The organism is Paenibacillus sp. NFR01 (genome assembly GCF_900111565.1).
Taxonomy (GTDB): domain Bacteria; phylum Bacillota; class Bacilli; order Paenibacillales; family Paenibacillaceae; genus Paenibacillus_AQ.
Window position 1 is genome coordinate 57,672 of sequence record NZ_FOIK01000003.1, and the last position, 115,343, is coordinate 173,014.

Genomic DNA, 115,343 nt, shown 5'->3' on the forward strand with positions numbered 1-115,343 from the left:
GATGACAGAACCTAAAGGGTAACGGGCGGAGTCCCCTAAGGGCGCAGTTCGGCAGGAGGCGAAGCCGGAAATATAAAATTTTTAGAAAAAAGTCTTTTATAAATATTACACATGATGTAACATGTACTTTAATTAACTTTAATGCGGTGAACCGCAAAATCAGATGGAGAGAGGGCGAAGCCTATGAGCACGACACCGAACGCAGCACTGTCGCAGGAAACCTTGAACCCCTTTGAAATTGTGCAACAACAAATTGATGAGGCGGCTGCCCATTTGCAGCTTCCCAAGCATGTCACCGATATTCTGAAAAAACCGAAACGCGTACTGACCGTGAACTTTCCGGTTAAAATGGATGACGGCAGCGTCACCGTTTTCGAAGGCTACCGTTCCCAGCATAACGATGCCATCGGGCCGGGCAAAGGCGGCATCCGCTTCCACCCCGACGTAACGCTGGACGAGGTCAAAGCGCTGTCGATGTGGATGTCCTTCAAATGCGGCGTCGTCGGCCTGCCGTACGGCGGAGGCAAAGGCGGCGTCATCTGCGATCCCCACGCGCTCAGCAAAGGCGAGCTTGAACGCGTCAGCCGCGGTTTTATGGAGGCCATTGCCGATTTTATCGGCCCCGACAAAGATATTCCTGCGCCGGATGTCTACACGACCCCGGAAATTATGGGCTGGATGATGGATACATACAGTCGCCTGAAAGGCGTGAACACGCCGGGCGTCATCACCGGTAAACCGCTGATCCTTGGCGGCTCCAAAGGCCGTAATGAAGCGACCGCGCAAGGCTGCGTGTATACGATACTGGCTGCGCTTAAGGAGCTGGGCATGTCTCCGCTCGGTGCGACGGTGGCGGTGCAGGGCTTCGGCAATGCCGGGCGGATTGCGGCCCGATTGCTGGCAGAGCAGGGCTGTAAAGTGGTCGCGGTCAGCGACTCGAGAGGCGGGCTGTACCAGGCGGAAGGACTGGATCTGCCGAGAGTGTTCGCGCTCAAAGACCATGCCAAGCTGGCGGATTATGGCAGCGCCTATGTCATTACGAACGAAGAGCTGCTGGAGCTGGACGTGGATATCCTCATCCCTGCTGCGCTGGAGAACGTCATTACGGGCGCCAATGCGGACAATATCCAGGCGAAGATCATCGCTGAAGCGGCCAATGGCCCGACGACCCCGGAAGCGGACAAGATTTTGCAGGAAAAGGGCGTGCTCGTCATCCCTGACATTCTGGCGAATGCGGGCGGCGTCACCGTATCGTATTTCGAATGGGTGCAAAACCTCGCGAACTTCTACTGGACGGAGGAAGAGGTGCTGGAGCGTTTGTCCCAGCGGATGTACGCCTCGTACGGTGCGGTCCGCGCGTTGTCCCGGGAACATGGCACCGATCTGCGCACGGCGGCTTTCATGATCTCCATTAAACGGATCAGCGAGGCGATGAGCGCCCGCGGCTGGATCTGACCGAATACGAATTGAAGCGGAGGAAAAAATAAAATGAGTAGACCCATCACCATCGGCATCGTCGGCTACGGCAACCTCGGGCGAGGTGTCGAAGCGGCGATTAAGCAGAATCCGGATTTGAAGCTGGAGGCGATTTTTACCCGCCGTAATCCGAGCGCTGTAGAAGCGGGCACACAAATGGTGTCCATTCACGATATCGAATCGTACCAGGGAAAAATCGATGTGCTGATCCTGTGCGGCGGTTCCGCGACCGATTTGCCGGAGCAGGGTCCGGCACTGGCGAAGCTTTTTCATACGGTGGACAGCTTCGATACCCATGCGAAAATTCCGGAGTACTTTGCGGAAGTGGATAATAGCGCCCGTGCGGCAGGAAAAATCAGCGTCATCTCCACCGGCTGGGACCCGGGGCTGTTCTCGCTGAACCGTCTGCTGGCTGAAGCGGTGCTGCCGGAAGGCAGCGAGTTCACCTTCTGGGGCAAAGGCGTCAGCCAAGGCCACTCCGATGCGATCCGACGCGTGCCGGGCGTCAAGAACGGCATCCAGTACACCATTCCGCGTGAAGAAGCTGTAGCGCGCGTGCGCAGCGGGGAGAACCCGGAGCTGGCCACACGCGACAAACATTTGCGTGAGTGTTACGTGGTCGCCGAGGAAGGCGCGGACCGTGAAGCGATTGCGGAGACGATCCGCAGCATGCCGAATTATTTTGCCGACTATGAGACGGTGGTTCATTTCGTGAGCGCGGAGACACTGGCTGCCGAGCACGGCGCGATGCCGCATGGCGGCCATGTCATCCGCAGCGGACGGACCGGAGCGGGGAATACGCAGATCGTCGAGTTCAGCCTGAAGCTGGACAGCAACCCGGAATTTACGGCCAGCGTGCTGGTCGCTTATGCCCGCGCAGCCTATCGTCTGGCGCAAAAAGGCCAATCCGGCGCGCATACGGTATTCGATATTCCGTTCGGTCTGCTCTCGCCAAAATCGCCGGAACAGTTGCGCAAGGAATTGCTGTAGCGTTTCGGGCGGCGGGTGGTTCCTTTTTCACGGGAAGTGTGGTAGAACAATAAGAGGAGCACCGCCCGCCGGGGCGAGACAGAAAGGGATGCTGGGTAGGAATGTATGTAGTGTGCAAAGAACACTTGGAGTTGGCCATTGATAAATTTGTCGACGAGTACGAAGACGCGCCTGATGTTGTGGATCTCAAGGAGACCGAATTCTCCGATTGGGACCCGCCGGCCAAATGCGCCGAATGCGAGCAGGACGCCAAATTTCTCGTCGTCTAGGCAACACAAACGAATAGAAGCGGCTAAAGGGACGGGGTACATGCTCATGTATACGTCCCTTTGTTTATATTTTGGGCGGAAAATGGAAGACCACATGGCGAGGAAATAGATACGTTGGAGGAATAAAGATATGCTTATTCAGATCATTGGCGTCGGCAAATTGAAGGAAAAATATTTGGCGGACGGCATCGCGGAATACGCGAAACGCCTGACGCCGTACCTCAAATTCCAAGTGATTGAGGTCGCGGATGAAAAAGCGCCGGACAACCTCAGCGACGCTGAAGTTGTCCAGGTAAAGGCGCGCGAGGGCGAACGCATCCTCGCGCAGATCAAGAGCGAAGCGCATGTCATTGCGCTCGCGATCGACGGCAAGCTCTGGAGCTCCGAGGAGCTTGCCGCGGAAATCGACCGGCTCGGCACCTATGGGACGAGCCATGTCGTGTTCGTCATCGGAGGGAGCCACGGGCTCTCCGATGAGGTCATGCGCCGCGCGCAGCAGCGCATGAGCTTCGGGCGCATGACGCTGCCCCATCAGCTCATGCGCCTGGTGCTGGTAGAACAGATTTATCGGGCGGTGAAGATAAATCGCGGGGAACCGTATCATAAGTAAAGGTGAGTTTTTTGGGTTGAAAAGCATTTGTTCCCGAAATCTCAGGGAAAAACGTTTTATAATGGTTATAGACGATGATCATAAGCCGTTCTAAAGAGCGAAAAACCATGCAAACTCCAAACGAGTATTTCAGTTATCGAGCTCGCGATGGCGCGGAGCTGCCCTATCGTTTTATTGCAGGCCCTTCGGAAGTTGTGCTCATATTTTTGCACGGCATCACTGAGCCCAGCCTCTATTTGCGTGAATTTGGTCGGTACGTGGCAGAAAAAGGGCATGCGACCGTGTACTTGCCGGATTTGCGAGGTTACGGGACTAACCCGATCCGGCGAGGAGATATTGATTACATCGGTCAGTTTGACGACGATATCGAAGATCTGTTCCGTCATGTACAAGAGCGTCATCCAGGTGCCAGCATCGTATTCGGTGGCCATTCGGCCGGAGGTGCAACCGCTCTAAGACAAACGATTAGACCGATACATAGGGACGTGCATGCATACCTGCTTCTTGCACCGGGGCTCAGCCCGAGTTCACCCTTAGTTCGAAAAGATAGAGGCGTAAATGATTCGAGGGTAAATGTACCAAAATACGCCATGCTTATGGGATTGAACGCATTGGGCATTCATAGCTGGGATCATACCATTGTATACCGCAGGATTACTCCTACAGAGAAACTTCATGGAACGGAATCATGTCATCTTAGTTACCGATTGGCATTATCGCGAATGGTGAGCAACAACTACTCAAAGTATTTGTCAGAACTGCACCAACCAACTCTCGTCTTAGTCGGTGAGGAAGACGAAGTGTTTCTTGCGGATGAATATGAACCACTTTACCACCGCTATTGCGGAGCCGAAGTACAGCTTTTGCCCGGTCACAACCATGACCATATCATACAAACCGAACAAGCTCACGTCATTGTCGGCGAATGGTTGAAGAGGCTGCGGGGGTAATGGTTAGGATCGTTTAACCATTAAGATAAAAGATGAGCGTGACGTTTATTTGCAGTACACTGGAAAGACAACCGAATAAAAGGATGGTATGGCCGAAAATTTCAAGAAAGGGATTCCTTGATAGGGGGACAATCCAATTAACTGTCGAATAATGTTGTAACAAATTCGTCAAAATTGGAGGATCTATGAAACTCTCGTCGAGCAGCACCGATATTTCGGCCTATACCTTGTTTACGATGCCAGCTAACCGATCACAACGCAGGATTACACTCCTGATCGGTGCCATACTGGCCTGTGTGACGCTCGCAGCGGTTCCTTAGGTGTACCACATGGAGGATGGAAGGTTGTCTTTGGTTCCTTAATTCCCAGAGCGGATTGAGTTAACCTAACGACCAATAGCCTGTGTTTCGAACACAGGTTATTTTTTCGCCGTTAGCCCCGCTACGGTGAACCGTATCACAAATAGTGGTAAAGCGTAACCCAGCCGTTTCTTTAAAATGGATTTTTGACATGTCTTTAAGGTTTCGAGCATCTCGGACCGACCTTCCCAATCATAAAACGATAGCTGAATAGAACGTTTCAGAGACAATGGACTAAAGGCGATCAAGACGGTTGACATCCATTTAATGCCTACGTATACTAATAGCAAATTTACAGGTTGTTCGTATAACCCCGATAATCGGTTCGGGGGCTCTACTGGGGTCCGTAAAAATCCTAACTACGAACGCAATATCTACGATATTGCGCTCGCGGTTGGGATTTTTTGCATTTTACATTTCAAAGGGAGGTTTGGCATGAACACATTGCTGATCAAGAATGCCCGCAACCTTATCACCATGGACTCGCAGCGCCGCTGCTACCCCGGAGGAAGCCTGTTCATCGAAGGGCAGGAAATCAAAGCCATCGGGACGGACATTCCCTACGAGGACGCCGACACCGTCATTGACGGCTCGGGGAAGATCGTCTATCCCGGGCTGATCAATACCCATCATCACTTATACCAGACCTTTACCCGGAACATCCCCCGAGCCCAGGACTGCGAGCTGTTCGACTGGCTGCTGACGCTGTACGAAATATGGCGCCACATGAGGCCGGAGGATGTTTATCTGAGTGCCATGGTAGGCCTCGGCGAATTGCTGAAGACTGGCTGCACGACCGCTTCCGATCACTTTTATTGTTTCCCGGACGGCGTGAGCGGAGAGCTGATCGACGAGGAAATCCGCGCCGCCGGAGAGCTCGGCATCCGCTTTTACCCGACACGGGGCTCCATGAACCTGGGCAGGTCCCAAGGAGGGCTTCCGCCGGACGAGGTGACGCAGACGGCGGAAGTCATTCTGAGGGACACCCGCCGGGTCATTGAAACCTATCATGACGCCTCCAAATTCTCCATGGTCCGCGTCGGCGTCGCGCCCTGCTCGCCTTTTTCGGTGTCCGAGGATCTTCTGCGGGAATCCGCCCGCCTGGCGCGCAGCTACGGCGTCCGGATGCATACCCACCTGGCCGAGACGAAGGATGAAGAGGAATTCTGCCAAGCAAAACTCGGACTCCGGCCTCTCGAATACATGGAGAAGACGGGCTGGATCGGACGCGATGTGTGGTACGCGCACGGCATCCATTTCAGCGGCGATGAAATCCGCCGGATGGGCGCCTGCGGGTGCGGCGTCGCCCATTGTCCGAGCAGCAACATGAAGCTGTCATCGGGGGTATTCCCTATACGAAGCATGCTGCAGGCGGGTGTTCACGTCGGACTCGGCGTGGACGGCTCGGCGTCCAACGACGCGTCCAATCTGCTCGGAGAAGCGCGACAGGCCTACCTGTTGCACAAGCTGACCGCCGGAAGCGCGGGTCCGACGGCTGAAGAAAGCTTATGGCTTGGTACGGTCGGATCGTCGAGAGTGCTCGGCTGGGAGGACGCGATTGGCTCTCTGGAGGTCGGCAAGGCGGGAGACCTGTTCATGATTGACTCGCAAAGGCTGGAATATGCCGGCGCTTTGTTCAACGACACGGCTCTGCCTGTCGTCACGGGCATCAGCCAGAACGTCGATATGACCGTGGTCGGGGGCCAAATTGTCGTGAAAGACGGACGGCTCGTTCGTGTCGAGGAAGAACGGCTCGTGGAAGCCGCGGGGGCCGCGGCGCTCCGGATGGTCCAGGCCGCTTCGGGACGAACCGGCGTCAATTACTTCAAGCATCGTGAACGAGCCTGATACGCGCCAACTAAGATGCCCCGCAAGCCATACCAATAATGGCTTTCGGGGCATCCTTTGTGTTCGATTTTAGTGCCCTTCTGCTGAAACGGCAGAAGGGGCTAGTTCAGAAATGCTTTGCATGTTTAGCTATAGCTCAATGTTAAGGTCATTTAAAACAAACGCACAAGCCATTGGCTTGTGCGTTTTGCTGTAGCTTAAGTGTAGTACTTATTTTATGATTAATCATGAAATTTGGTTTTTAACAATTTTATTGATTTACTAAGGAGCAGTCATAACATCATTGATCGGATTTTTAGTCGTTATTATCGTAGTATCCATCTTAATCTTAACTAGGATGAAGAACTTTCGCTTTAACTAGCGTATAATTTATGGGTCATCAGGAGGAAAAAATGACTGAATTATTAGCTCCAGCAGGAAGTATGGAAGCTTTAAAAGCTGCAATTTCGAATGGTTGTGATGCAATATACTTAGGAATGCAAAAATTTGGTGCACGAGCATACTCATCTAATTTTGATTTTGAATCGTTAAAAGAGGCGGTTACGTATGCGCACCTGAGGGACGTTAAAATCTATGTTGCAATGAATACCATCGTTTTCGAGAACGAAATGGAAGAGATGAAAGAGCAGATCCGCCAATTAAATGAAATCGGTGTGGATGGCATTATCGTCCAGGACCTGGCTGCTTTCGATTATATCGTTGAAAACTTTGTTGATATGGAAGCACATTGTTCAACTCAAATGGGAATAGACGATGCAGACGGAACTTTATTATTTAAAGAACTGGGTGCTAAAAGAGTGGTTCTGTCCCGTGAGGTTGAGATTAAAAAAGTAAAAGAGATCAAAAGAATAGCGGAAATCCCTTTAGAAATTTTCGTTCACGGCGCTTTATGTGTATCTTATTCGGGAAATTGTCTCATGTCAGGATTAAGCGGCTATCGATGCGCAAATCGCGGAAGATGTGTGGGTTCATGCCGTAAGGAGTATGAACTAATGGATAAGACAACAAATACATCTTTAGGGAAAAGCTATATTCTATCTACTAAGGACTTAAACACCATCGATTATACCGATGATTTAAAAGAAATCGATTCTTTAAAAATAGAAGGCCGAATGAAAGATCCTACGTATGTGGCTAATGTTGTATCCAAATATCGCCTGGCCTTAGATCATAAAATAACCGAAGACGATAAAGAAAATCTGAAAAAAACCTTCAATCGAACCTTTACGAAAGGATATTTATTTCGCGAGGATAAAAGAAATATTACAAACATCTCAAGACCGAATAACTTTGGTTATGAAATTGGAACCATCAGCAAGATCGTTAAAGATACGTATGAAATAACACTTACACGTCCTCTAAATCAAAACGATAACATCCGTATCAGTCACAACAAGGAGGATGTTAATTTAACGGTTGCAAAGCTGTACGATAAAAATGGCGAATTAATCAACAAAGCAGATCATGTCTGCTACATCAAAATCAAAGAAAAGCTGTCTGTGGGCGATCTGGTATATAAAACGAAGGATTATGTTTATAACAAAGAATTAGAAGCATCCCTGGAAAAAGAATTTAAGCGGTTTAGCCTAGATATTAGAGTATATGCTAGTCCAGATTCAAAGCTTCACATCGATGCGGAGGGCTTGGGCCATCATTATTCATATGAAAGCGAGGAACTGCTAGGCGAAGCCATTACTAATCCAACAACAAAAGAGCAGGTAATCAAGCAATTTTCCAGATTAAATGATACGATATTTGAGCTTAATCATGTGGAGTTTGAGGAATGCAATGCATTTATCCCAGCTAAATTGTTAAATGCAGCAAGAAGAGATATTGTCCTGGGCTTATATGACTTAAAGCTTAACAGCCAAGAGAAAAGAACCAAGGCTTTGGAAGCAAAAGAGAAAATAAACTTTACCCCTGTACAACCGTACCTTACGGCCTCTGTAACCACGAAGGAACAGTATGATGCTTGCGTGAGCTGTGGAATTAAGGACATCTATTTTGACAACGTGGTTAGAAGAAATCAGAATCATTATAAGGACAAAGAAGGGCAGCTGCTGATCGGAGGATATGGTGGGATTTATCACTACAGAGAAACGAATCCGTTTGTTACGGACTATTCTCTAAATGTCGTTAATGCTACTAGTTGCTATGAATTATTTAAATTAGGTGCAAAACGGGTCACTTTATCCTATGAATTGAATAAGAGCCAAATAGATGATTTAATGAATGCCTATTATGAAGAAAATGATGGCTATCCTGCTCTGGAAATGATTGCATATGGCAGGACTCCTTTGATGTTTACCAAATACTGCCCGATGAAAAAAATGAATCAATGCAGTATTTGCAAAACGAGGAGCTATGAGTTAAAAGATGAGCGCGGAACGTTCCCTATCCTTTCCCATGAGGATTGTACAACGACGCTCCTTAATGGGAAGACGCTTAATCTTCTGGATGAGCTACAAACCATCAAAGGAATCGAGGCGTTCCGGCTAAACTTCACCGTTGAATCCAAAGAGCAGGTTGTGAAAATCATTCATATGGCCTCTGGCAAATTAAACGGCTCCATAAATCAGGCTGTCTTTAATCAGGAAACAGACACCAGAGGACATTTTAATAAAGAGATTATATAGCTAGCCAACCACTATCGTTTTTATGAAAGGAACCGTATGATACACGTTGATAACTTATCCTTCTCGTTTCCGCAAAAGGAACTGTATAAGGAAATTTCGTTTAAGCTCGAAGAGGGGCAACACTGCGCATTTATCGGAACAAGCGGCAGCGGGAAAAGCACGCTGATCGATATACTCATGGACCCGGAAAGACATTTATTCGAGGGCAAATTGGAGATCGACCCGGACTGTACCATCGGGTATGTCAGCCAGTTCTCGCAAGTCGAGCCAAATAAAGAAATGACCGTTTTTGAATATATCGGAGAAAAATTTATTAAGATCCAAGATGAAATCACGTCGATTTATGCGGAAATGGCAACCACATCGGATATGGATGCGCTGCTGGAAAAGGTTCAATTGGCTTTAGATGCATTCGAATCGATGGATGGGGATAATTTCGAAAATAACATCAATAAGCAGCTCGGCCTGGCCAACCTCATGAAGCTAAAGGACCTTAGCGTATCTGCCCTGAGCGGCGGAGAATTCAAACTTATTCAAGTCATCAAAGAAATGCTGAGCAGTCCTGATTTGATGATCATGGACGAACCCGATGTGTTTTTAGACTTTGAGAACCTGAATGGGCTTAAAAAACTGATCAATTCCCACAAAGGAATGCTGCTGGTCGTTACGCACAACCGGTATCTTTTGAATCATTGCTTCAACAAAATCATTCATCTTGAAAACACGGAGCTCCAAGAATTTGACGGGCGGTATATCGAATATAATTTCTCGTTGCTTCAGACCAAAATCGAGCTGCAAGAAATCGCAGTCGCTGAAGCGGAAGAGATCGAGCGGTACGACAGCATCATCGATAATCTTAGAGCGATCGCAACTTATAATTCAGAAGCTTCAAGAGGCAGAGCGTTAAAAGCTAGAGTGAAGTTTCAAGAAAGATTGGAAGCACGTAGAATCAAAGCGCCGTTTGTTGATATTAAGCAACCGAATATTCATTTTGGCATGAATCATGAAATTGAAGACACCGTTGTTGTAAAAGTCGATGATTATAGCGTCGCCTTTGACGAGCTGCTTTTAGAAAATGTTAACTTTGAAATAAAATCTACAGATAAAGTAGCGATTATCGGTCCAAACGGTACCGGGAAAACGACTTTACTCCGGGAGATCTTTAACAATAATCATGATTCAATTACGATAAATCCTGATGTGAAAGTGGCTTATTTATCCCAGCTTCAAGGCGAAACGCTCAAGGACTCGAATACTATACTGGATGAATTCATTGATGCCGGGTTTAACACGTATGACGAGATTAGAGCTTATCTTTTGAACTACGGCTTTGAAGGGGAAATCCTTAATCAAAAGATTGAATCCTTATCCGGCGGAGAAAAAAACATGCTTCAGTTGGCCAAAGTGTCTGCCAGCAAAGCAAACGTACTGCTTCTTGATGAACCGACAAGCCATTTAGACATCTATACCCAGATCGCACTTGAAAAAGCCATTGTAGACTACAAAGGCGCGATTCTCATGATTTCTCATGATTTCTATTCGGTTGTAAATGGTATGGATTATGTGTTAATCATTGACGCTAAGACGATTAGAAAAATGAGTATGCGGAAATTTAGACAGATGATTTATGCGAGCCACTTTAATAAAGACTATTTGGAAGCGGAACAAAAGAAAAAGTCGGTTGAAATGAAAATAGAGCTGGCTTTAAAAGAGACGAATTTTGAACTTGCCAAAGGTTTGGTCAATGAGCTGGAAGAGATCATTAAGCTGCTTTAAATGTTGTCAGCTATTCATGATAAGTCGAAAGGGAGGCCTTTAAGGGGCCTCCCTTTTTTTCTGCAACCTATCCTATTAGGATGGCGACGTATACAGGGCATAGCCCCGGCCCCACATTTGGGAACGTGTCGTACTGCCTGCGTACGGGACTTTCGATCATATTCGATGTGAAACACCCTTAAAAATTTAGTAAATCTTTAAATGTTCTTTAAAAGAACTTAGAAACTGCTGCTTATACTAAGTACATTCACCAAGAACACCACAAAATAAATAATTGGAGGAATGTACAATGAACAACAATCAGAATGGTAATAAAACAATGAAGAAGGGAAGAAAAAAGTGGGTAGTAGGTACAACGGTTGTGGCAGCCATCTCATTAATGGCGATGGGGACCTCAGCGCTAGCTTCATCAGATAGGGATGTTTTCAAAGGATTTTTCAATGGGAATACCGAAATTTCGGCGGGATCTGCGACTTATATTAATCAGTCCAGTGTAATGGCAGGCATTAAAACAACGGTAGAAGAAAGCATTATCGGAGGAAACAGTGCGATCATTATCGTTTCTTTTGAGCATGAAGACGGCACGGTTTTCCCACAGGATGCGGCTATTGCTGCACTTGACATCAATTGGGCAAAGGATGCCAGTTACATGGTGGAGCAAAGAGTGACAGAGGACGGTAAAAAGATCATCGCCATGTTCGATGTCGATACACCAAGTAGTCTGAAGGGAAAGAAAGTTACGATTAAGGCGGATGCCGTAGTGAATAGCATTACAGGAGCTGTTATGGCTAAGGGTCCATTCCATACTACATTTACAGCACAAGAGAGCAGTACATCGTACAATATCGGAATAGATCAGACCCTCTCACATCAACAAGAAAAGCTGTCTCTTCAAACGATTAATTTTTCTACCATTGGAATTGGCATTGAAGGGAAACGCTTAGATGGGCACAGTGATCAATTACCGGAATATAACCCTGAAATTCGTATATCGACATCAGACGGCAAGGAAACCAAAGTTTATTTAGGCTCAACAAGTACCTCGGACCAAGGATTTGAATGGCACTATAATTTAGACAAAGAGGGCAAAAGGGTCTTTTTAGATGCCGCGATGATCACAAGTATATCGATCGATGGACATATCATACCGGTTACAAAATAAGCATGATGGATGGGCAGAACGGGACTGTTCAATCAGTCCCCTTTTTCTTATCAAGCTTAGACTAACCTTCATACCATCTTAAAAATCAGGAGGAAGTAGCATGGAACAATCTATTATGTTTACGATTCATTCAACATATATTCTGGCATCCTTATTCTTATTCGTTCTTCTGTTTCTGGTGGCAGATGCGCTGTGGAAAAAAAGGAAACGTAATGTAGGCCAATATTTTATAATAATCACGTTTAGTATTTACTTACTGTGCGTCATCCAACTAGTGTTCTTCCCCATCGAAGTGAATATTGGCAAATATGCCAATCTAACTCCGTGGTACAAAACAATCAATTTCATTCCACTATTAACGATTGACATAATAACTTTTATATTAAACATCATAATGTTAATTCCTTTGGGTGTGTATCTGCCATTACTCCATAAAAAGTTTGAATCATTAAAAAACGTAGCCTATTCCGGTTTCTTTCTAAGTTTATCTATTGAGGTACTTCAGATGATGATCAGAATTATTTGCGGCAACGGCAGAAGCACGGATATCAATGATCTTATTGCCAATACCGTTGGAGCAGTCTTAGGGTATATAGTAATTAACGGACTATTAAAACGAAGCAATGGGAATCATATATGGAGTAAGTTAAGATTAGGGTGATACCAAGCTCGGGTTTGAGGGGAGAACTATGAGTACAGAGATCCTTATTGTAGATGATGATAAAGAGATTGCCGAGTTAATTGGAGTGTATCTGCGCAATGAAAGCTATCAAATCTATACCGTGCAGGATGGACTTGAAGCCCTTCAATTTATAGAGCGTCACTCTGTTGACCTCGTGATATTAGATGTTATGATGCCCAAAATGAATGGACTGGATGTCTGCAGAGAAATTCGAAAAGAGCATGAAATTCCAGTCCTGATGTTAAGTGCAAAAACGGAGGATATGGATAAAATTGTTGGCCTAATGACTGGTGCTGATGATTATATGATCAAACCCTTTAATCCATTGGAATTAACAGCGAGAGTGAAGGCGTTATTACGCAGAGCTAATTATCAACCCACGGTTAAAGATCCGGATAGTATCTATATTCACTCCCTGAAAATTGATAAACAAAGCCACACGGTTCATGCTCAGGGGCAAGAAATAAGGTTGACTGCGATTGAATTTGAAATTTTATATTTGCTGGCCAAAAACCGCGGAAGAGTGTTCGGATCAGAGGAGATTTTTGAAAAGGTATGGAATGAAATCGGCACCGGATCTAATAAGACCGTTATGGTTCATATTAGTAACCTAAGAGATAAAATTTCTGCAGCAACAGGAGAAGCGGTTATTCAAACGGTTTGGGGAGTTGGCTATAAAATTGAAAAATAATACGTTATTTATTATTAAAACCATTCCGGTCTGGAAAGCAATTCTCTATGTTCTGCTATCACTAATAGCATCGGCGGTAACGGCAACTATTCTATTATCTTCATTATATTATTTTCAGAAACAGTTTGGTTCGGTAGCCTTCATAGTGAACATTCTTTCTTCTCTCTGGACAATAAGTATACTTAGTCCTTTGTTTTTTGGTTTAATTTTGTTTTCCTACCTGTTCTTGTTCTATCGTGTTGAAAAAAAGCGTTATGTTTCATTTGAATTTAATCATATGATACGTGAAGTTGAGCTTATTGCTAACGGTAATTTTAATCATAAAGTAGAAGAGAGAGCAGAGGCCGGTTTAAATCAGCTTGCTGTTCATATTAATAATGTAGTAATTCAAGCCCGGAAGGCCATTGAGGAAGAGCGGAGATCAGAGCAGATAAAAAATGATTTGGTGACCAATGTTGCCCATGACCTTAGATCCCCGCTAACCTCTATCATCGGATATTTGAATCTTATCAATGAAGATGGATACAGGGACGAAGTAGAGCTTCGGGCTTATATACAGATTGTGAATGCAAAGGCCGAACGATTACATCATTTAATTAATGATTTGTTTGAATATACCTATGTCCAAAACAAAGAAACCCTGGTAAGCGACCAGTCCATAAATATTGAAGAAATGATAAATCAATTAGTTGTACAGCATAGAATTCAAATTCAAGCGGCAAACATGCAAATGAGGACATTCATAAAGAGTGATAATCCTGTCATTGTAGGAGATGGCAATAAAATAGCCAGGGTGTTTGAAAACCTTATTCAAAATGCTATGAGATACGGAAAAGAAGGGAAATATATTGATCTTATCGTAAGAGACTCGGAACAAACCGTTGAAGTTGAAGTGAAGAATTATGGGAAATCAATACCAAGCGTGGATCTTCCCTATATTTTTGAGAGATTTTATAGAGTAGAAAAGTCACGTTCAGAATATACGGGCGGATCAGGCTTGGGACTTGCTATCGCTAAAAGTATCGTCACATTGCATGGCGGGGATATTGAGGCGAAAAGTGCGATGGGGACAACCTCTTTTGTCGTGAGATTATTGAAGAAGCGATAGGGCGTCTCGATGATATCTATCGGGTTGAGTCTATGCTCGGTTCATCCAAGATGAGATACTCCCTACAGTTTCCTGAGTAAAAATGGGGCGATGATCCGTAGATGGGCCGTTTTATTGGAAAAATCACTGATCCTCCAGGTGCTATACAACGAAACCACTCCAAAATGACGCAAATTTCAGCAGACAACAAAAAATGGACCCCTGATAACTGTGAATCGGGGCCCCGAGGTTAAGTATTTGTAACCCTTCAGTGTGATTTCGGGCGAGAGATGCGTCCCATGAGTAAAGAGATCCTATGGCGGGGAAGAAAACGGATCATCTGGGCCGACATGTAATTGCCACGCCCATCGATGATGTAACTGCTTCCCTTGTCGATCCCGCGAAAGGCGGCCCGGACGACGTTCTCTGGTGTAGACAGCGCGCGGCCCGCCGCCATCTCCTGGCTGCCGACAGCATCGAAGAAGCCTGTGTCCGTCGCACCCGGGCACAGCGCAAGTACGCGGACGCCGCGCTCGCGGGTTTCCGCCCACAGTGCTTCGGAGAAGGATAAGACGAATGCTTTGGTCGCACCGTACACAGCCGAATAGGGGCAAGGCATAAAAGCAGCCATGGAGGCCACGTTAACGATGATTCCATCCTTGCGTCCCAGCATGGCGGGAAGAAAATAATGCGTCAGATCGACAAGCGCAGCGGTATTCAGCATCATCTCTTCCTGTTCGCGTTCCGGATCTATATCCTCGAAGCGACCATGTGTGCCGAACCCAGCATTATTAATGAGAATATCGACGGTTAGGTCAAGTTCGGCGATGCGTTCGGCGAGTTGACGCGAGGCACCCGCTTTCGATAAGTCGATGGGCAGAGCGTAAGCCTGTACGCCGTGCTTACGCTTGATCTCCTGGGCTAACGCTTCCAGCTTCTCTTTGGAACGAGCGGCCAATACGACATGGCAGCCTTGTGCTGCCAGTTCTTTGGCGTATGCTTCGCCGATTCCGGAAGAAGCCCCGGTGACCACAGCCAGCTTGCCCCGGTAATGATATGATTTCATGGTAGGCCCCCTTATCCTTGATATGATCTTGATTTTATCAGCGATTGTTGAGGGCTAACCACAGTGCCTGCATACTATTAACAGGACTAACAGGCTAAGCTTGCGATGAAGGCTCGGCGTCCTGAGTCAGCAGGGTCGCAAGTCTCTCCTCTGTACCCGTACCTGGTACTGGGACCATAAAGCACCAGTGCAGCCCAGGATCGTTGTCGATGGCGGTAGCGCAATGAATCGTGAAAGCCAGTTCCAGTCCGTCCGGAAAGCGATATTGTACCGGGACGGCGGATCTTTTTTGCCGGATTTCATGCAACTCCCACAAACGTATGAAGTCCTTGCTATTCCTCTTCAAATGCTCGAAGCGTTCCATGTACATCGGGTTTTCCTTGTAAAAGTCGAAGCTTGCGCGAATCAACGCTGTCATGTAACGTGCGTAATCTTCCCAATTCACAAGTCTTTTGGGATACTCAGGATCGAGAAAGAGTAGCGTTCCCATGTTCCTTTCGTTTGCAGGCAGATGTCCGAAATCCGCAATCACCAGTTCAGCCCCCCGATTCCAAACGATCACATCCGCAAGCTCATTTGCAATGTAAGAAGGGTAACGCAATTGATCCACAAGGTTTTGCAGCAATACGGTATCGGGTTGTTCAGGTTTAGGAGTGAGGTGATGACGAACCGGATCGAGATTGGCCAGGTTGAACAAGTGCTTCTGCTCGTCGCCATCCAGCTGCAGCGCTTGGCTGATCTGGGCTAAAACCTCGGGAGAAGGATTCGTCTCGCGGCCTTGCTCCAGCCAGGTATAGTACGTCACGCTGACATTGGCAAGATAGGCGACCTCTTCCCTCCGGAGTCCTGGAGTACGTCTTCGACCGAGAAACGGTTTGATCCCTGCTTTTTCCGGTTGAAGCCGATATCGGCGCGATTTAATGAAATCCCCCAATGCGGATGAAAAATGGCGATTCTGCATAGAAGACATGCCTCCTTAATAACGGAACTGAGCCAATCTTGAATTACCATGAACCTGGCTCAATAGTACACCAATGCCAAGCTTTTTCATACCGAGCCTTTCTTAAGATTGAAGCGCGGCGCAAGCAAGAATGTCCTCGGCCCTGCGGATTCTGCCAATACGCGGGAAGATGACCTTCATTACGTGTTCATGTTCCTCCTTGCTGAAACCGGTCATGGCATCTGCCGCAAAAATGACCTGATACCCATGGGCGAAGGCTTCACGCGCAGTGGTATCTACACCGATACCCGAAGCAATGCCGCAAAGCACGATCGTCGTGATGCCCCGCCGGCGCAACTGCAGATCCAAGTCCGTTCCGTAAAAGGCTCCCCATTGGCGCTTGGTAATTAAATGATCGGTATCGGTGACTCCGATCTCGGGTACAATTTCATCCCACCCAGGCACCAGATTCAAGGTTGGAGGGGTCTGATCCAGCAGCGGACGAGGCATATCTTTGAAGTCTTTCGTGGATACGCGGACAAGCCCAACGAATGCGCCTGCCTCACGGAAGGCTTGAACCATAGCGGCGGCGCGGGTGACGACTTGCTCGGCTGAGTGAGGGGCATACTGGGTTCCAAGCCACTTTTGCAAGTCGATTACGATTAATGCCGTCTTCGGAAATTGAAACAAGAGTTCTTCCAAGATCAATCACACTCCCGCTAAGAAATCGAGTCCACTCCAATTTGACCTAATGTTCAGTATTTTGAAAATTGGGTCATTTGACTCTATGTTCACAATTTTGTACCATGAGTTTAAAGTTGTCAAGCGGGGGGACGTAAGGATGAGTGTAACCAAACAGGATATCATTCGTTCGGCTTCTAAGATGTTTAAAGAAAAAGGGTTTCTGGCGACCTCCATTCAGGAAATTGCTCAGGACTGTTCCATTGCAAAGGGCTCGGTATACAAATATTTTCCGTCCAAAGAGGACTTATTGTGCGCGGTTTTCGACGAGTGCCAGACGGCTTATTTTGATCGGGCGGAGCATCTGAAACAAACCGGGACAGGCACTCCCAAGGAGCGGCTCGTTAATCAGATCGTATTTCGCTTTCAGTATTTTATTGAATACAGTCACATTATGGTTGACTTCGTAGATCTCCCTATTACTCAGTACGCGACTTTTCGCTCACTAAGAAATCATGCTCGAGCCCGTATGATGGAGTGGCATAGATACTGGCTGCTTGAAGTTTATGGTGAGCGAATCGAAGCATTTCTCTGGGATCTCATTTTTATATACCGCGCGATCTTGAAGGACTATCTGCAGCGCATCATCTTCGAGGTAAAGCAGCTGTCGATAGAAGATACAGCTTGGTTCATCGTCGATAAAATCGATGCGCTGGTCGAACATATGTCTAGGTCAGGTTCGAAGGGGCTGCTTGGACAGAGTGCATTCACCAAATTTATTCATTCCGATTCAAAGGACTGGAATACCGAAAAAGAAAGAATTATCGCAGAATTGTTCGGCAGAGTGACCGCGCTGCTTGAGATTTGGCCCGGCGGGCTCGCTCGGCGGAAGGAGCTGCAAGAGATTGTCCAATTGCTGGGGACGGAGCTCTCTCAGACTCCGCCTAAGAGATCGCTCATTCAGGCGCTTTGTGCCTATTTGGAACAAGAACAGGAGCTGAGAAGTCCGGTCATCCAGTTGAAGCAGATTGTCCTGGAAGAGTGAAGCCCGGTGAACCGTATCCTAAACAGGGATTTAATAAGCATACGCAATTTTCCGTATAAAGAAGAGGTGGAGGTATGAGCATGAGAGTAAAATTAGAGGGAATCACTGTTTTGGCGCTTGATGTTCCTAGATTGACTGGCTTTTATCGTGATGTTCTGGGATTTAGGGTTCTTGTTGAAGAAGAACATTACACTGAATTTGAGAATGACGGCGTTCGTCTAGCCATTTTCTCGGCACCATTAATGGCAGATAACACAAACGGCCACTATTCTTTTGTAGAAAAGCGTAAAGGGCAGGCCTTTGAGCTTAACTTCGAATGTGATTCTCCTGAAGATGTCTACATCAAATATAATGATTTTGTCTCAAAAGGGGCTACAGGCATCACGGCACCGAAGGTAATGCCCTGGGGACACACCACGGGCTTCTTTGCAGACCCCGAAGGTAATATTCATTCCCTATTTGCAGTTAACCCCATAAAGCAAGGCTAAGAATTTTGTTAACTCAAGTCATTTATCTACGGTAAACCGTGTCGCTAGTACAGAGGGAAGTTCCGGCTACACTGTAATCTGGGAGAATGTATCCCCCTCCATGCCAAACTGGCGGGGGATTGAAGACTGCGTGAATATCTGCTACAATCGGTGATACAACATCAATGACATGTCATCAATAAAAGGGAGGCATACTTTGAATCCTATTGAGGAACTGCGTTATTTGATCCTAGCCGCGCAGCGGGAAGGGAGCCGTACCTTTACGGAACTCCTGAAGCCGCTGGGGCTGACGACCTCGCAAAGTGAAGTGCTGCGGGTTCTCTATGATCACGAGCCTTTATCGCTTATTGAACTGGGGCAACTGCTGGTCTGTGAGACCGGAAGCCCCAGTAGGTTGGTGGGACGGATGGTGGAAGCGGGGCTTATTGAACAGAAGCCGTCTGCGGTAGACTCTAGAAAGGTTCAACTTTCCTTAACGGAGGAGGGAAGAGATAAAGCCTTAAAGGTCAGAGACATCGAGAACCGCTTCTATGACGAACTTACGCCTATGCTTGAGGGTCAGCCTGTTCAGAATCTGATGCAGCTTCTGTGGATGCAGGTGAAAGGGAAGCCCACAGGGAATGCACTGGCACTCCGGAAATCCAAGAGGGGGGAGGAATAGCTATGCTCGACAGCTTAATCCGCACAATCAACAAATGGGCTTCCTTCAAAATAGTCCTTCCATTGTTGGGTGTGACCCTAACCTTAATGATCGTGGTCAATAGGGTTCGTTTACCGATTACAGTGCCGCGGATCCGCGAGGTGTCCCAAGGCGCCGATATCCTCGATATGCATATGTACTATTCTAAGAGTGAAGCGTATTCGATGCTTGAACGTCTGCAGCCTGAGGGGAGGCGCGTTTACAGCGAGATGTTAATGGGGTTCGATTTTGTTTTTCCCGCCGTGTATGCCATTACCTTCGCTCTAATCGTTAGCATGTTATTTCGAAGTAAGTTCTCCGCCCATCCGTTCATCCGGGTTCTGGTGATGCTTCCCCTTGCGGCCGGGTTATTCGATTGGTCGGAGAATATGAGTATCCTGGCCATTCTTTTTAAATATCCGGCCATTAGCGATGCTGCTTATGCGGCAGGGTTATTGACACTGGGCAAGTGGATATTTATTTGGCTTAGCCTCGCTGTCGTGTTGATTGGTTTACTGTATAAGTTAAAAGACCGCAGTTCCCCAAGACCGCGCTTAGAATAATGCCGCAACGACATAGTCGTGTCCTACAGCCACGAAGGATAAAACGCGTTTAGAAAAGTTTGGTCTGTATCGCCATCATTTGCTCATATGAGATGCGGCAAAACGATCTGCTGAATAAACTGCTCTTCCAGCGATAGTCCGGGAAGACGTGTCAGCTCATCGACCTTTACTGAAGAAAGATCGTAAAGTTATGACAGGAGGTTGATCTTTATCGGATTCAGGAAAGATGCTGTGTGATAAAGAGGGAAGCACGGTCTAGGGCTTGATCGGCTTCATCGAGAATACCAGAGAACGCCTGAAAAACATGCGGCACGTCAGCGGTAACGTCAAGAATTACATCCACGCCCGCTGCCCAAGCACGTTCGGCTAAGCGGGTAGAATCGTCAAGGAGTACCTCGTTGGTTCCGACTTGTAGCAACAGTGGTGGAAATCCGGTAAGATCGGCGAATCTTGCGGGGCTCACGAGTTCATGGTGCGCGTCTTGTCCCGCGAGGTACATCGCATCCGTGAATGCAAAGCCCTCACGGGTGAAGAACGGATCGAGCCCAAGTTTGCTATCCATACTTGCACCCGAGTGCGTCTTATCCAGACCCGCCGAGAATGTCACAACCGCTGCAGGCATTGGCAGATCTGCTTCCCGTGCCATTAGGCAAGTCGAAACAGCGATACCGCCACCGGCCGAGTCGCCGGCAAACACAATAGAATTCGCCTCTACTCCGTCGTCCAATAGTCCACGATAGGCTGCGAGAGCATCTTCAAGAGCCGCAGGAAATGGGTGTTCCGGAGCCAGACGATAATCGAGTGACATTGACCGAATGTTGGTTTTGCTGACTAGGTTTGCGGTTAGCGACATGGCCGTGTAGGGTGAACCCAAAATATACGATCCTCCATGGAAATAGAGAATAACCCCAGGATGTGCATGCTTTTCCGGGTCAACGACCACACAGGGGCGATTCCCTAGAGTAGTCTGTGTGATCCGTACGCCCATAGGTACGTTCATAGTCGCCATCATAGCAGCGAAACTTGTGCGCATTTGTTCGACGCTTTGAGGCTGGGCGGGTTGGGGACGCCGGATCAATGCATCCACCATCCTACGCTGTTCTTTACTCATAAAATCGACTCCTTTTCTAAATAGATAGTTCCTGCGGTCCGGCTTATTTATAGTGTATAATCTAATTACGACAAAACTTGTCACTATTATATTGGACGGTGAATTATTTGATGGGAAAATCGAGACGCTTGATTGAATTGATGATGGCTGTAAATCGTAAACGTAAATTTACCGTAAAAGAGCTTGCTGAGGAATTTGGTGTATCTACCCGAACCATGCTGCGTGATTTGCAAGAGCTAAGTGGTATGGGGGTACCTTTATATTCTCAAGTTGGTGCGGGAGGTGGATACCATGTTCTTAAGGAGCGGACCCTTCCGCCTATTTCATTTACGGAGAATGAGGCATTCTCCATATTCTTTGCTTCCCATGCTCTTCGGCACTTCAGTTCGTTGCCCTTCGAGGCATCTGCAGAATCCGCACTTCGCAAATTCTTCCGATATTTATCGGACGATGTGAAAAGCCAGATCGATGAGATGCGGCACCGAGTGGACTTCTTTACGCATACACGTCAAGAACGAGCCGAACACCTTGAGATATTGCTCCAAGCGTCCATTAAAAGGTTGCCCGTGACAATCCATTATGGATCTCGAACGGATGAAACCCAACAAAGAACGATTCAACCCATCGGGATATATGCCCATGAGGGGTATTGGTTTTGCCCGGCTTACTGCTATCTGCGAAAAGCCTTCCGGTTGTTTCGGGTAGATCGGATATGGTCAGCCGCTTGGGCGGAGGCCGGGGCCGTATCGCTTTCAGTGGATATTTCAGAGGTGAATTTAACGAACTGGGGACTACATTTCTACGGTAAACAAGAATGTGTTGATGTTAAAGTGCAACTAACGCCAAAGGGGATTCAATTATTTCGGGATAAAAGTTGGATTTTCCCTTGGGGAGAGGTTCATGTTTCCGATGATGGAACGGGTATATTAGAAGCCGGCATTTCCATCTCAGAGATACCGTTTTTCTCCGAATATTTCTTTTCATTCGGTGCTGAGGCGGTCGTGCTTCAACCGGAAGAACTAAGAGAGGCGGTTAGAATGAAATTGGTCCATACGCTCGAGCAGTATAATATCCCACCCTCCTATTCCGATATTCACCAATGAAATGATTCTTGCGGGTTGGCTTATCACGAAAGGGTATCAGGATGGCCTTTTCACTTGCGGTTACGGCCAACGCGGCAACCGTATCACAAAGAAGCCAGAAATTTTGATACAATGTAGACTACGGCTAGTAATCAGGGACGGTGATTAAGATGGGAAGAAAGCAGGCTTTTACAAAATCGGAATTGCTTGACCAGACCAAGCGGGTGCTTCTCGAATACGGTTACGAGGGGTTCCAACTTAAGTTATTATCAAAAAGTCTGGTTGGAGCCAGAAGTACGATTTACCAATATTATGCCAATAAAGAAGAGATCGTTGCTGCATGTATGAAGCGATCCATGGAAATTGTGTTGCAGAAGGCGTCGGCGATAGATGAAACGGATTGCATGAACGCTCTACAACATCTGCTGGATGTATATCTGGAGGAAGCCAGTTTCCATCAATTGCTTGGCTATGCGCATAAAATAAATAAGACGAACTCTGCGGCAGCGGCCAATGACCTTGAATTTGTGGAGCAAGCGCATGTGACTTTAAAAAATCAGCTGGAGCGATTGTTTGCTCGTGCCCAGGAAGAGGGACACTTGAATCCGGGAATTCCGCTTCCTGCGATTATAGGTGTCTATTTCAACCTGATTGATACACCCAATATGATGAATATTCCCGCGCCGCAGTGGAGTAAGCTGTTGTACCAAATGTGGCTTGGAGGGGCAGGAAAACGATAAGGCGCAGAAATATATTTGACACGCGTGTCATATAAAACCTATAATATTAATAAGCCGGACGATAGAAATGATTAATTTGACACGAGTGTCATTTATTTTGGTTAAGGAGAGGAGTATCCTATGTTTTTGGCATTGAAGGAATTGAGACATAGCAAGACCAGGTTTTTGATGATTGCAATCATCTTTGTGTTGATTTCCTGGTTGGTGTTCATCCTATCAGGGTTGGGCAATGGGTTATCTACGCTTGCGGCTTCGACGTTTAAGACCATGAAGGCGGATTATGTGGTTTTCGAACAAGGGTCAAAGGCTTCCATGGGCAAGTCTTTATTATCTAATGATTTGTCAGCGAAATTAGCGGAGATGCCCAATGTAAATGCCGTTTCACCCATGGGAACCATTATGGCATCGGCCATCAAAGGCAGCAGCAAGCTGAATGAGGATAAGGTGGATATCGCGATTATCGGAATCGAACCGGGAAGTTTTCTTGAGCCGGCGGTTACGGAAGGTACGGGGCTGGCCTCCGACCAAATGACGAAGGTTATCGTCAATGAGACGATGAAAGACGAAGGATTTCAGGTAGGGGACACCTTCCAGTTAGATGGTTCGACGGAATCGTTGACGATTGCCGGTTTTGTCAAAAACCAAACCTATAACCACGTAGCAGCCGTATTTACGCCGATCGAAGAGTGGCGCAAGCTTGCGTTCGCGGCCCCAGGCTCGGACAAGGGAGTCTCGGAACCCGTCAATGCAATCATGCTTCAAGGGAAAGACATTCATCCGGATTCCATCAATGAACAGCTGTCGGGCACCGATACGGTTACCCGTGCGGCAGCGGTACAGGGGATGCCTGGCTACAAAGAAGAGAATGGCACCATCATGATGATGCTTGCGTTCCTGCTTGCAATCTCTGCATTCATTATCGGCGTGTTCTTCTATGTATTCACGATGCAGAAGTCCAACCAGTTCGGGATTATGAAGGCTATCGGGGCGAAGAATGGATTCCTGGGTAGAGCCGTCGTCTCGCAAGTGTTCGTCTTATCGCTCTCCAGCATCATCGTCGGTATTTTATTGACCTATGGGACGGCGGCTATCATGCCGAAGGGCATGCCGTTCATGCTGGATACCACGCTGGTATTCATGTACTCCCTTATCTTGCTTGTAATCGCATTGCTTAGTTCGTTGGTATCCGTCCGTACGATCTCGAGAATTGATCCGCTTAAGGCGCTTGGGAGGGTTGAGTAATGACTGAAGGCTTGCAACTGACAGCAGCTACCAAATATTACAATGAAGGATCGAATCGCATTGCGGCACTGGACCATGTGTCCATAAAGGTCGAGCCCGGAGAGTTTGTTGCGGTGGTCGGGCCGTCCGGTTCGGGAAAAAGCACCTTCTTATCGGTCGCCGGCGCACTGCTAAAAGCCTCCGAGGGAGAGGTGACCCTGAATGGAAAGGACATATCGAAGCTTTCGGATCACCAGCTATCCGATATGCGATTGCATGAAATTGGGTTCATTATGCAGGCCTCGAATCTGGTTCCTTACCTGAATGTTCTGGATCAGCTGCTTGTCGTGAAGCGGATGTCGGGAAAGGTTCGTGCAGCGGACAAAGCTTTTGCCGTGAAGTTGCTCGAAGAACTGGGGTTAGGCCAAAAATTGAAGAGCTACCCGGAGGAGCTGTCCGGGGGTGAGAAACAGCGTACCGCCATTGCCCGCGCGTTGATTAACGATCCCGCTGTCATATTGGCCGATGAACCTACGGCAAGCCTGGACACCAAGCGGGCCCATGAAGTGGTCTCCTTGATTGCCCATGAGGTGAGAACCCGCCGCAAAGCGGCGATTATGGTCACACATGATGAACGGCTGCTTGCCTACTGCGATAAGGTATACCGGATGGAAGACGGCCAGTTGACTCTAGCAGAACTGGAGTCCATTCATTAAGGCATCATCGGAATGGAAAATAGCAGCGGCCGTGGATACGATATTTATCGTCCACGGCCGCTGCTTTTTGTTTTTTCGGCAAGCCGGGTATCGACACCATATCCTGATGGGTTGATCGATCAAGGAAATACTTAATTTACCGTCTTATTGATAAAATCAATCTCATTCCGGATCCCTTTATGGGCGTCATTCCACAGGCCTTTGGTCAGGCGAATGCGCAGCAGGCAGGTATTCGGGTCTTCGTCGTTATTGGCTTCGTAATACCAGTCGGCGAATATGGTGCGCAGCTTGGCCATCATCTCCGCGTTTTTCTCGTCACATACCCAGCCCAGGTTCTCACCGATACCATTCGCCGTAAAGTTTTCGACGATGATGCAAACGGAGACTTCGGGGTTTTCGGCGATCTGTTGCATCTTGTTTGAGGTCGCGTAAGTGACGGTGTAGAAGGCGCCGTCCTCATAGTAGGCGTCCACAATGCGGGCGGCGGGACGGCTTATGCCATTCGCCCCCGGTTCCAGCGCGATGGTGGACAGAGAGATCAGGCCGTCTTTGTTACCCGCCTGTTCTTCCAACAGCTTCATGGCTTCTTCGTACCTGTTCATTAGATTACCTCCTAAAGTGTCATAAGGCATATAGGATCAGCTTATCATTGTAAAATAATGGTGCATGTGAATAATATTACGATAGGTACAAAATCGCTACCTCTCCCTCTTCGTGGTGATTTAGGTTAAGCATTCGTAGTCGTGATAGACTTGCTGTAGGCTAAAGGATAAAGGAGGTCTGAAACCATGGAATTCGAAGAAATCGTAACGGTACATGTTCAAATTGAGAATGCGATCCACTTGAATCAGGATGATGGGGATTCGGTGACCATGATTTCTTTTAAAGGACATGCCACAGGGAAGTATTTTGAAGGAAAGATCCTTGACGGAGGAGTGGATACGCAGATCATTGGAAGGGCAGGTAGCCGGCATACCTTATCGGCAAGGTATATGCTTGAAGGCAAGGATCATACAGGGGAGCCATGCTCAATTTATATTGAGAATAACGGCAATGCAAACAGCAAGCTGGAAAATGCATTATTCAGAACTTATCCAAAAGTCATTACGAACAGCAAAGCGCTGGCTTTTCTAAATGATGATATTTTAGTTGCAGAAGGACGAGCAACGGAATATGGTTTAGATATTAAGCTATATAGAGCAGTGTAATGAATGCATAGGAAGGGGTTTTAAAATGGACCGCTATCGAAAACAAGTGGTAACGATACAACACCATGGGAGAGAAATTTATGGCGACTCTTACATGCCTGATCGTGAGCAAAAGTGTCCTATCGTGATCTTTAGCCATGGTTTTAATGGAACGAATGCAGATTTCGCTATGAATGGCGAATGTTTGGCACAGAGGGGTGTGGGCGCCTATTGTTTTGACTTTTGCGGCGGCTCTGTACATTCAAAGAGTGACCTTGAGACCACGGAGATGTCCATATTTACAGAAAAAGAAGATCTCTGCGCCGTTGTGGATGACATCAAAACCTGGGAGAACGTCGATCCGGATCATATCTATTTATTTGGAGGAAGCCAGGGAGGATTAGTGTCCGCATTAGTGGCCGATGAGTACGTACAAGATATTAAAGGCCTCCTGCTGTTATTTCCGGCGCTGTGCATTGTAGATGATTGGAATAAAAAGTTTCCGGCACTTAATGATATTCCCGATACATACGAGTTGTGGGGAGTTCGATTGGGCAGAGTGTTCTTCGAATCGATTCATAACTTTCCGCTATTTGACCATATTGGACAATTCAATAAACAGGTTTTGATTTTCCATGGGGACCAGGATGCTATCGTGGCCCTTGAATATGGGAACAAGGCCTCGATGTTATATCCGCATGCTAGAATGGAAGTGTTTCCAGGCGAAGGCCACGGTTTCACGGAAGCGGGTAATCAAAGAGTTGCCGATTTAACCTACGAATTTATTAGTCGAGAGACGAACTGAGCGCAGATAAGGAGAGGACGCTGTGAACAAAACCGACCGGATGCTGGCCATCGTCATTGAGCTGCAGCGTAAAGGCGTGCTGCGTGCCGAGGATTTGGCTGCCAAGTTCGAGACGAGTGTCCGCACGATTTACCGTGACGTTCAAGCGCTAAGCGAAGCGGGCGTTCCGGTGGCGGGTGCGCCGGGATTAGGGTACTCCTTAATGGAGGGCTATTTTCTCCCTCCTGTCAGCTTCACGCCAGAGGAAGCGGTGGCGCTGCTCATCGGGGCGGAATTCGTCGAAATGAGGCTGGACGCGGAGTACGGGGAGAAGGCCCGCAGTTCGCAGGAGAAGATCGAGGCGATTTTACCGGAGAGTGTCCGCGAGGAGACCGAACGGATCCGGTCGGTGATTCGGCTGTTGAATGAAAAAGGGGCGAAGACGCGCGGGCAGGAAAAAGAAACGTTCAAACAGCTGCGCCGGGCAATTCTGCAGAAGCGCAGGGTTCGTTTCCGCTACGCCAAAAACTTGCCGGATCCGGACGGATCTCGTCATAGCGAGCGAACGGTTGATCCTTACGGGCTCGTTTTTTTGCAAGGGTTATGGATGCTTGTTGCGTTTTGCGGACTGAGGCAAGACATCCGGCACTTTCGGCTGTCCCGCATGAACGAGCTTGCCGTACTGGACGATTCGTTCAGCATCGTCCCGGGTTTTCGCTTTCAGGATCACCGGTCTATTGACGATCGGAAGGTGACCGTCCGCCTGTGGGTCGACCCATCCGTCGCGGACCGGGTTCAGGAATCGGACAATTTCTATATGGAGTCGTTTGAGCCGGGGGACAAAGGCTGGCTGGCTACGTTCCGTGTCCGGCGGGTGGAGGACCTCCTTCAATGGACGCTCGGATGGGGTGCAGCGGTGCAGGTGCTGGAGCCGGAATCGCTGCGCGAGAGGGTGCGCGAAGAAATTCAAAAAATGCTTGAACGCTACTGACATAATGCTGTCAGTAGCGTTTTTGTATGCTGAATTCAGTTAAGCAAAAAGGAGCTGGGTTCAGTGATGGATACGAAAGAAACGCTGCGTAACTTCGAGGAGACGGTCAACGGTTATATTCGAGATTTGGATAGCACAAGTCTTGAGCAGCTGCTTTGGAAGCCGGCGGAGGACGAATGGTCGCTGGGTCAGATGTACATGCATTTAATCGGTTCCGCACAGTATATGCAGCTGAGAAACGCCGCATTGTGCCTTGAACCGGGCGATAGCCCGAAACGGGCGGAAAAAACGAAGCTGGGCGAAGATGTATTCCAGGCGGGGAGTTTCCCGCCGGATCGGGTCAGGGTCCCCCCGTCCCCGCAATACACGCCCCTGCAACCGGATAGCAAAGAACAGCTTGTAGGCGGGCTGCGGGATACAGTACGCCTTATGACTGAGATCGAACCGGCGATTGCAGCGGCTTTTGTTCCGGTTACCCAAGGGGAATTAGGATCGGATAGGGAGAGCGTTCGAAATACGGTTCTCCACCCGCGACTTGGGGGATTGAACGCACTCGAATGGTTTGGACTGATCGAGATGCACTATCGCCACCATTTGCTCCAGAAGGCGCGTCTGGACAACGCTTGGAGGGAAGCAAATGGGTGAACCCGGGCTGGAAAGTGCTAAGCCTTCCTATTGGATAGGCGTCGTCTCGGCGTCGCACGTGCAGCGGGGAGTCAGCGGCGGCTTCGCCCAGATGTGTCACGGTAAATCCGCCCCGCTCCGCAGGATGCAACCGGGAGATTGGCTGGTGTACTATTCTCCCCGTACGGAGATGGGAGACGGCGAGCCGCTGCAAGCATTCACCGCCATTGGCCGGGTTATGGACAACCTTGTGTACGAATATGCGATGTCCGAGACGTTCGTACCTTACCGCCGGAACATTGAATATGTTTCCTGCCAGGAGGCGAGAATCGCAGGTTTGCTTGATCGGCTGTCCTTCACCCGCGGCAAGCGGAATTGGGGCTACCCGTTCCGTACCGGTCACTTCGAGATCAACCGTGAAGATTTCTTGACGATCGCGGAAGCGATGCATGCGGGCATCCGATAAAAGATTTTGGACTTCCGGCTGCTGTTAAGTTTGGATTTCCTAATTTATAACCGCAATATAAAGGAGTATAGGAAGGATGGGTTTTTGTGAATTTTTCTTCTGTACGCATCATTACCGACGATGTGAACTGTCTCGTCGATTTCTATGAAAAAGTCCTGGGTGTTTCCGCGGAGCGCCCCGCGCCTGTTTTTGCTGAACTCGTTATGCCAGCATGTACGCTGGCAATCGGCCATACCCAGACGGCGCAGCTATTCGGCGCGGGTTCAGTAGTAGCAGCGAGTAATCACACTGTCATCATCGAGTTCCGCGTCGACGATATCGAAGCCGAATACGCGCGCTTAAAGCCAATTGTCTATGATTGGGTACAAGAACCGACCACGATGCCGTGGGGGAACCGCTCTATGCTGTTCCGTGATCCCGACGGGAACCTTGTAAATCTCTTCGAGCCGGTGACCGAGGAAGCAATTAAACGGTTCAGTGGCAGGCTTTAATGAACGGATCTTCATGAGGACCATGTGATTACGATTTCCAACCCGACCAAAACGGCTTGATCCCGCCCGCTCTGGCAATGTCCATGTCCACCATGCTCCGGGCCATAGCTTCCCAGTGGCCGACTATTAATAAATACACAAAGATTTGACGGGCGGACACTCACAGGGTGTTCGCTTTTTGATCTTCAATCTGGGATTCCAGTACATCATATAGAGCAAGCGTGTAGTTGATTTAATGGAATGGCTCAGTAATGAGTCGAAGAGCGAGGTCCTGCGAGAGATCGTGGACGCCGCCCTATCAGAACTGTTTGGCAGCTTCCTTAGCTTGTGCGATTGCCTTTTCTTTTACAGACAGCGCATGATCGGATAATGCCGTGCCTTCCACAAAAATGGCCTCTATCGATTCAATCCCGTAGAAGTGCAACACCTTGGTCATATAGCTGTATCCCATCTCAAGCCAGGCAAGAGGACCTTCCGAATAAACGGAACCGCTGGCCTGAATGTGCAAGGCTTTCTTGCCTGACAGTAGGCCCACAGGGCCCTCATGGGTATATTTGAACGTCTTCCCCGGAATAGAGGTTGCATCGGTGTAGGCTTTTAACACCGGCGGGATCGAGAAATTCCACATCGGGGATACATAAACATACTTATCGGCGGCTACGTATTGATCAACAACCTCCTCCAGCCGTTCTACTTTTGCTTTCTCGGCATCAGATAGTTGATCGAACGGTGAACCGGAGCGAAGCTTTTTCCAACCGCGTAAAACATCGGCATCGAATGGCGGAATATTCTCTTTGTACAGATCGAGATGAATAACTTCATCGGCCGGATTTGCTTCGCAGTACGCTTCAATAAATGCTTTGCCTACGGCAAGGCTGTGAGATTCCTGATAATCAAGGGGATTCGCGGTAATATACAGTACAGTTCCCATTGTTGCATCTTCCTTTCTGTAATCAGATGTAATTTCACTTCCTAGAGTGATCATAAAATATATACTTACTTTTGTTAAGTAGGAACAAAAATGTGCTATAGTATTAAAAAAGGTACTGAAAAGGGGATCAAATGTATGCAGAAGAACCCTGGACAATGTCAGTTCGTGGTGGCGATGGATTCGATTGTCGGCAAATGGAAGCCAACGATCCTGTATCATTTGCTAAAAGGCAAACCTTTGCGGTTCAATGAACTTCGGAGATTGCTGCCCGATATCACTCAAAGGATGCTAACCCTCTATCTGCGGGAATTGGAAGAGGAAGAGATTGTTAAACGAGTCGTTTACCCGCAAATTCCGCCGAAAGTGGAATATTCCATTACGGAATACGGCATGAGCTTGTCTCCGATTTTGGAAACCTTACATCAGTGGGGAGTGGCCCATGTTGAGCGAAAGCGGCTCAAACAGGCGGAAAATGACCAACCAGAAGAGTACTAATTTTCATCGAAGGAAAATTCCCTTAGCCGGTCAACATGAAGCCTCAATGCTCTAGAAACAAACAACAAGCCCCCTCCGCTTTTTCAGCAGAAGGGGCTTTACAGTTCGTGCAGGATGAGGGCTACGCTTCATATGAACGCTCCTGGGGCGTGCGGCTGCTGCGGGTGAAGAAGTGTTCGGCCAGCAAAACGGCAGCCAATACAACTTCGACAAGCATAATGCCGGCAAGGCCGTCCAGAATTGCATGCTGTTTGATGAACAGCGTGGACGATATAATCGTCCCGGACATCCCTCCGATCAGCAGCATGTTCCATTTGTTCCGGAAACTGCTGCTGGCGGTCAGGCGGAACACCATGTAGCTGGAGAACACATGAATGCTGGGGAAACAATTGAACGGCTGATCCCGGTGGTATATAAAACGCACAATCGAAGTAAAGGCGTCATGACCCACTAATTCGGGGCGCGGTACCGTCGTCTGAAAAATCGAGTAGATGCCGTAACAAATGCAGGCGCACACGGTGTAAATTAATAAAGCGCGGTAATAGACGCGAATATCCTTTTTGAAGAAATAGAAGATGCATACATAAATATAAAAAATCCAAATGGAATAAGGCAGGGCAAAATATTTAACGAAAGGAATGGCGTTATCCCAAGAAGTCATTAAATGATAGACCTTGCCTCCAGGCTTGTCGACCCATGCATACAGCTTCCCGAGCACCGGAAAAATCAGCATAAACAGCAGCGGCGTATACTTCCAATTGCGCAATGACACTTCTCAACCTTCTCCCAAGCTAATTTTAAGCCAATCCCCATTATAGTTGATTTAAGATGGATTAAAAAGCGTGCGATCGTTGGAAACCCGGTGCTGAAATCAACGAATTTGAGAACCGGCCACACTCAAGGTTACCCTCCCTCCACCGGAGGGCGCATTCTCCAGTGTCAGCGTTCCTCCGTGCTGCTGTGCGGCGGATTCGGCGATGTAGAGGCCCATGCCATGGTGGCGGCCGGACGTGCGGCTCCGGTCGCCCATGTAGAACTGGGTAGCGGCTTCCCGCAGGTCAGCCGCCGAGAAGCCCGGCCCCGTATCCGTCACCGTGAAACAGACATCGGTCTCATCGCTCCGGACCTCCAAGGTCACGCTGCCATGCGGAGGCGTGTGCTCCACGGCGTTGGCGATGACATTGACGATGCCCCGCTGGAGCAGCTCCTTATCGATCGCGATGGACTCGGGCAGCGGCTCCTGCGTGTGGACCTGCGCGGCAATGCTCTTGCCGGTGGACAAGGCCCGCAGCTGGTTCTCCAGCTCCGCGACAAAGTCCCGCAGGCGTCCCGGCGCTTTCCGCTGCACGGCAGCAGATTGCAGGCTGGACAGGTCAATCACCTCCTGTACGAAGGTTTCGATGTCCCCCGCACTCTGCAGGATGTACCCGTTATACTCCCGCTGGACCTCGTCCTGGACGGTCTCCTGCAGCAGCTCCGCGTTGCCCCGGATAATGGTCAGCGGGGTCTTGATGTCATGCGCCAGCGCGGAAATCTGCTCCCGGCGCGAACGCTCCAGCTCCCACTGCCGCTTTAGCGATGCATGCAAGGCTTCCTTCATCTGCTCCAGCGAAGCCAGCACTTCGTCGATCTCGCGGATCCCGCTCGGCTGGACGGTGAACTCCAGGTTCTCGCGCCGGATGTTCTCGGTCGCTTCCTGCAGGCCCGCCATCTTCTGTGTCAGCCTGCGTCCGAAGCGGGCAGCCAATACGGCGGCCAGCAGCAGGATGCCGAAGATGAAGAGCAGGATGCCGAGCAGCTGCGGATTGGGCAGATGGTTGCGCAGCCAAGCCGAGGCATACTGCGGCGTCAGGGTATACCGGAAGATCCAGAGCTCCTCTCCGCTTTGGAGAGCGGTATAGAAATGGGCGTCGCGGCTCTTGCCCTGCATGGCAATGGCCCATGCGCGGGCGGCGTCACGGGCGCTTAGGTTGCCCGAAAGCCGCTTCCCGTCCGCGGTGAATACGGCATACTCCGCCAGCTCCGGCACGAAGTCCGGCGCAAGACTGACGCCTCCGGCCAACTGGTCCTTGGCAGCCGCGATTTCCTTCTCCGCATAATTGGCGGGCAGCACCATATTGAACGAGAACGCGGCCGTGAACAGCCCCAGCAGCAGGACCAGCAGCAGAATGGTCCCGATGCTGAGAAACAGCAGGTATTGCAGGAAGAAGGTGCGCAGCCGCATCTTCGGCATTTTTGCTACAGCTTCCACTTGTAACCAATCCCCCAGACCGTCTCGATCGCTTCGATGCCCGCCTTGTTCAGCTTGGCTCGGATATTCTTGATGTGTTCCGTAATGGCGCTGCCGTCGCTCTCTCCATCGAACCCGAAGACGGCCTCATAGATATGCTCTTTGGAGAAGACCTGTCCGCGGCTCCGCGCAAGGAACTCGCAGATTTCGTATTCGCTCTTGGTCAGCGGCACCTTATGGCCGTGGGCGAGCAGCTCCTTGCCGGAGAGGTTGAAGTGGACATGCTCCAGATAGAGCACATTCCGCCGCTCCCGCGCCTCCCGTCTGAGATGGGCGTTAATCCGCGCCCGCAGCGCGCCAATCCCGAAGGGCTTCATGATATAATCGTCCGCGCCCAGCCCCAGGCCGTACATCAGATCGTTCTCCAGCGTCTTCGCCGTCAGGAACAGAATCGGGCAATCCACCGCCGCGCGGATCTCCCGGCAGAGCGTAAAGCCGTCGAGGCCCGGCATCATCACATCGAGCAAAATCAGGTCATAGGCGCCCAGATCCATCTGGCGTACCTGAGCGGAATCCGGGAGCGTCGTGACCAGGTGGCGGTCTGCGCTCAGAGCGCTTCGAATTAGCGCCAGAATGGCGGGTTCGTCGTCGACGGCGAGTATTTTGGCCATATGGATTGGATTCCCCCCGTCTCTAAGTTGTATGTTTCATTACCGTATCACTTACTTGCCTTCTCCCCTGGAACCTCAAAAAATTCATACGAACTAGGCATGTCATGCTGCCCTAATGTGGTGACTTCCCCGTTTTGGTTAATGAAGCCGTATTCGGCTGAACCGATTTTCCAGAACGTCCTGAAAAATACGACTCTGCCGGTCGTGATCTTCGGCTGTGCCCCTGCCTCTTCTACAATCCGGCTGGTAACGAGGTAAGGCCCTTTGGCGCCTTGATCCCCAAGCTTGGCGATCCACTTCTGTTCCAACCGGCCGCCCACGGCCTCCAGATACTCAATCCCGCTGCCGGTGGTCATGAAGACCTGATCCGCCCGCCCTTCGGGAAAATAATAAGTATGATCAGGTATGGTGACCTCCTGGATCTGGGTGATCGGCTTCAGGGTGCGGACCGTCGGCAGCTCCAAGGTTGCTTTGCGGGCTTCGGCCAGATTGTCCGATTGGGTCTTGGCAATCATCTCCGGCGTAGCCTTGACTACAAATACATCCCGCGTATAAGGATTCCAGCCTACATAGGCCTTAACCGCTTCCGCGATGAAACGCAAAGGGACCATCACGCGTCCCTGTTTGAGCTGGGAGGCTACGGGTAAATCGACTTTCTTGTTCCCGATGAATGCCGATTTCTGGCCTGCTACGAGGGTGATCGTTTCCTTATCGCGTACAGCAGTTACTGTTTTGGTGGAGTTGCTCCAGGCGACCTGAATACCCGGAATGGACTGAATGACCTTCAGAGGAACCATAGTGGTGCCCCGTTCTATAAAAGCTAAAGCTGCGACATCTGTGGCCACTTCGTCTTTATTGACAGTGATGGTAATATCCTTTGAGCTCTTTGCCATGGACGTCCCTGCCATGAACGCAACCAACATCATGCTTAGTATCGAACAAGCTATGAACTTCTTCATTTTCTACGCCCTCCAATATGCAAAGTGGTTTATTCTTACATTTATTGGACGGTAGTGGATGGAAAAAGTTACGCTCGGACTCTCGCCAGGCTTCCGGGCTTCTTCATAGAGGTTAGGCATCGGCCGACCGGCCCTCCCAGCGCCGGAACCAGAGGCACGACAGGACAGCCGCCGTCAGCGTGGCCAGGATACACACCGTAATTCCGGTATTCGCCTGCGATACAGTAAGGGGAAGCGGGGTGCCGGCCGCATGAACAGTCCAGATCGAAATCAGGCGGGCGCCCCAGGCAAAAGGCACATACACCCAGAGCCGCTCACCCAATCCGGTCAGCAGCAGGGCGGCAATCAGACTCCCCACAATGCCGGTTCCGATGGACGGGCCCCGGCCAAACCGCAGACTGACGAAGCTGTGCAGCAGGTAAAGGAACGTGCTGCTTCCGAACAGAATCCCTGCACCGCTCCAGTAAAAAGCCATCCCCAAGCCGTCCTGCCCCAGCACCTCACGGAACCCGATGCCAAACAGGAGGACGGCCAGCAGGATGGCGCCGAGACCGTAGATCAGCAGCAGCAGCAGCTTGCTGGCGTAGACCTTGATCCGCTGCGCCGGGAGCGCCAGCAGCCCCTGAAAATGTCCGGCCAGCGCCTCCTGCTCCGCTGACATCGAGCATACCAGGGCAATCAGGGTGGGCAAAGCGCAGCCCAGCACCTGAAGATACGCCTGCACCTTGTCGGTGGCGCTCCAGGGCGAATACGCGTAATACGCCAGGAACACCGTCGCGGCGATAAGCGGAGCCAGCAGATGAAGGAGCAGAAAGGGCGTACGCCGGGTTTTGAGCAGATCGGCCCTGAAGAGACCGAGTATGGAAGCCATGTTATCTCGCCTCCTGTTTGCGGAAGCTCCGTCCTGTCAGGAAGAACAGCACAGCGAACCAGATAAGCGAGACCAGGACATCCAGCAGGATCGTGTCCGTGCTTCTCAGCGGACTATTCTCCGGAACCGGAAGCCCGTTCGGCAAAATATGAAGCACCGGGCACAATAGCCGGAACGTAATCGTATAAGGCATGAAATCCCACGCTCCGCCGATGTCAAACGTGGCCACCCCGGCAATGTTGAGGGCCATATTGAGCAGTACCGCGGCGAACAGGCCGAAGCGTGCGGCCAGGAACAGGCACAGCGGAATCTGCCAGAGGAACGTCAGGAAGATGAGCAGACTGCCGGCCGCGCTGTCCAGCAGCGGAATCTTGGAGCCAAACAGCCAGCCGCCGGACGAGATGCCGATGAAGAACAGCAGGATGGTGAACAGGAGCCAGCCGGTAGCGGCAGCAATTTTGGCGGACCAAAGCGTCTGCGGACGGAGCGGCAATGCCAGCAAGGCGCGGTACTTCATTCTCGCATCCTTTTGCATGGCGAGCGAGCAGGCCAGCGTCAGCGCTCCGGGGAGCAGCATCGTATACCACCAGTTGTACGCTCCGGTCTGGAAATACGGCCCGCCCATTAAGAGGAAGCAGAGCATCAGCGTAAACAGCGGCGCGATCCAGACCAGCCACGGGACGAAGGTACGCCGCCATTTCAGGCGTTCCGCGCTAATAAGCCGAAGCATTGGCTTCACCCGCCCTTCGGTTGGCAGCGGCTACCTGCATGAACAAGGCTTCCAGCTCTGCTCCATGCGGCGCAGCGCCTTGGTACCCCAGCCGTCCACCGGCGATGATTCCGATCTGGTCGACCAACTGCTCCACCTCGGAGAGAATATGGCTCGACAGAATGACTGTAATCCCTTGCTGCGGGAACGATCGGATCAGCTCCCGTAGTTCCTGGATCCCAATCGGGTCCAGCCCGTTCGTCGGCTCGTCCAGAATGAGCAGCTTCGGCTGGTTCAAGAGCGCAATCGCGATGCCCAGGCGCTGCTTCATGCCCATGGAGAACTGCCCGGCGCGTTTCTTCCCGGTATGTGCCAGATCCACAACCGCCAGCGTCTCGGCAATCCGCGTTTCCGGCAGCCCCAGCGCCAGCGTCCGCACCTTCAGATTCTCCCGGGCCGTTAAGTTCTCATACAGCGGCGGCGACTCAATGAGGACGCCAATCTCGCCCAGGTCCTTCCGGGCCCAGTCATGGCCCTGATACACAATCCGTCCCGCATCCGGCCGCAGCATCCCTGCGATCATTTTCAGCGTCGTGGACTTCCCGGCCCCATTGGGTCCGAGCAGCCCATAGACCGTGTTCCGGGGCACGGCCAGCGAAATATGGTCTACGGCTGCTTGTTTCTTGAAGCTCTTGCAGAGGTTCTCGGTGTGCAAGATTATATCCGACATCTTCTATCATCCCTTTCCATGTAGTCAGTGTAAAGGGGAGTTATAAGGGAATTGTAAGGGGGCTTCATTTTGCTGAACCCGGATTAAAATTAAGATTCATTAAAGGTTCAACCCCCATACTGAGTAAATTCAGGCGGGGAGGTACGGGAAGAATGAAAAAAATCAATTATGTTAAGTTTGCTCTTGATGTTGTCATGGGCTTATTGTTCGTTTTGTTCTTTAATAAAAATGTGCTAGGGGGCTTAGCGTTTCATGAAATTGCGGGCCTCGTTTTTGCCGGTGCGTACATTACGCATATCCTTTTGAATTTGGGTTGGGTGAAGAGGGTCACTTTAAAAATAGTTGATCGCAAATTGTCTTGGAGAGTGCGCGGCAGTTATGCTTTAAATTTGTTGCTGCTGGTTTCCATGACATTCATTATCGTCAGCGGGATCATCATCTCCCATGTGGTGTTCCCGAATATCAACGTAGGCAATGAAAATTGGTTCAAGATGGCTCATATCTCAGCATCCTTTTTGGTACTGGCGCTGATCGGGATCCATGTCGGACTTCACTGGCAGTGGGTCGTGAACATGTGCAAAAAAATGGCCAGCGTAAGGAAGAGCCGGGCTTGGGTAAGATACATGGCCCAAGGTTTAACTCTGGTCATTCTGCTGTTCGGCCTTTACCAAATGAATCAGACCTCTTACGTCACACGTCTAAAAAGCTCGGTTTCCGTATTCGGGGTGAGCACGCAGCAAACGGGCTTCGAAGGCAAAGGTGCCTTCCGAAACGGAGAACAAGGCGGAAAGAGAGAAGGGCGACCTTCCGGCCAAGAAGGACAATCCGGATTCAATCGCGGGGAAAGGGGCGGGAACGTGAGCGTCGCTTCCGTTATTTTGACGTATACCGGCATCATGGGAGTGTTCGTCATCGTAACCTATTATCTGAGAAAATGGAGTTTAATTCGTAAGAAGAAGACAGTTTCAACCCCAAATTGAGCGCATGAAGAGCCTCAGGAATGTTATTATAGGATAAAATAGGCGAAGAGAGGAAGGTTGATACATCTGAGAGCGAATCGGATGGAAGCGTTCAGCGATGGCGTACTGGCAATCATCATTACGATCATGGTGTTGGAGTTTAAAGTGCCGGAAGGCCATGACTGGCATGCCCTAACCGAACTGGGCCCCAAGATTCTTAGCTACATTTTCAGTTTCGTCTATGTCGGCATCTACTGGAACAATCATCATCATCTGCTGCATATGGTCCGGGAGATGAACGGGCGGTTGATGTGGCTCAACCTGCTGCTTCTCTTCTGGTTATCCCTTATCCCGTTCACGACGGCTTGGATGGGGGAGAGCCATTTCGCGGCTACACCGACGGCGCTGTACGGCATTATTCTTTTGCTCGCGGCGTTCTCCTATTGGCTGCTTCAACGGGGGATCATTCGCCAGCATTCCAGCGATTCCACTATCGCTCAAGGGTTCGGTAAGGACTTGAAGGGCAAACTATCCCCGCTGCTTTACTTGACCGCTGTTTTGACCGCCTATGTGAGTCCTTGGATATCCGGTTTCTTCTTTGTGCTTGTGGCCGTGATCTGGTTTGTACCGGATAAGCGGATCGAGCAAGCGCTGCACAATAAAGAGCACTAACAAACCATCAAGGGGCTGCCGCGGGCAGCTCCTTTTCCATTTCGATGGCTGCTGGTAAAATAGATCTATGTCAACCTTAATAAACGTAACCAAATTGTTTATCCCTGCGCCTCGTTCGAAAATGGTGATCCGCCGGCGGTTAACGGAACGGCTCAATGAGGGATTGCACCGTAAAATAACCCTGATCGCTGCGCCGGCGGGCTATGGCAAAACAACGTTAGTCTGTGAATGGTTAGCCCATTGCGGGCGGCCGGCGGCATGGATTTCCCTGGATCAAGGAGACCATGAAATTACGCGCTTTTTGATGTATTTGATTTCCGCTCTTCAAACCTTATCGGGGAATATAGGAGAAGGCGTGCTTTCCGTAATACACTCACCTCAGCCGGCACCGACCGAATCCCTCTTGACGGCTCTTGTTAATGAACTTTCTACCCTTCCGTTTCCTTTCATTCTTGTCCTTGACGATTACCATGCAGCCAGTTCGAGAGAGGTGGACGAGGCCGTAGGCTTCCTGCTGGACCATCTTCCCGCACAGATGCACCTTGTTGTGACATCCCGGGAGAATCCTGATATCTCTCTGCCGCGGCTGCGGGCTCGGGACCAATTAACCGAGCTTCGCGCAGCCGACTTAAGATTTACAGCAAGCGAAGCCGAACACTTTTTTCATCATGTCCTGGATATTCATCTTTCGGCGGAGCTTATTGCCGGACTCCAAGCGCAGACCGAGGGATGGGCGGCGGGGCTTCGCTTGGCGGGAATTTCCATTCGGGACGAACAGGATGCCGATCGGCTTCTTCAGTCTTTCACGGGCAATCATCCTATGGTGCTGGATTACCTGGCCGAAGAAGTTCTGCAGCGGCAGCCCCAAGCTGTGCAGGATTTTTTGCTGCGAACCTCTCTCCTGGACCGGATGTGCGGGTCATTATGCGACAGCATTATGTCCAGTCCAAAGGTTCCCGGCAATCAGATGCTAACCGAGCTTGACCGTAAAAACTTGTTTCTTATTCCGCTGGATCAAGAACGGCGCTGGTATCGCTATCATCATTTGTTCGCCGATATTCTTCGCAGACGGATGCTCGAAAGCATGGAGGAGGGCGATCTCCTGGAATTGCACCAACGCGCGAGCTCTTGGTATGAAGCACATGGCTTGGAGATTGAAGCGTTTCATCATGCCGTAGCAGCCCGGGACATCGCACGGAGCTCGCGCTTGCTTAAAGGCGGCGGGATGCCGCTGCATTTGCGGGGGGCAGCCGGAATGACGATCCGTTGGCTGGAGTCGTTACCTGTCAAGGAACTGGATAAGAGACCGGAATTATGGGTGTACTATGGTTCAGCTTTATTGATTGCCGGTAAACCGACGGGGGTCGAACGCAAGCTCCGGGCGGCAGAGGTCGCATTGGACGACGTGGAACAAGATGCCGACGTCAAGGAACTCATCGGATGGATCGCGGCTACCCGCGCTACGTTGGCATCCTTACCATTAACCGGTAATCCCGATATCGCGGATTCCCATCTGCATGCGGCCGAAACAGCGATGCAAGGGTCAGAGACAGAGGATAAGACGGAAGAACTTGTCGGTTTCATTGCGCCTGCCTGGAATGCAGCTAAACGGGAAACCGATGGCATACACCAGGTGATTGTCCAATCACGCCGGGCGCTCGCCTATTTACGGCCGGAGAATCTGCCGGCCCGGACGGCGTCTGCCTGGATGCTGGGCGTTGCCTGCCAGCGGCGGGGAGATTATGCCGAGGCTTGCCAAGCCTATAGCGAAGTTATCGCCAATAGCCGAATTCTCGATCATCGGCTGATGGCTGTAACGTCCATCATTGGAATCGCCCAAATTCGAGAAGCCGAAGGGCGGCACGATTTGGCGGCTGAGCATTACCGGGAAGCATTAAGACTTGCCGAGGGCCTGCCGCATCCGGCGGTTCAAGAAGCCCAAAGCGGTCTGGAGCGTGTATGCCGCCTTCTCGAATCCGGAATGAAGGGCTACCGGATCGAGCCATTAAGCCAACGCGAACTTGAAGTGCTGCAGCTCGTCGCCCAAGGGCTCTCTAACCGGGAGATCGCCGACCGGCTCTTTTTGGCAATCGATACGGTGAAAGGCCACAACCGGAGGATTTTTGAAAAGCTCCACGTGCAGCGGCGTACGGAAGCGATCGCCCGCGCCCGGGAGCTTGATCTCATATAGCACTCCATAACCACACTTAGGTGTCTACATGCCCCATCAGCTACAGGCTATACTTCAATTAGTTAGCTTGGAGAGGAGATCGGGCATGAGAACATGGGAGAGAGCAGCAGGGGTATTATTTTTATTGTCAACGGGCGTATTTTTGGCGGGAAGTCAGATTTTGGATCCTATATTGCACAGCACGGATTTGCTGGTTCGTGTAGATGCGGATCGTACCCGCCTGTTCGCAGGATGGTTCTTGGAGCTTATTAACGCTTTGGCAGTCATGGGGATCGCCATGTTGCTGCAACCGGCGTTAAAGAAATATCATGAGGCGTTTGCGTTTGGGTATTTTGCTTCCCGGGTCATGGAGTCGGCCTTGCTGATGATCAGTTTAATCGGTCCGCTTCTCCTTCTCGCGTTCAATAAGCTGCCTACATCCGCAGGGGCTTCCGGTGATGCCTACCTGCTAACGTTAGGGAATTTAGCGGTAGAAGCCCACTATCTCCTTTTTGATATCGCCATGCTGGTGTTGAGTCTAGGAAGCTTGCTGTTTTGCTATATTCTCTATCGTTCGAGAGGGGTTCCGCGATGGTTATCGGTGATCGGCTTCCTGGGGTACACGGGTCTGTTGGCAAGCAGTTCTTTGTCCATCGCAGGCATGGATGCCGGAGAGGTCCTGTACATCCCGGGGGCGATATTCGAAATCGTTTTACCGGTGTGGCTCATACTGAAAGGATTTAAACACTCAACACCTGCATCCAATATCGCGAAGAATGCTTAAGAAATCGATCCTCCAAATTGTAAAAGCAAAAAAAGGCGGTTCGCAGTCCAGTTCTCACGATAAAGGGCACCCCAATGGGGTGCCCTCTGATTTCGCTCCATCATGGCCAGATTTAATGCACCTGCTCGATGTCCCGTTTACGCACCGGATCTCTCCGAAGATCGTGGATACCTATCCCGGACAAATCCTAAGAAAACCTCGGAGACCGGTGTCAGCCGCCGGTCTTTTTTCCATACTACTCCCACTGTAAGCTTGCTCGCGGGATCGTCCACTTTCACCCAAGCCATCGGATAATTGCCTGTGCCGAGCGTCTTGGGCAGTAAGGAGACTCCATACCCCGCAGAAACCAGCCCGGCGACCATATCCAATTCATCCGCACGGTAAACGGTGTCCGGCTCAACACGGGAACGGGCCAGCAACGCCTCAACCGTGTAGCTCAGCGCGCAAGATGGTTTCAACCCGACATAGGGTACCCCCTGAAGCTCCTCCAAGCAGATGCTGTCCTTGCCCGCCCAAGGATGGTGGATCGGCAGGGTCAGATAAAGCTCGGACGTGCCGATCAAATGCCAGTGGAACGCCTCGTCAACCGACTCCCAGGTCGTGATGCCGAAATCGCAGTCGTTATTGAGGATCCGCTTGACCAAATCGTCGATTGAGCATTGATTTAGATCAAAGCGGATATCTGCGTAACGCTCACGGAACGCGCCAAGCATCGCAGGGAAAAGTTCGGCTCCAAGGATATGGGGAAAACCTAGCGATACAATTCCTGATCCTGGATTGATCTGGTTTGCGATTTCCTGCTTGGCCTTCTCGATCTCCGACAAAGCGGTCTGGGCCCGTCCCAAAAGAAGCTGGCCATAGCGGTTCAGCACCAGATTGCGTCCGCGGCGTTCGAATAATTCCACGCCGAATTCTTTCTCCAGCGTAGCGATGGAGCGGCTTAAGGCGGGCTGGGTGACGGACAGTTCTTTGGCCGCATTCGTCATATGCTGCGATTTCGCGATGGCGATGAAATACTCAAGCTGCTGCCATTCCATATCATCGATCCTCTCATAGATAACAAAAAGTCATCGTTTGGATGAAAATTATAAATTAGACGAATAGATAAAACAAGACTAGGATTACAGATATACCAATTTGAGAGGAGACCACTTGAATGGCAACTTATCGAGCACTGACGGTGGATTGGGAGGGATCGAGCTTAAAGCCAGATATCCGTGAATATTCCATGGCTGATCTCCCGAATGGAGAAGTAACGATCAAAGTCTCTTATTCCGGCGTGAATTATAAAGACGGACTCAGCACCATACCCGGAGCCGGTATTGTCAGTCAGTATCCGCATGTCCCCGGTATCGACCTTGCCGGCATCGTGGTGACTTCATCCGACCCCTCGTTTCAAGAAGGCGATGAGGTACTCGTCACCGGATACGGATTGGGGGCCTCCCATCCCGGGGGATTCAGCGAGTATGCCCGTGTTCCGGCAGCATGGGTCGTACCCATGCCGTCCGGTTTGACCGCGAAGGCTGCAATGGCGATCGGCACAGCCGGATTTACGGCAGCGTTATCCGTACACCGCATGGAGGAGAACGGTCTGAATCCGGGGCAAGGTCCCGTCCTGGTAAGCGGCGCCACCGGAGGCGTCGGAAGCTGGGCGGTGTCGATGCTGGCGAAGTCGGGATATGAGGTGACAGCCAGCACTCGCAAAAGCCCAGAGATAGAGTATCTAAAGAAGCTAGGCGCAAGGGAGACGATCTCCCCTTCAGAGCTGGAAGCGCCGGAAGGGAAGTCACTGAATCGGGAGCGCTGGGCCGGTGCCGTCGATCCGGTTGGTGGCCCCTTCCTGACGCATATCTTGAATTCGGTGCGGTATGGCGGCTCCGTTGCGCTTAGCGGCTTTACGGGCGGGGCGGACCTGGCCTCCACGGTGTACCCGTTTATTGTGCGGGGCGTTAATCTGCTCGGCATTGATTCGGTGTTATGTCAGATGGAAGTCCGGCGTACGGTTTGGAACCGGATTGCCGCCGAGTGGAAGCCGGATGAGGAGATGCTGAACGCTATTGTACAAGAGATTTCGATAGCCGATCTTCCCGCTGCGATCGCTACAGTGTTGCAGGGTCGCATGCGCGGGCGCTCGATCGTTAAGCTGTCCTGAGCGGAATCAGTAGAGCTGTATACAGACACTAAAGGAGGATTCATATGCCAACGGTTCAAAAGAAAACCGCAATCCAAGCTTCGCCCGAACAGGTGTGGGATGCCGTTAGAGATGTTGGGGCGTTCCATCTTCGTCTCGTCCCGGGCTATACGGAGAATACTCTATTAGACGGGAATGAAAGAACACTGATCTTGCCTGATGGCGGAACCGTCCGTGAGCTCATTGTTTCCATAGATGACCAGGAGCAGCGGATGGTTTTCGCGGTAAAGGAAGGACGGATGCCGCTTCTTCATCACAATGCTTCATTCCAGGTGCTCGCGGATAACCAGGGCGGAAGCTTTTTGGTTTGGACCACCGATTTTTTGCCTGGGGAATTAACGGAAGGCATTCAGGCTCAGGTAAATCGCGTTTCAGAGGTCATCAAACATACCATCGAAGCCGCTTCGTTGAACTAACGGGACGAGCATTCCTTCGTGCGCAATCAGGCTCCCATTTTCCGGGGGCCTTCTTTGCGTGGCAAAATTCATGCTAAACCAAGACGTAAGGGAGGATTTTCCTGTCTTTTATGGAAAGATAGGAGTACCTGAAAGCGATGTCAACGCCACTGGGAGTGCGGTAAACGGATGGGGCTGTAATCATCAGTGATCCGGTTCTGTCAAAGTACTTCGGTAGGCTGCGCGGGTGTTCGTCGGTTCGGGAAATCCTTTTCGGAAAAGAGGGAATTAAGCTGATGTCACAAATTCGGTTAGGCCAAGCCCGATTCACGGGAGCGGATGGCGTCCGTGCGATCGCTTGCTTGTCCGTCATCCTGCATCATGTGTCGCAACGTCTGGCGATGCCCGCGCAAAAGCATTGGCTTCAGGAAGTGCAGTCGGTTGTCCTGCTAGGGAACAGCGGGGTCAGCCTGTTTTTCGTGTTAAGCGGATTTTTGCTGTCGTTTCCCTTTTGGAGCGCTTATTTGGAGAATGAGGCGTATCCTAGTATCCGAACGTATGCGTTGCGCCGCGCGGCAAGAATTATGCCCGGCTTCTATGTTTCGTTCCTGGTTTGTCTGTTGCTCGTATGGAGGCTGGACATCCCGACGGAGTTCCTGTGGCGGCGAATCATCACGGGATTTACGTTTACGACAGGCTTCCACTATACCACGTTTTTCCCTTCGGACCTGAATGGGCCGTATTGGTCGATCAGCTTCGAGGTGTTCTGTTATCTCCTTATGCCTGTAGGTATGGCTTTATTGTTTATGCTCGGCAAGCGGCGTTCATTCCTCAAGGCGCTTCTGTTCTGGATCGTTGCATTCGGGTTGATGCTTGTCCTTAACGCACTCGTACATAAGTGGTTTACGCCCGGCGAAAATGGCCGCGGCTGGGATTTCGGCCAGATCGGCGGCGCGAAATACTGGATGCCGAACTACAATCCGATCGGATTCTTCGGCCATTTCACGATCGGGATTATGGCGGCGGGGGGAATGGCCGCAATCATGCGGCGCGGCACCGCCATCGGACGGCTGCGTAAGCTCGGGCTGTTCGATGCTGTCGGAGTAATCGCCCTGGCGCTTGCCGGGTTGCTGATCTGGCGCATGCGCCATCAAGGCGAATTTGATTTCAGCCTTCAGCATCAACCCTACTACTTTCCGGCGTATGCCATTTTATTCGGCGTTGTGCTGTTGTCGGCACCGTTCAGCCTGATGCTGGGACGATTACTGGACAACCGCTTTTTCCGATTCACGGCGAAAGTATCGTTCGGTCTGTATATTTGGCATTATTTGTTCATTATTTTAATCGAAAAGTACGGGATAAAGGATTATCACTATTTCGGGATTCAAGACGTATGGCGGTGGCTGGGCATCAGTGTATCGGTGATTGCAATCTCGTATGCGGCGGCGACGATCTCCTATTATGTCATCGAGCAGCCGTTCATCCAGTGGTCGAAGGGCAAACCTTTCTTTCGGCGCAAGCGGGCGGAAGCACACTCGGTTGAAGCAGCATAAGTGGGGGCAGCGGGCTCATGTAAGGAAAAATCAACTAAAACAACTATTTAGCTTTTTAGCGCCTCCCATATACCGGATACTAACAGTAGATGGATAATATGGGAGGCAAAAATAGTGGAAATTGAAATCATCAGCCCGTTTGAAAACGCACTTAAGTACGTCAACGAAATCAAAAACGGGAATGCAAACGATCCCCAGCAGGTATGGGATACTTATTTGATTGAACCGTATTGGGATCAAATTTCGCAGTGGGCCCCGTTTGACCAGAGCTTCATGAAGCCTGCCCGGATCGACGAGCTGGACACTCTGGAACAACAGGCTACGGCGCTGGCCCAATTGGATTTGAACGCTCTGAAGCGCGAGTTCACCCGAATCAGCCTTGCACTGCCGAAGAACGATGAAGACCCCATTACAGTAGCGGTTTATCCGAACACCGATGAACTGGTGAAAAAACGCCAAAATGGCGTCGTGGGAGCATGCGTATTTGGGAATATCATCCTAAATGTCAATCCGCTGGCGGAAGACTGGGAACAGTGGCTCCCTTATGTTTTTGCCCATGAGTACCATCACAGCGTGTGGGGTCATCATTGGTATGTCTTGAACGGCGGATTAGAAAGGAATTTTCTGGAGTATATGATCAGCGAGGGGCAAGCGGATGCATTTGCCAAAAGTCTGTTCCCCCGCTTACAGCCCCAGTGGCTCCGTGCGTTCAACGAAAGCGAAGAAACCGATGTGTGGGATAAAATAAAGCCCATCCTCTTTAGCACAGATCGGGACGGGTTTACGAAATATATGTTTGGAGAGGAAGAAAGCGGGCTTCCCTGGTGCACGGGTTACACGGTAGGCCATCTTATGGTTAGCCGTTATCTGAAGCTGCACCCAAATCTTTCGTTCACCGATTTAGTCGCCGTTCATCCGAAAGAAATCTTGAATGCCATTTCTTCATTGTTCTAAAAATAAAAACAGCCAGTTCCGGATCCCGGGGACTGGCTGTTTTCTTTGATTTCGACGGAGTGCCGTTACTGTATCCCTTTCATATATCCCTGAATTTTCGGGGAGAACGCGTAGAGCAGCATGCTAAGGAGGATGGCCGCTCCACCAATGACGCCAAAGTATACCATCTCGGTGGAAGGCGAATAAAATCTGACGATCTGCGCGTTAATGGCTTGGGCTGCAGCATTGGATAAGAACCATAAGCTCATAGTCTGGGCAGAGAAGGCGGAGGGCGCCAATTTGGTTGTTGCCGATAGCCCTACAGGTGACAGGCACAGTTCCCCCAGCACCACAACGAAGTAGCTAAGAACGAGCCATAACGGATTCACCAAGGCATCCTCGCCGCCAAAGTAAGCCGGCAGAAGGATCACAAGGAAGGATAACCCGGCAAACAACAACCCTAACGCGAATTTCTTCGGTATCGAGGGCTGCCGTTTTCCAAGCTTTACCCACATCCATGCAAATAGAGGCGCTAAGGTGATGACAAATAAAGGATTCAGGGATTGGAACCAGGCGGGCGAAATATGAAGCCCGGCAAAGTAAAGCTGTGTACGTTTATCCGCATAACTGGCCAGGATGGTTGACCCTTGTTCTTGAATGGCCCAGAACATGATTGCCGCAATAAACAAAGGAATATACGCAAGGAGTCTGGAGCGTTCAACGCTTGTTGTCCGCGAGCTGCGAAACATGACAATGAAATATAGGGTTGGAATAAGGATCCCCAGAATCCCTACAAGTACGACAAAGGATTTAAAGGTGAGCAGGCCCAGCGGAATCGTAATAACAACGATAACCGTGAGAAGCACCGCGGCGATCCCTAACCAAAGGGACATTTTTTTGCGTTCCGCCGGAGATAAGGGACTTGCAACAATCGTGCCTGCCAGGCCGAGATTATTTTTCTTGGTTCCGATGAAGAGGATTAACCCCACGAACATACCGATGGCGGCAAGACTGAAGCCTAAGTGAAAGTTATAATCCATGCCCAGCGTCCCGATAATGAGCGGAGCAAGGAATCCCCCCAGGTTAATGCCCATGTAAAATATGCTGAATCCTGCATCCCGGCGCGCATCTTGCTCGCTGTAAAGTTCGCCTACAATACTGGATACATTAGGCTTCAGCAAGCCTGTACCCAGGACGATCAGAACCATGGACACAAAAAATAAGGCAACGCTTCCAGGGACAGCCAAGGTAATATGACCCAGCATAATTAATATACCGCCGTAGAATACCGCTTTAGACGCCCCGAATACCCGATCCGCCAGCCAACCGCCAATAATCCCGGACATATAGACGAGTGAACCATAGATAGACATAATGGCCAGCGCGGTGCTCTCATCCATGCCGAGTCCGCCTTGGCTCAGCTCGTAATACATATAATAGACAAGGATGGCTTTCATCCCGTAGTAAGAGAAGCGCTCCCAAAACTCCGTGAAGAACAATGTAAACAATCCTTGCGGATGTCCAAAAAACCCCCGTTGCGGAACACTTTCCACAATTCTTTGTTTGTTTAAATCTGCCATGCTGCTACTTCCTCTCCTGATAGTGAAAAAATTATGCGGAAACCATGATCCTCTAAGAAAGAGTACCCCATAGGAGACATCTTCAACTTTCCAAGCCCATCATAGACTCCCGGCGGATGAAAAATATTAGTATACAACATTGGCGAACGGTTGGATATGAGTTAACTCCGGGAAGGGGGGCCTCACCAATACTAAAGCTGAATGGGATATTTATTGGCATCCGCCCAGGCGCCTTTTCCGCGGATGCATATGATGATTATGCCTAGTCATTGAAAGGAGCGATCACATATGGGATTTTTTCCACCGCCGGGAGGCGGTCAAGGATTTCCGGGTTTCCCTGGCGGACCGGGAGGACCAGGGGGGCCAGGCGGATTCCCCGGAACCCCGGGAGGTGCACCGGCAGGCGTTCAAGCGCCGACGGCGCCTCCGCCCCAATTCGTGCCGCAAATGTCGGCTACCCCTTTTGCCATCGACCCCGGCACGATCCGCCGCTGCCTGTTCCGCAACACCTACGTTTGGCTGAACAATGGCGAACAATTCTGGTTTTACCCGGTATTCGTCGGCCGTACTTCCGTTGGAGGGTTCCGATGGTTCGGCTTTTTCTGGGGATACTTCGGCATTGATTTGAATCGGATCGGATCGTTCACCTGTTTTTGAGAGAGAAAGCCAAAGAGAACAGCCCGCGGGCTGTTCTCTTTGTTGTGTATCTTCACGAATCCAAGTCGCATAAAGCCGATCTTTACCGTTCGACTGTCCGGCCGATCGACAAACGTCACTTCCCGTTGTTTCTCACTACAATATCGCCTAATGTCGTCGAGTACAGGTGGGCGATTTGAACGGCCATTTCCTCGGGAGAGGTCTGTGCGCCTTCTTTTATCCAATAGATCATCAAACCCAACAAAGCATAAGTTTCATAATAATTGACCGCTTCGGTATCGAACCAGATTCCATCCTTCAATTCGAGATCGTTGCGGCTGATGCTTTGGATGGTCTCGCAAAAAATATTTTGCGACCCCGGGATTAATTCGCCCATCAACATAAGCGAGAACACAAACTGGTGCTCACGAACAAATTTGAACAGGGGGACAATACGGGCAGGATCGGCTAATGAAAACGTCTGGATCCCTTTGAAGCTATTTTTATATTGCTGAGCAAGCTCGTCTAAATAATCCCGGAAAATATCGGTTAATAGCTGAGCGCTTGTATTGTAATGGCCATAGAATGTTACCCGGTTGCAGCCGGCCATCTCGGCGATTTTGGTAATCGAGATATCCCCGAACGGATGCTCCTGCAAAAGCTCCAGCATCGCTTTCTTTAAATTGCTTCGCGTTCTTAGAACACGCTGGTCTTCCGTTGCCACGTTACGTCTGCACCGCCTTTCTGCCATAAAGTATACCATGGTTTGGTTGGGATACGAATGTCCGGCCTTCGCTCATTTGACATTTACTTAAAATATTGATATTTTACATTTGTAGTATAACGCGGGAAATAACCGTTATACATCGCCCGGACAGATGAAGACACGATCTACAACAATATGGAGGTATACACATATGAAGCGATTGGAAGGTAAGATTGCGATTGTAACAGGTGCGGCTCAAGGTATGGGGGCGGCACACGCCAGACGTTTTGTCGCAGAAGGGGCTAAGGTCGTATTAACCGATTTAAACGAGGAAAAAGGGGCTGCACTCGTAAATGAGCTGGGTGCAAATGCCCTATTCGTAAAACAAGATGTGACAAGCGAAGAGGATTGGGCTGCTGTTATAGCCAAAACGGAAGAGAAATTCGGTCCCGTGAATGTGCTGGTCAACAACGCAGGCATTACAATGGCTAAATCGATTCTGCAAACTTCTCTGGGAGAATATCGGAGAATTGTGGATATCAATCAGGTCTCTGTATTTCTTGGCATGAAGTCCGTCATTCCTTCGATGCGCAAAGCGGGCGGTGGTTCAGTAGTCAATATTTCCTCGATCAACGGAATTGTCGGCGGTGCTATAGGCTATACGGATACGAAATTTGCTGTACGGGGCATGACTAAAGCAGCGGCTGTGGAATGTGCGCACTATGGCATTCGCGTGAACTCCGTGCATCCGGGCGTCATCGCGACGCCAATGGTTGTGCAAGAGGATACCAAGGCCGCAGTCGAGGAATTCGCCAAACACATTCCGATTAAACGGGTGGCGGAACCGGAGGAAGTAACAAGCCTGGTGCTGTACTTAGCTTCGGATGAATCCAGCTATTCCACGGGCGCTGAATTTGTCGTGGATGGCGGCATTACTGCTGTCTAAGCTTATTATGAAAGAATCCGTACGCTGAATAACAGCGGGCCTTCCTTAAGCCATGATGTATGGGCTGATGGGGAGGCCTTTTTTGAGCCCTTAGGAGCCCGTCCGGGGCCATGTCCTTCAGTTGAATTCCATGCTACACTTTAGGGTAGTGCCTTACTAGAGGAGGATGACCATGAAGGAGAAGAACAACCTACATACCTATTCCTTACCGGAATTACCCCATTTGAAAATCCACGGCAGAACCACGCCCAATCGGTCCCCGTTGACTTTGTTTTGGACAGGCAGCGCGCTCGAACTGAACGTGCAGGCCACCGAGCTTTGGGTGGAGATTGAAGCCGATTACGAGATGTATGAGCCGTGGATCAGCATTGTCATCAATGATGCGTCGGTGAGCAGACAGATGGTGACGGCGGGACGGCATTGGATTCCGGTGTTCCGGGGCATGAACGCAAAGACGGTGAAGAATGTCCGCATTGTCTCCGAGGTTCAGGCGATGAGCGGGGATCCGGGCCGCCTGCTGCAGGTCCATGCCGTAAAGACGGATGGGAAGTTTAAGCCCGTTCAGGACAAGCCGTACAAAATCGAGTTCATCGGCGACAGCATCACCTCGGGGGAGGGCGTCATCGGCGCTAAAGAGGAAGCCGACTGGATTCCGATGTGGTTCAGCGCCGTTCATAACTACACGGCCATGACGGCCAGAGCGCTGAATGCCGAGCATCGGGTCCTTTCGCAGAGCGGATGGGGCGTGCTGACGAGCTGGGATAACAATCCGCAGGCCAATCTTCCGCGATATTACGAGCAAGTCTGCGGGCTGTTGAGCGGCGAGCGGAACGAAGCTTTGGGCGCGAAGGGGCCTCATGATTTTGCAGCATGGCAGCCGGATGCGGTGGTGGTGAACCTGGGGACGAATGACGATGGCGCTTTTCATAATCCGGAGTGGAGAGATCCGGCGAGCGGACGGGTCTATAAGCAGCGGCTAAATGAAGACGGCAGTTACAACGCAGACGATCTGGCGGCCTTCGAGCAAGCAGCATGCGAATTCCTGATTACCCTCAGAAAAAACAACAAACACGCCCATATCGTCTGGGCCTACGGCATGATTGGCATCCCGCTGATGCCGGCCATCTACCGTGCCGTGGATGCCTACGTGAAACAGACCGGCGACCGTAATGTTTCTGTTTTTCAAATGCCCAACATGACGGGGGAAACGATAGGCGCCAGAAGCCATCCGGGCGTTTTGGCCCATGAACAAGCGGCCGAAGCCTTGGCAGGGTACCTGAAAGGAATCCTGGGTTAAGCCACACGTGCCGAGCAATAGGAGATAAATGATCGACCGAAGAGACAGCCTCAAAAAGATCGTGTATCCCAAAAATAAATGGGTTATACTCTTATGTAGAAAATCAAAGGCAATGTAACCTTAGGGTTCAACCTCGCTGCGAAGTGTGGGTTGGGCCCTTTTTGCATTTCCGGAATTCAAGGAGGAATTGGCATGGACAGAAAAGAATTGCTGTTGGAGCGGTTAAATGAAATCGGCAGAACGCTTGAACGTAAGGGCGGCGCGCTTGTGCTGCTGGGCGTCGGTTCTGTTGGGGTCGAGACCGCGCGGATGGATGAATATTCGGATTTGGACTTTTTTGTGATCGTGGAGCCGGGGATGAAGGACCGGTATATCGACCGGCTGGATTGGCTCGAAGATACGCACCCGCTGGCCTACGCCTTCAAAAACTCCGATGTCGGGTACAAGGTGCTGTTTGAGGATGGGATCTTTGCGGAATATGCGGTATTTGAGGAACGGGAGCTGGCAACCGCCGCATATACCGAAGGCCGGATCGTATGGAAGGAAGCGCGGTATGACAATACGGCTATTGCAAAACCGGCCGCTCCGCTGCCCAGCCAAAAGCAAGATTCCCTGGACCACCCGCTGGGCGAGGCTTTAACCAATCTGTACGTGGGGCTTGGCCGTTATGCCCGGGAGGAGCGCCTGTCGGCAGTGAGGTTTATTCAAGGACACGCGATAGACCGGATACTGTCAGTGCTGCATCTGCTGGAGCCGGAAGTCGATTATTATCCTGACCCGTTTGGCAACGAGCGGAGGCTGGAGAAGCGATTCCCCGGTTTTGCGGCTAAGCTCGGCGATATGATCCAGGGCTATGACCGGGTTCCCGAGTCGGCCCTGTGCATTCTGGCATTTCTGGAGGAAGTATACCCGGTCAATCAAAGATTAAGCGAGGAGATTCGCCGGCTGGCCGGGCGGATTCGCGGATAGGAGGAAGCATAGGATGGGGGAAGTCGCAGGGTTGCAGCATTTGCTCGGTCTGGAACCGGAGCCGGATCAACCCGTAGTCGTGCTTATGTGCGGAATTGCGGGATCGGGCAAAACCACTTTTTCGCAAAATATAGCGGAGACGCTCGGTTACGCCCGGCTATCGATTGACGAAGAGGTCTGGGCGGTGAACGGTCGGTACGGGATCGACTATCCCACTGAACAGTACAGGGAGCATTTGAACAGGGCTCATTTAAGGCTGCACCAGAAGATCGCAGAGTGCATTCAAGAGAAGCGGCATGTGATAGTGGACTCCAGCTTCTGGAGAAAGTCGGAACGGGATCGCTACAAGCAGCTTGTCGAACAAGCGGGCGGCCAATGGAGGCTCATCTATCTGAAGGTTGATCCGGGCGAGCTCCGAAGAAGGCTGAAAATCCGCAGCGAACGGTTCGATGCGAATGCCGCTTTTACAATTACAGAGGAGATGCTAACTGCGTTTATCCAGGGGTTCGAGGAGCCGAGGGGCGAAGGAGAGATTGTGATCGAGAATCAGTAAGACAATCCAGCTCGCCAAATAGAGATCAAACAGGGGATCATCCGTAGGGTGATCTTCTGTTCGTGCGGGCCTGATATTTCAATTTTTTGGATTGACGTATTTTGGGAATGGTAGTAATATTAAACCAAAGTAAAAACCTTTAAACTTTTGTAAAGTTTATTTACAGTCATATTATAGGCAAACCTGACATAAAACGTACGGTTTTCAATGCAATCTAGAACTGACATGAGCAAAGCAGATTTTTTATTTAGCCCAAAAGTTAAAACGTTTAAACTTTTAGGGCGATGGAGGTATACGTGTAAATGAACATTCATGATGTAGCCAAAAGGTCGGGACTCTCGATCGTGACCGTATCGCGGGTGCTTAACAATTCGCCTTCAGTACGCGAATCCAACCGGAAGAAAGTGCTTCAAGCGATGGAGGAATTGAATTATCAGCCCAATTCGGCAGCGCGCAGCCTTGTCCGCGGCAAGACGGGAGTCATCGGGATGTCGATAACCAACTTTAACGACTCCTTCTATGACCGCGTGATTCGCGTGGTGAACCGGAAGCTGGCCGAGCAGGGTTACTTCCTGGCTTTGTCCATCGCCGAGAATGAGGATGAAGGCGCTAATTTCTTGTTTCAGAAGGACCGCGTCGACGGGATCATCCTGCTCTCCCCACTGGAGGAGAAGGCCTATGTAGAGGAATTGAAGCGAAAAAGCATTCCATTCGTGCTGCTGGATAACCAGTTCCAGCATGAGGATGTGCCGAGCGTAATCGTCGACAACTATCAAGGCGGGTATGAGGCGACCAAGCACTTAATCGGTCTTGGACACACGCAAATCGCCTACATCGGCGGTCCTTCGGTGTTCCTGAGCGTAGCCGAGCGGAGACGGGGTTATATCCAGGCGCTGGAGGAAGCGGGGTTAACGCCTTTCGGGACGGATTACTGCGGGTTTACGGTCAGCGGCGGCTATGAGGTAGCCAAGCGATGGATCCGGGAAGATAAGCTGCCGACCGCTTTCTTTTCCGGAGACGACTTTATTGCGCTCGGGGTGGTTCAGGCTCTGCGCGAAGAGGGGATCCGTGTACCGCATGATATCTCGGTTGTCGGCTTCGACGACCAGCAGTTTGTAGGCGAGTTTTACCCGCGGCTGACGACGGTCAGACAGCCTGAAGCGCAAATGGGCAGCATCGGCGTTGATTTGCTGCTGAAATCCATCAATGGGGAGGTGATGTCGTCCGCTGTAACGAAGCTCGCTCCCCAGCTTCTCGTGCGTGAATCCACCGCTTCTGTAAGATTAACCTGAATAGTAGGAGTGAACGGTCCGTGAAGTATTTTTTGGGAGTGGATGCAGGGGGCAGTAAAACGTACGCCATGATTGCAAATGAAGAGGGAAAGGTCATCGGTCTGGGCCGGGGCGGAAACGGGAACCACCAAAAGAACCGCCAGCAGGCGGAAGACAGTTTGCGGCAGGCGGTATCGGGAGCGCTTACAGCAGCAGGACTGACCAAAGACCAGCTGGAATTTGCCTGGTTCGGCCTAGCCGGAGCGGACAGGGAGGCTGATTTTCGGATTTTACGACCCATCATCAGCGGTCTCGCGCTTCCCCGGACGGAGATTTCCTGCGATACCTGGAATGCGCTCCGGTCAGGAACAGAGAAGAGCTATGGGGTCGTGCTGATTTGCGGATCGGGCGTGAACTGCGCCGGAAAGAATCCGGATAGAGCGACGTACCAGTGCGGCGGCTTCGGCTACCGGTTCGGCGATTTCGGCGGCGGTTATGATCTAAGCCTGGAGGTATTCCGCAGTGTTCTCCGCTCGGATGAAGGAAGAGAGAAAAAGACGGTTCTGACCGAGCGTTTAACGGATTTGCTGGGCTACTCCACGGTCGCGGAACTAAGGGAGGATTACCTGGACCATTTCCGGGAATTGCCGCCCCATATCGCCGAGCTGCTGTTTCAAGCGGCAGATGAAGGGGACACGGTTGCCATTGGCCTGCTGATGAAGCAGGGGGATGAGCTGGGCTTGGCCGCGGCCGCGACGATCCAGCAGTTGGGGATGGAGAAGGATACCTTCGACGTTGTGCTTGCGGGCAGCCTGCTAACCAAGGGCGACCGCTCGGGTATCATCCGCCGCGCCATTGAGCTGCGAGTGGAGCAGGCGGCTCCGAACGGGACGTTAAGGCTCCTAACCCGCGAGCCGGTAGTCGGGTCAGTCGTGCTGGCGATGGAACACAGCGGTATTCATGTCGGTCACGAAGTGCTGGATCGTCTGTCGCTGCAGCAAGTCTAAACAAAAACGAAGGAAGGGTCTGTTATGAAGCAATCACTCAAGCTGGTCGTCATCGGAGCGGGATCCTCGTATACGCCGGAGCTTATGGAGGGCATCATCCTGCATCATAAAGAGCTTCCGGTCGGCGAAGTATGGCTGGTCGACATTGAAGCGGGGCGGGAAAAGCTGCATACGATTGCGGAGCTGAGCAAGCGTATGGTTGCGGGGTCCGGCCTGCCGATTACCGTCGTCGAGACGCTTAACCGCAGGGAAGCCATTGCCGGCGCAGACTTTGTCTGCACGCAAATCCGGGTCGGCATGCTGGAAGCGCGCAAATGGGACGAACGGATTCCGCTTCGGTACAATGTCATCGGGCAGGAGACGACCGGTCCCGGAGGAATGATGAAGGGCCTGCGGACGATCCCGGTCATTCTGGATATTTGCAAGGATATGGAGGAGCTGGCTCCGGATGCCTGGTTGCTGAATTTCACGAATCCGGCCGGCATGGTGACCGAAGCGGTTCACAAATATTCCTCCGTCAAAAGCGTAGGCCTGTGCAATTCGCCGATCGGCTTTCAAAAGTGGCTCTCCGAATTCTTCGGGCTGCCCATGGAGAAGATCTACGCGGAGTTTGTCGGGATCAACCACCTGCACTGGGTATCCGACGTCGTGATCGACGGCGAAAGTAAGCTGCAGGAGCTGATTGATTATCCCCAAAGCTATAAAGCCAGCAACGTGCCGTTCGACTCCTGGGACCATCGGTTCCTCAAGGGCCTGCAAGCGATACCTTCCTACTACTTGAGTTACTACTACATGACGGACACGATGCTCGCGGAAGAGAAGGAAGCGGTGGCCACGACCGGCTCGCGCGCCGAAGTGGTGAAGAAGGTGGAGGAAGAGCTGTTCGAGCTGTACCGGGACGAAAGACTGCAGGAGAAGCCGAAGCAGCTGGAGCAGCGCGGCGGGGCTTACTACTCGGAGGCGGCCGTGCTGCTGATGCGCTCCATTTATAATGATGCCCGGGATATCCAGACCCTGAATGTAAGGAACAACGGAATCATCGGCTTCCTGCCGGACGATGCCTCGATTGAAGTGAACTGCATCGTCACCAAACAAGGCCCGCTTCCGGTTCCGCTGCGCCGTATTCCGCCTTCCGTCAAAGGTCTGCTGGCTGCGGTCAAGCAGTACGAGAGCCTCACGATTGAGGCGGCCGTCCATGGGGACCGGGACATCGCCCTGCAGGCGATGGTCCATCATCCGCTGGTGCCTTCGGTCACCGTCGCCGAGCAGCTGCTGGATGAGATGCTGGAGAAAAACAAACCGTTTTTGCCGCTGTTTCACTAATGCCCCAGGAGGAGGAAAACCGGATGAAGGCGGCCGCAAAACCAAGTATATGGAGAAGGTTGGCCAGTCAATGGGATTTGCAGTCCATGGTTTGGCCGGGAATCATTTTTGTTCTGATATTCAGCTACATTCCGATGTACGGCGTGGTGATGGCATTCCAGCAGTACGATATTTTCAACGGCATCCTCAAAAGCCCTTGGGTGGGCTGGATGAATTTCCGGATGTTCTTCGAGGCCCCGGAGTTCTGGAATATCATGCGCAACACCATTGTAATCAGCTTGCTCAAGCTGGTGATCTCCTTCCCAGCCCCGATTATTCTGGCACTCATGCTGAACGAGATCGGGAATATGGCCTTTAAGCGAGTGATCCAGACGGTCAGTTATTTGCCTTATTTCCTGTCCTGGGTTATCGTCTCCGGCTTTGTCTTCTCGCTGTTGTCCGTCGACAACGGCACGGTGAACTTTTTGCTGGAAAAGTTCCATTTAACCGCCGAGCCGGTGAACTTTCTGGCGCTGCCGAAATACTTCTGGTCCATCCTGGTCAGCGTGAACGTGTGGAAGGAAGTCGGATTCGGAAGCATCGTCTATCTGGCGGCGATTGCCGGCGTGGATCCGACTATGTATGAGGCCGCCTCGATCGACGGAGCGAGCCGGTTCAAACAAATTCGCTTAATTACACTCCCCAGTATTACTCCCATCATCATCATTTTTATGATTCTTGCCATCGGCAACCTGCTCAGCGCGGGCTTCGAAGATATTTTGCTGTTGGCCACCAATCCAATCCTGCGGCCTTACTCCGATGTAATCGACACCTATGTGTACCGTGTTGGGATATTGAATGCCAGATTCTCTTATGCGACAGCGGTAGGGTTATTCAAAGCGGTGATCAGCGTCATTCTGCTGGTAACGGCCAATAAAATCGCCCGCCGGGCCGACTTCAGTCTCTGGTAGGATCTGCTACCGATAGGAGGGGTAAACAATGAGACTAAGCCTGGGCGACAAAATCATGCAGCGGAGTATTTATATTCTTTTGACGCTGCTGGCGGTGATTATGCTCTACCCGTTTTGGAACGCGTTGGTTATTTCGTTTAATGAAGGGAGCGATACGGCGCTCGGCGGCGTGACCTTGTGGCCGAGAGCGTATACGCTGGAGAACTATTATATCGTGTTTCAGGATCACCGCCTGCTCAATTCCTTCTGGATCACCATTCTGAGAACCTTGAGCGGCACGTTATTGTCCGTCTTTTTCACGGCGCTGTTAGCTTATGGAATGTCCAAGAAGAATCTGCTGTTCCGCAAGCAGTATATGGTGTTCTTCATGATCACGATGTTTTTCAGCGGGGGATTGATCCCTTCTTATATGCTGATCCGTTCGCTTCACATGCTGGATACCTTTTGGGTTCTGATTATCCCCGGCATCATCAGCGTCTATAACATGATCGTCATCCGCACCTTTTTCTCCGCGCTGCCGGAAGGGCTTGAGGAGTCAGCCAAAATCGACGGCTGCAGCAACTATGGCATTTTCTTCCGCATCGTCATTCCCGTCTCCGGCCCGGTGCTCGCCACGATTGCGTTGTTTACGGCGGTTGGTTACTGGAACGACTGGTTTACGGGGGCGATCTATATCACGAATGATCAGCTTCTCCCGATACAGACCCTGCTGCGGCAGATCATGAATTCCAACATTATGACCGAGATCGGCACGTCGAATGCCATCGCACTGGATCATATGAACCGGAACCGGACGATTACCACGAAGTCGCTGACCATGGCGACGATGATGATCGCGACCATTCCAATTATCCTGACGTACCCTTTTCTCCAAAAGTATTTCGTGAAGGGCGTCTTGATCGGTTCATTGAAAGAATAGCAGTCTCCATAATGTGTAGAAAGAAGGGAAAAGAATGCGCAATCGGTTCAAAGGAGTATCGCTTCTGCTCATCTCCGTACTGCTTCTTCTCACTGCCTGCGGCCGGAAAAATTCAAATTCGAATGCCGGGAATGCCGCCGCGGACGATGGCAGCGGGATCAAGCCCGTGACCTTCAGCTTTTATGGAAATTACGATTGGCTTACGACAGCGCCTTGGGCAGACAATGAGGCGACGAAATGGATTCAGGAGAACCAGAAGGTGACCGTTGAACCGGTGCAGTCCGGCGGCGCAGCCGCGGAGAAGCTCAACACGATGATCGTCAGCGGCGATTTGCCGGATGTCATCTTCACCGACCGGGGACCGACCGTAGAAAAGCTGGTGCAGGCAGGACAGCTCGTTGCCCTCGATGATTACTATGAGAAGTATCCCAACTTCAAAAAGTATGTCAAAGAGTCCACGCTGAACCTGCTTCGCTCGGAAGACGGCAAAATCTATCAAATTCCGAACTGGTACACCTCGGGCCAATTCGGCAACGGCGGCTGGATGGTCAATAAAGATATTTACAACGCGCTCGGCAAACCTGCCCTGGAAACCTTCGATGATCTGTATCAGTACCTGCAGCAGGTCCGGGAAAAGTATCCGGATGTTGTGCCTTTGGAGGTCGGCGAGAAGGGGGCTGGCCTGGAAATCATGTACGGCGGCTTCCGGGAGGATGCCACCAGCAAGTTCATTTCTCTCGGAGGATACCCCGAAGGCGACAAGCTGGTCTCGATCTATGACGATCCGGCTTACAAGGAAATGATGCTGTATGTCAATAAGCTGTACCGCGAACGCCTGATTACACAGGATGCGCTGCAGCAGACCCAGGATGCGGTTAAAGAAAAGGTAAATACCGGCCGGGTAGCGGTGATGGTCGAATCCAACATTACGACATACGGGGCCGAAGGGCACCGGGCGTTAACGGCGAGCAATCCGGACAGCGGGTATGAGATCATTTGGCCGATTCATAAAGCCGGCTTAGACAAGAACAAAGTGTTTGTCAGCGGTTTTGAGACGCTGGGCTGGAACGTCAATGTCATTACGAAGAAGGCGAAGGATCCGGAGGCGATTTTTGCATATTACGACTGGATCACGGGTCCGGAGGGACAAAAGGTGCTGTTCTTCGGCCCGAAAGGCCTCTACTGGGATGAAGAAGACGCAAGCGGAGCGCCGATCCCGAACGAGAAATACAAAACGGCGCCTGCGAACGAACGCACCGAAACGATGCGCAAATTCGAGGACTTCAACTGGGCGGGCAATACGACCTTTATCGATACGGCAAAAATGAGCCTGGAGGCGTCGCTGGCCGCGAACCAAAAATCGTGGGAGACGGTAGCCCAGTCCACGGTAACCTGGAAAACCGCGCTGGACATTACGGAATTCGTAAATACCGATCCGGTGCCGGATACGGAAATCGGCATCATCGCCCAAAATGTGGCGGATATTTATACGCTGGCTTTTGCCCAGATGGTTCAAGCCAAGTCGGATGAAGATGTGCTGTCGGCGCTGGATAAAGCCAAGAAAAACGCTGAAAAAGCCGGACTCGCGAAGCTGCTGGAGTACAAAACCGAGAAATGGCAGGAGAATGTCCAGAAAATCAACGCGACGAAATAACTCATTTATGGAGGCGAGATTATGGCATTTGCTCTGAAAAAGAGATTCATTGCGGCGTTAAGCTTCTTGTTGGTTTTCCCGGTGATTGGAACTACGGCTCCTGTTAAGGCTGCGGGAGAGAGCAAAACTCCGTTTGAAACGGAGGTTATTGTACGGACCGTCAATCAGTTCAAGAACAAGACGGATGTCGCAAATTTCATCGCCTTGTCCAAACAATACGGCGTCGATGTCATCAGCATGAATGTGAAGCAGGATGAGGATGACGAGGTTCCATCCGGATCGGTATTCTATCACAGCACCATTGCTCCGATTGCCCAGGGCTACCAGAACTTCGATGCCCTGCAAGAGGTGGTTACGGCCGCCCATGCCGCAGGCATCAAGGTTCATGCCTGGATTCCGCAGTTCCATGATCAGCAGGCCTTCCTGAAACACCCGGAATGGCAGATGCAGGCGCTCGTTAACGGAGTGCGGACGCCGTTTACCGGTTCGGGCGGCAACGAATACTTCGTCAATCCGATCCGCCAGGAAGTGCAGCAATATGAGCGTTCCATCATTCAGGAAGTGATCGACAATTATGACGTGGACGGCGTCGTGCTGGACTGGATCCGGTTCGACAATTACAACATGGATGTCAGCGATTATACGATCGCAAAATACAAGGCACAATACGGATATTCGCCGCTCACCATCGACTTCAATACCGATTCGGCGAAGCGGCAACAGTGGAACGAGTGGAGAACGGAGCAGATCGGGCAGTATGTCGGCGATATCCGCGAGGATATTTCCCAATCTGCAAATCCGGATGTGCAGCTGGGCGTGTATATTTTGCCGCCGGAATTTACGGAAGTAGGGCAGAACGTAGCCAAATTCAAGGATTATATCGACTTCGTTGCCCCGATGGCGTACTTTGACGACTGGGAGTTCAACAGCGACTGGGTGTACAGCACATCCTACGGCATCCTGAAGGATACAAGCGACCGGATCAGCGGGAGCCAGGCGAAAATCGTCGCGACGCTCGATAACGACTGGACCGACGATCAGTATCAGGAGATTTACCAGGGAATCCGCGAGAACTATCCGGGCGTGAAGCGGTTGTCCTTCTTTGCTTACGGGGTTTGGCCGGAATCTGAGCTGGCCAAAATCCATGAACGTGAAACCTGGCCGACGCCGGATTGGACGGCTCCGGAGGACCAAGATTATCCGGCGCAGCTGCCGGCGGGATGGAAGGCCCGGAATATCGGTTCCATGCCGGGGAACGTCACCTATAATGCCACCAATAAGCAATTTACACTGAGCAGCACCTCTACGGATATTTGGGGCAATGGGGATCAAATGAATTATATTTATCAATCCTTGTGGGGCAATGCAGAGATTATTGTGAAAGTGCAGTCCATAAGCCGCCTGGACGGCTGGGCCAAAGCCGGAGTCATGATCCGTGAGACGCTTACTTCTGATTCGAAGCATGTAGACATGATGCTCACCCCGGAGAATGGCGCAACCTTCCAGTATCGTGCAGCGACCACTGGCGTTACCGTCGACCACACGGTTGCCGCGACAGCCCCGAAATGGCTGAAGCTGACCCGAAACGGAAATACCTTCACCGGGGCGATTTCGTCGAACGGAACAAGCTGGCAGACGGTCGGAACCGTTCAGGTTCCAATGACCCGCAAGGTGTATATCGGCCTCGCGCTTAGCAATCCGGGTGACGACTCGAGAAACAAGGCCGTGTTCGGAAACGTAAAAGTCACGCAATAAGAGAATGTTCCCTGCATGGCAGTAAGGCGCCGGAAAGCCTGCTGCCGTGCAGGGACTTTTTTGTGAACGGCAGGATAGAACGGTTCATGCTATAATGGGGGCATCTACGAGCAGGGCAAGCAGGAAGGAGCAGGAACCCCATGGAAGTAACCGCGCAAGACGTGGCGGAATGGATGGTCAAGGAAATCAGGTTTACGGGGACGTTATACCAGACCGCTGCGGTTGAATACGTGAAGGCCAATTTCGGCGAGCAATTCGTATTCGTGAACGAGAACGGAAACGCATCGCTGTCCAAAGAGGTGAAGAAGGCGTTCCGCAAGCTGCACGGCGGCCGGATTGCTTGGGACCGCGACGGTTTTTTGTGGGCCTGGACCTAAGTTTGAACAACAAGTCAATAAGAACAAACACTGGGCTGTCCAATGTGGACAGCCTTCTTTAAAGAGTGCTCGCTGTCGTAAATGTGTCGATACCAGGGATAGGCACCGAATGAAACAGGCTAAAAATAAGTGGTGTATAAACCGATAATCTAACTATATTACTTCAAGATCAAAAGGGTGAATGGGTTGCGAGACGTTGCTATTATGTATCACTATGTTCAAGTTCCTGGGTTGAAGGGAATCCATCCGCTGCACCCTGACTTGTTCGAGAAACAACTAGATTGGGTTTTACAGAATTATGAAGTCGTTGTACCCGATGATTTAGAGAAACCCCGTCAATCGAAACCCAGATGCGTGATTACCTTTGACGATGCAACCAAAGATCAGTATGAGATTGCATTTCCGATTCTTAAATCGAGGGGAATTCCAGCATACTTTACTTTTATGTCCGGTATCTTTACAAACAGGAAAGTTCCGGTGGTTCATCTTGTACATGCGGCACTGTCGTTTTTCACTGATGAAGAGATATGGGAAGAAATCTGCAGTAAATTTGATACCTCCCAAGTTAAAGAAAATAGCCAAATCTATAGTTATGAGCCGGATATATATAGAAGGTACAATAAATACGCTTTAAACTTTTATCTGTCTGAAGAAGAAAGTAGAAGCGTGCTTGAGCCCAAATTAATTGAAAAGTTTCAAACCTGGGATCGTTTTATAGAGTCTTATTATATTAACCTCGATGAGTGGAAAGTTATAAATCATGCGGGCATGTCTATTGGAGTCCATGCTGTAGATCACAAGCCATATTGTGGAGTGGCTGAACGCTTTTTCGCGAATGAAATAAAACCCTGCAAACAATTCATCCAGGAACATTTAGGTTTTTCGCCTAAGTGGTATACGCCAGCCTTTGGCGGAGGGACGCTCTACCAGGACATGATATTGAAGTTGCGTCCAGTTTTGGAGAAAGAAGGATTTGCAGGAGGTTTTACTACTTTGGCGGGTTTTAATGATGAGAATAACCGATTCTGGCTCAACCGCTTTGATTGCAATCGTATTCCACCTGTAGGTAATTTCGAATAAAAGGAGATTTTTATGGAGATTCGTTTATTTAAACGTTCCGAGACTTCTGAGCTGATGAGCGCTCTAAATGATTTATGGGCTAAAAATCATATTCTAAGCAGGGACGAAAATTTACTGAATCATATGTTTTATGATCATTCTGTAAGCCAGACCGTATTTGGGCGAGACCACTATGGATTTCTTGGTGCATGGCATGAAGGCGAAATTATCGGCATCTTCGGATTAATGGCTTTCGAATTCAATGTGTATGGCAAACAAAAAATGGGCTTTGCTCCTACTAACTGGATCGTTCCTCCCGAGCATAGACATACGGGCGCAGGCATACAGCTTATGCGTAAAATGCTGGAGTTTGATCCGGCTGTCGTCCTAAATCTAGGAATTAACGCTAATGTAGCTAGATTATATAAAGGTATGGGCGGCTATCAAGTCATACCTGATGTTCCTAGATGGATCGGGATACAGGATAAGGATTCTACGATTAAACTTCTTCTGGAAGGGAACGAGAAACCCGTCAGGTATTATGATAAAATTCGTAGTGTAGAAGGCAACCCGACCTATAAAGTTTTCGAACAATTTGATCCTGAAAAGTGGGATGTTTTTTATTCGAAATGGGCGAAAGCTAATGTCGGTTTTTCAAGGAATGCTGCGTTCCTATCTTGGAGATATCTTAATCACCCTTCATTTAATTATCAGGTCTTTACTTGCGAGAACAATGATGGACAATACAAAGGCTTGCTGGTCGTGAGAAAAGAGACGATTTTGGATGGAAAAGGGTCCATTGGCAGAATTGTCGAGTTTATTGCCGAGGATCAAGATAGCGCAATTCAGTTAGCTAACGAAATCGTAAAATTCAGTGAGCAGAACAACCTTCTATTTAACGATTTTTATTGTTTCTCTTCAATTACATCATGGGGCCTTGAGGCTGTCGGATTTAAACGTGTGATGAAGAATGAAGCGGATAAGCTAGTTCTGCCAACAAGATTCAAACCATTAGATTTAGAAATCACGCATATGATGGCAGCGATGTACGTATCTAAGGAGCTTCAAGGCAAGATTGAATCCATCAATGATCAAACGTGGTATATTACAAAAGGCGATGCTGACCAAGATAGACCTAATTAGGAGGAAGAGACCATGACAAACAACCAAAAATTAAACCAAGCTTTTATTGATGCACTAGGTATATCTCCAGATAATAATGTCGAAGAGTTGAAATATAACGCCATTCCGGAATGGGATTCCATTGCCCATATGGCACTGGTGGCCCAACTTGACGATACGTTTGATATCATGCTGGATACTGAAGATATTATTGAAATCAGTTCGTTCAATAAAGCTATTGAAGTATTAAAAAAATACGGAGTCTCCTTTGAATGATAACATTAAAGGATAAAGTTATATTTATTACGGGATCATCTAAAGGAATTGGAAGACAAGCAGCATTTACGTTCGCCGCAGCGGGAGCTAAGTTGGCAATAAATGGACGAAACGAACAATCCCTTTATGATTCCCAGCAAGAGATTGAACGTGAATTCGGCACGGAAGTACTACCGCTTCCTTATGATGTTAGAGACATTGCGAAAGTAAAAGAAGCTTTTATGGCCATAAAGAAAAAATTCGGCCAGTTGGATGCTCTGGTAAACAACGCCGGTATTCTTCAAGACCGTTTGCTCGGGATGATCGACGGGCAACAAATGCAGCAAACCTTGGACACCAATTTATCGTCGGCAATTTACCATATGCAATATGCCGCAAGGCTGATGTCGCCAAAAAAATATGGGAGCATCGTCAATTTAGCTTCTATTATCGGCAGAAACGGAAATGCGGGACAAGTAGTATATAGTGCAAGCAAGGCCGGCTTGATAGGTGCAACCATGTCCGCAGCGAAGGAACTGGCCGTTCATAATATCCGTGTAAATGCAGTCGCTCCCGGATTTATAGACACGGACATGGCAAAAAGCCTTCCGGCAGAAAAGTTTAAGGAACGGTTGGAGAGCATTAAAATGGGCAGGATCGGGCAGCCGGAAGATGTAGCCAACGTAATTTGTTTTCTTTGCAGCGATTTATCTAGCTATGTTACCGGTCAAGTCATCGGCGTGGATGGAGGAATGCTGATATGATGTTTTGGGAACTTCCCGACGACAACTCTATATCCATCATAGAAGCCGACTCTAATCTTGCGATTACGTATGCGCAACTTCGTGACAGGGTCGGCAGCTTCCGGGAACAGCTGTCTTCGCTTTCCCCTAAGAAGCAGGTGGGCATTATTTTTGCGAGAAATACGATTGACTGTGTTGTGGCTTATTTGGCTGCGCTGAACAATAAAGATACGGTAATGCTCCTGGATGCTGGGTTGACAGAGGAAATAAAAAAAGATTATATCCAAACCTATAACGTGGATTGGGTCTTTGACAAGGAACTTATTAGGCTGGAGAATAACGAGGATGATACGCTCTATCCAGAATTAGCTGTGCTGCTTACTACTTCCGGTTCGACCGGGAGTCCGAAGCTAGTACAGCTTTCTTATAACAACTTGCAAAGCAATGCGGTCTCAATAGCGAATTATCTCAACATAACTGCCATGGAACGTCCGATCACCACACTTTCCATGGCATATTCATATGGGTTGTCGGTAATAAATAGCCACATACTTCAGAGAGCGACAATTATCCTTACAGACGAATCGGTTGTCAGTTCGCGCTTTTGGGAGTTGTTTAAGACCCATGAAGCAACTTCGTTTGCTGCTGTCCCATATTTATACCAGATGCTATACAGATTGAAGTTTGAACAAATGGAATTACCCTCGCTTCGCTCGTTCACGCAAGCAGGTGGTAGACTTGCCCAAAATTTAGCGGAATATTTTTATCAAGCGGCAAAAAAGAAGAACTGCAAATTTACGATGATGTATGGACAGACAGAGGCAACAGCCAGAATTAGTTATGTGCCTTTTGACAAGTTGCCCGAAAAAATGGGAAGTATTGGAATTGCCATACCTGATGGGAAAATAATGCTGAATGAACAAACATCTGAATTAATTTATATAGGCCCAAATGTCATGTTGGGTTACGCCGAAACTAGGAAAGATCTGACAAAAGGGGATATTCTGAAAGGGAGCCTTCAAACCGGCGATATTGGACGAATTGATGAGGACGGGTATTTCTGGCTCGAAGGAAGGATAAAGCGATTTATCAAGCTGTATGGATTAAGAATGAATCTTGATGATCTCGAACGCTACATCAATACGGAGTTTTCAATGCCTGTTGCATGCGTAGGGAGTGATGATATCCTTTCCGTTATTATAGAAGGGGAGGAAAACGTTGAACTCAAGGATAGTGTTCGGAAAAAACTAAAAGAACGTTATCGGATTCACCATCTGAACATCAATATAGTATTCAAGGACACCTTCCCTTTATTAGAAAATGGAAAGATTGATTATGGGAAGTTGAATAAAGAGGGCCAAATATGATCGATCAAATTCTTTCTTCCGAGAACCCCTACAAATTGTCCCGTGATGTCAAAGAATTCATGTTGCTAAAAGAATTACGTGAATTAACCGATTTTCATTATCGACAATGCCTGCCTTACCAAAGGATTCTTGATAAGACATCCGCAAAGATCGAAGTTAATGAATTAACCGAACTTCCATTTTTGCCGGTTCAATTGTTTAAAATGTTGGATTTGTTTTCGATGCCTGAAGAAGAACGCTTTAAGATTCTGAATTCCAGCGGGACTACAGGTCAGCAGGTATCTCGAATTCATATTGATAAATTGACTTCGGAAATGCAGACCAAAGCGTTGAATTTAATAGTGCGTAGTTACTTGGGGAAAAAAAGGCTTCCTATGATCATTGCCGATACTAATTTATTGAAAAATCGTTCTCAATTCAGCGCGCGCCTAGCGGGCACAATTGGTTTTTCGCAATTTGGGCATCATCATCTTTATTTATTTGACGAGGATATGAAGCTTAAAGAGGCAGAACTTTTGGAATTTCTTCAGAAGTATAAGGGTGAAAAAATATTCATATTCGGATTCACTTATATAATTTGGGAATTTTTATTGAACAACTTTAAGCGTTCTAACCGTATTCTTGATTTAGAAGGAAGCATACTGATTCATGGAGGAGGATGGAAAAAGCTCCAAAACCAGGCTGTATCCGATGGTATGTTTAGAGATTTGCTTAAGGAGCAGTTCAATATTTCCCAGGTCTATGATTATTACGGAATGGTAGAGCAAGTCGGATCGATTTACATGCAGTGCGAACACGGGCATTTGCATACTCCTGACTTTGCGGATATCCTCATTCGCGATGAAGAAACCCTGAAGCCTGTTCCATACGGAACAGAAGGATTAATTCAAGTTTTAAGCATTCTTCCAAGAAGTTATCCGGGCCACAGCCTGCTTACTGAAGATAGAGGCACAATTCTCGGAGAAGACGATTGCGAATGCGGCCGTAAAGGGAAGTATTTCATTGTTCATGGCAGACTTCCGAAAGCAGAAGCAAGAGGCTGTAGTGACACGTTTACGTTAACGTAATTGTGGGGAGGGGAAACATGCAAATAATCATACCTAAGAAACTGCAAGATTCGGAATGGAGAGCGCAAATAAATAAAGTGGCAAATCGTTCGAACTCCATTCCTTTTGATGCAACTACGGTTAAATTCCTAGAGGCATTGTCTAAAAGTATCTTATTGGACAGAACAATGCGGGCATACCCGGAATTAATGGCTACGGCCCATTGGCTTCGGAAGAGTCACATTATGGAACTTCAAAAAAGATTTGAACAGTTTGGGATAAGCCGACATTTGCGGCCAAGAGGAACCGTTATTCATTTTGCTCCTGCAAATGTTGATTCCATTTTTGTGTATTCGTGGATCCTTTCGATGTTAACCGGCAATAAGAATATTGTTCGTCTGTCACGGAGAAACAACCCGCAAACCGAAATTTTATTTGATAAAATTAACGCTTTGCTGGAACAAGAACTATTTGTTGAAATTGCAGATAGAACGCTTTTAGTGAGATATAACCATGAAGAGGAATATACCCAAGCTCTTTCGGATATTTGCCAACTTCGAGTAATTTGGGGTGGAGACCAATCTGTTAGATCAATACGTGCGTGTTCTCTGCCGCCAAGTGCTGTGGAGCTTGTTTTCCCAAACCGTTATTCTAAGGCGATTATTCAGGCTTCAAGCGTAAATGAATTAGAGGATGCAGCCCTTGATGATTTGTCCAAAAAGTTTTATAACGACGCATTGTGGTTTGGCCAAATGGCATGCTCTTCACCCCGCGAAGTTTATTGGATTGGCGAGTCGGAAGAAGTAGAAATGGCAAAGGCGAAATTTTGGGAATTTGTTGACCGAACAATCGATAAAGAAGGCTACAAGAATGAAACCTATATGAATGTGCTTCGGTTAACAACAGCTGATTTTTTGGCAGCTCAAGATTATTCCGATCATGTGTTTACTGAGGGCGCTCATAAGACTGTGCGAGTAGGAATGAATGCTATTCATGGGGAATATAACACCGTTCATTGCGGTGGCGGATTATTTTTAGAGTATCAGATTCATCATATAAATGAACTCACTGAAGCAATTAATGAAAGCGTTCAGACCTTAAGTTATTTTGGAATATCAAAAGATCAACTTGTCGATTTTATGAATCAATTGCCGCATGGTGGCGTTGACCGAATTGTTCCCTTTGGACAAGCACTGCATTTCGACTCGGTGTGGGATGGATACGATCTCCTCGTGTATCTTACAAGAGAAGTCATCATCAATTAAAGGTGAGAACAAGAAAATGAAGAACGCCCTTAGGTGTTTGTTCGTATGAAACCATCGCTTGGCATTAGTGCCGGGCGGTGTTTTTTATTTTTCCTAAAATTAGGCGGATGCCCCCTTGCATTCCTTAAGCACATCTGATATCTTGTTAGTAACAAATTAATAATATCAATAAGTTACTAAGTTGGAAAAGCGGAGGGATACACCATGAAGAAAGTTGCGGGCAGCTGGAATAGGTTCGAGCTGGTGTGGCTGTTTCTGTTTACTGCGATTGCCATTATATTTACGGTCGTTTCCAAGGATTCTCTGTTGGGTTTTACGGTCTTTATTACCGGCGTTCTGTGCGTGGTGCTTACGGCAAAAGGAAAGCTGATCAGTTATGTGTTTGGCATGTATAACACCTTCGGGTATGCCTATATCGCTTATGTTAATGGCTTGAATGGCGAATTGATGCTTAATCTGCTGTTTTTTGTTCCGATGAACGTGATCGGCTTTTATATGTGGCGGCGGAATATGGAAGGCGGCAAGCTGGCGATGCGCCAGATGAAGGTACGAGACATGCTGCTCGTCGGAGCGGTGTGCGTCGCCGGTTCGGTGCTGCTGGGATTCGGTCTGTCGTTCATAAAAGGGCAAAACTCGCCTTACATTGATGCGATTACAACGGTGTTGTCCATTGTTGCGACGCTTCTGATGGTCACCCGCTTCAAAGAACAGTGGCTCCTCTACATTGTCCTCAATATGTTCACGGTGCTGCTGTGGGTGATCCGGACGGCGGAGGGCAGCGGTGAAGGTCCGATGATGATCGTGATGTGGAGCGCATATCTGATGAACGCAGTCTACGGTTACTATAACTGGAATAAGGGTGCGAAGGAGGCGGCATTGGCATGAAAAAGCTTGGATTAACGCTCGGCAAATTCGCCCCGCTGCATAAAGGGCATCAGTTCATGTTTGAGACGGCCCTGCGGGAAGTCGACGAACTGATTGTTGTCATCTATGAAACGACCGTGTCGCCGATTCCGCTGCATGTCCGGGCGAACTGGATCCGTAGGCTCTATCCGACGGTTCGGGTCATCGAAGCCTGGGACGGTCCGGACGGATATTCCGATGACAGGGAGCATGAAATCCGGGAAGAGCAATATATTCTGGGATTGCTTCAAGGGGAGCAAGTGACCCACTTTTATTCGAGCGAGTTCTATGGCAAGCATATGAGCATCGCGCTGGGCGCCGTTGACCGACGGGTGGATGAAGCACGTCAGCAGGTGCCGATATCGGCGACGATGGTCCGTTCCGATCCGCATAAATACCGGGATTATGTCAGTGATCTCGTGTACCGTGATCTGATCACCAAAGTGGTGTTTGTGGGCGCGATGTCCACCGGCAAATCCACGATTACCGAGGCCTTGGCCCAGCGCTACCGGACAACGTTTGCTTCGGAATACGGGAGGGATTATTGGACCGAGCATCAGGTGGACCGGCGTATCGGCCTAGAGGCCTTCGATGAAATCGCCGTGGGCCATATCGAGCGGGAAGAGCGGGCGCTGCTGGAGGCGGACCGGTATCTTTTTGTCGATACGAATGCGATAACGACGTATATGTACGCCTTGGATTACCACGGACGCGCGCCGGAGCTGCTGACCCGGCTCGCGCTGGAGAATGCGCAGCGGTATGATTTGTTTTTCCTGTGCGAGGACGATATTCCATATGACGATACCTGGGACCGCAGCGGCGATCAGAAGCGGCAGGTGTTCCACAAGCAGATTATTGCCGACCTCAAGGCCCGGCGAATTCCCTACATTACGCTGCGGGGATCGCTGGAGGAGCGCATGAACAAGGTCGATAAGGTACTGGCGACATTTAAACCCTATAGTAATTATTTTGGCGAGCTGTGCAAATAAGGAGGAGGGCAAACCCATGGGTATGGTGGATCGTGAAGGATTGACAGAAAGCGAATTTTTGGCGCAATACCGGGCAGGTGATTACGAGCGGCCTTCGGTGGCGACGGATATGGTGATTTTCACCGTGACGAGTACGGAGGAGGGCAACTACCGCAAGCTTCCGGAAAAAGAACTGCGCATCCTGCTCATCCGCCGGGGCGGGCACCCCTACTTGGGCAAATGGGCGCTGCCGGGCGGCTTCGTCCGGCCGGATGAGAACGCGGATCAGGCTGCCGCGCGTGAGCTTCAGGAAGAGACCGGCGTAAGCGACGTGTATTTGGAGCAGTTGCATACTTTCACCGACGTAGGGCGGGACCCCCGCACCTGGGTTATGAGCTGCAGCTACATGGCTTTGATCGACAGCAGCCGGTTTCGGCTGGAGGCCGGGGACGATGCCGACGATGCGGCCTGGTTTAAGGTGAGCTACCGGCTGCTGCGGGAGCAGAAAGAGCTGCTGGAGGAAGGGTATGTCCGAACATGGACCTACGAACTGAAGCTTAGCGCCGAGGGGGAAGAGCTGACGGCGGTGATCAACCGGACGGTGACGGCCAAGCCGACCTCCAGGTCTCTTGAATACACCATCGTAGAGAATAACGGCCTGGCGTTTGATCACGGAAAAATCATCGCCTGCGCCATCGAGCGCCTGCGCGGACAGACGAATGACAGCGATATTGCGCTGCATCTGATGCCGAAGCTGTTTACGTTGACGGAATTGCAGCAGGTATACGAAGTGATTCTGGACAAAGAGCTGCTGAAGGCGGCCTTCCGGCGCAAGGTCGCCGAGTTGGTCGCAGAGACCGACCATTATACGGAGAATGCGGGACATCGCCCTTCCCGCTTATATCGGAGGAACTGGGGGGAAGCCTGATGATCTACACGATCGAAGAGCTGAGAAAAGCGCATCTCGCAGGAAAGTCGTTTAAATATTTATTTTTCTGGGGTCATACGCCGCCGAAGGACGGAAGCGTAAGCAAAAGCTGCTTTAGCCAGTGGTGGCCGAGCCGCTTTACCGTAGAGGGAACCGAATATTCTTGCGCCGAGCAGTTTATGATGGCCGAGAAGGCCCGGCTGTTCGGGGACGAAACGATGCTGGAAGCGATCTTGAAGACTCATGATCCGAAAGCCATGAAAGCCTTCGGGCGTGCAGTAAGCCGCTTCGACAAGGAAGTATGGGACAGCCAATGTTATGACATCGTCAAAAGAGGCAGCGTGGCTAAATTTTCGCAAAACCCGGCGCTTGGCGAATATCTGAGATCGACCGGCAATCGTATTCTCGTCGAGGCCAGTCCGCGGGACCGGATTTGGGGGATCGGGATGGGCGAGTCAAACCCCGATGCGGAGAACCCCATGAAATGGCGCGGGAAAAATTTGCTTGGATTTGCGCTGACGGAAGCGCGGGATATTCTTAACGCGACATCCTTATAAAGAGAGGGGAATTTCAAATGAACCGGAAAGAAATTGCCGAAGACACCGTGAAGATTCAGCGGCAAGGTTTCTATGATTATAAAGAAAGCCGAAAGGAGTTTGCGGCGCTGCAGAAGCATTCGGAGGATCACAGCGAGCTGATTACGCCGGCGCAAGGCGCAGATTTGGTCCGTAATCTCGCCGGACTGCCCCGGCAGCCGCAGACCGCTGCCTGCACCGTGGGCACCGAAGCTACAGTAAAGGCTATTCTCGATTTCGCACTGGCCGGGAAGGAGCGGGTCGGCGTCCTCAACTTCGCCAGCGCCAAAAACCCGGGCGGCGGCTTCCTGAACGGAGCGATGGCCCAGGAGGAGAGCCTGGCCGCCTCCAGCGGATTATATGATACGCAGCTGCGTCATGAGGGTTACTATCAGGCAAACCGGGCCAACCCGTCGATGATGTATACCGATCATGCGATTTATTCGCCGGATGTGGTGTTTTTCCGCAATGAGCGGTTTGAGTTGATCCCTCAGCCCGTCACCGCCTCGGTCTTGACGCTGCCTGCCGTTAACTATGGCCAGGTCCAGCTTAAGGGGGAATCCACAAGACAAGCCGAGCGGGTCATGAAGGACCGGATGCGGCTGGCGCTGGCGATCTTTGCGCACAAAGGCGACAAGAACCTGATTCTGGGCGCATACGGCTGCGGCGTATTCCGCAACGATCCCGTAAAGGTCGCGAGATGGTGGCGGGAGCTGCTGCAGGACGAAGGCCTGGGCATGTTGTTCTCGGAGATCCGGTTTGCGGTGCTCGATACCTCGAAAGACGGCAAGTGTATCAAAGCCTTTCAGCGGACGTTCTAACCATCCTGTTCCTATAAAAAGAAACTATTAGCCCGGTATTCGCAGCCTTAAACCGCCGATGTCTTTATGCAAACGCTGACAAGAGGCCGATTGGCGTTCCCCTACGGCATTCTTCCGATGAACTGGCGATTGGGGCATGGAAGGGTATGGGCTGTGTCTTGTACTCTTCTTTGGCTATCACTTATTCGTATAACCGGAACCGCACTTTAGCGTGCTATAGTACATGTACCCAATACGAACGAATAAGGAGATTATGCCAATGAGTACACCTACAGCCCCTGAACAACGCACAGTTACGCCATTCCGCTATGATATCGTGGGCAGCTTCCTGCGCCCGGCTGCTTTGAAAGAGGCAAGAGCGAAATTCCAGAACGGTGAACTTACCGCCGAACAGCTGACTGAAGTAGAGAACGCCGAAATCACCAAGCTGGTGCAGAAGCAGCAAGAGGTCGGGCTGAAGGCCGTGACGGACGGGGAATTCCGCCGTTCGTGGTGGCATCTGGATTTTTTCTGGGGACTGGACGGCGTGGAACGCACGATCATTGATCAGGGCTACCAGTTTAACGGTGCGCAGTCGAGACCGGAAACCGCGAGCCTGACCGGGACAATCGGCTACAGCAGCCACCCTTTTGTCGCCCACTATACGTTCCTGAAAAGCATTGCCGGCGGCAGCGTCGTCGCCCGCCAATCGATTCCGGCCGCGGCGCAGTTCCTGTTCGAGCTGGACCGCGCGGAGAATCAGGAGCGCACGAAAGCGATCTATCCGGACCGTCAGGAGCTGGTCGCGGATATTGCCAAGGCGTACCGGGCCGTCATTCTGGCGCTTTACGAAGCGGGCTGCCGCAGCTTGCAAATCGACGATTGCACCTGGGGCGCGCTGTGCGATGTCCAGTTCATCGCCTTTATGGATCAGATCGGCCTAGATCCGGCCGACTATGCCAATGAATTCGCGAAGCTGAATGAAGCGGTGGTAGCGGATCTGCCGGAGGACCTGGTGGTCACCACACATGTGTGCCGGGGCAACTATGTATCAACCTATGCGGGTGTAGGCGGAGGTTATGAGCCGATCGCGAAGACGCTGCTGGACATCAATAACTACTCCGGCTACTATCTGGAATTCGATACGGATCGCGCCGGCGATTTCAAACCGCTGCGGTTCCTGAAGGAGCATCAGCAGGTTGTGCTTGGCCTGTTCTCCTCCAAAATCGGCGAGCTGGAGAGCAAGGAAGAGATTCTGAAGCGCATCGGGGAAGCCCAGCAATACGTCGACCTGGATCGGATCTGCTTGAGCCCGCAATGCGGCTTCGCTTCGACGGAGGAAGGCAATCACCTGACTGAGGAGCAGCAGTGGAACAAGCTGGCCTTTATCAAAGAGATTGCCGATGAAATCTGGAAATAATGATCTAAGGGAATCCGTCCTTTAGAAATGTGCGGCAATAACGGCAAGCAGCGCTAAGAGGGCCGGAAGACCCTGCATGAGCAGGATGGATCTCTTGGCGGTAATGCCGCCATAGATTGCTGCGACAACGACGCAGAGTACAAAGAACAGCTGGAGCTGATAGCTGAACGTATCGTTCGGGTGGAAGAGGCCCCAGGCCAGGCCGGCGGCCAGAAAGCCGTTGTATAGCCCCTGATTGGCTGCCAGCGATTTCGTATCGCGGGCGAACTGAGGTGTCGTGCCAAAGGCTTTTTGCCCGCGGGGAGTCGTCCATAGAAACATTTCCAGAATCAGTATGTATACATGCTCCAGCGCTACAATAGCAACGAGAATGGTGCTAAGAATGGCCATTTTATCCCTCTTTTCTTCATCTAAATAAATTGATTAAAATATAATTTTGCACCACTAATATATCCAAAGGATGCCGCTCTGTCAATTTAGCGGATTCAACAGGGACACAGCCCGGGAACTCCCGGGCTATATTTATTTTCAATTTAATAGAATCAATAGAATTATTCTTTATTGTGAGGAAATGAAAGGGACTTTATACTCAATTGTGCAAGAGCATTTAGGTTAAACTTGGAATCTATTTCTACTGGAGGTGTTGTCGATGAAGTATTCTGTAGGCAGAAGCTCGAAACAGGACATCAGGGAAGCCGTAACGGAAGCCGCGGCCGGGATCGGCTCACCAAGGCTGCTTTTGTTTTTCTCGGATGTGGGACATTTTGAGGAATACAATGAAGAGATCAACGCGAGATTTAATGGCAGCATTATCCTGGGTTCGACGACCTTTGCCGGGTTTTGCAAAGACGGGGCGTACAAGGAAGGCCTGCTGGTCATGGGAATCGAGGAAGGAATCGAATGTTATGCCGACGTGCTGGAAGAAGCCAGCCGGTTCCCGCTGAAGTATGTGGAGCGGATCGAACGCTCGCTCGGACAATTCTCCGATTTGAGCAATACGATATGCTTCGAGATTTCCACGGCGTTAATGAGCTGCGAGGAACTGGTGCTCTCGACGCTGAATTCGGTTCTGGATGAGAAAGGCATCCCTTTGTTCGGGGGATCGGCCGGCGATCACGGCCGAGCGGAACGGACAATGATCTCGCTGAATGGCAAGGTACACAATAATGCCTGCGCTTTTGTATTCATCAAGAATCTGGGCGGAAAGATCCGAATGTACCGGGAAAACATCTATAAACCTACGCAGCATCATTTTACGGCCACCAAGGTGGATGAGCGCAACCGGATCGTCCATGAATATGACAACCGGCCGGCTGCCGTGGTCGTTGCGGAAGCCCTGAATACGACGATAGACGGCCTGCCGAAATATCTGGACGGCTATCCGATGGGCCGCATTATCGGGAACGAGATGTACATTACCGCCAATCAGGCGGTTACAGGCGGGCAGGGAATGTCCTATCACGCCAAGGTGTACAACAACTCGCAAATGGTGCTGCTGGAGCCGGACGATTACAAGACGGTTATACATAATACGATTGAAACGGTGAAAAAGGATATCCCCCGGCCTTCGCTGGCCCTCATGGTCAATTGTCTGGCCCGGTCGATGCTGTTTGAGGGGGACGGATACTTAGATGATTTTGCGCGGGATATGAGCATGGCCCTGGGAGATTACATCGGTTTTGCCGGATACGGCGAGCAGCTGGGGCAACAGCATTTCAACCAGACCATGGTCCTGGCTGTATTCGAATAGTGAGGCGGGTATACATATGAAATGGTTCAGATCGACGGATAAAACGAATGCCGATGCCGCGGAGCAAATCGCGGTGACAATGGAGACGACAGCGAAGCCTGAGCCGGCGATCGCTGTGCCCGAGGATTGCGATAAGGAAGTATTGTACGGCGTTATGCACATTAACAAGAAACTCGGCCAGTTTATGAACGAAGAGGTCATCGTCACGCAATCCATCCACGATATCGGGACGACGTACTCGCAGATTAACGGCATTCAGGACATGATCTCCAGTCTCGATGCCAATTTCAATGAATTCCGGCAGTACGCTCAGAAGATCGACGGCGTGATGAACCAGACGGATACGGCCGTTCAGCAAGCCGATGATAAAATGGGCGTTCTCTCGGAAAAGCTGGACGGCACCTGCGGGCAGCTCCATTCCATTACGGACGCCTTTCAGGTGCTGGAGCAGAATTTCAAGCATATCATGCATATGTCCGCCGGCATTACGGAGATTGCCAGCAGCACGAACCTGCTGGCGCTGAACGCGTCCATTGAAGCGGCGCGCGCAGGCGACGCAGGCCGGGGATTTGCTGTGGTCGCGGAGGAAATCCGCAAGCTGTCCGGCTCAACCGCTCAATTGGTCAGCGGTATCGACGAGAGCGTAAACGCCCTCTATCGCAGCATTGACGCCTTGAAAGACAACATCCGGCACACTACAGCCACGATCCAGGATAACTATGAATACGCCCAGAACGTGCAGCAGGATTTCAAGGAAGTGGCCGAATGCACGGTAGAAGTTAAAAATTTCAGCCAACGGATTATTACCGGCATTGAAAGCACCAGCTCGCAGATCAATAACGCGGCATCCGGCGTAGGCTCCGCAGCCGCACTGGTATCTTCCCTCGGCAGCAAACTGGAGCAGCTTAATCTGCGGTTGAGCAAAAGATCCATCATTATCTGCAGCATTACCGACTTCCTGCAGCAGATCGAAAATTTGCTTACGGATTCCGTAAGCCGCAAAGGGTCAAAGCCTAAACACTGATTGGAGTAAGCCGGCCGTCCCTTTCGGGTATGCTTCCGGCGGGGGCGGGCCGGTATAAATCGATTTTCCAGGCCGAAGCGGATCGTTGAAGATATGCATAAGCTCAAGTCATAATCGCCCAGTAGATAGAGCGGCGAGAGATAGGGCAGGATCCGGCATAGAGCGGCGAGGAGCAACTTTTTTTCAGTGATTGGTTTCATCCATGGTTTCTGCCCGGCGATATTCCGGTAGGTGCCGTCTGCTTGTCCGCAAAACTTTATATTTTAATAGTCACACATTTATCATAAAATAGAACTGTTATCCTTCAAATCACAGTGTATAAGGACGGTAAATATGAGCGACGGACAAACCAAAACAGACGTTATCTTAATTGGTGCCGGGATCATGAGCGCAACACTTGGAGCATTACTGAAGGAATTAGTACCGGAATGGAGCATTACCGTGTTTGAGCGGCGCGGAAGCGCAGGCGAAGAAAGCTCGGGCGAATGGAACAATGCGGGAACGGGGCACTCCTCGCTGTGCGAGCTGAATTACACTTCGGAAAAGCCGGACGGAACGATGGATATCCGTAAGGCGATTAAAGTAAACGAGGAATTTCAGGTATCCAAGCAGTTCTGGTCCCATCTGGTGAACAGCGGGCTGATCCATCGCCCACGGGAGTTCATCGTGCCGGTGCCGCATATGAGTTTTGTGCAGGGCCCCAAAGATGTTGCCTTTTTACGAAAGCGGTATCAAGCGATGGCCGCACATCCGCTGTTTGCGGGGATGGAGTATTCCGAGGACCCGGTGAAGCTGGCGGAATGGATTCCGCTGATGATGAAGAGCCGGGCAAGCGGACAGCCCATTGCAGCGACCCGAAGCACGGCGGGAACCGACGTGAACTTCGGGGCGCTGACGCGCATGTTGTTCGACCATCTGCAAAGCCGGGATGTAGCGATCCATTACAACCGCCAGGTGGAGGACTTACGGCGCAGCAGCGACGGCAGCTGGGACTTAAAGGTAAGAAATCCTGATAACGGTACCAGCGAGCGCCATCAGGCGAAATTCGTATTTATCGGCGGGGGCGGCGGAAGCCTGCATTTGCTGCAGAAGTCCGGCATTCCGGAGGGTAAAGGCATCGGCGGCTTTCCGGTCAGCGGATTGTTTATGGTGTGCCAGAATCCGGAGGTCGTGCAGCAGCATCACGCCAAGGTGTACGGCCAGGCCCCGGTCGGCGCGCCGCCGATGTCCGTTCCGCATCTGGATACCCGCTTCATTGAAAATAAAGAGTCGCTGCTGTTCGGGCCATTCGCCGGATTTACGCCCAAATTCCTGAAATTCGGGTCAAACCTCGATTTGATTGCTTCGGTCAAACCGCATAATCTGCTGACGATGCTGGCGGCCGGCGTGAAGAACGCTTCCCTGACCGCTTACCTCATCAAGCAGGTGATGCTGTCGAAGGAACAGCGGATGGAATCGCTGCGCGAATTCGTGCCGGAAGCCCGGAGCGAGGATTGGCGTCTGATGGTTGCCGGCCAGCGGGTGCAGATTATTAAAGATACCGCAGCCGGCAAAGGAACGCTGCAGTTCGGCACGGAGGTCATCAGCGCCGCTGACGGCTCGGTAGCCGCGCTGCTCGGCGCATCGCCCGGCGCGTCAACGGCGGTGTCGATTATGCTGGAGCTGATCGGTAAATGCTTTCCGCAGCATATGCCGGCGTGGGAGCCGAAGCTGACGGAGATGATTCCGTCGTACGGACTTTCGCTGGCGGAGCATCCTGAACTTATCCCCGGGATTCATGAAGCAACGTCCCGGACGCTGGGGCTGGATCAGGCTATCGAATAATCTCGCGATCTAACCCGCAACCGCCATGCCGGCTGCGGGTTTTTCTGTCTCTCCGTTTCCGGTGAGGGCCAAGGGGAGGCTGTTTTTTCCACATCGGCAAATCCGGGTATAGTATAATTGAAGGACAAGCGCGAATTTTGTAAGAAAAGGGCGAAAGGAAGATCCTCTTTGTTTGAAGCATTGTTGCTCAATTTCTTGTTTTTGCTCTTCCCCGTCATCATTTATCTGCTGTTTTTCGAAATGCTGCCCGGAGGCTATCACCGGGGGTTATTGCTGGGATTGACGGCGGTAACGATGATTTTATGCATGCTGAAGCCGATTCAGCTCGACAACGGCTTTATCTTTGATCTGCGGTATGTGCCGTTCCTTATTGTGGCCTTGTATGGAAGCTATAAATATGTCATTCCAATATACGCACTGCTCAATCTCATCCGGCTGTACGTCGGCGGAGAGGGCATGCTGCCCTCCTTCCTGTTCTCCACGGCAGTGCTGGTTCTGGTACCGCTGTACAGCCGCAGATTTCTCCGCTTCAGCTCCCGGGGGCGGGTGACGGCGGCAGTTGTGATAACCCTGCTGACCATGAGCGGCTATCTGCTCAGCCTGTGTCTTATTACCCGGCAGGTGAACCAGGAGTTCTGTGTGCTTGCGATAAATGCGCTGACGGTCTACAGCGGGGTCATGGGCGTCATTATGATTCTGATTGAGCGGATCCTGACGAATATCCGCAGCCGCGACCGGATGATTCAGACGGAACGGCTCATGGTTGTCAGCGAGCTGGCGGCCAGCGTGTCCCATGAGATCCGCAATCCCCTGACCGTGACGGGCGGATTTTTGCAGTTGCTGATCAGTTCTCCGAATATCACGGAGCGGGAGCGGGGGTTCGTTCGGTTGTCCCTGCAGGAGCTGCAGCGGGCGGAGAAGATTGTCAGCGATTTTCTTTCCTTTGCCAAACCTCAGCTGGACAACATGGTAAATGCCGATATGCGGGAAGATCTGGAGTATACGACCAATGTCATTATGCCGTATGCTTCGATTCATAAGGTCGAGGTCGATTTTCACTTCAGCAACACGCTGCTGCTCCGTTATGACCGGAACCAGATTCAGCAGAGTCTGATTAACTTGTACAAAAACGCCATCGAAGCCATGAAGGTGAAGGGGGGCGGCACGCTTACCATCGATGCCTATGAGCAGAAGCAGAACCTGGTGCTCAGCATCCGCGACAATGGCGTAGGGATGACCCGGGATGAAATTTCGCGGCTCGGACGGCCTTATTATTCGACCAAAGAGGAAGGCACCGGACTGGGCATGCTGATGGTGTACAGCACGGTCAGCAAATTAAAGGGTTCGATCGAGGTCCGCAGCGAAAAAGGGGAAGGCACGACGTTTCTGCTGATTTTTCCGGCGGAATCCCCGGCTACGGCATAAACCCTCGGTGCCAAGAATACGAGGTTAAGGGAGGATGTCCATGATCGCTGAATTGAAGCGTACGGAACAAGGGTACTCCGCCTGCTTTGAGCGCCATTTCAAGCAGCCGGTCGCCCGGGTCTGGGCGATGCTGACGGAGAACGGCAAGCTGCAGCAGTGGTTTCCGGAGCTGAAGGTAGAGGAATTGCGGACTGGCGGGATCATCACGTTCGATATGCAGGACGGCAGCTTTAAAACGATGGAGATTGTGGAGATGCTGCCGGAATCCGTGCTGGAATACACCTGGTCCGCAGACCTTGTCCGGTTCGAATTGTCTCCGGAGGATGGAGGCGGGTGCCGGCTGGTGCTGATCGAGAAGCTGACGCAGCTTACGGAGCATACGCCAAGGGATTTGGCCGGCTGGGATGTATGTCTGGATGTAATCGGAGCTTTGCTGGACGGACGGGAGTTTGGCCCGCGCCACCCGGTCTGGGCGAAGCGGTATGAGGAATACAAGCAGCGGATCGACGCACTGTAGAACAAATGAAGATCGGCGGAGGCCTGATACGGGTTTCCGTTTTTTTGTGCGCTGCCAATCCTTCAAATTGCATAAATTTAAAGCTGGTTGGGATAAATTTGAGACGTTATAATAGAAAGCGCTGATTAACGGACGGACGTGACTTTCCTGAGACTGGAGAGTCAACATTTATAAATACAGAGAATGGAGAGGATTATTTGCTGTACGCAAAATTGAAAGAACATTGGTTTTTCAACACGAGGCGGGATATTCTTTCAGGAATGACGGTCGCGCTGGCGCTGATTCCAGAGGCGATTGCGTTCTCGATCCTGGCCGGCGTCGATCCGATGGTCGGACTGTACGCCTCCTTCTGCATTGCGGTGACGATCGCTTTTGTCGGGGGAAGAATGGGCATGATCTCGGCGGCTACGGGGGCGATGGCTTCCCTGATGGGCCCGATTATCGCGAAATACGGCATTGAGTATCTGTTCGCAGCATCGATTATGACCGGAGTAATTCAGTATTTGATGGGCGTGCTGAAGTTCGGGAGATTTATTACGTTCATTCCGCATTCCGTCGTGACGGGTTTTGTGAATGCTTTGGCCATCATTATATTTATGGCGCAGCTTACGAACTTTGAAGGGGCCAACTGGCAGATGTACGCCATGGTCGCGGGGACGCTGGCAATTATCTATCTGCTGCCCCGGCTGACCAAAGCCGTGCCGTCGGCTCTAGTCGCCATCATCGCGATGACGATTTTGTCCGTGTCGCTCCATCTGGATCTGCGCACCGTCGGCGATATGGGACGGATTACGCAGCAACTGCCTTTTTTTCATCTCCCGGATATCGAGCTGTCCTTGCAGGCCATTGGAAAAATCCTGCCGTTCTCGCTGGCGCTCGCCGTAGTTGGCATTACCGAATCGCTCATGACCGCGACCATCGTTGATGAAATGACCGAGAGCAAAAGCGACAAGAACCGGGAAATCCGCGGCCAAGGTGTAGCCAACGTCATCTCCGGCCTTTTCGGCGGCATGGCCGGCTGCGCGATGATCGGGCAAACGGTGATCAACGTCAAATCGGGCGGTAGATCGCGGCTGTCCACTCTTATATCGGGTGTGTTTCTGTTGTTCCTGATTCTCGTACTCGGCAATGTGGTCAAGCAAATTCCAATGGCTGCGTTAGTCGGGGTTATGTTCATGGTCTCCATTGGGACGTTTGACTGGAACTCGCTGCGGACGCTGAACCGCATTCCGCGCAGCGATGCGCTCGTCATGCTTGTGACGGTAATGATTGTAGTGGCGACATCGGATTTGGCTATCGGCGTCGTGTCCGGCGTCGTCCTGAGCGCGGTTATCTTCGGCTGGCGTTCCGCCCGGATCGCAGCGCATAAAGAAGAGCACGGCAGTTCGAAGACTTACCGCATTACCGGCCAGCTGTTTTTCGGCACCATGACCCATTTTATCGACTTGTTTGATTATAAGCAGGATCCGGAAACGGTCATTATTGATTTTACAGCGTCCCATGTGTGGGATCATTCGGCGATAACGGCGATTTCGAAGGTGAACCAGCGTTACCGGCAGGCGGGCAAGACGGTCCGGGTCACCGGGTTGAACGAGGAGAGCAGGACGCTTGTGGAGAGCATGGGACTTGCGGTATCATCGGGTCATTAAGAAGAATTGCCTGCAACCTAAATTTGTAGCCAGGGAGACGATGGGCATGAAGTTTGCAACCGCGATAGGATTGTACGGAGCCAGTGCCAAACAGCAACCGGGAATCTCTGTTCCACCGGAAATCGTCGAAGCACTGGGTGCCGGTAAGAAGCCGCCCGTACGCGTAACCATCGGCGAGTATACGTACCGGAGCACCATAGCCAGCATGGGGGGAATATTTCTGCTGCCCTTCAGCAGCGAGCACCGCAAAGCGACCGGCCTTGGCGCCGGTGATGAAATTACGGTGGAGCTTGAGCTCGACGATGCCCCGCGCGTCGTTGTAGTGCCGGAGGACCTGAAGGCTGCACTGGACCAGAATGCCGCCGTTCTGCAGGCTTTCGACAAGCTATCGTACAGCAACAAACAGCGTATCGTCTTGGGCATTGCCGAGGCGAAGGCGGAAGATACCCGGCAGCGCCGGATCGCCAAAGCGGTTGCCGACCTGGAGAAGACCCTGGGCTAGTCAGGGACCTCACCCACAAAGGAGAGAATGTGCATGAATCGAACGATTGCGATTACAGGTGCCTCGACCGGTATCGGGCTGGCGACCGCGCTGCGGTTCGCCCGAAGCGGGTGGACCGTGTATGCCGGCACGCGCAACCTGGAGCGGGAGCGGGCGGCGTACAGCGAAGAAACCTCGCTGCATTGGCTGGAGATGGAAGTGACCGATCCGGCATCGCTGGAGCGGGCGTTTGCAGAGATCGCCCATTCCACCGGCGGCAAGCTGGATGTTCTATTCTGCAATGCCGGCTACGGCTATCTGCGGGCGCTGGGCCAAGCGCCGCTGGAAGAGATCCGGCAGGTGTTCGACACCAACGTGTACGGCGTGATGAATACAATCCAAGCCGCGCTGCCGCTGCTGCGGGAAGCGGGATACGGGCATATTCTCGCTACGTCCAGCGTCGGCGGGCTTGTCGGACAACCTTTTAACGAAATCTATTGCGCCAGCAAGTTTGCCGTAGAGGGACTGCTGGAGAGCTTGGCCACGTATTACAAACCGCTGTTTAATATCGACGTCACTTTGATCGAGCCGGGAGCCATTGCTACCCAATTCGTGCAGACGGTGTACAAACATCTGGGTGAAACCGGCGGCATTCTGGAGGATGAGTACAAGCCGCTGATCGACGCCTACACGGCGAATTTTGCGAAACGGGCATCTGTGCCGCAAACGGCGGATTCCGTAGCCGAAGTGGTATTTGACGTGGTCCTCGGGGAAGACAAGCCGCTGCGCGTGCGCACCTCGGAAGCAGCCGAAGCCTTTGTGCGCCATAAAGTAGAGAAGGACCCGTCCGGTACGGAAGGCGTGCTCGGCACGCGCAAGCTGCATCTCGGATTGTAATCACAAAGGGAGGATATAAGGCGATGACCCATACCGAAAAAATCAAGCTGACTTCATATTCGACCAAAGGAGGCTGCGGCTGCAAAATCGGCCCCGGCGATCTGTCGCAGGTGATTCGCTCGCTGCCGACTCGGGCCGCGAACCCCAACCTGCTGGTCGGGATCGACACCAGCGATGATGCCGGAGTCTATAAATTAAGCGACGACCTGGCACTCGTGCAGACGGTCGATTTCTTTACGCCGATCGTGGATGATCCGTATGCCTTCGGCCAAGTGGCTGCGGCCAATGCGATCAGCGATATTTATGCCATGGGGGGCAAGCCGCTGACGGCGCTGAATATCGTCGCGTTTCCGATCAAGACGCTGGACAAGCAAGTGCTGGCCGATATTTTGCGCGGAGCCGGCGACAAAATGCAGGAGGCAGGCGTGACGCTGGTCGGCGGGCACTCCATCGACGATAATGAACCGAAGTTCGGGCTGGCCGTTACCGGCCTGATCCACCCGGATAAGGTGCGGACCAACGCGGGTTCGCAGCCCGGCGATAAGCTGATTCTGACGAAGCCGATCGGCGTTGGCATTTTGACCACCTCGATCAAGAAGGACAAGCTGTCGGAGGATGAGGTGGCACGGGTTACCGCAGTCATGGCTACGCTCAACAAAACCGCCGCCGAGACGATGGAGCCTTACGACATTCATGCTTGCACGGATGTCACCGGCTTCGGCCTGATGGGGCATTCGCTCGAAATGGCCAAGGGCAGCGGCGTCGGTATCCGAATTTATGCGGACAAGGTGCCCGTTCTGCCGAGAGTGCGCGAGCTGGCGGAGGAAGGGTTCGTACCGGGCGGGACAAAAAACAACTTTGCCCATGTACAGGATTCCGTCACGTTCGCCGAAGGACTGGATCAGATCGGACAATGGATTTTGTGCGATGCGGTCACATCCGGCGGACTGCTGATTTCCGTGGCCGGCAGCCAGGCGGAAGAGCTGCTGGATAATCTGAAGCAGGCGGGCGTGGAAGCCGAGTGCATCGGCGAGACGGTCACGGAGCATCCGGGCCGCATCGTTGTCATCTAGAAGGAGCGAAGGGACATTGCAGGAGATATCGCTGGAAAAATGTTTAGCGCTGCGGGAGCAGCAGGGCGTGGTCATGATCGACGTGCGCTCGCCTGCGGAGTTTGCCAATTCCTCCATTCCCGGCAGCATCAATATTCCGCTGTTTGACGATGCGCAGCGGGCCGAAGTCGGCACCATTTACAAGCAGGAGGGTGTCCAAGCGGCCAAAGAGCGCGGGCTGGAGATTTTCTCAGCCAAGCTTCCCGCATTTATTAAGGCGTTTGGCGAGATTGGGGGGCCGAAGACGGTATTCTGCTGGCGCGGCGGCATGCGCAGCAAAACGGCGGCAACGGTGCTGGGTTTGATGGGCATCCAGGCCTCCCGGCTGACCGGCGGTTTTCGGGCTTACCGCAAATGGGTCGTCGAAACGCTGGAGACTTTTGAGCTTAAGGCGCAGCCGGTGGTACTGCTGGGGCATACCGGGACCGGCAAAACGGCCATTCTGCGGCAGCTGAAGCAAGAGGGCTTGCCGGTGCTTGACCTGGAAGGCATGGCCGGGCACCGCGGCTCGATTTTCGGTCAGGTCGGGCTTGAAGCGAATAATCAGAAAACCTTCGATTCCTTGCTGGTTACAGAGTTGCTGCAGCTCGGGCAAGCCCCGTTCGTGCTGCTGGAAGGCGAAAGCCCACGGATCGGCAAGGTCGTGCTGCCGAAGTTCGTTACGGAGCACAAAGAAGCCGCAACGCAGCTGCTGATTCGTTTGCCTATGGAGGAACGGGTGCGGCATATTGTCGAAGACTACAGGCCGAAAGAGCATAAAGAAGAGCTGATTCAGGCGTATATGGGGATCAAGGAGCGTATTCATATTCCCATTGCAAAAGAGATTCTGGCAGCGCTGACGGAAGAGCGGTTCGGTGATGCGGTAGGTCTTCTGCTTGAGCATTATTACGATCCCCGGTATGAACACGCAATGATGCAGTACGAGGATCAGCGGATCGTCATCGAAGCGGCGACGGTTGCGGAAGCAGCGCTGATGGTTAAGGAAGCGGTGTTGGCTCTGAAGCTCAAGGCATAGGCACAAAGGACACCTGTGAAGGTGTCCTTTTGTCTTGGGATAAAGCCGGCAGCCGTTTCGTAAGGCTAATCCAGTCCGGCAATCCACGGCGATAACAGAATGGTGTCGCTCGTGTTGATGGTCTGGCCCACGGTAAACCCGGTAAGGTTTTGGGTGCGGAAGTTAATGAGCGGAGCATCCGTCCCACCGGTTCCGGTGATTCGGCCGCCCAGGGCGGAGCCGTTAACCTGGTTATATGCCGCGAGCTGGTAGATCGCGTTCCCCGAAAGCGCGAGAGGCGCCGTCAACGGCAAAATGAACAATCCTGCGGTCAAAGTGGTCACTACGCTGGTCACTCCTATAACCGTAGAATCATTCTCGCCGATAGGCGCTAAGACCGCTAACTGAAAGTCCCCGGTTGAGCCCACTTGAGTGACATATACGGCCAGGCTGGTAATCGTGATGGGCGATCCGTTAAAAGCAAGGGCACCGATCGCCTCGCTGTTTCCCGCGCCTGCGTTGAAGGGAATTAGTGCGTCGATATCTCCGATTTTCACCGTTTCAATAAAGCCGTTGCCCGTTCCGGTAATTCCGGCAGGTCCCGTAGCACCGGTAGCCCCCGTGGCCCCCGCGGCGCCCGTAGCACCGGTGGATCCAGTGGCACCCGAGGGACCCGTTGGTCCAATAGAACCGGTTGCGCCTGTGGCTCCGGAGGGTCCCGCTAGGCCTGTTGCGCCTGTGGCTCCGGCAGGGCCTGTTGCCCCGGTAACTCCGGCAAGGCCCGTGGCTCCGGTAGGTCCCGTTACCCCTGCCGGTCCCGTGCCCCCAGTGGGTCCGGTGGGACCGGCAGCGCCTGCAGTTCCGGTGGCGCCCGGAGTCCCTGTCGCGCCTGTGGCTCCGGCGGCACCCGGAGGACCCTCAGCCCCTGTAGACCCGGTGGGCCCAGTCGCGCCCATCAGTCCCATGGCGCCCATCATCCCCATCATGCCCATCGCGCCGGTGGCTCCGGTAGCGCCTATGGGCCCGATCATGCCCATCATGCCCATCGCGCCGGTGGCTCCGGTAGCGCCTATGGGCCCGATCATGCCCATCATGCCCATCGCGCCGGTGGCTCCGGTAGCGCCTATGGGCCCGATCATCCCCATCATGCCCATCGCGCCGGTGGCTCCGGTAGCGCCCATGGGCCCGATCATCCCCATCATGCCCATCGCGCCGGTGGCTCCGGTAGCGCCCATGGGCCCGATCATGCCCATCATGCCCATCGCGCCGGTGGCTCCGGTCGCACCCATAGAGCCCATCATCCCCATCATTCCTATGGCACCGGTTGTGCCCATAGGGCCGACTGGGCCGATCAATCCCATCGCCCCGGGTACCCCCATCGGGCCTGTTGCCCCGGTTATCCCCCCTGTTCCGATCATGCCGATCACTGCCCAAACGCCTGAAGGGACAGCTCTCACCGGCGAAAAGAGGGCGCAGCGATAACCCAACCGGCGCAGTCTTCTTTTTTTTCTGCAGGCCTGCCTATTCTTCCGGAGCGGTTTGCACTTCCGGAGTTTTCCGCAGCCCATCGGGTAGTGGGCAGCTCGCTTGCTTGCCTTTTTAACTTTCATTTTTCACCGCCTTTTTCCTTTGCTCCGGCTCAGCGGCGCTGCCTCAAACGTAGGTCCTTCATGCGGCCCTCCGCCACCGGGCTTCTGTATAACGTATGAGGGCAAGCGCGTATAGGAATGGACGACTGACGCTATGCCCATGAAGAAAGCATCAAATCTTCTCCCCGAAAAATAATACAAGGGCACCCGGAAGGGTGCCCTTGGCTCTATCGCTTTAATACATACTGCCCAATGTTCACGTATTACCAGTTGTTCCCCGACACCCGGATCACATTGAAGTTCGGGCTCTTGCTCTCGCCGTAAATGGCGGCAACGCCCGGGTTATTCACCTTGACGTTGGTGAAGCTGGCTGCGCCGACGACCGGTCCTTGGCCATCTTCCGCTTTAGCTACCAGTTTGATGCCGTAACGGGTCGGGCTGTTGATCGTGATATTCTCCAGACGGATATTTTGCATCGGCAGATTTTCCGGCGACTTCGTTTGGAACATGATGCCGAAGTAGACAGGATTGTTAATGTCGACGTTTTTGATCAGAATGTTCTTCAGATCGCGGTCGCCGCCGAAAATCCAGATCGCGCCGAAGTTCTGATAGTCGTTGATCTTGTCGTCGCCGCCGACACTGGTCCAGAAGTCGCCCCCTGTGCGGTCGAGCGTAACGCCGTCCACCACGGTATCCTGGGCACCGAAGCCCAGCGTATTATAGCCGAAGCTCAAGCTGCTGATGGTGAGCCCCGGATAAGTCAGCGTGTCTGCGCCATAAAGGTTCTGGAACAGGTTATCCTGGCCGCCGTAGATAGCAAAAGCAGCCGCCCGTCTGACGTTGGTGGCGGTCAGATTCGTATATTTGTTGCCGACATTGTAAGAGCCGCCGGCGTCGACCGCGCTGAACAGGGCGAAGGAATCGTCGCCGGTGCCGCGGGCGTAGTTGTTGTCGATGACGTTATAGGACGAGCCGTTGGTCATGTTGATGCCGTCGGCAAACATGTTTTTGATCCGGTTGTTCTTGAAGGTGTTATAGGAAGAGTTCACCCCCCAGTAGAGGCAGACAAAATGCTCGGCCCAGACGTTGTCGATGGTAACGTTCTGCATGCCGTTGCCGTCGATGAATTTGCCGGGACCGTCTTGCCGGTATACATAGTTGCCCCAAGCGGACAGGTCCTTGATCGTCGAGCCGTTGGCAGCGGAGCCGATATTAAAGCCGACGTCGGTATTCGTCTGATCCTTCGGCGCTACCAGCTTGGTGTGCCAAGGACCAGCGCCGATGATTTCCGTTGCCCGGCCGTACAGGAAGATCTTCGACGAGATCGTCCATTCGCCGGCCGGAATGAAGATGCCCTTCTTCGTGGAATCCTGACGGAATTCCGTCAGCGCCTGGTCGATGGACTTTGTAGCCGACACCTGCACGTATTTGCTTGGGTCCGGGTTGGTTGCCGCCGGAGCGACATTCTCCGTTTCGATCATGTCGACATAAATCCATGAGACGTCGCCTGCATCTTTTTGGATTTTAATTTTGGTTCCGGCCGGATATACCTGATCCAGCATCAGCTGGGAATCTTCATACAGCCAATAAGCTTTGGATCCGGAGTTGTCGTAACCGAGCCGTCCTAGCGTCGTAGGCGAAGCGTAAAGATACGAGAATTTGGAGGTGACGCTGAAATTGCCTTTATCGACGCCATTGGCGTAGATGCTGACCGTTCCGGTCGTATTCTCGGCGACCGCATTGCGGAGTACAAAGGCGTTGGCCGGCGCCGTCAGCGTAAATTCCACATATTCGCCATTGGCATCCAGATAAACGGCCGAACGTCCGGAAGCTTCGCCGGCAAAGTCGCCAGGCGTGAAGTTTGGCGCCAGCTTCGTGCCGTTCGTACTGTTGCCGGCAGCCTCGGCTTCCAGAACCGTGAACGGCATGTTTGCGCCGCGGCCGGAATACAGGCTGGAGGTACCCGTATTATTGGATTGCTTGATGGCCACCTCGTTGCCGTCCGGCGCAATCGTGGTCGTTACCGTGTAGCTGCCATTGACGGCGGTCCAGGTGCCGACGTTTACGTTGGCCGAAGCGCCTGCGGCCAATGCACCGCTGTACGAACCGCTGAAGGTCTGAATGGTAGCCCCAGCCGCATTTTTCAATACAACCGTAATGGCATGAGCCCCGGAGGCGGAAGCAATATTGCCTTGATTTTTCAGATTCACGGAGAAGGTGACCGTATTACCGGCACTCGGATTGCTTGGTGTCCAGGAGGTTGTTCCGATGAGGTCGGAGCTTTGCACCTGGCTGACGACCAGATTCGCCGAGTTGGTATAACTGTTGTTTGAATCATCCATCTCAATGACGGCATTGCTTTCATCTACCTTGGCCGTGACGGTATAAGAGCCGGCATCCTTCGCTCCGATATTTGCGGAGACGGTCGCCGATGCCCCTGCGGCCAGCGCGGCTACCGGAGCAGTTCCCGCAAGCGTTGAACCCAGATAGAAGTTCACGTTCGTGGCACCGGCCGCGGCGCTGCCGGTATTTTTGACGGTGGCGTTAAGCGTAATGGCGTTCGTTTCATTCGGCGAGGCCGGCGTCCAGGTGATGCCGGTAACCGTCAGATCGGGATTCGGGGCAGGTGTCCCATACACCTGGAATTCGGCAACCTGCCCGGCCGGTGCACCGGTGTTGGAGATGAAATTCAGCTGCAGCCGTTTTACCGTTGCCGTCACCGGAATCGTTACTGTATTGCCCGAGGCCGGATTGAACGTGTAAGAGGCGGCCGATACCAAATTGCTGAATGTGGTTGTCGTCTGGTTATGGCCGAGCACCTGAATGCTCTGCGTCCGGGTTCCCCATTCCGTTGCCGGATTGAGCTTCAGCACGATGGACGTGACGTTGTAGTTGGCGCCGAGATCGAGCGTAAGCGTACTCGGATTTCCGCCGCCTTCCCAATACGTTGCCGTGTTGTTGTCATTGGCATTGGCGGCCACAAAAGATTGCGTGTTCGAAGAAGCGGTAATGGCCTTCCCCGGCGCAATATTGCCGCCAGGAGGAGTCGTAGGCGTAGCAGTCGGTGTAGACGTTGGTGTGACGGTAGGCGTCGGTGTAGGGGTAGGTGTAGGGGTGGCTGTCGGTGTCGGAGTAGCGGTTGCCGTTACAAGCTCGCCAAGCGTAATCTGGTCCAGGTTGATGTTGGCCGTATCTCCGGCATCGTATTTATAGGCGATGGTATTGCTGCCCGAATTCAGGTTCAGCGTCTCCGTCTTGGTTCCCCACGTATCCCAGTTTGCCAGATTCGGCAGGGAGGACTGGCGGATTTTGACGCCGTTGACATAAATACTGATCGTGCTTGCGCTGCCGTTCGCGTTAGCGTATTTCAGCGTCACTTCCCGGTTCCCCGCTGCTGGGGCATTCACCGTAAAGGTCGCCGCTGCGCCTTGGGTCCAGTAGCCGTCGACAAAGCCCGTACCGGCATAACCGGTATGGTCGGTATTGACCTTGGCCCCCCCGGAGAGCCCGGCCGCTTCCGCTTGATAGACATTGGAAGGCGTTGTGCCGCTGACGCCATACACTTCCAGCTCGGAGATTTGTCCCGCGGGCCAGGATGTATTGGCCGTAATGTTAATCCGCACGTACCTTGTACTGGCTGCGGTGAAGTCGATCGTTACGGTATTGCCGGAGCTTGGGTTAAACGTATAGCTGGCCGAAGCCTTGAGATCGGAGAAGCTGGTGCCGTTCGTGCTTCCCTGCACGGACAAGGTTTGCGTCCGGGTCTCCCAGCCCGAAGGCAGCTTCAGTTTCACCTGATCGACGTTTACGGCACTGCCCAGATCCACTTGTACCCACTGGGGAAAAGCATTATTGGTGCTCTCCCAGTACGTCGCGGCATTGCCGTCGGTTACATTGCCGGCCGGATACACATCAGCGTGTCCCGACTCGGATGCCGCTTTGCCGGCGGCAAGGTTTGGCCCTCCGGCTGCCTGGATAGATCCAGGCCATCCGAAGGAGGAGAACAATGTTCCTCCGATCAAGGTTATGATACAAATCCAGGCGACGATGAGTCTTTGGCTTTTCACGAATGCATTCTCCCTTCAATAATGAGAAATGAAAGATTCGAAAGAGTACCGGGCGCACAGTATGCTTCATCCATCGTCCTATAAGAACATCATTTATACGTAAATCAAATGTAAGCGTTATCAATTAATAGAGCATTCCTCCTCATCCGAGAGACTCATTATTGAGATACTCAGTATTGTGTATTGCACAGTGATCATAAATCAGGCAGTACTTCCAAATAAAGGTGCATTTCTATGGAGAGTATGTGCTCTGCTATGGAGCCTGGCCTAACAAAAACGGCTGCGGCACGGATCCGTGCACGCAGCCGCCAAAGGGCGCTGGACTCAATCTTTATCGTTGTCCGCTTCAACGAGCCGTTTGAGCGCAAGCAGCCGCTCGTCCCAATACCGCTCGAAGAAGCTCAGCCACTGCTGAATTTCCGCCAGCGGTTCCGGCTGCAAGGTGTAACGGGTCTCCCGTCCGGCTTTCTGGCTGCGGACCAGTCCGGCGTCGGCGAGCACATGCAGGTGCTTGTTCACGGCTGTCCGGCTGAGGGGAAAAGCTTCCGTGATGGCGGCAATCGGCATCTCCCGATCAGCCAGAAGCTTCAGCATCTTGCGGCGGGTAGGGTCGGAAATAGCCTGAAAGACGTCAGCTTTAAGCGCCGGAGCACCCAACTTAGGCCTCCACGTAAGCCACGAGGGCCTTGTGTACGATGCTTTCCCAGCCGCCGTTCATAACTTCGCGGATGACGGTGTGCGGTTGGCCGAACTCGGTAAGCTTTGACGGATCCCAGCCGGAATGGATCAGGGTGAACTCGGTTTTGCCGTCTTCAAGCGTCTTCAGCTCAAACTGCAGATGCCAATCCTTGCCCCAGTCGAAACCAAGCGTATTCGGCGGGTCCAGCTCCGTGACCTTGGCCGGCGAGTCGCCGAAATTGCCGGCATGAAGGATGAATTCATGTCCCAGAACCGGCTCGAAGGTGCTTGGCATCCACCAGGCGGCAATGCCTTCCGCCGTCGCTACGGCGTTCCACACTTTTTCAATCGGGGCGTTCAGGACGACGGTCTTACGGATTGCGGGAATCGTTTCTTGCGTGCTCATGGAAATGCCTCCTGTCAAAGTAACACCTTATGGTGTCGTGTTTAAATTGTAACACCTTTAGGTGATATATTGCAAGCTTGTACATGGGGCATAGTTTTTCCAATTGCAGGCGAAAAATATGAGGAACCGATGACGGCAAAACGGTCGGCTCGGCTCTGAGTGGCTGGAGCGGCTCGGTTAAAGTCATGCTCCAAAGGCGAGTTTTGGCACAGACAGCCTGGCTATGGTTCTTTATACTGTAGGGGTTTTCGGAGAACAAATGCCTGCATACAAAGGAGAGATTGCGAAGATGAACAATAAAATCCCGGTCATCGCCGGAGTTGCTGTGATCGCCCTGGCGGCGGGCATCATCTTTTGGCCCTCGGACAAGAAGGCGGATGGCCCGGAGCCGCTGGCGGACGGCCAGATCAAGCCGCTGGTGGAGGAATACAGCTCGCGCGCGAAGACGGCGGAATCGGCATCCATTGATTCGCATACATTGACGGTTACGTTATCGGGCAATCGCGTGACGACGTACGCCTTGCCGAAGGATGAATTTTTTGTATCGATCGCTCCTTACATGAATCAGACGCATCCGTGCGCAACCCATAATTTGACCGGCTGCAAAGGCGAGCTGGCCGATGAGTCTTTTCAGGTCACGGTCACCGATGAGCAGGGAGAGGTTGTCGTGAACGATGAGCTGAAATCGCATCCTAACGGATTTATCGACCTGTGGCTGCCGCGGGAGAAGAACTACCATGTAAAAGTGGAGCGGGACGGCAAGCAGGCGGAGAGCGACATTTCGACCTTTGAAGACGACAACACTTGCATCACAACGATGAAGCTGGGATAACAACGGAAAAACCACCCTTGCAAGGGTGGTTTTTTGCTGCCTGGCGATCCGTCAGATTTTCTGCAAAACCTCGATGAGGGCCTCAACGCTCCGTTTATTTTTCATAATCGGCGAAGTTACATACGACAAGGTCCGCATAAAACGGTGCGGTTTCAGCTCGATCACCGCGAGCTCACCGTATGCGAGTTCCCGTTCGATGGCATGGCGTGACAGCAGCGACAGGCCCATTCCCTGAATGACGCTTTCCTTGACCCCCTGATTGCTGCCGATTGTGAGCAGCGACTTAATCTTCAGCCCGTTGATCCGTATGAAGTGGTTGAAGTATTCCCTCGTTCCCGAACCCTCTTCCCGGGTAACCCAAGTCTGATCCTGCAACGCCGGCCAACCGGGATTTGGCCCAATTGGATGATGCGCTTTAGAGGCGATAATGACCAGCTCATCCTCCATAAACGGCAGTACCGACAGCTCTTTGTCATGGGCAGGGCCTTCGATAAGGCCGATATCTACTTCCAACAGCCGGACCAGCCGCACGATTTCGTCCGTGTTTCCAATTTCCACCCGAAGATTCAATTGAGGATAAGCCTGCCGCAGCTTGGCCAGAAGGGCGGGCAAAAGATATTCGCCGATGGTAAAACTGGCCCCCACCACCAGCTCTCCCTGCAAGGAGTGGCGCTGTGCCCAGAGTTCTTCCTTGGCCTGGTCGTACAGAAGCAGGATTTGTTTGGCCCGTTGATACAATAACTCGCCGCTGGGCGTAATCTGCACAAATTTGGGCGAACGAAGGAACAGTTGGGCTTGAAATTCGCTCTCCAGGTTTTTGATATGCAAACTTACGCTGGGCTGAGAGATGTGAAGCAGCTCGGAGGCTTTGGTAAAGTTTTGGGATTCGGCAAGCACAACAAATGTTCTTAACGCGTCATATTGCATATGGGTCTCCGTTTATCATTAGTTTTTCTGATTATAACAATTAAACATATATATTTCACTAATCATTAGCGGCTGTTTATAGTGAAACCAGAAGAAAAATTTCAATGGGAAGTGACCTGTGATGCGCAATATAAAGATTTACGGACCGGGAATTGCATTAACGTTAGGGCTTGCGGCGGTTGCAAAAGGCCTTTCATATCTGCCTTTTATGTCAATCATGGGGCCGCTCGTGATCGCGATTACGCTGGGTATGGTGTGGCGGGCTGTTTGGGGAAACCAGGAGGCGCTTCAGCGGGGAGTCGCCTTTTCCGGCAAAAAGCTGCTGAGGGCGGGCATTGTCCTTTTGGGAGCAAGGCTGAATCTGGCAGATATCTACCGCGCCGGGTTCGGCGTATTTATGGCGGCGGTGCTCGATCTGACGTTTGCGCTTGCCGTAGTTTACGGCTTGACCCGCCTGTTTCACGTAGACCGCAAGCTTGGACTGCTCACGGCATGCGGCACGGCGATATGCGGCGCGGCGGCCGTCGTGGCCATTGCCCCGCAAATCGAAGCGGATGAGGAGGAAACCGCAGTCGGCGCGGCGACGGTGGCAGTGCTCGGGACCCTTTTTACCATGGTGTACACGGCACTGTATGCGGTAATGGACTTGTCGCCGCGTGGCTACGGAATATGGGCCGGAGGAACGCTGCATGAAATTGCCCATGTGGTCGCTGCGGCGGCTGTCGGAGGAGAGAAGGCGGTAGACGTCGCGGTCATCGTTAAGCTCACGCGGGTCGCGCTGCTGGTTCCGGTCTCGCTGATTGCGGGAGCCATGTACCGTAAAAAGGCGAAGCCCGGGCACAGCGAGGGGGGCCGATCGTTCCTGGCCACGTTGCCTTGGTTTATTCTCGGTTTTCTGGCGGTAAGCGGGTGCGTGACTCTAGGCGCCATTCCCGCAGCCTGGACGCCTTGGCTTGTGAATGCCGCTTATCTCCTGCTTGGTATGGCTATGGCAGGCTTGGGATTGGGCGTGGAATTCAAAGCTTTTCGCCGTAAGGGAATGAGGGCATTCTCCGCCGGTCTGATCGGTTCACTCCTGCTATCGGCTGCAGGCTACGGCCTGGTCTTGGTGCTGCATCTTGGTTAAGCAGAGCAGCCTTAATGCGGAAGTCAGGATGAGTTTTAGTCCCCGGCGTCGAACAAAACTTTGCCGGCCAGGCGGGTCAGCTGCGAACGTTCGGCTTCGTTCAAATGCTTGAGCGCTGCTTCCACCTGCTGCTCGATTTCGGCGCCGGCAGTCTCAACCAGCCGGCGGCCTTCCGCAGTGATTCTGACGCTGATGGCGCGGCGGTCGTTAGGGGAAGGGATACGCTCCACCAGGCCGCGGCGCTCCGCCCGGTCTACCAGTCCGGTGATACTGGATTTATCAAGCTTCAAGTGCTGCGCCAGCTGCTGCATGCCAGGCTCACGGTCGCGCACGATGCCGAGCAGCCGGACCTGGATAATAGACAGATCGTATTCAGCTCCCACCCTCCCGAGTATGCCTTGAATCAGGAAGGAGAGCTGAACCACCCCGTCGATTAGGGAAAGTTCGCCGGACGGATGGAAAAGATCATTTTGCACAAGGACTCACTCCGAATGATAGGGTTGGGACACGGGAGCGATGGCTTCCGCGCCTGATTTTGATCTATTGTACCATATTTACCGTTGACTTAGTACGTGAAACAAACTATATTAGTTGGTGACACAAACTAATTTCGCCGAAACGGAAATGGAGGTCAATAAAATGAAGGCTGCCGTAGTACATTCCTTTGATCAAGCGCCGAAATTTGAAGATTTTGAGGGGCTTCCCGAACCCTCGGGGAACCATGAAGCCGTCGCCGAGGTGCTTGCCGCCGGCTTGTATCACCGCGTCCGCTCGCAGGCGGAGGGTACCCACTATACGAGCACGGGCCGGCTGCCGCTGATTCCGGGCATCGACGGCGTGGGACAACTGCCGGATGGGCGCAGAGTTTACTTCGTAGCGCCCGATACGCCGTACGGCACGTTTGCCGAACGCACAATCGTCGACCTGCGCCGCTGCGTCCCGCTGCCGGAAGGCGCTGATCCGGTGCTCATCGCTGCGGCGATGAATCCGGCGATGTCCGCCTGGGTAGCGCTGCGCCGCCGGATTGCCTTCCAGCCCGGGCAGAAGGTGCTGGTGCTCGGAGCGACGGGCCATTCCGGGCAGATGGCGGTGCAAATCGCCAAGCTGCTCGGCGCCGGCGAGGTGATCGCCGCCGGCCGCGACGAAGCGCGGCTCGCCCGGCTGGCGGATCTGGGCGCCGACAAGGCGATCTCCATTGCCGGCGACCCGCAGGCCGCCGCGGACCGGCTGGGCGAAGCCGCGGCCGAAGTCGACGTCGTCGTCGACTATTTATGGGGCCTGCCGGCGGAGCTGACGATGGTGCCGCTGCTGACCCGGCGGGCGGACCGCAGCCGCCCGCTTACATGGGTCCAGATCGGCTCCATCGCGGGCAATACCGCCGCGGTGCCTTCCGCGGCGCTCCGATCGGCCAACTTTCAGATCGTTGGCAGCGGCCAGGGCTCTGTCTCGACGGCAGGGTATCTCGCCGAATTCCCGGCATTAATTGAGGCCATTGCCGCGGGGCAGCTTACAGTAGCCGCCGCCGCGCATCCGCTGTCGCGCGTGGAGGAATTGTGGAAGGCGCCGGCAGAAGGAGCGGACCGCATCGTCTTTGTGCCCTGATTTTGGCTGAATTCGATTTCTGCCAGCACCCGGCCGAGCGAATCCCGAACCCAAAGCATGGTATAATGGCAGGGATTGGACATTGGCCAGGCAGGAGGGAATCGGATGTTTCGCATCCTGATGATCGAAGACGACGACAAAATACGCACGATTGTGGCCGGTGCGCTGCGCAAATGGCAGTTTGAAGTGATCGAGGCCGCTGCCTTCGACAATTTATTGGCCGAATTCGAAGCGGCGCAGCCCCATCTCGTGCTGCTCGACATCAATCTGCCGGTGTTCGACGGCTTTTACTGGTGCCAGCAGATTCGCAGTGTCTCGAAGGTGCCGATTATTTTTCTGTCTTCCCGCAACCAAAACATGGATGTCATTATGGCGATCAATATGGGCGGGGACGACTTTATCCAGAAACCGTTCGATCTGGGAGTGCTGGTGGCGAAGGTGAATGCGCTGTTGCGGCGTAATTATACCTACCAGGAGGACCATCTGCAGCTCAGCCACCGCCAGCTTGTGCTGCATCTATCCAATTCCACGGTTCAGTATCAAGGCCAGACCGCCGAATTGTCCCGGAACGAATCGCTGATCATGCAGACCCTGCTGCGGAATATCGGGCGGATTGTCTCGCGGGACGAGCTGATGCAGGCATTATGGAACGACGAGCAGTTTGTCGACGACAATACGCTGACCGTGAACGTGAACCGGCTGCGGCGCAGAATCGCGGCGCTCGGGCTGGATGATTTTATCGCCACCCGTAAAGGAATGGGGTATATCCTCGAATGAGCTTCCGGCGATTTTTGAAATATGAGCGTCCTTACCTTATCCTGACGGGGGCGGTGTTCCTGACCACCATCCTGGTGTTCTGGACCGATCCGGGAACCCGGCTGCACCGGCAGACGCTGCTGTATGCGCTGGCGTTGGCGGGTTTTGTGGTCTTTGCTTTTTTCGTGTACCGGTATCAAAAGGTGCTGTATGCGGTACGGCATCCCGGGCCGGAGGAAGCGGAGCCGCTGTCGCTGGAAGCCGAGGCGGTCCGCGAAGCGCTCGATGCCGCGCAGATCGCCCATATCCGCGCGCTGAACGAAGTCCAGGCGAAGCAGAAGGAACATTATGATTTCATCGTCTCCTGGTTTCACGAGATCAAGACCCCGATCTCCGTGCTGCGGCTGATGCAGCAGACCGAAATGGATCCCCGCGGCATCGAAGAGGAAGTGTCCCGCATTGAGCATTACGTCGATCAGGCGCTCTATTATGCCAAGCTCGACAGCTTCAATCAGGATTATGAGTTGGTGAATTGCGATGTGGAGCCGCTGGTGCGCGAGGCGGTCAAAGCGCACGCCAAGACGTTTATCGCGCGAAGGGTGAAGCTCCGGCTGGAGCTTTCGCCGACGGTCGTCCAAAGCGATCCGAAATGGCTGCTGTTCATTGTGAACCAGCTGCTCTCCAACAGCTTGAAATATACCTCAGAAGCCGGGGAGATTACGTTGTCTTCGCATGAAACGGCGGAGGAGAGGTTGCTTACCGTCCGCGACAATGGCATCGGAATCGAAGCGAGGGATATGCCGCGCGTGTTCAACCGCGGGTTTACCGGGGCGGGCGGACGCAGCCATGCGAAATCGACGGGAATGGGCTTGTATCTGGCCCAGGAGCTGTCGAAGAAGCTGGGGCACTATCTGACCTGCGAGTCGGCGGTCGGGCAGTTTACGGAATTTACCGTTCATTTTCCTAAGCACCATGATCCCTATTGGGAGACGGTACGGTAAAGCCCGCCCTATTTGAATAGAAACGGCCCGGAAGGCTTATCGCCTGTCCGGGCCGTTGTTACTCCGGGAAGCTTAAGCTTCCCGGCTGATGATTTTATAATAGAGATTCGCCGAAGAGAGGTAGAGCAGCAAATAAACGAGAAAGTACACCCCGATGATACCCCACGTAATGCCCGGCAGTTCGGGGAAATCGCTCACCGACTCCAGAATATACGCCTTGATGATCGACCAGCTGTACAACACCGCCAGCACCAGTGGCGGCAGAAAGACAAACAGCAGCTGCTTGCGGATCACATTTTTGATCTGCCGGTTGTCGACGCCGATCTTGCGCAGGATGCCGTACTGCCAGCGTTCCTCGGTCGCTTCACGCAGCTGTTTGAAATAAATGACGCTGGCCAGCGCAAATGTGGCGATCAGGGCCAGAAAGCCGCTGCTGAACAGCATCAGCGCCGAGCCTTCGATCTGTTTGGAGTAGACGTCGGCGAACGAAGAGTAATAGGCGTCCGGCGTCTGCTTCACGATGGCGTATACCTCGGCGGACAGCGCATCGGCCGTTTTGGCGTTTTCCAGCCCGTAAATTTCGAAGGTCCTGATCTCGGCTCCGCCGCGCAGACGCTCATAGGCTTCGTCGGAAACGACAAACACCGCCGGTTTCGTATCCATGGACGTCTCCGGGTTGGTCGACCAGCCGAGATAGGCATAATCTTTCTTTTCGCCGAGCTTGAACGTGGTCTCTGTACCTGACCCCGTCTTTACCGTAAAATCCGGCGTCTCCCCGGGCGCAAAAGCCTTCGGGAAATCAGAGCCCTGCGACAACGCCGCCGCCTCGTTCCCCGCCAACGCTACCCTTTGATTGTCGCCCCGCAGATCCGCAAGCGCATTAAACTCTTTTTCCGGCACCAGCAGCAGACCCTCTGAGAAATATTCAGGGTTGTCGAACGCGGCCTCCATCCCCGTTACCGCCGAGGCCGCCAGCGCCTCCTGCGTCAGATGATAACGCGCGGGATGCTCCGAGCCGTTAATCAGGGCATCAATCCGCGCGTTCGTGCCGGAATCCAGCGACTGAAAGGCGATGTCGTTCGGGATATTTCGTCCGACGGCTTCAAATTGCACCTTGTAGTTGATCGTCATAAAGCACATCAGCATCATAATGAGCGCGCCGAACAGCGTAATAAACGATAGATTGAGCGTGTTGCCGCGGATTTGGAAACGCAGCGACGAGGTCCACAGGACGGTATTGCCTTCATGGTACGTCCGGCGCCGCGCAATCCGCTGCAGCAGCCAGCCCGCGAATTGGCGGAAGAACAGGTAGGTTCCGGCAATAATGCCGACGGCGGTAGCGATCAGGCTTGCGGTAGCGTAATCCTGCCAGACGGCGGATCCTTTGCCGCTGTAGATCAGCGTGAAGGCCAGCGCCAGCAGCAGCACGGCGAGAATCGCCCAGAAGGCGGAGACGCGCACCGGCTTGTCGGCTTTCGTTTTGGCATGGAACAGCTCGGTCAGCTGCAGCCGGTTCACCATGAAATAGCTCTGCACGCTGATGATCAGCGCCAGCAGGAAGAACAGTCCGGCCGTCGATGCGATCGCCTCTACCGGAAAAGACAGCGCCACCGTCTGGTTGTATTCCATCATGTTCATCAGCAGCATGCCGAACAGCTTGGAGAGCAGCCCGCCCAGCAGCACCCCCGCCACGAGCGAGACGGCGCAGATCGCCAAGGTCTCCAGGAACACCATCCGCACAACCTGCCTTTCCGACAAGCCGTACAGCAGATACATCCCGAACTCTTTTTTCCGCTGGCGCATAAAGAACGAATTGGCATACAGGATGAAGAAAATGATGAACAAAAATACCGCGACCGAAGCGATCGCCGCCCCTGTCTGGAAATTCGCCCGGTTCTGCAGCGCCTCCAGCACGTCCTTATTGAACATCAGCGCGGAAAAGGTGTATTGGACGATAACGCCGGCCACCAGCGAGAACAAATATACGCTGTACAGCCGGAAGTTGCGTTTGATGTTCCGCAGTGTCAGCTCCGTCAAACTCATCGGGATTTGCCCCCCATCAGGCTTTGGGCATCGAGGATGCGGTCGTAGAACGATTTTTGGTTCTGCCCGCCTGCATAAAGTTCATTCACAATGCTTCCGTCGCGTAAGAAGATCACCCGTTTGCAGTAGCTGGCCGCATACCCGTCATGGGTGACCATGAGAATGGTGGTGCCGAACGTTTCGTTCAGTCGCACGAGCTGCTCCAGCAGCTGCGTGGCGGAACGCGAGTCGAGCGCACCGGTCGGTTCGTCGGCGAAGACGATCGCCGGATGGGTAATGATCGCCCGGGCCGAGGCCACGCGCTGCTTCTGCCCGCCGGACAGCTCGTTTGGATATTTGTTCATCAGGCCTTCAATGTTCAGTGCGGCAACGATAGGCGCAAGCCGCTCTTCCATCTCTTCGGCTTTATACTTGCGCAGGGACAGCGGGAGCAAGATATTTTCCTTGGCGGTCAAGGTATCGAGCAAATTATAGTCCTGAAAAATAAACCCCATGCGCTCCTGCCGGAATTGCCGGGCCGCCTGCTTTTTCATATCGAGCAATGCGTTGCCCTCCAGCCACACTTCCCCGCCGGACAGCCGGTCGATGGTCGACAGCACGTTCATCAGCGTCGATTTGCCGGAACCCGAAGGTCCCATGATCGCTGTGAGCTCCCCTGCCTGAATGGCGAGGTCGATATTTTTCAGCACCGGCGTTGCTCCGTATTGCTTGGATAGGTTTTTCGTTTGAATGATCGTCTGCATTATATCGCTCCTCCATTGGTATTCTTTCCATACTCTTAATATAAAGAGGAGTCCGTTTGGTATCCATGGAAGTAGGGGATCCCCATGTGACAGTGTTGTCACTTTGGGAGGGCTTAGGTTCCACCGGAACTAATCATTTAGTAAAAATGATTATTAACTTTTTGTCGAAATTTAGTGTTTTTTATCACTGTTTACCCACCTTAGAACCGATAACATGCATATCATCCTAGTTTGAGAGGAAGTTCACGATGGGTCAAAACAGTCTTAAACGTATCGCATGTCTTTTTTTGTCGACAACTCTTGCTTTAAGCTTTGCAGGTTGTTCTTCGAATCAGGCAAATGATACAAAATCCGTGCAGAAGGACGAGCCGGTCACCCTGAATTTTTATTGGTGGGGCAGCCCGGCAAGAAAGGAGATCACGCAGAAGGTTCTCGATAAGTATCATCAGGAAAACCCCAATATTAATTTCAAGACCAAAGACTTCCCGAATGCGGCGGCCGTTGCCACTCAGCTGGCCATAGATACGGCAGACCAAACGCCTCCCGATATCGTTCAGGTCGATTACAGTTTCGCCTTCAACTATATTCAAAGAGGACTCTTTGAGCCTTTGAATTCCTATATGGACAATAAAACATTGGATCTCTCCGATGTCGACCCGCAATATTTGGCCCCAGGCCAATGGCAAGGCAAGCAATATGTCATATCGATGGGGACCAACGTATTGTCTGTTGCGTATGACCCTGCTTTTCTGGCGAATTACGGAGTCACCTTGGAGAACGGTTATACGTTCGATGATTTTTACACTGTTCTAAAGACGTTAAGAGACACAGTAGATATCCCGGGATTTTACCCGCTGGGTAACGCTCCGGACATCGCGTATTATCTCCGATCCAAAGGAGAGACGCTTTACAATAAAGAGGGAACCGGATTGGGCTACACAGATTCGAGCCTGACGGAGTATTTCAAGATCATTAAGAAGTGGACGGATGAGAAGCTTCTTAATCCGGATATTGACCTGAGTTCGACCAGTGTCGGGGCCAATAACCCCCTTGCCGAAGGGAAAACGGCCTTTTACCCGACGTCCAGCAATCAGGTCGTTGCCTTGGGAAAACTGGCGGGAAGACAGATTAATCTGCTCAACTTGCCTGCGATTCCTGGAGGAAAGGACGGGAACTTCCTTAAACCTTCTCAATTTTTAGCGGTGTCTGCTTTCTCCGAACACAAAGAGGAAGCCGTTAAGTTTATCAATTACATTACGAACAATCCAGAGGCGAATGATATTTTACAAGGGGAACGCGGCGTGCCCATAGCGAAAAAAATCAAGACCCGGCTCGAAAGCCAGGCTTCTCCACAGTCCAAGGAACAATACAGTCTGATTGATTATGTGGCCAAACATTCTACGCCGATTGATCCGCCTGCACCAAAAGGATCGACAATGATAACCAATGCGCTTCAGCTTGCCAAAAACAATCTGGTAGCAGGTTATATAACCCCGGAGCAAGCGGCCAGCACCTTCCGGACGGAAGCGGAAAAGATTTTGCAGCAGGAAGGTGACTCGAATGAGTAAACTTAGCCGGTGGTCCCGGAGTATTAATACGCGATTGTATACCGGATTCGGTCTGGTTCTCGTTTTGATGGTGTTATTAGGCGCTTTTGGTCTCCATGACCTTTCAAAGACGAATAAAACCTATAGTGACTTATTGAATAGCAGTGTAGCCGTCATAGGGCTTATCAAAGATCTGAATACAACGATTCAGGGCGAACGTGCAGCGGTCTCCGATTTTTTGGTTACCGGCGATAAAAAGAAACTCGATGATTATGCCGCTTTGAGAAAACAATTTCACCAATTACATACCAATATCGGCCCTTTAATTGGAGCAGAAGAAGATGATGAGACGCAGATTTATTACGGTCTCGATTTGTTGCAGGAGCAGTTCATCAGCATTTCGGACCAGATGATTGATGCCAAATCCAAAGGGGATACCGAAGCGCTTAACCAAATCGCGGCAACCGAAAATACGGTCCTTGATAAGTTCGTGGAAGCCGCCAATGAGTGGGTTGTCAATGAACAGCAGGAAGTCGACGAGGACATCGCAGAGGTAAAGAGCAGCGAGGAAAATTCCAAATTAACCATGGAGCTCATCGCCGTTTTTTCCCTTATTGTTGGCGCAGCTACAGCTATTCTCATCAGCCGGAGAATCATCAAGCCCATCCGCATTCTCCAGGCGGTATCCGGAAAAATCGCCGCCGGGGACTTAACGGATATTAAAGTGGGGATTGACTCCAAAGATGAATTTGGGGAGCTTGCTTCGGCATTTCGGACGATGGCCGGCAATTTGCGCCACTTAATTGAAGAAATCAGCATACACGCCACTCAGGTTGCTGCCTCTTCCGAACAACTTACAGCCGGAGCGGAGCAAACCAGCCAAGCAACGGAACATATTGCCGAGATTACGGAACAATTGGCGCGGGGAGCGAACCTTCAGGTTACCTCCATATCGAGCAGCGTTGGCATGGTTCAACAGATGGACCTGGAGGCCAAAAATATCGCGGATCGGGCGCAAAGTGTCGAAGCCTCCACGACTCACGCTTCTTCTGTAGCCGCAGAAGGGACAAAGGCGGTTCAGAAGGTTGTGGGCCAGATGAATGAAATCCAAAGAGATGTACTGGAGCTTGCGGATTCCGTTAAGTCTCTTGGGTCCAAATCGAATGAGATCGGTGCGATCATCCAGTTTATCACGGAAATTGCAAGCCAAACGAATCTGCTTTCCCTGAACGCTTCGATCGAAGCGGCGCGGGCAGGAGAGGCCGGAAGAGGATTTGCCGTGGTGGCCGCCGAGGTGAAAAAGCTTGCGGAGCAAACCACCCAATCGGGTATGCAGATCGCCGAGGTCATCAAGGATATTCAACAGGAAACCAGTATCAGCATACAAAAAGCAGCAAAAGGCGAAGAAGAGGTCTTGGTCGGGATGAAGGCGGTAACGTTAGCCGGAGAATCCTTTGCTAACATCGAGGCGGCGGTTCAGGTCGTCAGCGAGGAGATCCGGGAGGTATCCGCGGCCTCAAGCGGAATGTCCCGCAGCACGCAGGAGATGGTTGACGAATTCGGCTCGGTGTCAGGCGTTTCCGACGGCATCGCGGATCGGACGCACACGGTTTCGGCCTGCGCGGAGGAGCAGCTTGCTTCGATGCAGGAAATGAACAGCTCGGCTTCCGCACTTGCAAAAATGGCCGAGGAATTGCTGGAGCTGGTTGGTAAGTTTAAAATATAACGAGTACCCAGAAGCGGGCCTTAGCGGGCCCGTTTCTGTTATTTCCTTCCCAGAATGAAAGAGGACAAGTTAAAATAGGAGCACAATCAAGCCGCAGGAGGAGATCATCGATGAAAGCAGTGACGGTTCAAAAGATCACGGATACGTTTCATTTGGAGGTGCTGGCGGGGGCCGCCTGCATGAGCCGCGAGATTACACGCCAGCGGACGCACCGGCCGGGGCTGGAGTTCGTGGGGTATTTCGACTTTTTTCCAATGAACCGGATACAGGTGCTGGGCCGCAAGGAGATTACTTATTTGCTGACCCTGACCGTCGAAGAGCGCAAGCTGCATATCGGCAATATCGTCAAATATCATCCGCCATGCTTTATCGTGACGGCCGGCCAGCAGGAAATCCCTTATCTGAAGTTGTTCTGCGACCAGGAAGGCATCCCGCTGCTGCGGACGGAGGAGACGACCAACGAGTTCATCGCCAAGCTGGACAGCTATCTGGTCAAGGCGCTGGCACCGGAGCTGTCGATTCATGGGGTGTGCGTCAATGTGTCGGGGATCGGCATTCTGCTGCGGGGCAAGTCCGGCATCGGTAAAAGCGAAACGGCCCATACGCTGATCCGCAGGGGCCACCGGTTTGTGGCCGACGACATCGTCGTGCTGAAAAAGCTTGGTCCAGCGACGCTGCTCGGCACGCATAACGAGACGACCCGCGAGTTCCTGGCGCTGCGCAGCATCGGCCTGATCAATGTTGTGCGCCAGTATGGGCGGAGGGCGTTTCAGGATGAAACGCGGATCGTGCTCGATATCGAGTTGGCCCCCTGGCGGGAGAACGCACTGAACAACGAGCTTGAGCTGACGCCGCAGTTCACGGAGTATTTGGGCGTGAAAATCCCGCATATCGAGGTGCAGCTGCAGCCGGGGCGCGATGTGGCGGGTCTGATCGAGGCGGCAGCGAACAACTGGTATTTGAAGCAGCTCGGTTACAGCGCGGCCGAAGAATTTATGAAACGGATCGAGGACGGTATGACGGGCCACTAATAGTCTATGAAAACGCATCTAATTTTGCGGGTACTCGGGAATGGGCAAGCTGTCATAAAATACGCTTGAGGGAATCTACCCAAAGGAGGACTTTCATTGTCTACAACCACGCAATATCCATTTCAGAACCCTTCCCTTCCGCTTGAAGAACGGGTAAGCGATCTGGTGTCCCGTTTCACGCTGGAGGAAAAAGTAGGGCTGATGATTCAATACCAGACGGCGGTGGAACGCCTCGGCGTGAAAGCGTATAAACATGGCACGGAGGCCGCGCACGGCATGGCCTGGCTCGGTGAAGCGACCGGTTATCCGCAGCCGATCGGCCTCGGCTGCACCTGGGATACGGAGCTGATGCAGCGCATCGGCAGCGCGATCGGCGACGAGGCGCGCGGCTTCTTCAAGCGCAATCCCGAGATCAACGGGCTGACGCTGTGGGCGCCGACCGTCGATATGGAGCGCGATCCGCGCTGGGGCCGTACGGAAGAGGCTTACGGCGAAGACCCGGTGCTGGCCGGCAAGCTGAGCTCGGCATTGGTGCAAGGCATTCAAGGGGATCATCCGAAATATTTGAAAGCGGTTGCGACCCTGAAGCATTTTATCGGCAACAACAACGAAGTGGGCCGCGGCGACCAGTCGGTCAGCATCGACCCGCGTAACATGCGCGAATATTATTTGAAGGCGTTTGAAATTCCATTCAAAGAGGGCGGCGCCCAGTCGATGATGACGGCGTATAACGCCATCAATGGCGTTCCGGCCAACCTGACGCCGGCGGTTAATGAGATCGTCAAGGGCGAGTGGGGCATGGACGGTTTTGTCGTCAGCGACGCATTCGACGTCTCCGGCACCGTGCGCGACCACGGCTACCTGGAGACCCATAAGGAATCGGTGGCCCGTTCCGTGCGCGAGGGCGGCATCGACAGCATTACCGACGACGGGGAGCTGATCAAGCAGGCGCTGCGTGAGGCGCTGGCAGACGGGCTGCTTCAAGAGAGCGACCTGGACGCTGCGCTGCAGAACACGTTCCGCGTCCGTTTCCGGCTCGGCGAATTCGATCCGGAAGAAGGCAACCCGTACGCCGCAATCGACGAATCGGCGATTCTGGCTCCCGAGCACGCGGAGCTGTCCCGCGAAGCGGCCGGCAAAGCAGTCGTGCTGCTGAAGAACGACGGCATCCTGCCGCTGCAAGCGGACAAGCTGAAGAAGGTTGCGGTGATCGGGCCGCTCGGCGGCAAAGTCTACCGCGACTGGTACAGCGGTTCGCTGCCGTATGCGGTGACTCCGCTGGAAGGCATCCAGGCGAAGCTGAACGGCTTCGGCGGCGAGGCAAGCTTCACGCCGGGCACGGACCGCGTGAAGCTGAAGGCCAAGCGCAACGGCCGGTATGTGCAGCTGCAGGACGGCGAGCAGGCGGCGCTTGCGGCCAGCGGCGCAGCGGCCGAAGAGGCAGCGGTATTCGAGCTGACCGACTGGGGTTGGGCCAGCCATACGGCGATTGCCGAGGATAACGGCAAGTATGTTACGACGGACGACCGGATCGTGAAGGCATCCGCCGACCAGATCTGGGAGTGGTTCACGAAGGAAGTCTTCCTCGTTCGCCCATCCGGCGAGGGCGAAGGCCAAGTAACCTTCTCCACCTGGAACGATGTGCCGGTTACGGTGAAGAACGGAACAGGCGAACTGCTCGTCGGCAGCGGCAGCGCGGAAGAAACCGCCAACGAGATCAACGTGGCGGGCGCGGCGTCGGTAGCTGGGGACGAAGAAGAGAAGCTCAGCGCCGATGTCTTTGAACTGGAGACCGTTACGGACAAATACGCAGCGGCGAAGGAAGCAGCCAGCGGCGCCGACCTGTCGATCGTCTTTGTCGGCAACCATCCGCTGATCAACGGCAAGGAAACGATGGACCGTCCGGACATTACGCTGCCGGAGTCGCAGGAGCGCCTGATCCGCGAAGTGCTGTCGGTGAATCCGAATACGGTCGTGGTCGTCGTCGGCAGTTATCCGTATGCTTTGAACTGGACCGATGCCCATGCACCGGCCATCGTCTACACCACGCATGCCGGCCAGGAGCTCGGAAATGCCGTGGCCGATGTGCTTTTCGGCGACGTCAACCCGGCCGGACGCCTGAACATGACCTGGTACAAATCGGTGGACCAGCTTCCGGAGTTCATGGAATACGACATCATCAAGGGCGGCAGAACGTATCGCTACTTTACGGGGGAACCGCTGTATCCGTTCGGTCACGGCCTGTCCTACGCTACATTCCGTTACGACGGCGTAACGCTTGACCGGGCACGGGCGGTAGTGGACACGGAGAAAGAGATCGGGCTGACGGTTCGCGTGACGAACACGGGCGGCGTTGCCGGCGAAGAAGTCGTACAGGTGTACGGCCATGCGGAGCAGTCGCGCGTGAAACGTCCGCTGAAGCAATTGCTGGCCTTCAAGCGGGTGCTTGTGCAGCCGGGAGAAACGGCTGAAGTGCAATTTACGCTGCCGCTGTCCGAGCTGGCCATCTGGGACGTAACCCGCGACCGCTTCTGCATCGAAAGCGGCGCGTTTACCTTCTTGGCCGGCGCGTCTTCGGCGAATCTGCCGGTCAGCGCTACGCTTGTGGTACAGGGCGAAGTGATTCCTCCGCGCGACTTGCTGCAGCCGGTGCAGGCGATCAACTATGATGCCTATGAAGGCATCATCATCGGCGAATGCCATGAAGGCGGCAGCGCCGCGGAAGTGAAGGGCGCGTCCGGCTGGATCGCCTTCGCGGACGCCGAGTTTGGCGCTGGCGCAAGCAGCGCCAAGCTGCGCATCGCCAGCCGCGCTGCGGCAGCGGCGGAAGTCCGGCTGCAAAGCCCGGATGGCTCGCTGGCCGGGCAGGTCGAGCTTGCAGCCGGCGGTGCGCAGGAATGGCGCGAGTACATCGTCGCGCTGAGCGGCGTGAGCGGACGCCAGGACGTCTACATCGTGTTGAACGGTCCAGCAGCGCTTAGCACGCTGGAGTTCGTGTAAGCAAACAGGACCGCCTCCCGGGAAGGGGGAGCGGTCCTGTTTTTTTGCAGCTGCACACGGTTAGTTTCTGTTATTCGTAAACGGCTATTTCCCGTTCTTACGGACACCAGAGCCGTTATTCGGGAAAAAGCCCACGTTTTGGCTCTAAATACGTGGAATAACGGCGCTTAGGTCCGTAAGTCTCGGAGAAACGGTGTTTTAGAGCAAATAACGGCTGTGGTGTCCGTAACACGCCCCAAAATACAACATTTCAAACAACATACAGAGAATTCACAGGCACAAGCACAATGTATCTCCACGATAGCTCTTCGACAGCTTCAAACCACTGCGCATCTTATCCGCTTCAGCGGCTCCAGCAATACTCCAGGCATCAGCGCCTTCATTCCCAAGGATGCGCAGACTTTTGCTCTTCCACTCCAGTTTCCAGCGATCCGTCCGTATCGTTAACCCCGGCCGGGTCATTCTGTTCCAAACTCCACAGCCCATACGCTCTCCACTAAACATCCGGCTGTTCCCGTCAGCTTTCATTCCAAACCACCCATCCGCCCGCCTCACTCTACGCGCTTACGTATTTTGGTAAGTCAGCGGCATTTTTCCGGCTTCCTCCCTCTTTTTCGTGGAAAACAGGGCTGATTTTCGCTGAATTTGCCGGATTTCGTCTTCGATCCCTATGAAATTGGTTTGTTTTCATAGTGCATCTGCACAATAAGATTCAGCGGAATATCAATTGTTTCGGCCCCGAAATGCACATATAATGAAACCGTATTCAACTTAGTGAACACGCGCGGACTAGGGGAACTACAGGCGGCGGGGTCTTATTATTGGAAGGCCAGCCCAAAGCATATGTGAAATTTCGAACATGTATGGAGAGCATTTATTTTATACGATCCTGAGGGGGATGCAACAACGATGAGTGCGGCATTGGATATTAGCTGGTTTGGCGCATTGGCCGGTCTGGCACTGGCAATCATTTTGATTTTATTGAGGCTTGCACCGACGTATGCGCTTATACTCGGCGCGGTGGTCGGCGGATTTATCGGCGGAGCCGATTTTACCGAAGTGATTCAGATTCTGATTTCGGGTACGCAAAGCGTACAGGGGACCGTCATCCGAATTATCGCTGCCGGCGTATTCGCCGGGGTGATGATGGAATCGGGGGCGGCGGAGACGATCGCAAAGGTCATTGTGGACAAGCTGGGCGGGACGAAAGCGATGTTGTCTCTGGCGCTGGCAACCATGATCATTACGGCCGTGGGCGTGTTCATTCCGGTGGCCGTGCTGATCGTAGCGCCGATTGCCTTGGTGGTGGGCAATAAGATGGGCTACTCCAAAGTAGCGCTGCTGATCGCCTTGTCGGGCGGTGGCAAAGCCGGCAACATCATTTCGCCGAATCCGAACACCATCGCAGCGGCGGGCGGCTTCAAGCTGGATGTCAATCAGGTCATGATCGGCGGACTCGTCCCGGCGGTATGCGGTCTGGTGGTCGCGGTGATTCTGGCCTCCGTGATGAAATACAAGGGCACCAAGGTTACGGACGAAGAAGCCGCTGAACTGGAGAAAAATAATTCCGCGAACCTCCCGGCCCTGTCCCGCGCGCTGGTGGCGCCGGTCATTGCGGTCGTGCTCCTGATGATCAGTCCGGTCGGCTCGATGCTTGGCGTGGATTTCCTGGCGTCACTCAAGATCGACTCCTTGTTTATTCTGCCTTTCGCGGGCATCGTTGGCTCCATTGCGCTCGGCAAAACAAACAAAATCCTTGATTTCTGCACGTCGGGTCTGAACCGGATGACCCCGACGATTCTGATTATTATCGGCGCGGGTGCCATTGGCGGCCTGATTACGGCGTCGACGCTGCCCGCAGAGGTAGTGTCCCTGGTGGAAGCGTCGGGCTTGTCCGGTACCTTCCTGGCTCCGATTGCCGGTATTCTGATGGCCGGCGCAACGGCATCTACATCGACGGGCGTCATCTTGGCCACCGGCTCCTTTGCGGATGCGATAATCAACACCGGCGTGGCTCCGCTGGCCGCTGCAGTCATGGTTCATACCGGCGCGACCGTTATCGACCATCTGCCGCACGGGACGTATTTCCACGTGACCCGCAACGCCATGGGCATGACGATGAAGGACCGGATGAAGGTGGGCTTGTTCGAAAGCGTGGTTGGCCTTACGATGTGTATCGTAGCCATCGTTATGTACGGATTTATTTTATAAAGAAACGGAGAATCTCATGATGGGCAAAGTGTTTGTGTTGGCACCCGATTCATTTAAAGAAAGCATGACCGCGAAGGAAGTATGCGAGGCGATGGAGACGGGGATCCGCAGAGCGATTCCGGATGCGCAGTGCATACACGTGCCCATGGCCGACGGCGGCGAAGGGACGGTGCAGTCGCTGGTCGACGCTACAGGGGGCATCCTGATCGATAAAGAAGTAACCGGGCCGCTCGGCACGCCGGTGCAGGCGCGTTACGGTATTCTGGGCGACGGCAAAACGGGCGTCATTGAAATGGCGTCGGCAAGCGGCATTCACCACGTCAACAAGGACACGAAAAATCCGCTGGTCACGACAACCCTGGGCACGGGCGAGCTGATCCGGGACTGCATCGGGCGGGGCATCTCCGAAATCATTCTCGGCGTCGGCGGCAGTGCGACCAATGACGGCGGTGCCGGAATGGCGTCGGCGCTCGGCTACCGCTTCCTGGATAAAGACGGCCTGGAGCTGCCGCCGGGCGGCGGCTTCCTGGACCGGCTGGAGCGCATCGATACGGCACAGGTGCTGCCGCAGCTGCAGAACGTGAGATTTCTGGTCGCCTCCGACGTGACCAATCCGCTGTGCGGGGAGCGCGGAGCATCGGCGGTGTTCGGCCCGCAAAAAGGGGCCACGCCGGAGATGGTGAAGACGCTGGACCGCAACCTGCGGCACTACAGCACGGTGATCTCGCGCGCACTGGGCATCGACATCGCCGATATTCCCGGGGCGGGAGCGGCGGGCGGCCTGGGCGGCGGCCTGCTGGCGTTCACCAAAGCCACGATGAAAAAGGGCATCGAGATCGTCATCGAATACACCCGGCTGAAAGAGAAGCTGAAGGCTGCGGACTACTGCTTTACCGGCGAAGGTGGCATCGACTTCCAGACGAAGTTCGGCAAAGCGCCGTTCGGCGTAGCTCAGGCGGCCAAAAGCGTCAATCCCGACATAAAGGTCATCGCGCTGGCCGGCTATATCGGCGTGGATATCGAGACCCTGTATGACGAGGGCTTCAACGCGATCTTCGGCATCGTGCCGGGAGCGGCGGCGCTCGAAACCCTGCTTGCCGAAGGGCAGGCCAATGTTACCCGTACGGCGGAGAGCATCGCCCGCCTGCTCCGTTAATCGCACAGAGGATGTCCCAAAGCGCCCGGCGCGGGGGACATCCTCTTTTGATAAAAAGTAAACGGGATCCCCGCAAAGTACCTGACTCTGCTTCGAAGCCAATACCCCACTTTGTGGGGTTATTTTATACCCGGTGAATCAGCATAAACACAAGCTCGACGAGCTGCAGAATCTGCCGGGGGTCTTTGCCGGTGAGGCTGTGGATTTTGTTCAGCCGGTAATGCAGCGTGTTGCGGTGGATCATCAGCTGCGCCGCGGTTTCGTTGGCATTCAGGTTGCAGCTGAGATACGTCTGCAGCGTCCGGGTCAGCTCCTCGTTTTTCTCCAGCAGATGCGCGAGCCTTTCCGTCCGGGGGTCGGCCCGCAGCTGCTTCGCCAGATCGGCAACAAGCTCGCAGGCGGAGTAATGAATCGCACTCTCCTTGAAATAGACGCCCCGGAGCACGCGCATGGCGGCTTTGCTCTGGGCATAGCCTTCGGCCACCGTTTCGTTCCATTTGCTGACCGCGAGGCCGGCGCCGGGGTGGCGCTCCAGAACGGTTTGGAGCAGCGCATCCGTCTGCGCGGGTTTGTCGGCTTCCTGCAGAATGAAGCACAGCGAATGGTTGGACGCGCGGAACGAAGGCACCGACTTGATCGTATCCTCGGCGAATTCCCCGGGGAACTCGGCCAGCACGACCTGGGAAGGTTTGCTGAGCTCAAGGCCGTAGGTTGCCGCCTGCTCGGCCAGCTCCGAAGTGTAGGCCGTCTCCGGCTGGATAAGCCCGTTGAAAAATTCCTGCTTCAAATGATTCCGCAGATTTTTTTTCTCCAACGCCATATTCTGCTCGATCAGCAGCGCCACTGCCGTCTTCAGCAGATTGCCGAATGGTCGCGTATCCTCCACCTCGCCGCTGATGCCGACAACGCCGAGTATAGCGTCGCCCAGCTCGATCGGCAGATTGATGCCTTTTTTCACATACTGCCCATCCTCGCGGATTTCCACGACCTCCCGCTGCTTGATCGCTTGCGCCGCCCCGTAATGCAGCGTGCCGATCCGCGCTTTATTGCCGCTGCCGATAATAATGCCGGTCCGGTCCATAATGTTGATGTTGTAAGGGATATCTTTCATCATCCGGTCTACGATATGCTGGGCTTGCTGACGGGTCAATTCATACATTGAAAGGGGCTCCTTAGGCGGTTAGTCAAGTTACTCAAATTGTAAGCTTCCTTGGTTGCGGGGTCAATGAATGGGTGTCGATTTATTTGTGCAAAAGAACAAAAATCACTCACAAAATTACTTTTTATTGAAAATGAGGGACCTATTGGCCTGAAAATCCTCTCCGCAACCTGTGGTTGACAATTTGCCAGCCTGAATTGGTAGTCATAACCAACGGCCGGCGCTATGATTAGGGGGAGGTGATCGCATTGGAAATATCTGAAAAGCTGCAGCAGCTCCGCAAGCAGAAAGGTCTGTCGCAGGAAAAACTCGCCGATCTCGTCGGCGTCTCCCGGCAAGCCGTGTCCAAGTGGGAATCGGGGCAGTCCCAACCCGAAACGGATAAGCTGCTTGCGCTCAGCGAGCTGTTCGGCGTAAGCGTGGACCATTTGCTCAAGAATCAGCCTGAACAACGAGAAGAACCGCGGGAGGCATGGAGCGGCCATGCCCCGCAACCGACCTATTATGATTACCGCCGCTACGAATACAAAAGCGAACGAACCCTTTTCGGCCTCCCGCTGATCCATATCAACACCGGAAGGGGCGTTCATGTGGCCAAGGGAATTGTTGCGATCGGCAATATCGCCGTCGGGGGCCTCGCGATCGGCATTGTCTCCGCTGGCGGAATCTGCCTCGGCGCCTTGTCGCTAGGCCTGCTGAGTCTTGCAGGCTTGGCCATCGGACTGCTGCTGGCTGCCGGGGGGCTTGCCGTCGGCACGCTTGCCTTTGGCGGCCTGGCACTCGGCATCGTTGCCGTCGGCGGCTGCGCGCTGGGGTTGTTCTCACTCGGCGGCTTGGCCGTGGCTTCGCATATCGCCATCGGCGGGTATGCCTCGGGGCATATCGCCATCGGCGAATCGGTGAACGGCGCATACACGCTGGTCACGCCGGACAATCACATCGGCGGCGTTTCGAAGGATGCCGTACGCAGTCTTATTCATCAGGAGTATCCGCATCTATGGAGTCCGCTGAA

At 52.2% G+C, this 115,343-nt stretch carries 109 protein-coding genes, 1 pseudogene and 1 riboswitch (1 of these 111 only partly in view); of the genes and pseudogenes, 83 read left to right on the forward strand and 27 right to left on the reverse strand.

Translation table 11 applies throughout. The features are described from left to right. The first annotated feature begins 183 nt into the window (after window positions 1–183). From BMW84_RS15080 to BMW84_RS15100, 5 genes are all read left to right on the forward strand, one after another. Window positions 184–1,455, forward strand: coding sequence for a Glu/Leu/Phe/Val family dehydrogenase (locus BMW84_RS15080; protein WP_091069868.1), 1,272 nt, complete (start codon window positions 184–186; stop codon window positions 1,453–1,455). A gap of 33 nt (window positions 1,456–1,488) precedes the next feature. Next, a complete protein-coding gene (locus BMW84_RS15085; protein ID WP_091069870.1) occupies window positions 1,489–2,466 on the forward strand; it encodes a diaminopimelate dehydrogenase in 978 nt (325 codons plus the stop codon). A gap of 101 nt (window positions 2,467–2,567) precedes the next feature. Continuing rightward, window positions 2,568–2,735: a CxxH/CxxC protein gene (locus tag BMW84_RS15090; protein ID WP_091069872.1), complete on the forward strand. Its 168-nt coding sequence runs from the start codon at window positions 2,568–2,570 to the stop codon at window positions 2,733–2,735. A 130-nt stretch (window positions 2,736–2,865) separates the two neighbouring features. Next, window positions 2,866–3,345 (forward strand): 23S rRNA (pseudouridine(1915)-N(3))-methyltransferase RlmH, encoded by a 480-nt coding sequence (gene rlmH, locus BMW84_RS15095; RefSeq protein WP_091069874.1) that lies wholly within the window; start codon window positions 2,866–2,868, stop codon window positions 3,343–3,345. A 107-nt stretch (window positions 3,346–3,452) separates the two neighbouring features. Further along, entirely contained in the window at window positions 3,453–4,295 is an 843-nt protein-coding gene (locus BMW84_RS15100) for an alpha/beta hydrolase (protein WP_175498828.1), read from the forward strand. 481 nt (window positions 4,296–4,776) lie between these two features. Here BMW84_RS15100 and BMW84_RS25060 read toward each other — a convergent pair. Continuing rightward, window positions 4,777–4,890, reverse strand: a pseudogene (locus BMW84_RS25060) (transcriptional regulator); the annotation flags it as partial. Between the two features lie 47 nt (window positions 4,891–4,937). Continuing rightward, window positions 4,938–5,036: riboswitch (purine riboswitch) on the forward strand. Between the two features lie 53 nt (window positions 5,037–5,089). Between BMW84_RS25060 and BMW84_RS15105 the strand changes: the two are divergent. From BMW84_RS15105 to BMW84_RS15135, 7 genes are all read left to right on the forward strand, one after another. Further along, complete coding sequence (locus BMW84_RS15105; RefSeq protein ID WP_091069877.1) at window positions 5,090–6,502, forward strand: 8-oxoguanine deaminase; 1,413 nt, start codon at window positions 5,090–5,092, stop codon at window positions 6,500–6,502. A 392-nt stretch (window positions 6,503–6,894) separates the two neighbouring features. Then, window positions 6,895–9,138 (forward strand): U32 family peptidase, encoded by a 2,244-nt coding sequence (locus BMW84_RS15110; protein ID WP_091069878.1) that lies wholly within the window; start codon window positions 6,895–6,897, stop codon window positions 9,136–9,138. A 36-nt stretch (window positions 9,139–9,174) separates the two neighbouring features. Continuing rightward, complete coding sequence (locus BMW84_RS15115) at window positions 9,175–10,914, forward strand: ABC-F family ATP-binding cassette domain-containing protein (protein ID WP_091069880.1); 1,740 nt, start codon at window positions 9,175–9,177, stop codon at window positions 10,912–10,914. A gap of 289 nt (window positions 10,915–11,203) precedes the next feature. Then, window positions 11,204–12,076, forward strand: a complete 873-nt coding sequence (locus tag BMW84_RS15120) for a hypothetical protein (RefSeq protein ID WP_091069882.1) — start codon at window positions 11,204–11,206, stop codon at window positions 12,074–12,076. 100 nt (window positions 12,077–12,176) lie between these two features. Beyond that, on the forward strand, window positions 12,177–12,737 hold the full coding sequence (locus tag BMW84_RS15125) for a VanZ family protein (protein WP_091069884.1): 561 nt from the start codon (window positions 12,177–12,179) through the stop codon (window positions 12,735–12,737). 28 nt (window positions 12,738–12,765) lie between these two features. Continuing rightward, on the forward strand, window positions 12,766–13,449 hold the full coding sequence (locus tag BMW84_RS15130) for a response regulator transcription factor (RefSeq protein ID WP_091069885.1): 684 nt from the start codon (window positions 12,766–12,768) through the stop codon (window positions 13,447–13,449). Then, on the forward strand, window positions 13,439–14,557 hold the full coding sequence (locus BMW84_RS15135; RefSeq protein ID WP_091069887.1) for a sensor histidine kinase: 1,119 nt from the start codon (window positions 13,439–13,441) through the stop codon (window positions 14,555–14,557). The genes BMW84_RS15130 and BMW84_RS15135 overlap by 11 nt, the downstream gene beginning before the upstream one ends. Window positions 14,558–14,804: 247 nt before the next feature. Here BMW84_RS15135 and BMW84_RS15140 read toward each other — a convergent pair whose 3' ends face one another. From BMW84_RS15140 to BMW84_RS15150, 3 genes are all read right to left on the reverse strand, one after another. Continuing rightward, on the reverse strand, window positions 14,805–15,602 hold the full coding sequence (locus BMW84_RS15140) for an SDR family NAD(P)-dependent oxidoreductase (protein WP_091069888.1): 798 nt from the start codon (window positions 15,600–15,602) through the stop codon (window positions 14,805–14,807). A gap of 94 nt (window positions 15,603–15,696) precedes the next feature. Next, window positions 15,697–16,563 carry a helix-turn-helix transcriptional regulator gene (locus BMW84_RS15145; RefSeq protein ID WP_091069890.1) on the reverse strand — a complete coding sequence of 289 codons (867 nt, stop codon included), beginning with the start codon at window positions 16,561–16,563 and terminating at the stop codon, window positions 15,697–15,699. 102 nt (window positions 16,564–16,665) lie between these two features. Continuing rightward, complete coding sequence (locus BMW84_RS15150) at window positions 16,666–17,244, reverse strand: isochorismatase family protein (protein WP_091069892.1); 579 nt, start codon at window positions 17,242–17,244, stop codon at window positions 16,666–16,668. A 139-nt stretch (window positions 17,245–17,383) separates the two neighbouring features. On the opposite strand from BMW84_RS15150, the gene BMW84_RS15155 reads away from it, so the two are divergent. From BMW84_RS15155 to BMW84_RS15170, 4 genes are all read left to right on the forward strand, one after another. Then, a complete protein-coding gene (locus BMW84_RS15155; RefSeq protein ID WP_175498829.1) occupies window positions 17,384–18,268 on the forward strand; it encodes a TetR/AcrR family transcriptional regulator in 885 nt (294 codons plus the stop codon). Between the two features lie 80 nt (window positions 18,269–18,348). Continuing rightward, window positions 18,349–18,756 carry a VOC family protein gene (locus BMW84_RS15160; protein ID WP_091070530.1) on the forward strand — a complete coding sequence of 136 codons (408 nt, stop codon included), beginning with the start codon at window positions 18,349–18,351 and terminating at the stop codon, window positions 18,754–18,756. 196 nt (window positions 18,757–18,952) lie between these two features. Beyond that, window positions 18,953–19,417 (forward strand): MarR family winged helix-turn-helix transcriptional regulator, encoded by a 465-nt coding sequence (locus BMW84_RS15165; RefSeq protein ID WP_091069895.1) that lies wholly within the window; start codon window positions 18,953–18,955, stop codon window positions 19,415–19,417. A gap of 2 nt (window positions 19,418–19,419) precedes the next feature. Beyond that, window positions 19,420–19,998 (forward strand): hypothetical protein, encoded by a 579-nt coding sequence (locus tag BMW84_RS15170; protein WP_091069896.1) that lies wholly within the window; start codon window positions 19,420–19,422, stop codon window positions 19,996–19,998. A 217-nt stretch (window positions 19,999–20,215) separates the two neighbouring features. On the opposite strand, the gene BMW84_RS15175 is transcribed toward BMW84_RS15170, so the two are convergent. Continuing rightward, entirely contained in the window at window positions 20,216–21,109 is an 894-nt protein-coding gene (locus BMW84_RS15175) for an alpha/beta hydrolase (protein WP_091069898.1), read from the reverse strand. 110 nt (window positions 21,110–21,219) lie between these two features. On the opposite strand from BMW84_RS15175, the gene BMW84_RS15180 reads away from it, so the two are divergent. The 4 genes from BMW84_RS15180 (at window position 21,220) to BMW84_RS15195 (ending at window position 24,868) form a co-directional block, all read left to right on the forward strand. Next, entirely contained in the window at window positions 21,220–22,212 is a 993-nt protein-coding gene (locus tag BMW84_RS15180) for a helix-turn-helix transcriptional regulator (RefSeq protein ID WP_091069900.1), read from the forward strand. 149 nt (window positions 22,213–22,361) lie between these two features. Further along, window positions 22,362–22,931: a TetR/AcrR family transcriptional regulator gene (locus BMW84_RS15185; protein ID WP_091069902.1), complete on the forward strand. Its 570-nt coding sequence runs from the start codon at window positions 22,362–22,364 to the stop codon at window positions 22,929–22,931. Window positions 22,932–23,330: 399 nt separating this feature from the next. After that, complete coding sequence (locus BMW84_RS15190) at window positions 23,331–24,173, forward strand: ABC transporter permease (RefSeq protein ID WP_368086721.1); 843 nt, start codon at window positions 23,331–23,333, stop codon at window positions 24,171–24,173. Then, on the forward strand, window positions 24,173–24,868 hold the full coding sequence (locus BMW84_RS15195) for an ABC transporter ATP-binding protein (RefSeq protein WP_091069905.1): 696 nt from the start codon (window positions 24,173–24,175) through the stop codon (window positions 24,866–24,868). Before BMW84_RS15190 ends, BMW84_RS15195 begins: the two co-directional genes overlap by 1 nt. A gap of 131 nt (window positions 24,869–24,999) precedes the next feature. Here the strand turns inward: BMW84_RS15195 and BMW84_RS15200 are convergent, their stop codons facing one another. Next, on the reverse strand, window positions 25,000–25,470 hold the full coding sequence (locus BMW84_RS15200; protein WP_091069907.1) for a pyridoxamine 5'-phosphate oxidase family protein: 471 nt from the start codon (window positions 25,468–25,470) through the stop codon (window positions 25,000–25,002). Window positions 25,471–25,656: 186 nt separating this feature from the next. On the opposite strand from BMW84_RS15200, the gene BMW84_RS15205 reads away from it, so the two are divergent. The 6 genes from BMW84_RS15205 (at window position 25,657) to BMW84_RS15230 (ending at window position 29,411) form a co-directional block, all read left to right on the forward strand. Further along, window positions 25,657–26,076 carry a DUF3237 family protein gene (locus tag BMW84_RS15205; protein ID WP_091069908.1) on the forward strand — a complete coding sequence of 140 codons (420 nt, stop codon included), beginning with the start codon at window positions 25,657–25,659 and terminating at the stop codon, window positions 26,074–26,076. Window positions 26,077–26,101: 25 nt separating this feature from the next. Next, window positions 26,102–26,860, forward strand: a complete 759-nt coding sequence (locus tag BMW84_RS15210; RefSeq protein WP_091069910.1) for an alpha/beta hydrolase family protein — start codon at window positions 26,102–26,104, stop codon at window positions 26,858–26,860. 22 nt (window positions 26,861–26,882) lie between these two features. Continuing rightward, window positions 26,883–27,830: a helix-turn-helix transcriptional regulator gene (locus BMW84_RS15215; RefSeq protein ID WP_091069912.1), complete on the forward strand. Its 948-nt coding sequence runs from the start codon at window positions 26,883–26,885 to the stop codon at window positions 27,828–27,830. A gap of 66 nt (window positions 27,831–27,896) precedes the next feature. Further along, the gene (locus tag BMW84_RS15220) at window positions 27,897–28,475 is read left to right on the forward strand and encodes a DinB family protein (protein WP_091069914.1); all 579 of its coding nucleotides are present in this window, start codon (window positions 27,897–27,899) and stop codon (window positions 28,473–28,475) included. Beyond that, window positions 28,468–28,920, forward strand: a complete 453-nt coding sequence (locus BMW84_RS15225; protein ID WP_091069915.1) for an EVE domain-containing protein — start codon at window positions 28,468–28,470, stop codon at window positions 28,918–28,920. The genes BMW84_RS15220 and BMW84_RS15225 overlap by 8 nt, the downstream gene beginning before the upstream one ends. 86 nt (window positions 28,921–29,006) lie before the next feature. Beyond that, the gene (locus tag BMW84_RS15230) at window positions 29,007–29,411 is read left to right on the forward strand and encodes a VOC family protein (RefSeq protein WP_091069917.1); all 405 of its coding nucleotides are present in this window, start codon (window positions 29,007–29,009) and stop codon (window positions 29,409–29,411) included. 298 nt (window positions 29,412–29,709) lie between these two features. Here BMW84_RS15230 and BMW84_RS15235 read toward each other — a convergent pair whose 3' ends face one another. Further along, a complete protein-coding gene (locus tag BMW84_RS15235) occupies window positions 29,710–30,342 on the reverse strand; it encodes an FMN-dependent NADH-azoreductase (protein ID WP_091069919.1) in 633 nt (210 codons plus the stop codon). Window positions 30,343–30,477: 135 nt separating this feature from the next. Here BMW84_RS15235 and BMW84_RS15240 point away from each other — a divergent pair, with 135 nt between their 5' ends. After that, window positions 30,478–30,837, forward strand: a complete 360-nt coding sequence (locus tag BMW84_RS15240; RefSeq protein ID WP_091069920.1) for a winged helix-turn-helix transcriptional regulator — start codon at window positions 30,478–30,480, stop codon at window positions 30,835–30,837. A 121-nt stretch (window positions 30,838–30,958) separates the two neighbouring features. Here BMW84_RS15240 and BMW84_RS15245 read toward each other — a convergent pair whose 3' ends face one another. The 7 genes from BMW84_RS15245 to BMW84_RS15275 all read right to left on the reverse strand — a co-directional run bounded on the left by BMW84_RS15245 (window position 30,959) and on the right by BMW84_RS15275 (window position 37,007). Beyond that, the gene (locus BMW84_RS15245) at window positions 30,959–31,609 is read right to left on the reverse strand and encodes a phosphatase PAP2 family protein (RefSeq protein ID WP_091069922.1); all 651 of its coding nucleotides are present in this window, start codon (window positions 31,607–31,609) and stop codon (window positions 30,959–30,961) included. Window positions 31,610–31,708: 99 nt separating this feature from the next. Further along, on the reverse strand, window positions 31,709–33,088 hold the full coding sequence (locus tag BMW84_RS15250; RefSeq protein WP_254773008.1) for a HAMP domain-containing sensor histidine kinase: 1,380 nt from the start codon (window positions 33,086–33,088) through the stop codon (window positions 31,709–31,711). Continuing rightward, window positions 33,076–33,738, reverse strand: a complete 663-nt coding sequence (locus BMW84_RS15255; RefSeq protein WP_091069924.1) for a response regulator transcription factor — start codon at window positions 33,736–33,738, stop codon at window positions 33,076–33,078. Before BMW84_RS15255 ends, BMW84_RS15250 begins: the two co-directional genes overlap by 13 nt. A 47-nt stretch (window positions 33,739–33,785) precedes the next feature. Beyond that, a complete protein-coding gene (locus BMW84_RS15260; protein WP_175498830.1) occupies window positions 33,786–34,631 on the reverse strand; it encodes a copper amine oxidase N-terminal domain-containing protein in 846 nt (281 codons plus the stop codon). 178 nt (window positions 34,632–34,809) lie between these two features. Next, window positions 34,810–35,568 (reverse strand): lantibiotic immunity ABC transporter MutG family permease subunit, encoded by a 759-nt coding sequence (locus BMW84_RS15265; RefSeq protein WP_091069927.1) that lies wholly within the window; start codon window positions 35,566–35,568, stop codon window positions 34,810–34,812. Between the two features lies 1 nt (window position 35,569). Beyond that, on the reverse strand, window positions 35,570–36,298 hold the full coding sequence (locus BMW84_RS15270) for a lantibiotic immunity ABC transporter MutE/EpiE family permease subunit (protein WP_091069929.1): 729 nt from the start codon (window positions 36,296–36,298) through the stop codon (window positions 35,570–35,572). Then, on the reverse strand, window positions 36,282–37,007 hold the full coding sequence (locus BMW84_RS15275; protein WP_091069930.1) for a lantibiotic protection ABC transporter ATP-binding protein: 726 nt from the start codon (window positions 37,005–37,007) through the stop codon (window positions 36,282–36,284). Before BMW84_RS15275 ends, BMW84_RS15270 begins: the two co-directional genes overlap by 17 nt. 152 nt (window positions 37,008–37,159) lie before the next feature. On the opposite strand from BMW84_RS15275, the gene BMW84_RS15280 reads away from it, so the two are divergent. The 4 genes from BMW84_RS15280 to BMW84_RS15295 all read left to right on the forward strand — a co-directional run bounded on the left by BMW84_RS15280 (window position 37,160) and on the right by BMW84_RS15295 (window position 41,592). Continuing rightward, on the forward strand, window positions 37,160–37,987 hold the full coding sequence (locus tag BMW84_RS15280) for a DUF4405 domain-containing protein (RefSeq protein WP_091069932.1): 828 nt from the start codon (window positions 37,160–37,162) through the stop codon (window positions 37,985–37,987). Between the two features lie 66 nt (window positions 37,988–38,053). After that, window positions 38,054–38,638: a TMEM175 family protein gene (locus BMW84_RS15285; RefSeq protein WP_091070535.1), complete on the forward strand. Its 585-nt coding sequence runs from the start codon at window positions 38,054–38,056 to the stop codon at window positions 38,636–38,638. Window positions 38,639–38,993: 355 nt separating this feature from the next. Beyond that, window positions 38,994–40,829: a winged helix-turn-helix domain-containing protein gene (locus tag BMW84_RS25065; protein WP_254773009.1), complete on the forward strand. Its 1,836-nt coding sequence runs from the start codon at window positions 38,994–38,996 to the stop codon at window positions 40,827–40,829. Window positions 40,830–40,914: 85 nt separating this feature from the next. Beyond that, window positions 40,915–41,592 carry a DUF4386 domain-containing protein gene (locus BMW84_RS15295; RefSeq protein ID WP_091069935.1) on the forward strand — a complete coding sequence of 226 codons (678 nt, stop codon included), beginning with the start codon at window positions 40,915–40,917 and terminating at the stop codon, window positions 41,590–41,592. A gap of 137 nt (window positions 41,593–41,729) precedes the next feature. Here the strand turns inward: BMW84_RS15295 and BMW84_RS15300 are convergent, their stop codons facing one another. Then, on the reverse strand, window positions 41,730–42,629 hold the full coding sequence (locus tag BMW84_RS15300) for a LysR family transcriptional regulator (protein ID WP_091069937.1): 900 nt from the start codon (window positions 42,627–42,629) through the stop codon (window positions 41,730–41,732). Between the two features lie 119 nt (window positions 42,630–42,748). Here BMW84_RS15300 and BMW84_RS15305 point away from each other — a divergent pair, with 119 nt between their 5' ends. From BMW84_RS15305 to BMW84_RS15320, 4 genes are all read left to right on the forward strand, one after another. Beyond that, complete coding sequence (locus BMW84_RS15305) at window positions 42,749–43,744, forward strand: acrylyl-CoA reductase family protein (protein WP_091069939.1); 996 nt, start codon at window positions 42,749–42,751, stop codon at window positions 43,742–43,744. Between the two features lie 44 nt (window positions 43,745–43,788). Beyond that, a complete protein-coding gene (locus BMW84_RS15310) occupies window positions 43,789–44,199 on the forward strand; it encodes an SRPBCC family protein (protein ID WP_091069940.1) in 411 nt (136 codons plus the stop codon). Window positions 44,200–44,474: 275 nt separating this feature from the next. Then, window positions 44,475–45,731 carry an acyltransferase family protein gene (locus BMW84_RS15315; protein ID WP_091069942.1) on the forward strand — a complete coding sequence of 419 codons (1,257 nt, stop codon included), beginning with the start codon at window positions 44,475–44,477 and terminating at the stop codon, window positions 45,729–45,731. 114 nt (window positions 45,732–45,845) lie between these two features. Beyond that, a complete protein-coding gene (locus BMW84_RS15320; protein WP_091069943.1) occupies window positions 45,846–46,685 on the forward strand; it encodes a DUF2268 domain-containing putative Zn-dependent protease in 840 nt (279 codons plus the stop codon). Window positions 46,686–46,750: 65 nt separating this feature from the next. Here BMW84_RS15320 and BMW84_RS15325 read toward each other — a convergent pair whose 3' ends face one another. Further along, window positions 46,751–48,244: a peptide MFS transporter gene (locus tag BMW84_RS15325; RefSeq protein ID WP_091069945.1), complete on the reverse strand. Its 1,494-nt coding sequence runs from the start codon at window positions 48,242–48,244 to the stop codon at window positions 46,751–46,753. A 288-nt stretch (window positions 48,245–48,532) separates the two neighbouring features. Here BMW84_RS15325 and BMW84_RS24855 point away from each other — a divergent pair, with 288 nt between their 5' ends. After that, complete coding sequence (locus tag BMW84_RS24855) at window positions 48,533–48,901, forward strand: transporter (RefSeq protein WP_091069946.1); 369 nt, start codon at window positions 48,533–48,535, stop codon at window positions 48,899–48,901. 115 nt (window positions 48,902–49,016) lie between these two features. On the opposite strand, the gene BMW84_RS15335 is transcribed toward BMW84_RS24855, so the two are convergent. After that, complete coding sequence (locus tag BMW84_RS15335; protein ID WP_091069948.1) at window positions 49,017–49,604, reverse strand: TetR/AcrR family transcriptional regulator; 588 nt, start codon at window positions 49,602–49,604, stop codon at window positions 49,017–49,019. A gap of 193 nt (window positions 49,605–49,797) precedes the next feature. On the opposite strand from BMW84_RS15335, the gene BMW84_RS15340 reads away from it, so the two are divergent. From BMW84_RS15340 to BMW84_RS15460, 25 genes are all read left to right on the forward strand, one after another. Then, window positions 49,798–50,532, forward strand: coding sequence for a glucose 1-dehydrogenase (locus tag BMW84_RS15340; RefSeq protein WP_091069950.1), 735 nt, complete (start codon window positions 49,798–49,800; stop codon window positions 50,530–50,532). Between the two features lie 172 nt (window positions 50,533–50,704). After that, on the forward strand, window positions 50,705–51,829 hold the full coding sequence (locus tag BMW84_RS15345; protein WP_091069952.1) for an SGNH/GDSL hydrolase family protein: 1,125 nt from the start codon (window positions 50,705–50,707) through the stop codon (window positions 51,827–51,829). A 192-nt stretch (window positions 51,830–52,021) separates the two neighbouring features. Next, window positions 52,022–52,798 (forward strand): hypothetical protein, encoded by a 777-nt coding sequence (locus BMW84_RS15350; RefSeq protein ID WP_091069954.1) that lies wholly within the window; start codon window positions 52,022–52,024, stop codon window positions 52,796–52,798. 13 nt (window positions 52,799–52,811) lie between these two features. Further along, the gene (locus tag BMW84_RS15355) at window positions 52,812–53,351 is read left to right on the forward strand and encodes a P-loop nucleotide/nucleoside kinase family protein (RefSeq protein ID WP_091069956.1); all 540 of its coding nucleotides are present in this window, start codon (window positions 52,812–52,814) and stop codon (window positions 53,349–53,351) included. A 302-nt stretch (window positions 53,352–53,653) separates the two neighbouring features. After that, window positions 53,654–54,643: a LacI family DNA-binding transcriptional regulator gene (locus BMW84_RS15360; protein WP_254773010.1), complete on the forward strand. Its 990-nt coding sequence runs from the start codon at window positions 53,654–53,656 to the stop codon at window positions 54,641–54,643. Between the two features lie 20 nt (window positions 54,644–54,663). Further along, window positions 54,664–55,629 carry an N-acetylglucosamine kinase gene (locus BMW84_RS15365; RefSeq protein ID WP_091069957.1) on the forward strand — a complete coding sequence of 322 codons (966 nt, stop codon included), beginning with the start codon at window positions 54,664–54,666 and terminating at the stop codon, window positions 55,627–55,629. A gap of 24 nt (window positions 55,630–55,653) precedes the next feature. Further along, window positions 55,654–56,952 carry a 6-phospho-beta-glucosidase gene (locus tag BMW84_RS15370; protein ID WP_091069959.1) on the forward strand — a complete coding sequence of 433 codons (1,299 nt, stop codon included), beginning with the start codon at window positions 55,654–55,656 and terminating at the stop codon, window positions 56,950–56,952. Between the two features lie 23 nt (window positions 56,953–56,975). Next, complete coding sequence (locus BMW84_RS15375) at window positions 56,976–57,902, forward strand: ABC transporter permease (RefSeq protein ID WP_254773011.1); 927 nt, start codon at window positions 56,976–56,978, stop codon at window positions 57,900–57,902. Window positions 57,903–57,930: 28 nt separating this feature from the next. Continuing rightward, window positions 57,931–58,821 (forward strand): carbohydrate ABC transporter permease, encoded by an 891-nt coding sequence (locus tag BMW84_RS15380; protein ID WP_091069962.1) that lies wholly within the window; start codon window positions 57,931–57,933, stop codon window positions 58,819–58,821. A 34-nt stretch (window positions 58,822–58,855) separates the two neighbouring features. Then, window positions 58,856–60,475: an extracellular solute-binding protein gene (locus tag BMW84_RS15385; RefSeq protein WP_091069964.1), complete on the forward strand. Its 1,620-nt coding sequence runs from the start codon at window positions 58,856–58,858 to the stop codon at window positions 60,473–60,475. A 21-nt stretch (window positions 60,476–60,496) separates the two neighbouring features. Then, window positions 60,497–62,230, forward strand: a complete 1,734-nt coding sequence (locus BMW84_RS15390; protein WP_091069965.1) for a family 10 glycosylhydrolase — start codon at window positions 60,497–60,499, stop codon at window positions 62,228–62,230. A 140-nt stretch (window positions 62,231–62,370) separates the two neighbouring features. After that, complete coding sequence (locus BMW84_RS15395; RefSeq protein WP_091069966.1) at window positions 62,371–62,607, forward strand: DUF6953 family protein; 237 nt, start codon at window positions 62,371–62,373, stop codon at window positions 62,605–62,607. A gap of 204 nt (window positions 62,608–62,811) precedes the next feature. Further along, window positions 62,812–63,687: a polysaccharide deacetylase family protein gene (locus BMW84_RS15400; RefSeq protein ID WP_139209634.1), complete on the forward strand. Its 876-nt coding sequence runs from the start codon at window positions 62,812–62,814 to the stop codon at window positions 63,685–63,687. A 12-nt stretch (window positions 63,688–63,699) separates the two neighbouring features. Beyond that, window positions 63,700–64,809: a GNAT family N-acetyltransferase gene (locus BMW84_RS15405; RefSeq protein WP_091069969.1), complete on the forward strand. Its 1,110-nt coding sequence runs from the start codon at window positions 63,700–63,702 to the stop codon at window positions 64,807–64,809. Window positions 64,810–64,821: 12 nt separating this feature from the next. Continuing rightward, window positions 64,822–65,064 carry an acyl carrier protein gene (locus tag BMW84_RS15410; protein WP_091069971.1) on the forward strand — a complete coding sequence of 81 codons (243 nt, stop codon included), beginning with the start codon at window positions 64,822–64,824 and terminating at the stop codon, window positions 65,062–65,064. After that, window positions 65,061–65,807 (forward strand): SDR family NAD(P)-dependent oxidoreductase, encoded by a 747-nt coding sequence (locus BMW84_RS15415; protein ID WP_091069972.1) that lies wholly within the window; start codon window positions 65,061–65,063, stop codon window positions 65,805–65,807. The genes BMW84_RS15410 and BMW84_RS15415 overlap by 4 nt, the downstream gene beginning before the upstream one ends. Continuing rightward, a complete protein-coding gene (locus tag BMW84_RS15420; protein WP_091069974.1) occupies window positions 65,804–67,153 on the forward strand; it encodes an AMP-binding protein in 1,350 nt (449 codons plus the stop codon). Before BMW84_RS15415 ends, BMW84_RS15420 begins: the two co-directional genes overlap by 4 nt. Then, entirely contained in the window at window positions 67,150–68,220 is a 1,071-nt protein-coding gene (locus BMW84_RS15425; RefSeq protein ID WP_091069975.1) for a LuxE/PaaK family acyltransferase, read from the forward strand. Before BMW84_RS15420 ends, BMW84_RS15425 begins: the two co-directional genes overlap by 4 nt. Window positions 68,221–68,237: 17 nt before the next feature. Further along, window positions 68,238–69,464 (forward strand): acyl-CoA reductase, encoded by a 1,227-nt coding sequence (locus tag BMW84_RS15430; protein WP_091069977.1) that lies wholly within the window; start codon window positions 68,238–68,240, stop codon window positions 69,462–69,464. Window positions 69,465–69,668: 204 nt separating this feature from the next. After that, entirely contained in the window at window positions 69,669–70,349 is a 681-nt protein-coding gene (pnuC, locus tag BMW84_RS15435) for a nicotinamide riboside transporter PnuC (protein ID WP_091069979.1), read from the forward strand. Next, window positions 70,346–71,356 (forward strand): AAA family ATPase, encoded by a 1,011-nt coding sequence (locus tag BMW84_RS15440; protein WP_091069980.1) that lies wholly within the window; start codon window positions 70,346–70,348, stop codon window positions 71,354–71,356. The genes pnuC and BMW84_RS15440 overlap by 4 nt, the downstream gene beginning before the upstream one ends. Before the next feature lie 16 nt (window positions 71,357–71,372). Further along, window positions 71,373–72,263, forward strand: a complete 891-nt coding sequence (locus BMW84_RS15445; protein ID WP_091069982.1) for an NUDIX hydrolase — start codon at window positions 71,373–71,375, stop codon at window positions 72,261–72,263. After that, on the forward strand, window positions 72,263–72,820 hold the full coding sequence (locus BMW84_RS15450) for an NADAR family protein (RefSeq protein ID WP_091069983.1): 558 nt from the start codon (window positions 72,263–72,265) through the stop codon (window positions 72,818–72,820). The genes BMW84_RS15445 and BMW84_RS15450 overlap by 1 nt, the downstream gene beginning before the upstream one ends. Window positions 72,821–72,837: 17 nt before the next feature. Next, window positions 72,838–73,659, forward strand: a complete 822-nt coding sequence (locus tag BMW84_RS15455; protein ID WP_091069985.1) for a TIGR02452 family protein — start codon at window positions 72,838–72,840, stop codon at window positions 73,657–73,659. Between the two features lie 259 nt (window positions 73,660–73,918). Beyond that, window positions 73,919–75,058: a 5-methyltetrahydropteroyltriglutamate--homocysteine S-methyltransferase gene (locus BMW84_RS15460; protein ID WP_091069986.1), complete on the forward strand. Its 1,140-nt coding sequence runs from the start codon at window positions 73,919–73,921 to the stop codon at window positions 75,056–75,058. 21 nt (window positions 75,059–75,079) lie between these two features. Here the strand turns inward: BMW84_RS15460 and BMW84_RS15465 are convergent, their stop codons facing one another. Next, on the reverse strand, window positions 75,080–75,448 hold the full coding sequence (locus BMW84_RS15465; protein ID WP_091069988.1) for a DUF1304 domain-containing protein: 369 nt from the start codon (window positions 75,446–75,448) through the stop codon (window positions 75,080–75,082). Window positions 75,449–75,707: 259 nt separating this feature from the next. Between BMW84_RS15465 and BMW84_RS15470 the strand changes: the two genes are divergently transcribed. From BMW84_RS15470 to mnmH, 10 genes are all read left to right on the forward strand, one after another. Next, complete coding sequence (locus BMW84_RS15470; RefSeq protein ID WP_091069989.1) at window positions 75,708–76,808, forward strand: FIST signal transduction protein; 1,101 nt, start codon at window positions 75,708–75,710, stop codon at window positions 76,806–76,808. Window positions 76,809–76,824: 16 nt separating this feature from the next. Next, the gene (locus BMW84_RS15475; protein WP_091069991.1) at window positions 76,825–77,832 is read left to right on the forward strand and encodes a methyl-accepting chemotaxis protein; all 1,008 of its coding nucleotides are present in this window, start codon (window positions 76,825–76,827) and stop codon (window positions 77,830–77,832) included. Between the two features lie 294 nt (window positions 77,833–78,126). Continuing rightward, window positions 78,127–79,656 carry a malate:quinone oxidoreductase gene (locus tag BMW84_RS15480; RefSeq protein ID WP_302848103.1) on the forward strand — a complete coding sequence of 510 codons (1,530 nt, stop codon included), beginning with the start codon at window positions 78,127–78,129 and terminating at the stop codon, window positions 79,654–79,656. 168 nt (window positions 79,657–79,824) lie between these two features. Next, the gene (locus BMW84_RS15485) at window positions 79,825–81,081 is read left to right on the forward strand and encodes an ATP-binding protein (protein WP_091069995.1); all 1,257 of its coding nucleotides are present in this window, start codon (window positions 79,825–79,827) and stop codon (window positions 81,079–81,081) included. Between the two features lie 40 nt (window positions 81,082–81,121). Then, the gene (locus BMW84_RS15490; RefSeq protein ID WP_091069996.1) at window positions 81,122–81,598 is read left to right on the forward strand and encodes an SRPBCC family protein; all 477 of its coding nucleotides are present in this window, start codon (window positions 81,122–81,124) and stop codon (window positions 81,596–81,598) included. Between the two features lie 200 nt (window positions 81,599–81,798). Then, window positions 81,799–83,247 (forward strand): SulP family inorganic anion transporter, encoded by a 1,449-nt coding sequence (locus BMW84_RS15495; protein WP_091070537.1) that lies wholly within the window; start codon window positions 81,799–81,801, stop codon window positions 83,245–83,247. 46 nt (window positions 83,248–83,293) lie between these two features. Then, entirely contained in the window at window positions 83,294–83,749 is a 456-nt protein-coding gene (locus BMW84_RS15500) for a YdeI/OmpD-associated family protein (protein WP_091069998.1), read from the forward strand. Window positions 83,750–83,782: 33 nt separating this feature from the next. Beyond that, a complete protein-coding gene (locus BMW84_RS15505; RefSeq protein ID WP_091069999.1) occupies window positions 83,783–84,625 on the forward strand; it encodes an SDR family oxidoreductase in 843 nt (280 codons plus the stop codon). 23 nt (window positions 84,626–84,648) lie between these two features. Continuing rightward, a complete protein-coding gene (gene selD, locus BMW84_RS15510) occupies window positions 84,649–85,698 on the forward strand; it encodes a selenide, water dikinase SelD (RefSeq protein ID WP_091070001.1) in 1,050 nt (349 codons plus the stop codon). Between the two features lie 16 nt (window positions 85,699–85,714). After that, a complete protein-coding gene (mnmH, locus tag BMW84_RS15515) occupies window positions 85,715–86,752 on the forward strand; it encodes a tRNA 2-selenouridine(34) synthase MnmH (RefSeq protein ID WP_302848102.1) in 1,038 nt (345 codons plus the stop codon). 65 nt (window positions 86,753–86,817) lie between these two features. On the opposite strand, the gene BMW84_RS25165 is transcribed toward mnmH, so the two are convergent. The 4 genes from BMW84_RS25165 to BMW84_RS15535 all read right to left on the reverse strand — a co-directional run bounded on the left by BMW84_RS25165 (window position 86,818) and on the right by BMW84_RS15535 (window position 93,471). Continuing rightward, on the reverse strand, window positions 86,818–88,158 hold the full coding sequence (locus tag BMW84_RS25165) for a collagen-like protein (RefSeq protein WP_217646135.1): 1,341 nt from the start codon (window positions 88,156–88,158) through the stop codon (window positions 86,818–86,820). Between the two features lie 425 nt (window positions 88,159–88,583). Further along, window positions 88,584–92,387, reverse strand: a complete 3,804-nt coding sequence (locus BMW84_RS15525; RefSeq protein ID WP_091070004.1) for a discoidin domain-containing protein — start codon at window positions 92,385–92,387, stop codon at window positions 88,584–88,586. Window positions 92,388–92,711: 324 nt separating this feature from the next. Next, window positions 92,712–93,044, reverse strand: coding sequence for an ArsR/SmtB family transcription factor (locus BMW84_RS15530; RefSeq protein ID WP_091070006.1), 333 nt, complete (start codon window positions 93,042–93,044; stop codon window positions 92,712–92,714). Between the two features lies 1 nt (window position 93,045). After that, window positions 93,046–93,471 (reverse strand): SRPBCC family protein, encoded by a 426-nt coding sequence (locus BMW84_RS15535; protein ID WP_091070008.1) that lies wholly within the window; start codon window positions 93,469–93,471, stop codon window positions 93,046–93,048. Between the two features lie 289 nt (window positions 93,472–93,760). Between BMW84_RS15535 and BMW84_RS15540 the strand changes: the two genes are divergently transcribed. Then, window positions 93,761–94,303: a CueP family metal-binding protein gene (locus BMW84_RS15540; RefSeq protein WP_091070009.1), complete on the forward strand. Its 543-nt coding sequence runs from the start codon at window positions 93,761–93,763 to the stop codon at window positions 94,301–94,303. Window positions 94,304–94,354: 51 nt separating this feature from the next. Here the strand turns inward: BMW84_RS15540 and BMW84_RS15545 are convergent, their stop codons facing one another. Then, window positions 94,355–95,230, reverse strand: coding sequence for a LysR family transcriptional regulator (locus BMW84_RS15545; protein ID WP_091070011.1), 876 nt, complete (start codon window positions 95,228–95,230; stop codon window positions 94,355–94,357). A 121-nt stretch (window positions 95,231–95,351) separates the two neighbouring features. Between BMW84_RS15545 and BMW84_RS15550 the strand changes: the two genes are divergently transcribed. After that, entirely contained in the window at window positions 95,352–96,356 is a 1,005-nt protein-coding gene (locus BMW84_RS15550; protein WP_091070012.1) for a YeiH family protein, read from the forward strand. A 35-nt stretch (window positions 96,357–96,391) separates the two neighbouring features. On the opposite strand, the gene BMW84_RS15555 is transcribed toward BMW84_RS15550, so the two are convergent. Continuing rightward, window positions 96,392–96,832: a MarR family winged helix-turn-helix transcriptional regulator gene (locus tag BMW84_RS15555; protein ID WP_091070014.1), complete on the reverse strand. Its 441-nt coding sequence runs from the start codon at window positions 96,830–96,832 to the stop codon at window positions 96,392–96,394. A 163-nt stretch (window positions 96,833–96,995) separates the two neighbouring features. Here BMW84_RS15555 and BMW84_RS15560 point away from each other — a divergent pair, with 163 nt between their 5' ends. The 3 genes from BMW84_RS15560 to BMW84_RS15570 all read left to right on the forward strand — a co-directional run bounded on the left by BMW84_RS15560 (window position 96,996) and on the right by BMW84_RS15570 (window position 99,715). Then, entirely contained in the window at window positions 96,996–97,958 is a 963-nt protein-coding gene (locus BMW84_RS15560) for a quinone oxidoreductase family protein (protein ID WP_091070015.1), read from the forward strand. 105 nt (window positions 97,959–98,063) lie between these two features. Continuing rightward, the gene (locus BMW84_RS15565) at window positions 98,064–98,735 is read left to right on the forward strand and encodes a response regulator transcription factor (RefSeq protein WP_091070017.1); all 672 of its coding nucleotides are present in this window, start codon (window positions 98,064–98,066) and stop codon (window positions 98,733–98,735) included. Then, a complete protein-coding gene (locus BMW84_RS15570; protein ID WP_091070018.1) occupies window positions 98,732–99,715 on the forward strand; it encodes a sensor histidine kinase in 984 nt (327 codons plus the stop codon). Before BMW84_RS15565 ends, BMW84_RS15570 begins: the two co-directional genes overlap by 4 nt. 72 nt (window positions 99,716–99,787) lie before the next feature. Here BMW84_RS15570 and BMW84_RS15575 read toward each other — a convergent pair whose 3' ends face one another. Next, a complete protein-coding gene (locus BMW84_RS15575; RefSeq protein WP_091070020.1) occupies window positions 99,788–101,758 on the reverse strand; it encodes an ABC transporter permease in 1,971 nt (656 codons plus the stop codon). Then, on the reverse strand, window positions 101,755–102,501 hold the full coding sequence (locus tag BMW84_RS15580; RefSeq protein ID WP_091070021.1) for an ABC transporter ATP-binding protein: 747 nt from the start codon (window positions 102,499–102,501) through the stop codon (window positions 101,755–101,757). Before BMW84_RS15580 ends, BMW84_RS15575 begins: the two co-directional genes overlap by 4 nt. A 248-nt stretch (window positions 102,502–102,749) precedes the next feature. Here BMW84_RS15580 and BMW84_RS15585 point away from each other — a divergent pair, with 248 nt between their 5' ends. The 6 genes from BMW84_RS15585 to BMW84_RS15615 all read left to right on the forward strand — a co-directional run bounded on the left by BMW84_RS15585 (window position 102,750) and on the right by BMW84_RS15615 (window position 113,172). After that, window positions 102,750–104,069 (forward strand): ABC transporter substrate-binding protein, encoded by a 1,320-nt coding sequence (locus BMW84_RS15585; protein ID WP_091070023.1) that lies wholly within the window; start codon window positions 102,750–102,752, stop codon window positions 104,067–104,069. Beyond that, complete coding sequence (locus BMW84_RS15590; RefSeq protein ID WP_091070025.1) at window positions 104,062–105,774, forward strand: methyl-accepting chemotaxis protein; 1,713 nt, start codon at window positions 104,062–104,064, stop codon at window positions 105,772–105,774. The genes BMW84_RS15585 and BMW84_RS15590 overlap by 8 nt, the downstream gene beginning before the upstream one ends. Before the next feature lie 110 nt (window positions 105,775–105,884). After that, window positions 105,885–106,805 (forward strand): HPr(Ser) kinase/phosphatase, encoded by a 921-nt coding sequence (gene hprK / locus BMW84_RS15595; RefSeq protein ID WP_091070026.1) that lies wholly within the window; start codon window positions 105,885–105,887, stop codon window positions 106,803–106,805. Window positions 106,806–106,901: 96 nt separating this feature from the next. Next, entirely contained in the window at window positions 106,902–109,805 is a 2,904-nt protein-coding gene (locus tag BMW84_RS15600) for a glycoside hydrolase family 3 protein (protein ID WP_091070028.1), read from the forward strand. Window positions 109,806–110,714: 909 nt separating this feature from the next. Next, complete coding sequence (locus BMW84_RS15610) at window positions 110,715–112,016, forward strand: GntP family permease (RefSeq protein ID WP_091070032.1); 1,302 nt, start codon at window positions 110,715–110,717, stop codon at window positions 112,014–112,016. Between the two features lie 16 nt (window positions 112,017–112,032). Further along, window positions 112,033–113,172 (forward strand): glycerate kinase family protein, encoded by a 1,140-nt coding sequence (locus BMW84_RS15615; RefSeq protein ID WP_091070034.1) that lies wholly within the window; start codon window positions 112,033–112,035, stop codon window positions 113,170–113,172. 124 nt (window positions 113,173–113,296) lie between these two features. Here the strand turns inward: BMW84_RS15615 and BMW84_RS15620 are convergent, their stop codons facing one another. Continuing rightward, window positions 113,297–114,331: a CdaR family transcriptional regulator gene (locus BMW84_RS15620; protein WP_091070035.1), complete on the reverse strand. Its 1,035-nt coding sequence runs from the start codon at window positions 114,329–114,331 to the stop codon at window positions 113,297–113,299. A gap of 248 nt (window positions 114,332–114,579) precedes the next feature. Here BMW84_RS15620 and BMW84_RS15625 point away from each other — a divergent pair, with 248 nt between their 5' ends. Next, window positions 114,580–115,343, forward strand: partial view of a helix-turn-helix domain-containing protein gene (locus tag BMW84_RS15625; RefSeq protein ID WP_091070037.1) — the 5' portion only. Its footprint extends 31 nt past the window's final position; the window shows 764 of its 795 coding nt (coding positions 1–764); its start codon is at window positions 114,580–114,582; its stop codon lies beyond the right edge, outside the window.

What these genes read in the sequence shown, in the direction of transcription:
- BMW84_RS15560 (WP_091070015.1), top strand. Translation starts at nt 96,996, where the DNA reads ATGAAGGCTGCCGTAGTACATTCCTTTGATCAAGCGCCGAAATTTGAA.
- BMW84_RS15550 (WP_091070012.1), top strand. Translation starts at nt 95,352, where the DNA reads ATGCGCAATATAAAGATTTACGGACCGGGAATTGCATTAACGTTAGGG.
- BMW84_RS15490 (WP_091069996.1), top strand. Translation starts at nt 81,122, where the DNA reads ATGATCGCTGAATTGAAGCGTACGGAACAAGGGTACTCCGCCTGCTTT.
- rlmH (WP_091069874.1), top strand. Translation starts at nt 2,866, where the DNA reads ATGCTTATTCAGATCATTGGCGTCGGCAAATTGAAGGAAAAATATTTG.
- BMW84_RS15370 (WP_091069959.1), top strand. Translation starts at nt 55,654, where the DNA reads ATGAAGCAATCACTCAAGCTGGTCGTCATCGGAGCGGGATCCTCGTAT.
- BMW84_RS15125 (WP_091069884.1), top strand. Translation starts at nt 12,177, where the DNA reads ATGGAACAATCTATTATGTTTACGATTCATTCAACATATATTCTGGCA.
- BMW84_RS15170 (WP_091069896.1), top strand. Translation starts at nt 19,420, where the DNA reads ATGCTCGACAGCTTAATCCGCACAATCAACAAATGGGCTTCCTTCAAA.
- BMW84_RS15270 (WP_091069929.1), bottom strand. Translation starts at nt 36,298, where the DNA reads ATGCTTCGGCTTATTAGCGCGGAACGCCTGAAATGGCGGCGTACCTTC.
- BMW84_RS15295 (WP_091069935.1), top strand. Translation starts at nt 40,915, where the DNA reads ATGAGAACATGGGAGAGAGCAGCAGGGGTATTATTTTTATTGTCAACG.
- BMW84_RS15120 (WP_091069882.1), top strand. Translation starts at nt 11,204, where the DNA reads ATGAACAACAATCAGAATGGTAATAAAACAATGAAGAAGGGAAGAAAA.
- BMW84_RS15465 (WP_091069988.1), bottom strand. Translation starts at nt 75,448, where the DNA reads ATGGCCATTCTTAGCACCATTCTCGTTGCTATTGTAGCGCTGGAGCAT.
- BMW84_RS15195 (WP_091069905.1), top strand. Translation starts at nt 24,173, where the DNA reads ATGACTGAAGGCTTGCAACTGACAGCAGCTACCAAATATTACAATGAA.
- BMW84_RS15445 (WP_091069982.1), top strand. Translation starts at nt 71,373, where the DNA reads ATGGGTATGGTGGATCGTGAAGGATTGACAGAAAGCGAATTTTTGGCG.
- BMW84_RS15400 (WP_139209634.1), top strand. Translation starts at nt 62,812, where the DNA reads ATGTATCACTATGTTCAAGTTCCTGGGTTGAAGGGAATCCATCCGCTG.
- BMW84_RS15080 (WP_091069868.1), top strand. Translation starts at nt 184, where the DNA reads ATGAGCACGACACCGAACGCAGCACTGTCGCAGGAAACCTTGAACCCC.
- BMW84_RS15500 (WP_091069998.1), top strand. Translation starts at nt 83,294, where the DNA reads ATGAAGTTTGCAACCGCGATAGGATTGTACGGAGCCAGTGCCAAACAG.
- BMW84_RS15420 (WP_091069974.1), top strand. Translation starts at nt 65,804, where the DNA reads ATGATGTTTTGGGAACTTCCCGACGACAACTCTATATCCATCATAGAA.
- BMW84_RS15385 (WP_091069964.1), top strand. Translation starts at nt 58,856, where the DNA reads ATGCGCAATCGGTTCAAAGGAGTATCGCTTCTGCTCATCTCCGTACTG.
- BMW84_RS15085 (WP_091069870.1), top strand. Translation starts at nt 1,489, where the DNA reads ATGAGTAGACCCATCACCATCGGCATCGTCGGCTACGGCAACCTCGGG.
- BMW84_RS15585 (WP_091070023.1), top strand. Translation starts at nt 102,750, where the DNA reads ATGGGTCAAAACAGTCTTAAACGTATCGCATGTCTTTTTTTGTCGACA.
- BMW84_RS15540 (WP_091070009.1), top strand. Translation starts at nt 93,761, where the DNA reads ATGAACAATAAAATCCCGGTCATCGCCGGAGTTGCTGTGATCGCCCTG.
- BMW84_RS15265 (WP_091069927.1), bottom strand. Translation starts at nt 35,568, where the DNA reads ATGGCTTCCATACTCGGTCTCTTCAGGGCCGATCTGCTCAAAACCCGG.
- hprK (WP_091070026.1), top strand. Translation starts at nt 105,885, where the DNA reads ATGAAAGCAGTGACGGTTCAAAAGATCACGGATACGTTTCATTTGGAG.
- BMW84_RS15450 (WP_091069983.1), top strand. Translation starts at nt 72,263, where the DNA reads ATGATCTACACGATCGAAGAGCTGAGAAAAGCGCATCTCGCAGGAAAG.
- BMW84_RS15375 (WP_254773011.1), top strand. Translation starts at nt 56,976, where the DNA reads ATGAAGGCGGCCGCAAAACCAAGTATATGGAGAAGGTTGGCCAGTCAA.
- BMW84_RS15275 (WP_091069930.1), bottom strand. Translation starts at nt 37,007, where the DNA reads ATGTCGGATATAATCTTGCACACCGAGAACCTCTGCAAGAGCTTCAAG.
- BMW84_RS15380 (WP_091069962.1), top strand. Translation starts at nt 57,931, where the DNA reads ATGAGACTAAGCCTGGGCGACAAAATCATGCAGCGGAGTATTTATATT.
- BMW84_RS15175 (WP_091069898.1), bottom strand. Translation starts at nt 21,109, where the DNA reads ATGAGTAAAGAACAGCGTAGGATGGTGGATGCATTGATCCGGCGTCCC.
- BMW84_RS15190 (WP_368086721.1), top strand. Translation starts at nt 23,331, where the DNA reads ATGGCATCGGCCATCAAAGGCAGCAGCAAGCTGAATGAGGATAAGGTG.
- BMW84_RS15300 (WP_091069937.1), bottom strand. Translation starts at nt 42,629, where the DNA reads ATGGAATGGCAGCAGCTTGAGTATTTCATCGCCATCGCGAAATCGCAG.
- BMW84_RS15105 (WP_091069877.1), top strand. Translation starts at nt 5,090, where the DNA reads ATGAACACATTGCTGATCAAGAATGCCCGCAACCTTATCACCATGGAC.
- BMW84_RS15115 (WP_091069880.1), top strand. Translation starts at nt 9,175, where the DNA reads ATGATACACGTTGATAACTTATCCTTCTCGTTTCCGCAAAAGGAACTG.
- BMW84_RS15155 (WP_175498829.1), top strand. Translation starts at nt 17,384, where the DNA reads ATGAGTGTAACCAAACAGGATATCATTCGTTCGGCTTCTAAGATGTTT.
- pnuC (WP_091069979.1), top strand. Translation starts at nt 69,669, where the DNA reads ATGAAGAAAGTTGCGGGCAGCTGGAATAGGTTCGAGCTGGTGTGGCTG.
- BMW84_RS15565 (WP_091070017.1), top strand. Translation starts at nt 98,064, where the DNA reads ATGTTTCGCATCCTGATGATCGAAGACGACGACAAAATACGCACGATT.
- BMW84_RS15240 (WP_091069920.1), top strand. Translation starts at nt 30,478, where the DNA reads ATGCAGAAGAACCCTGGACAATGTCAGTTCGTGGTGGCGATGGATTCG.
- BMW84_RS15090 (WP_091069872.1), top strand. Translation starts at nt 2,568, where the DNA reads ATGTATGTAGTGTGCAAAGAACACTTGGAGTTGGCCATTGATAAATTT.
- BMW84_RS15395 (WP_091069966.1), top strand. Translation starts at nt 62,371, where the DNA reads ATGGAAGTAACCGCGCAAGACGTGGCGGAATGGATGGTCAAGGAAATC.
- BMW84_RS15430 (WP_091069977.1), top strand. Translation starts at nt 68,238, where the DNA reads ATGCAAATAATCATACCTAAGAAACTGCAAGATTCGGAATGGAGAGCG.
- BMW84_RS15260 (WP_175498830.1), bottom strand. Translation starts at nt 34,631, where the DNA reads ATGGCAAAGAGCTCAAAGGATATTACCATCACTGTCAATAAAGACGAA.
- selD (WP_091070001.1), top strand. Translation starts at nt 84,649, where the DNA reads ATGACCCATACCGAAAAAATCAAGCTGACTTCATATTCGACCAAAGGA.
- BMW84_RS15160 (WP_091070530.1), top strand. Translation starts at nt 18,349, where the DNA reads ATGAGAGTAAAATTAGAGGGAATCACTGTTTTGGCGCTTGATGTTCCT.
- BMW84_RS15180 (WP_091069900.1), top strand. Translation starts at nt 21,220, where the DNA reads ATGGGAAAATCGAGACGCTTGATTGAATTGATGATGGCTGTAAATCGT.
- BMW84_RS15615 (WP_091070034.1), top strand. Translation starts at nt 112,033, where the DNA reads ATGATGGGCAAAGTGTTTGTGTTGGCACCCGATTCATTTAAAGAAAGC.
- BMW84_RS15140 (WP_091069888.1), bottom strand. Translation starts at nt 15,602, where the DNA reads ATGAAATCATATCATTACCGGGGCAAGCTGGCTGTGGTCACCGGGGCT.
- BMW84_RS15185 (WP_091069902.1), top strand. Translation starts at nt 22,362, where the DNA reads ATGGGAAGAAAGCAGGCTTTTACAAAATCGGAATTGCTTGACCAGACC.
- BMW84_RS15225 (WP_091069915.1), top strand. Translation starts at nt 28,468, where the DNA reads ATGGGTGAACCCGGGCTGGAAAGTGCTAAGCCTTCCTATTGGATAGGC.
- BMW84_RS15355 (WP_091069956.1), top strand. Translation starts at nt 52,812, where the DNA reads ATGGGGGAAGTCGCAGGGTTGCAGCATTTGCTCGGTCTGGAACCGGAG.
- BMW84_RS15545 (WP_091070011.1), bottom strand. Translation starts at nt 95,230, where the DNA reads ATGCAATATGACGCGTTAAGAACATTTGTTGTGCTTGCCGAATCCCAA.
- BMW84_RS15590 (WP_091070025.1), top strand. Translation starts at nt 104,062, where the DNA reads ATGAGTAAACTTAGCCGGTGGTCCCGGAGTATTAATACGCGATTGTAT.
- BMW84_RS24855 (WP_091069946.1), top strand. Translation starts at nt 48,533, where the DNA reads ATGGGATTTTTTCCACCGCCGGGAGGCGGTCAAGGATTTCCGGGTTTC.
- BMW84_RS15205 (WP_091069908.1), top strand. Translation starts at nt 25,657, where the DNA reads ATGGAATTCGAAGAAATCGTAACGGTACATGTTCAAATTGAGAATGCG.
- BMW84_RS15460 (WP_091069986.1), top strand. Translation starts at nt 73,919, where the DNA reads ATGAGTACACCTACAGCCCCTGAACAACGCACAGTTACGCCATTCCGC.
- BMW84_RS15345 (WP_091069952.1), top strand. Translation starts at nt 50,705, where the DNA reads ATGAAGGAGAAGAACAACCTACATACCTATTCCTTACCGGAATTACCC.
- BMW84_RS15405 (WP_091069969.1), top strand. Translation starts at nt 63,700, where the DNA reads ATGGAGATTCGTTTATTTAAACGTTCCGAGACTTCTGAGCTGATGAGC.
- BMW84_RS15305 (WP_091069939.1), top strand. Translation starts at nt 42,749, where the DNA reads ATGGCAACTTATCGAGCACTGACGGTGGATTGGGAGGGATCGAGCTTA.
- BMW84_RS15535 (WP_091070008.1), bottom strand. Translation starts at nt 93,471, where the DNA reads ATGAGCACGCAAGAAACGATTCCCGCAATCCGTAAGACCGTCGTCCTG.
- BMW84_RS15100 (WP_175498828.1), top strand. Translation starts at nt 3,453, where the DNA reads ATGCAAACTCCAAACGAGTATTTCAGTTATCGAGCTCGCGATGGCGCG.
- BMW84_RS15415 (WP_091069972.1), top strand. Translation starts at nt 65,061, where the DNA reads ATGATAACATTAAAGGATAAAGTTATATTTATTACGGGATCATCTAAA.
- BMW84_RS15350 (WP_091069954.1), top strand. Translation starts at nt 52,022, where the DNA reads ATGGACAGAAAAGAATTGCTGTTGGAGCGGTTAAATGAAATCGGCAGA.
- BMW84_RS15470 (WP_091069989.1), top strand. Translation starts at nt 75,708, where the DNA reads ATGAAGTATTCTGTAGGCAGAAGCTCGAAACAGGACATCAGGGAAGCC.
- BMW84_RS15255 (WP_091069924.1), bottom strand. Translation starts at nt 33,738, where the DNA reads ATGGCCAAAATACTCGCCGTCGACGACGAACCCGCCATTCTGGCGCTA.
- BMW84_RS15455 (WP_091069985.1), top strand. Translation starts at nt 72,838, where the DNA reads ATGAACCGGAAAGAAATTGCCGAAGACACCGTGAAGATTCAGCGGCAA.
- BMW84_RS15580 (WP_091070021.1), bottom strand. Translation starts at nt 102,501, where the DNA reads ATGCAGACGATCATTCAAACGAAAAACCTATCCAAGCAATACGGAGCA.
- BMW84_RS15570 (WP_091070018.1), top strand. Translation starts at nt 98,732, where the DNA reads ATGAGCTTCCGGCGATTTTTGAAATATGAGCGTCCTTACCTTATCCTG.
- BMW84_RS15210 (WP_091069910.1), top strand. Translation starts at nt 26,102, where the DNA reads ATGGACCGCTATCGAAAACAAGTGGTAACGATACAACACCATGGGAGA.
- BMW84_RS15620 (WP_091070035.1), bottom strand. Translation starts at nt 114,331, where the DNA reads ATGTATGAATTGACCCGTCAGCAAGCCCAGCATATCGTAGACCGGATG.
- BMW84_RS15130 (WP_091069885.1), top strand. Translation starts at nt 12,766, where the DNA reads ATGAGTACAGAGATCCTTATTGTAGATGATGATAAAGAGATTGCCGAG.
- BMW84_RS15410 (WP_091069971.1), top strand. Translation starts at nt 64,822, where the DNA reads ATGACAAACAACCAAAAATTAAACCAAGCTTTTATTGATGCACTAGGT.
- BMW84_RS15475 (WP_091069991.1), top strand. Translation starts at nt 76,825, where the DNA reads ATGAAATGGTTCAGATCGACGGATAAAACGAATGCCGATGCCGCGGAG.
- BMW84_RS15235 (WP_091069919.1), bottom strand. Translation starts at nt 30,342, where the DNA reads ATGGGAACTGTACTGTATATTACCGCGAATCCCCTTGATTATCAGGAA.
- BMW84_RS15360 (WP_254773010.1), top strand. Translation starts at nt 53,654, where the DNA reads ATGAACATTCATGATGTAGCCAAAAGGTCGGGACTCTCGATCGTGACC.
- BMW84_RS15110 (WP_091069878.1), top strand. Translation starts at nt 6,895, where the DNA reads ATGACTGAATTATTAGCTCCAGCAGGAAGTATGGAAGCTTTAAAAGCT.
- BMW84_RS15315 (WP_091069942.1), top strand. Translation starts at nt 44,475, where the DNA reads ATGTCACAAATTCGGTTAGGCCAAGCCCGATTCACGGGAGCGGATGGC.
- BMW84_RS15310 (WP_091069940.1), top strand. Translation starts at nt 43,789, where the DNA reads ATGCCAACGGTTCAAAAGAAAACCGCAATCCAAGCTTCGCCCGAACAG.
- BMW84_RS15340 (WP_091069950.1), top strand. Translation starts at nt 49,798, where the DNA reads ATGAAGCGATTGGAAGGTAAGATTGCGATTGTAACAGGTGCGGCTCAA.
- BMW84_RS15145 (WP_091069890.1), bottom strand. Translation starts at nt 16,563, where the DNA reads ATGCAGAATCGCCATTTTTCATCCGCATTGGGGGATTTCATTAAATCG.
- BMW84_RS15505 (WP_091069999.1), top strand. Translation starts at nt 83,783, where the DNA reads ATGAATCGAACGATTGCGATTACAGGTGCCTCGACCGGTATCGGGCTG.
- BMW84_RS15280 (WP_091069932.1), top strand. Translation starts at nt 37,160, where the DNA reads ATGAAAAAAATCAATTATGTTAAGTTTGCTCTTGATGTTGTCATGGGC.
- BMW84_RS15575 (WP_091070020.1), bottom strand. Translation starts at nt 101,758, where the DNA reads ATGAGTTTGACGGAGCTGACACTGCGGAACATCAAACGCAACTTCCGG.
- BMW84_RS15425 (WP_091069975.1), top strand. Translation starts at nt 67,150, where the DNA reads ATGATCGATCAAATTCTTTCTTCCGAGAACCCCTACAAATTGTCCCGT.
- BMW84_RS15220 (WP_091069914.1), top strand. Translation starts at nt 27,897, where the DNA reads ATGGATACGAAAGAAACGCTGCGTAACTTCGAGGAGACGGTCAACGGT.
- BMW84_RS15610 (WP_091070032.1), top strand. Translation starts at nt 110,715, where the DNA reads ATGAGTGCGGCATTGGATATTAGCTGGTTTGGCGCATTGGCCGGTCTG.
- BMW84_RS15325 (WP_091069945.1), bottom strand. Translation starts at nt 48,244, where the DNA reads ATGGCAGATTTAAACAAACAAAGAATTGTGGAAAGTGTTCCGCAACGG.
- BMW84_RS15390 (WP_091069965.1), top strand. Translation starts at nt 60,497, where the DNA reads ATGGCATTTGCTCTGAAAAAGAGATTCATTGCGGCGTTAAGCTTCTTG.
- BMW84_RS15440 (WP_091069980.1), top strand. Translation starts at nt 70,346, where the DNA reads ATGAAAAAGCTTGGATTAACGCTCGGCAAATTCGCCCCGCTGCATAAA.
- BMW84_RS15200 (WP_091069907.1), bottom strand. Translation starts at nt 25,470, where the DNA reads ATGAACAGGTACGAAGAAGCCATGAAGCTGTTGGAAGAACAGGCGGGT.